Below are 103,431 nucleotides of genomic sequence, written 5' to 3' on the forward strand. Positions count from 1 at the left end.
GACCTCGCCGTAGTCATAAAGACCGTCGTTGGCCACCAGCGCCGCGATGCGCTTTTCGAAAGCCGCCGCGCGCGGCGCCAGCACGCCGCCGAGGCTGATGCCCATATAGGCGATCTTCTTCGGATCGACCCCCGGCTGCTTGATTGCGAAGTCCACCACCGGCGTGATGACCTTCTCCCAGTCCGGACGGAACACCAGCCCCTCTCGATGCAGCGGCCCGTATTGCCCCGGCCCGTCGAAGGCCAGCACGTTGTAGCCGCGCTCGACACCCGCGCGCGCGCCGGAGAAGTGCATTTCTTCCACCGAGCCGTCGAAGCCGGTGTGCATGATCAGCGTCGGGCGCGGACGGCCCGAGTCATCGACGAGGTGGAGATAGCCCGGCAGCGTGGTGTTCTCGTAGGGAATCTCGACGTGCTTGATCGGCTGGTCGTGCAGCGCCGCACTCTGCTTGTAGGTCTCCACCGACAGCTTGTAGGCGCGCATGACCCGCGGGTCCTTCGGGTTGGCGTGGAGGAAGAACTCCGACGCAAAGTAATAGGTGCTGGCGCGGAGGAAGCTATCGCGGGCGCTGACGCGGTGGCCGCACGCGAGCTGATCGGCCCCCTCTTTCGCGACCTTGTCGGCGGTCGCGTTCCATTGGTCGTACCAGCTATCGTAGTCCCCGGCCTTGATCCGGGACGACGTTGCCAGAACCTCGCCGAACAGCGCGCCGCCATACTCCGCATTTCCGAAAATCCGCTGGGTCTCAAACCAGAACTGGACGTCGTCCGGAAACAGCGGCGGCTTGGTGGCCGGCGGCTTCGGGGCGGCCCCGGCAGCCGGTGGCGCGGTCTGGGCCACGGCAAAGCTGCTGGTGGCCACGGTGGCGAGCGAAACTCCAAGTTCCAAAAGTGTCCTGCGATCCATGACGTCCTCCAAATTGTTTATTGGCGGCCGGTAGAATGGCATGAGACAACTACTAACGCAAATTAATTTGCATTAAGGAAAGCCCATGACGGGGAAAACCCGGCCCGGCGGACGAACCGCCCGAACCAGGGAGGCGGTTTTCGAGGCCGTCGCCGCCCTGATCGCCGAGCGCGGATATGGCAATATCGCCATGGCCGACATCGCAGAGCGCGCCGGGGTCGCGGCCACGAGCCTCTACCGCCGCTGGGGCGACGTGCGCCTGCTGGTGCTGGAAGTGGCGGTGGAAGAGCTGATGCGCGAACGCCCCCTGCCGGACACCGGATCGCTGCGCGGCGACCTGATCGCGTGGGGCCGCTCGATCGCCTCAGGACTCGCCAGCCGCGAAGGCTCCTCGTTCTTCCGTGCGCTGGTCGCAACCATGATGCCGGCGGGCACCGATGAATCGGCACGCTCTGCCGTGCTGGCGCCGCGCAGCAAGCAAATCTCCACCATGATGGCGCGCGCCCGCGACCGCGGCGAGAAAACGCCATCGGTCGCCGACGTGCTGGATCATCTGCTTTCTCCGCTCTATGTCCGCGCGCTGTTCGGCTCGCCCGCCGATGAAGCCTTCGCCGAGGCTCTGGTTGAACGGCTGCTGGCCAGATAAAGACTCACACAGCGCGACATCCCGGCGCGCGCAGAAAGATCAGGCCATGCTGTTTCTTGTCATTTCCGAACCGCGGCCCGAACGCCCGTCCGATGTCGCCAAGGTGCGGCAGGGTTTCTGGCCGTGGATGGAAACGTATCGGGCGCAGGGAATCTGCAAGCACATCTATCCGCGCGTCGGGCGCGGTGCAGTCGCGATCTTCGATGTCGAGAGCAACGACGTGCTGCACCGAATTTTGAACGAATGGGCGGACATTATTCCCGCCCGCTTCGACACCTATCCGCTGGTCGATCTCGCCGCCACCAAGGCCGTGCTGGCGGCGCAAATCGCGGCGAAGGACTAGACCGAGCACTGCTCCACCTCTCCCCGCTTGCAGGGAGAGGTAAAAAGAAATGCGCGTTACACTTTCGGCGGACGGCTGGCGACGAAGTAGCTCGACTTGTGCACCACCTTGCCGTCGCGCAGCGTGATGACATCGACAAGTTCCATCACCACGGGTGTGCCGTCGGGCTTGGTCGCGGTGAGGATCGATTCCGAGACGAAGTGATTGTCGCTGCCATAGAGCGCGACACCCTCGAACTTGATGCCCGGCAATCCTGAAATGTCCTTGCCGAACTGCTCGGCGACGGCGTCCTTGCCCTTGTAGACCTTCGGATTGCCGTGGCGCTGATAACTGGTGTCGTCGGCGTGAAACGCCATGATCGCCGCGACGTCGTGCGCGTTCCAGGCGGCATTGTAACGGGTGGCAAGATCACGCCATGACATGTTTCGGCTCCCTCAACTTTTGTGCTTCTTGAGGGAAGCCTAGCCGGTTTCCGCCAAACGTGAAACCGGACACCTCGCGTCAAATGGCTCCCATGTCCGCAAGGCACAGTTGAGCGATTTTCATCCGGGCCGCCGAATGCTTCGGCTCGGTGACATCGAGGTTGAGCGCGAACACGGTCTGCATGCTGCCCTTCTCGGCCCAGCCGACCAGCCAGCCCACCGCAACGCCCTTGCGATCCGCCATGCTCTTGTCGGTGATCCCGATCAGACCGGTCTTGGCCCGGATGACGCTGTCGCGCGCTTTGGTCACCGGCAGGATGTCCGCCGTCAGATCCTGTGCGCGCTTCGACACCGGCAGCGCGCGCCGGCGCAGCCTGTCCACGAATGCGATCTGCTCCAGCGGCGAGATGCGCAGGTCGCCGGTTAGCCAGAACCTGTCGATGCCGCCGCCGATGTTGCGGTTGCCGTAGTCGAATGCATCGACATATTTCTGCATCCGCTCCACGCCGATGCGCCGCGCGATCTGCTGATAGACCGGAACGGCGGACACGGCGATGGCCGAGCGCAGCGTATGATCCTTGTTCCACTCCTTGATCTCGCGCGTCACGCCATCCCACTTGAACACGTCCTTGTCCGGATCGGCGACAACGCCGGTTTCCAGCGCGATGACCGAGTTGGGGATCTTGAAGGTGGACGCCGGAAGGATCGCCTCCCGCGCGCGGGAATGATCGCTGGCAATCACATGCTGGTCATCCGCACGGAATGCGGCAAAGGCGCCGACGGTGCCTTCGTCGGCGAAATGCTTCTGAAGGGTTTTGCGGACCTCGTAACGCGGAATGACATCCGCGAAAGCGCGGACGGGAATAACAGCGGCACCAGCGGCGAGCGAAAGGACGTGGCGGCGATTGATCATGATCATCTCATACGACTTGGCGGCACTAAATGCGCGGCGCATCGTGGTGAAATGATGACGGTTCCAGCCTTCGTTATTGCGAGGAGCAAAGCGACGAAGCAATCCAGCTTCAAGCTGTGGATTGCTTCGCTTCGCTTCGCTCGCAATGACGATAACTCAATCTAGCGCAGCCGCCCTGTCAGGCGCATGACGAAAATCAAAACTTCCGCCACCGCCTTGTAAAGCTCGGCGGGAATCTCGTCGCCAAGCTCGACATTGGAGAGCGCGCCCGCGAGCACTTCATTCTCCTGAATGGGAATGTCGTTCTCTCTGGCGATCTCGATGATCTTTTCGCCGACCGTGCCCTTGCCCTTGGCGACAACGCGCGGCGCACCCTTCTTGTCATAATGAAGGGCGACGGCAAGGCGGCTTTTGGTGTCGATGCTCACAGCGCGCGATCCAGAAAATGACCGGCCGGCGGCGGCGCGGCTTTGGGTGGTGTGCCCTCGCCGATCACGATGTCGCCGGGCTCAAGCGCGGCTTCGCGCAGCGCATGGGACAGTTGGGGTGCGTTGATGCGCAGTTGCGCCGCGGTTGCGGGCCGCTCGGCCCACATCCGCACCGATGTGCGTCCGTTGCTCAATGAGACCAGCGCATGCACCGGGCCGCTCGGCTCGACATCGAGCGAGAAGCGCGCGCGCCAGACCCGGCCGGCCGCTTCCGTCTCGCTGCCCGCACCATCGCGCGCAATCTCGAACTGCGCCACGGCAGTGCCCTGCGGCGTCACGAACGGAATCTCGAAATTCCAGCGCGGCACCATCGGATCGTTGCGCAGGCCGGGCGTATCCACCGGCAATGACGCGGCCTGCAGCAACGTCTGACGCGCCAGCGCGGCGTCGGTGTCCTCGATCAGGCGATGGGCCATGGTTGCGGGCGCGTCGTCCGGCGCGAGCGACGGCTGCGCGACAGACTGCGCGCTCGGCTCGGAGCCGCGAAACGGCGGCGGCGGCACGTTGGTGCGCGCAATCTCGTCGCCGTCCACCGGCATCCGGGAGACACCCGCCTGTCCCTCCGCATTGAGCAGCCTTGCGACTTCGTCCTGCACGCCTTTCGGAAACGCCTGCAGCACTTCCTGCAACGCGGTCAGTCCGGCGCTTGCAGCCGCCGCGCGGTTGGCCGCCGTCGGTAGCGGCTCGTTCGGCGCATAGACGCGGACCTTGCCATCGAACTCTGCGGCGTCTTCGGCGATGCGGGCGGCCGCTTGCGGCAGGAGAATATCGCCGTCCATGCCGGGCGAGAGCGGCGGCGCGCCGGCTTGCGGTACGCTCAACGGCGGCGGCTGCGCCGTAATTTCCGGCGCAGGCATGTTGCCGAGCCACGATGAGACGGTTTGCCGGAACACGATCAGCGCGGCCTTCAGATCGGGGCCGTTCGCACCCTGCGATGACGCAAGGTTTTGTTCGAGGAAAAGGCCGGAGTTCTGGAACGCGGTCTTCAGCGCGTCGCCGGTGAGATTTTCGGTCAGCGGTGTGCGCTGCGCCAGCAGTTGCGCGGCGGCCTCCTGCAATGTCTGCGGCACCTGTGGCGAGGATGCGGCAACGCCGAGATTGGCGAACAGCGGCGACAGGCTGCCCTGCTTTGTGGCGGCGCTCTGCACCGCTGCCGACACCGCGAGCGCTTCGAGATTTGTCAGCACACGGCCCGAGGCGGCCGCCTGCACCGGAACGTCGGCTTTCGGCACGCTGACAGTGTCGGTCTTCGCAGCCGTATTCGCCGCAGACGATGCCGCGCCCTCGCCCGGCACGATCTGCAGCCGCACGCCTTGCGGCGTCTGCGACACCGCAAGCTGCAGGGTCTGGCCCGGCTGCAACGGCACTTCGGACAAAACTTCAATGGTGAGATTGGCAATCGCGATGCGCACCAGATTGGCATCAAGCTGCTTTAGTACGGTCGCGTCGATCACCGTTCCCGGCTGCAACGCAACCGCCGCCGTGGGCTGGGCGGCAACAACCGGAAAGACGGGATTGATGGCAATCGACATGCGGGGGAAATCCTCAGGCAAGGACCTTAAGCCCGGCGTCGTAAACGTCTTGTTAACCGAAAGGATCAGGCAAGCGCTTTGAGCACCCGCACGGCGGCCTCGAAATCCCTGAACTTCGAGGCGCGGCGGGCTGCGACTTCCTCGTCCGCTCCCCACTTCTCGCTGTTCCAGTCCTCGTCCACATGAGCTGCGGCCCAGACCTGCGATCCGTCGAGGATGCCGTGCTTGAGCGCCAGCGCCAGCAGCGCCGAGCCGGTCATGGTCGTCACCACATGGAACGCACCGGCAGGCCACGCCTCCGACGGCAAGGCAGCCCGCGCGGCCGCGACGGCGGTCTCCGGCTGGCGGACATGCACCACGCCTTCACCGAGAATGAAATGCGCGCCGAGGCTATCGGCCGCCCACCGCAGCACCGGGTCCCAATGCTCCGCCTGGCGCGCGACGAGCGCGTCGGGAAATCCGGCGCGATAGAACAGCAGATCGGTTTCAAGATATTTCGCCGCGTCATCGGCGACGGCCTGCACGTTCGCGGCAACACCGTCGATCACGCTGTTGGCGAGCCGCGTCAACGGCATCGACATCGGGTCGATGTGTTCGCCCTGCGCGTCCCACTCCGCTGCGATCGCCTCGGCGAGATCGCGGGTCGGCGCGGCCAGCAGGTTCTTGCCGGGCGTGCGCACCTGCTTGCCGTCAAGCGTCACGCCGAAACCGCCGGGACCTTCGGCCACGCCCGCGCTGGTGTAGAATTTCTTGCGCAGCGGCGTGCGCGATGACTTCTGCGAGGCCTCGCGCGGGTCCGGCGATAATTTCCCCTCAATGTCATCGAAGAGTTCGCGCATGCGTTTGCTTTCTCATTTTGGGCATGGCCTTGCCCGAAAACCGGTGCCCACCCTCGGATCAAGTGCCCGAGGGCATGCTTTTCGGGGCCATGCCTACTGATTGGCGCACTGGCGCGAATAGGCCGCGCGCTGGTTTGGATTCATGCCCCATGCCGCGCCGTCATCGAGACAGCGCGCGACACGCTCGCTGAACGACGGGCGGCGGCTGCGTTTGAGCACCGGCTCCGGCGGCGTGTCCTGTGTGACAATGCTGGGCGTTGTATTCTGCAGTTCGAATCGCGGCGGCGAATTCATCTGCGGCACTTTCGGCACCACAATCGGCGGCGGCGGCGGCGCAGGCGGCGCGGTCGGAAACGGAATCACCGGCTGGTTGTTGATTCCGCCCGGCGGATAGATCTGCGCATGGGCCTGCCCCGCGAGAGCGGCTGAGAGTGCGAGAGCAATTGCAACGCTTGTTTTGTGCATTACCAACATATCGTCATCCCGCGCGGCGGCGGCAAGAGTGTCACCTGTGTGTGATCACTCCTCCGGTGCGTTCTCGATCGGATCGAAGCGGTCGCCCTCAAGGCCGAGCAGGTTCCATGACTGCAGCATGTGCGGCGGCAAGGGCGCGGTGACGTCGATGAAACCGCCGCGCGGATGCGGGATTACGATACGGCGCGCCAAAAGATGCAGCCGCTTCTGGATACCGCCCGGCAACTGCCAGTTTTCCTTGTTGAAGTATTTCGGATCGCCGACGATGGCGTGGTTGATATGCGCCATGTGCGCGCGCAACTGATGCGTGCGCCCTGTCACCGGCTTCAGCGATACCCAGGCCAGCTTCTGCGCCGAGGCTTCGACCACCGCATAATAGGTCACTGCATGCGCCGCGCCCTCGTCACCATGCTCCGCGACGCGCATGATCGAATCTTCCTCGCTCTCTTCCTTCGCCAGATAGGTCGAGATGCGGCCCTGCTTCGGCTTCGGAACGCCCGCCACCAGCGCCCAGTAAATCTTGCGCGCGGAGCGATGACGGAACGAACCGGTCAATGCGCTGGCGGCAAAGCGTGTCTTGGCGATCAGCAGGCAGCCGGACGTTTCACGGTCGAGGCGATGGACCAGACGCGGCTTCTGCCCCTTGGCGTCGCGCATCACTTCCAGCATCTGGTCGACGTGCTTGGTCATGCCCGACCCGCCCTGCACGGCAAGGCCCGCAGGCTTGTTCAGCACCATCAGATCCTCGTCCTCGAACAGGATCATCTTGCGCAATTCTTCGAGTGTCTTTGTCGCGGCCTCGGACAGTTCGCCGCCCACCTTCGGCGTATCGAGCTTCAGCGGCGGAATGCGCACGCTTTGTCCTTCCTCGAGCCGGTCCTTGCTGTCGGCGCGCTTGCCGTTCACGCGCAGCTCGCCTTTGCGGACGATGCGCTGGATGTGGGAAAAAGACAGGCCGGGAAAGCGATGCTCGAGGAACCGATCCACGCGCATGTTGTTTTCGTCGGCGGTGACCACGACGGTCTGCACCTTGGTCGGCAATGGCGGCGGCGCGGCTTTCTCCTCGCGCACGGGTTCAGGGCGCGGCTCGCGTGCCGGCGGACGCAACGAAAATTTTCCGGCGGATGCGGGGCCGCGCTTCTCTGAAGTTCGCGGTCCGAACGACGGCTTACCGGAAGCGGATTTCGCCGAGCCGCGCTTGTCCGTGCCGGATTTTGCGGGACCGCGCTTGCCGCCCTTGCGGTCCTCGCGCACGGATTTCTTTTCCAGCGGCTTCCTGAAACGGCGACTCATGATGATCTGTCTTTTCTCAGCTTGGCCCAGTAATCGAGCCGCTTGCGAATCTCGCGTTCAAAGCCCCGGTCCGGCGGATCGTAGAACGTCTGGCGGCCGAGCGCTTCCGGAAAGTAGTCCTGCCCCGAAAAAGCATCGGGCATGTCGTGGTCGTATTGATAGCCGGACCCATAGCCTTCCGCCTGCATCAGCTTGGTCGGCGAATTGAGAATGTGCTTCGGCGGCAGCAGCGAGCCGCCTTCCTTCGCCGTGCGCATCGCGGCCTTGTAGGCCATGTATCCGGCATTGGATTTCGGGGCGGTCGCGATGTAGATCACCGCCTGTGCAATCGCCAGTTCGCCCTCCGGCGATCCCAGGAAATCATAGGCGTCCTTGGCGGCGTTGCAGATCACCAGCGCCTGCGGATCGGCAAGACCGATGTCCTCCACCGCCATCCGCACCACACGGCGCGCCAGGAACAGCGGGTCCTCGCCCGCATCCAGCATCCGCGCGAGATAATACAGCGCAGCATCGGGATCGGAGCCGCGCACGGATTTATGCAGCGCGGAGATCAGGTTGTAGTGGCCGTCCGCCGATTTGTCGTAGATCGGCGCGCGGCGCTGCAGGATGTCCTGCAACTGCGCGGCATTGAAAACCTCATCGGCGCGCGCGGCACGCCAGACCTCTTCCGCCAGCGTCAGCGCGGCGCGTCCGTCGCCGTCCGCCATCCTCACCAGCACGGCGCGCGCTTCCGCGTCCAGCGGCAGCTTCCTGCCCTGCACGTCTTCCGCACGCGCATAGAGTTTCTCGACCGCCTCCGTGTCGAGCGACTGGAACACCAGCACGCGCGCGCGTGACAGAAGCGCCGCGTTCAGTTCAAACGATGGATTTTCCGTGGTCGCACCGACCAGCACCACCGTGCCGTCTTCCATCACCGGCAGGAAGGAATCCTGCTGCGCGCGATTGAAGCGATGCACCTCGTCCACGAACAGCAGCGTGCCCTTGCCCATCTCGCGGCGGGCGCGCGCGGCATCGAACACCTTCTTCAGGTCGGCGACACCGGAGAACACGGCAGAGATTTGCTCGAACTCAAGTTCGGTCGCATCCGCCAGCAATCGCGCCACCGTGGTCTTGCCGGTGCCGGGCGGCCCCCAGAAGATCAGCGAGCCGAGCGTGCGCGTTTCCAGCATGCGCGTCAGCGCGCCGTCCGGCCCCAGGATGTGATCCTGGCCGACCACATCGCCAAGCGTCCTCGGCCGCAGCTTTTCCGGCAGCGGACGCGGGGCGTCCTGCTCCAGCCCCGCTGCGGCGAAGAGAGTTTGGGATGGTTGTGGTCGCTTGGCGTTCATGACACCTTTTCTGCTCCCTCTCCCCGCCTGCGGGAAGAGGGTTCGGGTGAGGGGCAACTTGAGAACAGCAGAGCGCCTCTCACCCGGCGCTACGCGCCGACCTCTCCCCGTAAAAACGGGGCGAGGTTAGGAGAAGCGTCTCGATAATCACTAGCCCCCCAGCACGACATTCAACTGCTGGCCGCCGCGGATCACCGTGATGCGCCAGAGCCGGGAGCCTTCGCTTGCGAGCTTTTCAAGATCGCGAGTGTGAGTCAGCTTGCGGCCGTTCACGGCGACAATGATATCGCCCTTCTTGAAGCCCACATTCGCGGCAATGGCGTTTTCCGGCAGGTCGGTGACAACGATGCCCTCGACGCTGGAATCGAGCTTGAGTTCGTCGGCCAGCGCGGGCGAAATGTTGGCGACCTTCGCGCCCTGGAACGGCGAACGCGACTTGATGGTGATCTCGTCGCGGCCGGTGTCCGGCGCGGTTTCCAGCGCGATGGACAGTTTCACCGGCTTGCCGCCGCGCAGCACGTCCACCTGCGCGGTCCCGCCAAGCGGACGGGTCGCGAAGCGATAATCGAACGCATTCGGATCGTCGACGGTCTGGCCGTCGATCGACACGATCAGATCCGACAATTTCAGACCCGCCTTTGCCGACGGACTTCCATTCGTGACGTTCGCGACCAATGCGCCGGTCGGGCGCTTGAGCCCAAGGGTCTCAGCGATCTCCGGCGTCACCGCCTGCAGGCGCGCGCCGAGCCACGGACGCTTGACCGCGGTGCCGCCGCTCTTCGCGGAGGCGACGACCACCCGCACCATGTTGGCCGGAATCGCAAAGCCGATGCCCTGCGAGCCGCCGGAGCGGGAGAAGATCGCGGTGTTCACGCCGACCAGCTTGCCGGTCATGTCCACCAGCGCGCCGCCCGAATTGCCGGGGTTGATCGCCGCATCGGTCTGGATGAAGAACTGATAGTCGGTGATGCCGACCTGCGTGCGCGCCAGCGCCGAGATGATGCCGTGGGTCACGGTCTGGCCGACGCCGAACGGATTGCCGATCGCGATGACCACGTCGCCGACCATTGCGTCGTCGGAATTGGCGAAATCGAGGATCGGGAATTTTTCCTTCACGTCTTTCAGGCGCAGCACCGCAAGATCGGTGCGGCTGTCCTTCAGCACGATCTCAGCCTCGAATTCGCGCTTGTCGGAGAGCGAAACTTTGACCTGATCGGCGCCCTCGATGACATGATTGTTGGTCACCACGAGACCCGAGGCATCGACCATCACGCCCGAACCGAGCGAGCGCTGCATCTGTTCGGGCTGGTTGCCCGGAACCCCGAAGAAGCGGCGGAACATCGGATCGTCCAGCAGCGGATTACGCGGCACCGCCTTGGCGGCATAGACGTTCACCACTGCGGGCTGCACGCGCTGAACGATCGGCGCGTAGGACATCCGAAGCTGGGCCTGCGAACCCGGGACGACGCGATCCTGCGCCAGCGCAGGCGCGGCGAGAATGGACGAGATGGTAAGCGCAATGAGCGCGCGAACGACGGTCATGAAAACAATCCTGAACCTGATGCCAAAAGATGAAGTCGTTTGAACGATGCTTAAGCGGGTTGCGGCTCCCGCGACAAACGCGAAGTCATGTCCTTTTGTGATCTTGCCTTCCCCGCTCCCGCAGCTCTCGCCTGTGATGCCGCATCGAGCCGGGCGCGGTTGTCGTCACCCCACGCTTTCAGCGCGTCGATCACCGGGCGAAGCCGCTGTCCCGTTTCAGACAACTCATAATCCACCCGCGGCGGAACCTCCGCATACACCTTGCGGATGACGAGGTCATCCTCCTCAAGGGCGCGAAGCTGCTTGGTCAGCATCCGCTGGGTGATATTGGGCAGCCGCTTGCGCAGCTCGCCGAAACGCAAACGGCCCTCCTGCAGGTGATAGAGAATGACGCCCTTCCACTTGCCGTCGATGAGATCGAGCGTGACCTCCACCGAACAGCCGGGCGCACAGCCGAAATCCTGTCGTTTCATGGACAACTTCCCATTAGTATCCGAACGGTGACTATATCCCCGAAATGACAGTACTTGCAAATATGGGTTGATCGCGACAGGTAGGACTGGGACCGCGACGGTCCCGATGGAGCAAGAGCAATGAAAGCTGTGGGTTACAAGAAGTCGCTGCCGATTGATGCACAGGACGCGCTGTTCGATTTTGAAACCGGCACGCCGGAGCCGCGCGGGCGCGACATCCGTGTCGCGGTGAAGGCGATTTCCGCCAATCCGGTGGACTACAAGGTCCGCAAGCGGGCCGAGCCCAAGGACGGCGACGTCAAAATTCTCGGTTTCGATGCCGCCGGTGTGGTGGACGCGGTCGGCCCCGACGTGACGCTGTTCAGGCCGGGCGACGAGGTCTGGTACGCAGGCTCGATCCAGCGCCAGGGCACCAATTCGGAATTCCATCTGGTGGACGAGCGCATCGTCGGCCACAAGCCGAAGACGCTCTCGTTCGCGCAGGCCGCCGCCCTGCCCCTGACCTCGATCACCGCATGGGAATTGCTGTTCGACCGCCTCGGCGTTGCGCCGGGCAAGAGCGTCGATCCGCGCACGCTGCTGATCGTCGGCGGCGCCGGCGGTGTCGGCTCGATCCTGATCCAGCTCGCGCGCCGTCTCACCGGCCTCACCGTGGTCGCCACCGCCTCGCGTCCCGAATCCCGCAAGTGGTGCCTCGACCTCGGCGCGCATCATGTCATCGACCATTCAAAGCCGATGAAGGAGCAGATCGACGCGCTGAAGGTGCCGCCGGTCGTGCTGATCGCGGCGCTTACCAACACCGATCAGCACTTCGCCGCGCTGGCGGACATCATCGCGCCGCAGGGCAAGCTCGGATTGATCGACGATCCCGCCTCGCTCAACGTCAATCTGCTGAAGGGCAAGGCGGCGTCGCTGCACTGGGAGTCGATGTTCACCCGCTCGTCGTTTCAGACCGCGGACATGATCGCGCAGCACAACCTGCTCGACGATGTCGCCAGCCTGATCGACAATGGCGTGCTGCGCACCACGCTCGACAAGGTGCTGGGCAAGATCAACGCGGCCAATCTCAAGCAGGCCCACGCACTGCTGGAAGGCGGACGCGCGACGGGCAAGCTGGTGCTGGAAGGCTGGTAACGAGCGAGACCCGCTTTCCGAAATTAAAAACCTCCGGCAGGGGCATTGCCGGAGGTTCGGAAGGTTCAATGAGAAACTCGTCTGGCGCGACGTTCAGCGGCGGAGGCACCCGCTGCGCCATGATTGGACAATGCCCGAGATACCTTATTTAGTCAAACAATCGGACCGCATGGCTCCTCTTACGATTGCGTGTGGGTCCATGATTTTACTCACCTGACTTGGCGCGCTTGCACATTTCCCGCGCAGCACGCGCGGCGGTTCACTTTTGACAACTTCCAAAGAAAAACCCCGGCAGTCTCCTGCCGGGGTTTCGTATTCAGACGGTCATCGCCGTCAGGCGATTACCAGGTGCGGCGAACGCGCAGGTTGCCGGACAGGATGCCCTGATCGCGGAACTCGTATGCGCCGGCCGGCTTGAACAGACCGGCTGCGCCCGCTGCCTGCGCAGTGGTGCCGCCGGTGTTGCTCTGGTCGAGGGTGGTGTACATGACTTCACCCGAGAACGTCAGGTTGCGAACCGGAGTCCACGCGGTGCGCGAACCGACCTGCCAGATGTTGAAGTCTGGATTACAGGTGCTGCCCGCTGCGTAGAACGCCGCCGTGTTGGTGCAGAAGATCGTGGTGGCGTTCGAGTTGTAGTCGACATGCGTGTAGCTGCCGAACACGCTGGTCTGCCAGTTCGGCGTCCAGTTATGCTCGTAGCCGCCACGGAAGCCCCACACCTTGGTCTTTTCGATCGAACCGTTGGTGGCGTAGACGCCGTCGAACAGCGCGAGCGCTGCGAACGACTGGTAGAACGCCGGGCTGGTCGTGCCGGTGTTGTTGAAGGCGTCGAAGCTGTTGCCGGTGGTGCCGCCGATCACGTACTTCGGAGCGCCGTCGGTGTAGGTGGCTTCGAGCGACAGCTTGTCGCCGGGGCCGGTCGGCAGGTTCTTCAGCTGAAGGCCGCCAGCGACTGCGAAGCCCCACTCATCGCTCGGATGACCGGTCGGCTCGGTGGTGCCGTAGTAGTTGGCGTGGATGTTGTGCAGGCCAGCGGACAGCTGAGCGGTGAACGCGGCCTGGTCGATGCGGACGTTACCAACGATGTCAGGCGCGACGTTGCCGCCGGACGCATTGGTGTAGGCGCCGGTGAAGAAGTTGGTCGCGGTCGAAGCGATCGCGCCGTTGAAGATCGGAGCGCGGTTGATGACGCGGTTGTCTTCGATGCCGACCTGAGCAGAGATGCCGTTACCGAACTGCCAAGTGTAGGCAATCTGGTTGATGCCGGTGGCGTTGTCGTAGCCGCCGATCAGGTTCGAGGTGTTCAGGCCGACCGGTGAACCGCCCCAGGGGGTCTGGAACGCCGAGATCGCCTTACCGATGGTGAAGCCGGCGAACTGGATGAAGCCGAAGTCCATGGTGAGAACGCCGGACGACGGACCGTCACCCGAGGTGTGCTGGAAGTTGCTCGACCAGTAGGTGCGGACAACGCCGTATTCGGTGGCAGTGCGGGTGTCGATGTTCAGGCTGGTGCGCGCGCGGGTGATGAAGTCATCCGACGCACGGTTCTGCAGACCGGTGTTGTTCTTGTTGTTCCAGGCCGGCTCGCCATGCGCGCTGCCGTTCATGGTGACGTCGAGCTGAACGTAGCCGCCCAGCTTGATGCAGGTGTCGGTACCCGGGATATAGTAGAAACCGGCTCCATACAGGGAGCAGATCTTCACGTACTGGACCGCTTTCGCCTTGACGGGAAGATCAGCCGCCTGTGCGCCTGTGGCGGCAACCAGTGCGGCTGCCGAGCCCAGGATAAGGCTCTTAATCTTGCTCATAAAACCTCCAAAAATGATCAACTGAGGAAAGGTCCGCTTCCCGTGGCCGTGGCCACCCCAATCAGCCCCTGATCCCCGCTTGCCGCCGCTGGCCCTTCTGACGGGACAGCCGGCGAGTCACCCGATGCTCTCGGCTGACGGGGCGACAATGCCTGCTTCCATCAATTGATTACAATAATTGATTTACTCATGCTTTTATTTGGCCGCGATCATGTGGTTTCCCCGCAACATCATGTCAGCGGGATGACAAAAGCGGCGATTGCAAAGGCATGACGGCTGACATAATTTTGCGCATTCGAGCGAAAAGGCAGCATTGAATGGCTGGCAGACTTCCCGCCAAGAAAATTTCATCTCATCGTCATACTACGCCTTCGCGCAGCGCTGCGCAGGAGGCGCGCCCGATGGGCCCGGACGACGCGCTGGTGCGTCAGTTCATCTGGGACGTTATTTCAATCAACACGCATCTTGAGGAAATCCGTTCCAACTGGGCACGCATGCTGGACATCACCTGCCCGCAATGGCTGATCCTGATGGCGGTCAACGATCTCGACCAGGGAAAGGGAATTTCAGTGCGTGAGGTTTCGACCAAGCTGCATGTCGATCCCTCTTTCGTGACGACCCAGACCAAGAGCCTCGAGAAGCACGGCTTCATGCGCCGCGTCGCATCGAAAGAAGACGCGCGCGTGGTGCTGATGTCGCTCACCGACAAGGCCCACAAGCAGATCGCCAATCTGTATTCACAGCAGGTCGTCGCCGACAATCTGGTCTTCTCCGATTTCTCGACCCAGACATTCCGCGACCTGACCGACAAGCTCTCGACGCTCAAGGAGCGGCTTGCAAAGGCCGCGCAGATGATCGCCGCGAACGGCTGACCGTCATGCGGCCGCTTGAGCCGGCACGGCCGCGAGGCGGGCCGCGATCCAGTCGAACACGAATTCGGCCCCGAGCGTCGGATTATCGGATTGCCCGTGCGCCGCGGCGGTTTCCGCAGCGGAGAAAATCTTCAGCGTGACATCCGCCCCTTCTTCGCGCAGCGCCGCGGACAATGCCACTGCATGACGGGTATCGAGCCAGTCGTGCTCGCCGAACGTCATCAGGATCGGGCACTTGATGCTGGTGAGACCGCCGTGACGCCGCAGCCGGCGAATCTCCTGCGCGACCGCATCGTGCCCGTCGTGACCGGACATCCACTGGGTCGCCGTCACGTTCTGGTGCATGTCCCAGATTCCGGCGTCGCAAACAGCCGCGGCAAACCTGTCATCGAGATTCGCCGCGCGCGAGGCGTAAGCGGCGCCAAGCCCGTCGCCGAAGATCGCGATGCGCTGTTCGTCGATGTCGCTGCGCGCAATCAGGTAATCCACGCAGCAGCTGATCGCGGTCTCGATTTCATAACGCACGAGGCCCTTGATCCGCGGCGCGGCGCCCTGCCCCGGCAGATCGGTGAGCAACAGCGAAAGGCCGCGCGCATGCGCCTGCCGCATCAGGGTGTGCAGATGCTCGTCCTTGAAATGCCCCGATCCGCCGACGCAGATCACAACCGGAGCCCTGGCGGGCGCGCCGGGCGCGGGAAGGAAGTAGGCTTCGACAAAGCCGTCATCGAAGCAGGGAATGCGGACCAGTTCGCCGCCGGGCCGCTGATGCGAGACCACAAGCCACGAACAGACCCGCATCCGCTCGAGCGCATCCGCGCGGCGGCTGTCATCCAGCTTGAGGAAAATTTCGGAGGCCCGGTAATAGTTCGATGCCCGCAGCCAGTTGCCAAGCGCCGAATGCAGATGTCCTGCCTCAAGCGCGGCGTCGCCCCTTGCCTTGCTGCTGTCCGCGACCGCTGTCCAGGCCAGGTACCAGCTCTCGTCATCCCCGGGCACGATACGGCTGGCCGTCAGGAAACACTCGGAAACCGTGCTGCCGCCCTCCTGCGCCGAACCGAGAACGCGCATGAACTGGAGGCTGTAGTCCTCGTTGTCAGGCCACTGCATCCAGCCACCGGGCTGAAATCGCGGCGGCGGGAGGTCAGCAGGCCGATCGTTCAAAAGAGCAGTCCACACAGTGAGGTTCAGCCGATTGTTAAAGCTGCGCCATGCCCGCTCGATCTAGCGTGGAAACGGTCGCGAACAAGGCGCGCAAGCATGTTGCATTGCAGCCATGAGCATGACCGGACAATTGCGACAGGCGCGTTACAGCCGTGTGACAAACAGCCCTGCTGCGACGTTTGCGCACGCGACACGACGCCCCGGGAGAAAATTTTTCCCGGGGCGAAGACAAAACGCGCTTCCGCTTCTGTCGCGCTCGCTATGCGATGGTCTGGATAATGCCGCCCTCGGCACGCAAGGCGGCGCCGTTGGTGGCCGAGGCCTCACGAGAGGACACATAGACCACCATGTTGGCAATCTCGTCGACAGTGGCGAATCGCTGGATCAGCGATGAGCCACGATGCTGCTTGACGAACTGCGAGGCCGCCTCATCCACCGACTGGCCGCTCTGCTTCGCCAGATCCTTTACGAAGGTCTCGACGCCCTCGGACATTGTCGGGCCGGGCAGCACCGAATTGACCGTGACATTGGTGCCCTTGGTCAGCTCGGCAAGACCGCGCGAGATCGCAAGCTGCGCGGTTTTTGACATGCCGTAGTGGATCATTTCGGTGGGAATGTTCACGCCCGATTCCGACGAGATGAAAACGATGCGGCCCCAGTTGCGCTTGAGCATGCCGGGCATGTAGGCGCGCGACAGACGCACACCCGACATCACATTGACCTCGAAAAAGCGGGTCCAGTCCGCGTCGGGAATCTCAAAAAAGTCCTTTGGCTCGAAGATGCCGGCATTGTTGATGAGAATGTCGGTCTCCGGTACCGCCGCGACCAGTTTCGCGCAGCCCTCCGCAGTGGATACGTCGGCGCCGACGCCGCGCGCCCTGGCGCCCGGGATTGCCTGGACGATCGCCGCCGCGGCCGCATCGGCCTTCGCCTGGCTGCGCCCGTTGACCACGACGCTTGCCCCGCTCCCCGCAAGGCCGCGGGCAATGGCGAGGCCAATGCCTCCGGTCGATCCGGTGATGACAGCGGTCGTTCCTGAAAGATCTATTTTCATGTGCTTGCTCCTGTCCGGTTCAGGTAGGTGCAGCGGCACTCGCCGGCCACTCCCCGGTCCTGTCCGCTCGTTCATGGCATCGTGTCCCGGCAGGCAACAATGCGGCGGCAACACGTGCAGGACAACACGTTTGTCACCGGGGCACAGGCGTCAGAATTGAGCGCAGTTAGCCGATGCCCGGCAACAGCCGGCGAATTTCAGCCTGGAGTTCAGAAACGGCCTGTTGGTCGCCCGAGAGATGCCGAAGCAGGCACTTCTGAAACAATCCGTCGAACAGCGCATAGAGCGCTTCCGGCGAAATCGCCGGGGTTTTCCGGCCAAGCTGGGCGTAGCGCGAGACCACGCGCCACATCATGTCTTCAAGGCTTTTGTCGATGGCCGTCACATCGTCGCGAAACGCATCCTCGAACAAGGCCTGGGCGCGCAGATCGTACCAGAGCCGGTGCATATGCGCTTCGGTGCGGATGGTCTCGCCGAGCTTTTCGAGAAATCCGTCGAGCAGTTCGCCCCTGCTTTTCGCCGTCGCTGTGATCTGGTCGTAGCGGGTAACGCACTTGGCCTTGTAGTGCCGCACGCTGCAGCAGATCAGGTCGAACTTGTCGCTGAAATAATAATGCAGCACGCCGTGGGTGAAATCCGACTTCTGCGCGATCTCGCGCAGGCTGGTCCGCGCATAGCCAAGCTCGGCGAGCGTGGCGAGCGCGGCCTCCGCCAGTTCGATACGGCGCGCGTTGAATTTGTCCACGGGAACGCGACCGCCGCGTCGCGCCGCAGTGTCCGTCCGCGCTCCGATCTCCGCCAACCGCGCCGCCATTCCGAACCGTTTCACCTCTTCGAGTCACCGGCGCACCGATTATGCACGGGCCGACAGGAAAATCCCGCTTCCACCCAAAACCAATACTTGACAACCGTCAAGATTCTATTGGACGTTTGTCAAAATAAAATTGGCCAATCGTCAAGATTTTGGACGATTGCGGAGGAACCTCCGGTCCCCTCAGAGCCGGCCTCCCCGCAGCGATTTCAATCTCTCAGGCGACGAGCCGTTAACGAGGGAGGAAGTTGTCAATGAGCGGAAAGAGTCTGGCTGGCCGAAAGGCCCTGGTGACCGGCGGAGCGCGAGGCATCGGAGAAGCAATCGCAACCGCGCTCGCGAATGCGGGTGCGTCGGTCATGATCACCGACGTCCTCGCGCCACTCGGAAAAGAAACCGCCGCCAAGATTGCCCATGCAGGCGTCGAGACCGGTTTTTGCGCACTCGACGTCACCGACGATGGGCAATGGGAAAAAGCCGTTGCGGCGACCGTCGCCGAACTCGGCGGTTACGATATCCTCATCAACAACGCCGGTATCGAAATCACCTCGCTCCTGATCGACGTGAAGGCCGAGGACGTGCGCAAGATGTGCGACGTCAACATCGTCGGCACGGCCCTCGGCATGAAGCACGCATTCCGCGCCATGCGCCCGGGCGGCGCGGCGGGCAAAGGCGGCGCTGTGGTCAACATCTCGTCGGTCGCAGCCACCATCGCCTACCCTGCCATCGCAGGTTACTCCGGCACCAAATCCGCCGTCGACCGGATGACCCGCGTCGGCGCGATGGAAGCCGGTAAACTAGGTTACGGCGTGCGCGTGAACTGCCTTTATCCCGGCCTCGCGCCAACGGAGATGGGCCTGAAGCTGGCGAACGATATTGCCGCGCTGGGTCTTGCCGCCGACGTCAACGCCGCGGTCGCTTCGGTGATCGACCAGACCCCGCTCGGACGTCTTGCCGAGGTCGGCGACATCGCGGATGCCGCCGTCTTCCTCTGCTCCAACGAGGCGCGCTTCATCACCGGCATCGGCCTGCCGGTCGAAGGCGGCATGGGCACCTGAGCCGCTGCCATCTGCGTCAGCCTGCTCACAACAACGCAACGATGAAGGCGCTGTGCCCTCGTCGTTAAGCAAAACATCATGCAACAGGGAGGATTTTCAAATGAGCGACAAGCGACCCGTCGTCGTCTATGGCGTCTCCGGATATACCGGCCGCCTCGTCTGCGAATATCTGCGCGAGTACAACGTCCCGTTCATCGCCGCCGGCCGCGACAAGGCCAAGGTTCAGGCCGTGGTCGACAAGATCCCGGGCATCGAGACCGCCGACTATGAAGTCGTCGAAGTCGAACACACGGTCGAGGCACTGACAAAGCTGTTCAAGGGCACGCGCGTCGTCAGCAACATGGTCGGCCCGTTTATCAAGTACGGCAGCGAAGTGGTGGAAGCCTGCCTCGCTGCCGGTTGCCACTACAGCGACACGACCGGCGAGCAGGACTGGGTGATGCATGCGCAAAAGACCTGGGGCGACAAGTTCGCCGCGAAGGGTCTGCTGCTCGCGCCGAACATCGCGCAGATGTATACGACGGGCGAAATCGCGGCGAACATCTGCCTCGAAACGCCCGGCCTCGATACGCTCGACATTCTGGTGTTCTGGAAAGGTTTTCCGACCTACGCCTCGACACAGACCATTTTCACCATTCTCAAGGCGAACTGGTACTACCTCGAACAGAACAAATATATGGAATGGGACGTTACCGCCCGCGCCGATGTTGTCGTACCCGGACAGCATGAAACGGCGATTGCCGTGCCATGGGGCGGCACCGCGCATCCGGTCTGGTTCAAGAACGATCCGCGCGTGCAAAGCTGCCGCGTGCTCGGCGGCGTTCTCGCCCGCCCGGTGATGGAAGGCGTGGTGCAGACCACGCAGATGGTGAAAGAGCAGATCAAGCCGCTGCCGCCGGATCAGCAGGAGAAGGCGCTGGCCGACATTGCCGCGACTGTGCAAGCGGCGATGCCGCCGCGCGAAAATCCGCGCGTCAACACCTCGATCGACTCGGTCTATGCCTCAGGCCCGCTTGGGCGCGCCCACTGCGTCATTCACGGCAACTGCAACTACAAGCAGACCGGGATGCTGCAGGCCTATGCCGCCTACTCGCTGCTGCAGACCCCGCCCCGCAAGGTCGGCTTCGCCTCGGGCTGTCAGGCGTTCGGCCATCGCGAACTGCTAGGCCAGTTGCGCAGCTTCGGGCTGGTGATGAATCCGATCCTCACCGTACAGACCTAGAGCGGCCGCGACGGTCTTCATTCCCGTCATTGCGAGCGCAGCGAAGCAATCCATCTCGATCATCCAAGTGGATTGCTTCGTCGCGGAGCCTGTGCCCGGACGGCGCAAAGCGCCGATTCGGGTCCCCCTTGCCATGACGGGTTCGCCCGCAAACAAAAAAGCGGCGCCCGAGGCGCCGCTTTTGAATTCTTGATGAGCCGGACGGCTTACGCCGCTTCCGACGAAGCCGCTTCCTGTACCGGACCCGAATCCTGGCCCTTGGCATCGACGTCGCGGTCGACGAACTCGATCACGGCCATCGGCGCGTTGTCGCCGTAGCGGAAACCGGCCTTGATGATGCGGGTGTAACCGCCCTGACGATCCTTGTAGCGGGGCGCCAGAACGTCGAACAGCTTCTTGACCTGATCGTGGTCGCGCATTTCGCCGATCGCCTGGCGGCGCAGGGCGAGACCGCCACGCTTGCCGAGGGTGACCAGCTTCTCGACGATCGGACGAAGTTCCTTCGCCTTCGGAAGCGTGGTGACGATCTGCTCGTGCTTGATCAGCGCAGCCGCCATGTTGGCGAACATCGCCTTGCGATGCTCTGCGGTGCGGTTGAGCTTACGATGAACCTTGCCGTGACGCATGATGATAGTCCTCTATTTCAGTTGCCGCGACGGTTCGTCGGACATGTTGCTCAGGTGGGCTGCCTGCGTTCGCCCGGTAACAATCAGCGCGAGAGAAGGATCACTCTGCTCTCGCGCCTAACTTGCTCAGTAGTGGTCTTCAAAGCGCTTGGCCAGCTCGTCGATGTTCTCCGGCGGCCAGCCGGGCACTTCCATGCCAAGGTGCAGACCCATCTGGGCCAGCACTTCCTTGATTTCGTTCAGCGACTTGCGGCCGAAGTTCGGGGTGCGGAGCATTTCCGCTTCCGACTTCTGCACGAGATCGCCGATGTAGACGATGTTGTCGTTCTTCAGGCAGTTCGCCGAACGCACCGACAGTTCGAGCTCGTCCACCTTCTTGAGGAAGGCCGGGTTGAAGGCGAGATCCGGAATGATCTCGGCGGCAACTTCCTTGCGGGGCTCCTCGAAGTTCACGAACACGTTGAGCTGATCCTGCAGGATGCGCGCCGAGTAAGCGAGCGCATCGTCCGGCGAGATTGCGCCGTTGGTTTCGATGGTCAGCGTCAGCTTGTCGTAGTCGAGGATCTGGCCTTCGCGGGTGTTCTCAACCTTGTAGGACACCTTGCGGACCGGCGAGAACAGGCTGTCCACCGGGATCAGGCCGATCGGCGCATCTTCCGGACGGTTGCGCTCGGCGGCGACATAGCCCTTGCCGGTGTTGACGGTGAATTCCATGCGGATTTCAGCGCCCTCGTCCAGCGTGCATAGCTGCAGGTCAGGATTCAGAACGACGACATCGCCGACGGTCTGGATGTCGCCTGCGGTGACGACGCCGGGGCCGGACTTCTTGACGACCATGCGCTTCGGGCCTTCGCCCTGCATCTTGATCGAGATGTCCTTCACGTTCAGCACGATGTCGGTCACGTCCTCGCGCACGCCGGCGATCGAGGAGAACTCGTGCAGCACGCCGTCGATGTGAACCGACTGCACGGCAGCGCCCTGCAGCGACGACAGCAGCACGCGGCGAAGCGCGTTGCCGAGCGTCTGGCCGAAACCGCGCTCGAGAGGTTCAGCGATGACGGTTGCGAAACGGGTCGGGTCCGAACCGGGCGTCACGTTGAGCTTGTTCGGACGAATGAGTTCTTGCCAATTTTTCTGGATCGTCACTTGTTCACCCATGCCATCAAAATCACTGGCGTTGGAGGTTTTGCGGCGCGGGCACCGTTGTTAAACATGGCCGCGTCATCGCATCTCAAAAACAACGCGGGCGTCGAACGCCCGCGGCAGTCCAAACAATCAGACGCGCCGGCGCTTGCGCGGGCGGCAACCATTGTGCGGGATCGTGGTCACGTCGCGGATCGAGGTGACGGTGAAGCCCGCGGCCTGCAGCGCGCGCAGCGCCGATTCACGGCCCGAACCGGGGCCTGCGACTTCGACTTCAAGCGTGCGCATGCCGTGTTCCTGCGCCTTCTTCGACACGTCTTCGGCAGCAACCTGCGCCGCATACGGAGTCGACTTGCGCGATCCCTTGAAACCCATCGTTCCGGCCGACGACCAGGCAATGGTGTTGCCCTGCGCATCGGTGATGGTGATGGTGGTGTTGTTGAACGACGAATTTACGTGCGCAATGCCGGATGCGATGTTCTTGCGTTCACGGCGACGTACGCGGGTAGCATCTTTAGCCATTTGGTCTCTTCTTTTCCTTCAAGCGCGTCCGTGATTCCAGACGCTGGGGAATTTCAGGTGATCACCGGCCGCCGCATGACGACCGGATCGGTTTGATAGAAACGAAAATTACTTCTTCTTGCCGGCGATTGCCTTGGCCGGGCCCTTGCGCGTGCGCGCATTGGTGTGGGTGCGCTGGCCGCGTACCGGAAGGCCGCGGCGATGACGCAGGCCGCGATAGCAGCCGAGGTCCATCAGGCGCTTGATGTTCATGCCGACTTCGCGGCGAAGGTCGCCTTCCACGAGGAAATCGCGGTCGATCATTTCGCGGATCTGAAGCACTTCAGCGTCGGTGAGCTGCGAGACGCGGCGTTCGGCCGGAATCTTGAGCTGCTCGACGATGGTCGCGGCATTCTTCTGGCCGATGCCATGAATGTACTGAAGCGCGATCAGCACGCGCTTGTTGGTCGGAATGTTGACGCCTGCAATACGGGCCACGGTCTTCGCTCCTGTCGCCGTCCATCACGGACCGGCTTGTCTCGTTGATCTCTTTGCGTCGGGCGGGTGTTCACAAACGCGAACACGACGCCCTCCCCATTTTCTTTCGGGGCCCGGCATCGTCTGAACTTATCCGACTGGATGCGGGCTTATTAATGTATTCAGCGCCGTTTCGTCAACCGTTTGACGGTCTTAGCGCCCTTTTTCGTGGCCTTTTTAGCCACTTTCCGGGTCTTCACGGTCCGGGTTCCCGCCGCCCGGCTTTTGGCCTTCGCGGCGGTCTTTTTCCGGCCCTTCACGGCCTTACCAGCCGGTTTCGAGGCCTTTTTGGCCTTCCGGGCGGTCGCTTTGGCAGCTTTCTTGACCGCCTTCTTGGCCGACTTTTTCGCAGCCTTCCCGGTTCCCTTTGCCGCGGTGGCTGCCTTGGCCTTGCCGGCGGGCTTCCTGGCCTTGGCAGGCTTGCGGGCGGCAGCCTTCTTCTCGGCCTTGGCGGCCGAATCGGCCTCCAGCGCGGCCAGCACGCGGTTGATCGCGGCGGTCACCTGCTCGATGGTCATCATGCCATCGACGGTGATGAGCTTGCGCTTCTCCGAGTAATAATGAACCAGCGGCTCGGTCTGCGCGCGGTAGCTCGCCAGGCGCTTCGAGAGCACCTCCGGGGTATCGTCGATCCGGACTTCCTCACCGCGTTCGCGCATCTGCGCCACGCGGGTCTCGACCCGCTCGAGCAGCGCGCTTTCATTCACACGCAGCTCAACGACAGCGTCGAGCTTGAGATGCTTCTTCTTGAGCAATTCGTCGAGCGCAGCGGCCTGCGGCACGGTGCGCGGAAAGCCGTCGAGGATGAATCCCTTCTTCGCGTCCGGCTCCTCGATGCGGTCGGCGATGATCCCGACCACAACATCATCAGGCACCAGCGCGCCGCTGGCCATGATGTCCTTCGCCTTGAGGCCGATCGGCGTTCCGGCTGCAACAGCGGCACGCAGCATCTCTCCGGTGGAGAGCTGAACGATGCCGTGCTTGTGAACCAGTCGTTGCGCCTGCGTTCCCTTGCCCGCCCCCGGCGGCCCGAGAAGAATCAACCTCATTTACGGCGGCCCCTCAATTTCGATTTACGGATCAGTCCTTCATACTGGTGCGCCAGCAGATAGCCCTGCACCTGAGCCACCGTATCCATCGTCACGCTGACAACGATCAGCAACGATGTGCCGCCGAGATAAAACGGCACGGATGCGTAAGAGATCAGGATTTCAGGCACCAGACAGACGACGGCCAGATAGATCGCACCGATCACGGTGATGCGTGACAGCACGTAGTCGATGTATTCGGCGGTGCGCTCGCCCGGACGGATGCCCGGAATGAAGCCGCCGTGCTTCTTCAGATTGTCCGCGGTCTCGGTCGGGTTGAACACGATCGCGGTGTAGAAGAACGCGAAGAACACGATCAGGCCGAGATACAGCACAAGGAACAGCGGGCGGCCGTGCGCGAGCTGCGTGGTCAGCCACTGGAACCATTCCGGCCCCTTGCCCGCGTTGAACTGCGCGATGGTGGTCGGCAGCAGCAGCAGCGACGAGGCGAAGATCGGCGGAATGACGCCCGAGGTATTGAGCTTGAGCGGCAGATGCGAGGACTGGCCCTCGAACATCTTGTTGCCGACCTGACGCTTTGGATACTGGATCAGCAGGCGGCGCTGCGCGCGCTCGACGAACACGATCAGCGCGATCACCGCAACAGCCATGATGATGATCGCCAGAATCAGCACCGTCGACAGCGCGCCCTGGCGGCCGAGTTCGAGGGTGCCCGCGATCGCCGACGGCAATTCGGCGACGATGCCGGACATGATAATGAGCGAGATGCCGTTGCCGATGCCGCGCGAGGTGATCTGCTCGCCGAGCCACATCAGGAACATGGTGCCGCCGACCAGCGTGATCGTGGTGGACAGACGGAAGAACAGGCCGGGATCCGAGACGACATTGCCCGCGCCTTCGAGGCCGACGGCGATGCCATAAGCCTGGAACGTCGCGAGCACCACGGTCAGATAGCGGGTGTACTGGTTGATGACCTTGCGGCCCGACTCGCCCTCCTTCTTGAGGGCTTCGAGCTGCGGCGACACGGTGGTCAGAAGCTGAAGAATGATCGACGCCGAAATGTACGGCATGATGTTCAGCGCGAAGATCGCCATGCGGTTGATGCCGCCGCCGGCGAACATGTTGAACATGCCGAGAATGCCGCCGGCCTGCGACTTGAAGATCTGGCTCCAGACATTCGGGTCGATGCCCGGCAGCGGCACATAGGTGCCCAGCCGATAAACAAGCAGCGCACCCAGTGTGAACCAGATGCGCTTCTTGAGCTCGTCAGCCTTTGCAAATGCCGAGAAGTTGAGGTTTGCCGCAAGTTGTTCCGCTGCAGAGGCCATGTTTGATCCCGGTTCCTTCAACGCATCAGGCCGGGCTCATTCCCGGCCCTCCACGCCTTGTTCTTTGAGACATCAAAGAGGTAAAGACGTGGATGCCCGGCACAAGGCCGGGCGTGACGGAATTTTACGAGGCCTTCCTGTTCGGCTTCTTGGCCGCAGCCTTTTGCGCGGCGGCATCCTTCGCCGGCGCCAGAATCTTCACCGAACCGCCGGCCTTCTCGACAGCCGCAATGGCGGACTTGGTGGCGCCGTACACTTCGACGGTCAGCTTCGACTTGAGTTCGCCGCGGCCGAGGAGACGCACGCCGTCCTTCGAGCGGCGCAGAATGCCCGACTTCACCAGCGCTTCCGCATTCACGGTAGAACCCGCGTCCAGCTTCTTGGCGTCGATGGCTTCCTGCAGGCGGTCGAGATTGACCTCCGTCAGGTCGAGCGCGAAAATGTTGTTGAAGCCGCGCTTCGGCAGACGGCGATGCAGCGGCATCTGGCCGCCTTCAAAGCCCTTGATGCGCACGCCCGAGCGCGCGGTCTGGCCCTTGCCGCCGCGTCCTGCCTGCTTGCCCTTGCCGGAGCCAATGCCACGGCCAACGCGCATGCGCTTCTTGCGCGAGCCGGCGTTGTCGGCGATTTCATTGAGCTTCATCGCTTGCTTCCTTACTTCTCGCCGACGACGCGAACGAGGTGCCTGACCTTGTTGATCATGCCGCGAACCTCAGGGGAATCCTGCAGCTCGGCGACGCGGCCGATCTTGTTGAGACGCAGACCGATCAGGGTCTCGCGCTGCGAGCTGTGGCGGCGGATCGGGCTGCCGGTCTGCTCGACCTTGATGGTTTTCGTTGCGGCCTTGGCCATGGTCTAACTCCAAAACGTCTTTTCAGACTGGCATGAACTGATCCGAAACCGTGTTCCGGATCAGGCCCTGATTATTCCGCGACAGCTTCCGCGTCACCGCCGACACGGCGGGACTGCAACGTGGACACCTTGATGTTGCGGCGGTTGGCGACCGAACGCGGCGAATCCTGATGCTTCAGCGCGTCGAAGGTCGCGCGAACCATGTTGTAGGGATTCGACGAGCCGATCGACTTCGCCACCACGTCCTGGATGCCCAGGGTCTCGAAGACGGCGCGCATCGGGCCGCCCGCGATGATGCCGGTACCGGCAGGAGCGGCGCGCAGGTAAACGCGGCCGGCGCCATGACGGCCAGCGATGTCGTGATGCAGCGTGCGGCCGTCGCGCAGCGCGACGCGCGTCAGGTTGCGCTTGGCCGACTCGGTCGCCTTGCGGATCGCTTCCGGCACTTCGCGCGCCTTGCCGTGGCCGAACCCGACCCGGCCCTTCTGATCGCCGATGACGACCAGAGCCGCAAAACCGAAGCGCTTGCCGCCCTTGACGACCTTCGCCACACGATTGATGTGGACGAGCTTGTCGACGAACTCGCTGTCGCGCTCTTCCCGATCCCGACCGCCCCGCTCGCGTCCACCGCGTTCGCGTTCACCTGCCATGGTGTTTTCCAATCCTTGCGAGGCTCACGCCTCTGACCCTGTATCCGTTCAAACCAAATTCAAAAGCCGAGCTTAGAAGCTCAAGCCGCTTTCCCGCGCGGCGTCGCCGAGCGCCTTGACGCGGCCGTGATAGAGATAGCCGCCACGGTCGAACACCACTTCCTTGACGCCGTTCTTCACGGCGCGCTCGGCGAGCAGCTTGCCCACGGCTTTCGCCGCGTCGATATCCGCGCCGGTTTTGCCGGTGTCGCGCATGGCCTTCTCCAGCGACGAAGCGGAGGCGAGAGTCTCGCCCTTCACGTCGTCGATGACCTGAGCGTAGATGTGCTTCGACGAGCGGAACACCGACAGGCGCGGACGTCCATTCGCGGTCCGGCGCAGCGCGAGACGAACGCGCTGCTTGCGCCGGGCATTCGTGACCTTGAGTTTCGACATGACCGGCTCCGTTACTTCTTCTTGCCTTCCTTGCGGAAGATGAATTCATCGGCGTACTTCACGCCCTTGCCCTTGTAGGGCTCCGGCGGACGGTAGCTGCGGATCTCGGCGGCGACCTGGCCGACGCGCTGGCTGTCGTTGCCGGCAATGGTGATTTCGGTCGGCTTCGGCACGGCGATCTGGATCCCTTCCGGAATCGCGTAGACCACATCGTGGCTGTAGCCGAGCGAGAGCTGCAGGTTCTTGCCCTGAAGCGCAGCGCGGTAACCGACGCCGGTGATTTCCAGCTTCTTCTCGAAGCCCTTGGTGACGCCTTCGACCAGATTCGCGATCTGGGCGCGAGCGGTGCCATACAGCGAACGCGCGCGCTTGGTCTCGAAGCGCGGCGCAACCGTGATCGCGCCGTCCTTCATCTCGACCGAAACGTCGTCATGCACGACAAACTGAAGCGCGCCCTTCGGGCCCTTCATCTTGACGGTCTGCCCTTCAACATTCGCGGTGACGCCGGAGGCGATCGCGACGGGCCTTTTGCCTACGCGGGACATTGATCTTCCTTCCTTAGAACACCGTGAAGAGAACTTCGCCGCCCACATTCGCGTCACGCGCGTCGTGGTCAGCCATGATTCCCTTCGGCGTCGACAGAACCGAGATGCCAAGGCCGTTGCGGACGCGCGGCAGGTTCTTCACCGAAGCGTAGACCCGGCGGCCCGGCTTCGACACGCGCTCGATCTCCTTGATGACCGGCTCGCCGTCGAAGTACTTCAGCTCGATTTCCAGCTCGTTGTGGCCACCGGCATGTTCGACCGCTGCATAGCCGCGAATGTAACCCTCGGCTTTGAGCACTTCGAGCACGTTGGCGCGCATCTTCGAGCCCGGGGTCGAAACCTTGGACTTGTTGCGCATCTGCGCGTTGCGGATGCGGGTGATGAGATCGCTGATCGGATCGTGCGTTGACATGTCTCCGCCTCCCCTTACCAGCTCGACTTCACGAGACCCGGAATCAGGCCCTTCGAGCCGAATTCACGGAGCGCGATGCGGCTCATCTTGTTCTTGCGATACACCGCGCGCGAACGGCCGCTGACTTCGCAGCGGTTGCGGATGCGGGTCGCCGACGAGTTGCGCGGCATCTCGGCGAGCTTGATCGTCGCCGCGAAACGCTCTTCCATCGGCTTGGTCTTGTCGGCGATGATCGCCTTCAGACGGGCGCGCTTGGGAGCAGCGTTCTTCGTCATCTTCTGACGCCGGTTATTCTTTTCGACAGAACTCTTCTTAGCCATCGAGTAGTCTCCATACCTTTCCGCGTTTGAGGCGCTGACTAATTCAGCGGCTCACTGCCGGAACGGAAAATTGAATGCGGTCAGCAACGCCCGCGCCTCGTCGTCCGTGGCGGCGGTGGTGCAGATCGTAATGTCCATGCCCCAGGTCTCGCCCGACTTGTCGTAGTCGATTTCCGGGAACACGATGTGCTCCTTGAGGCCGAGCGAGTAGTTGCCCATTCCGTCGAAGCTCTTCGGATTGAGGCCGCGGAAGTCGCGGACGCGAGGCAGCGCGATGTTCACAAGACGATCGACGAAATCGTACATGCGGGACTTGCGCAGCGTCACCTTGGCGCCGATGGCCTGGCCTTCACGCAGCTTGAAGGTCGCGATCGCCTTGCGGGAATGCGTGACAACCGGCTTCTGGCCGGCGATCAGCGCGAGATCGGCAGCAGCCAGCTCGACCTTCTTGCGGTCGTTGACGGCTTCGCCGATGCCCATGTTGAGCACGACCTTCTCGAGCACCGGAACCTGCAGCGCGTTGGTGTAGCCGAACTGCTCAACCAGCTTGCCGCGGATTTCCTTGTCAAACTGCGCGCGCAGGCGCGGAACGTATGCGGTCTCAGCCATTGATCTCTGCTCCCGAGCGCTTCTCAACGCGCACCTTGGTGCCGTCCTTCTGGACCTTGAAGCCGACGCGGGTCGGCTTGCCGTCCTTGCCGACGAGCGCGATGTTGGACAGGTGGATCGGCGACTCCTTGGTGATGATGCCGCCTTCCTGGGCCTGGGTCTGCTTCTGGTGACGCTTCACCAGGTTGACGCCGCGCACCAGCGCACGGTTCTCGGTGGGGCGCACCTCAAACACTTCGCCGGTCCGGCCCTTGTCGCGGCCCGACAGCACGATGACCTTGTCACCCTTGCGAATCTTGGCAGCCATTACAGCACCTCCGGCGCAAGCGAGATGATCTTCATGTGGTTCTTGGCGCGAAGCTCGCGCGGCACCGGCCCGAAGATACGGGTGCCGACCGGCTCGGACTGGTTGTTGATCAACACAGCCGCGTTGCGGTCGAAGCGGATGACGGAACCGTCAGCCCGGCGGATGTCCTTGGCGACGCGAACGACGACCGCCTTCATGACGTCGCCCTTCTTCACCTTGCCGCGTGGAATGGCTTCCTTGATCGAGACGACGATGATGTCGCCCACCGTTGCATAGCGGCGCTTGGAACCTCCAAGAACCTTGATGCACATGACACGGCGCGCGCCGGAATTATCGGCCACGTCGAGGTTGGTCTGCATCTGAATCATTGATGCACCTCGTCCTCTTTCTGATGCGCTATTTGCGCTTTAAGCTGTTTTCTTGGCGTCGCTCTGGACAACCGTCCAGCGCTTCAACTTCGAGAGTGGTTTGCTTTCCTCGATCCAGACCGTGTCGCCTGCCTTGAACTGGTTGTTCTCGTCATGCGCGTGGTAGTTCTTGGACCGGCGAATGGTCTTCTTGTAGATCGGGTGGGTGAAGCGGCGGTCGACACGCACGACAACGGTCTTGTCCTGCTTGTCGCTGACGACGACGCCCTGGAGAGTACGCTTCGGCATCTTTCGCCCCTTACTTCTTGCCGTCGCGCTTTTGCGCGGCGATGGTCTTGATGCGTGCGATATCGCGGCGAGCTTCACGCAGGCGCGAGGTGTTCTCGAGCTGCCCGGTGGCACGCTGGAAACGCAGGTTGAACCGCTCCTTCTTCAGATTGAGGACGGCTTCGTCCATCTGATCGGGGCTCATCGCGCGAATGTCTTCGACTTTCAGTTCGGCCATGGTCCTTACTCCGCAATGCGCGCGACGAAGCGCGTCTTGATCGGCAGCTTGGCGGCGGCAAGCTCGAGAGCTTCCTTCGCGGTCTGATGGGTCACGCCGTCGATCTCGAACATGATGCGGCCCGGCTTGACGCGCGCCACCCACAATTCCGGAGCGCCCTTGCCCGAGCCCATGCGGACTTCAGCAGGCTTCTTCGACACCGGCACATCCGGGAACACGCGGATCCAGACGCGGCCGGCACGCTTCATGTGACGGGTCAGCGCGCGGCGGGCGGCTTCGATCTGGCGCGCGGTGATGCGCTCCGGCGCCATCGCCTTCAGGCCGAACTGGCCGAAAGACAACGTCGCGCCCGACGAGGCGACGCCGTGGATACGGCCCTTATGCGCCTTTCGGAACTTTGTCTTCTTTGGTTGCATCATGGCTTACGCCCTCAAACCTTCTTCAAATTTCAATCAGGCCGCATCGCGACGGGACGGACGCCCGCTGTCGCCTTCGGCCATACGCTTGTCCTGGGCCATCGGATCGTGCTCGAGGATTTCGCCCTTGAAGATCCAGACCTTGACGCCGCAGGTGCCGAACGTGGTGAACGCGGTGGCGACACCGTAGTCCACATCGGCGCGCAGCGTGTGCAGCGGCACGCGGCCTTCACGATACCATTCCATACGCGCGATTTCGGCGCCGCCGAGACGGCCCGAGCAGTTGATGCGGATGCCTTCGGCGCCCAGACGCATCGCCGACTGAACGGCGCGCTTCATGGCGCGGCGGAACGCAACGCGGCGCTCGAGCTGCTGCGCGATCGACTCGGCAACCAGGGTCGCGTCGAGTTCCGGCTTGCGGATTTCGACGATGTTGATCACGACATCGGAGTCGGTGATGTCGGCGACCTTCTTCTTCAGCTTGTCGATGTCGGCGCCCTTCTTGCCGATCACCACGCCCGGACGCGCCGAGTAGATCGACACGCGGCACTTCTTGTGCGGGCGCTCGATCACGATGCGCGCAACGGCGGCCTGCTTCAGTTCCTTCATCAGCACTTCGCGGATGCGGATGTCCTCGTGGAGGAGCTTCGCATACTCGTTCTTGCCGGCGAACCAACGGGAATCCCAGGTCCGGTTGATACCGAGACGCAGCCCGATTGGATTGATCTTTTGACCCATCGTCTTCTCCCGCCCTTAGGCGCTCGCCTCGGCCTCGACCTGACGAACGACGATCGTCAGCTGCGAGAACGGCTTGTAAACACGACCCGAACGGCCACGGCCGCGCGGTGCGAAACGCTTCATCACGATGCCGTTGCCAACATGCGCCTCGGCGACGACGAGCGCGTCGACATCGAGATCATGGTTGTTTTCGGCGTTCGCGATCGCGGACTCCAGGCACTTCTTGACGTCGCCGGCGATCCGCTTGCGCGAGAACTGCAGGTCGGCGAGCGCAGACGATGCCTTCTTGCCGCGGATCAACTGCGCAACAAGGTTCAGCTTCTGCGGCGAGACGCGAAGCATGCGGGCTACCGCCTTGGCCTCGTTGTCCGGGAGAACCCGTTCGCGCTTTGGTTTGCTCATGACTAAGTCCTCAAGCCCTTACTTCTTGGCTTTCTTGTCGCCCGAATGGCCGTGGAAGGTACGGGTCGGCGAGAACTCGCCGAACTTGTGACCGACCATTTCCTCGTTCACCGCGACCGGAACATGCTTCTGACCGTTGTAGACGCCGAAGGTGAGTCCCACGAACTGCGGGAGGATCGTCGAGCGGCGGCTCCAGATCTTGATAACGTCGTGACGGCCGCTCGAACGCGCTGCATCTGCCTTCTTGAGCAGAGAGCCTTCAACGAACGGGCCTTTCCAGACTGAACGAACCATGTCCGGCGTTTCCTTACTTCTTCCGCTTGTGGCGGCTGATGAGAATGAACTTGTTGGTCGACTTGTTGGTGCGGGTCTTCTTGCCCTTGGTCGGCTTGCCCCACGGAGTGACCGGGTGACGGCCGCCCGAGGTGCGGCCTTCACCGCCGCCGTGCGGATGGTCGACCGGGTTCATGACAACGCCGCGGTTGTGCGGGCGACGGCCCATCCAGCGCTTGCGGCCTGCCTTGCCGATCGAGATGTTCATGTGATCCGGGTTCGACACCGCACCGATGGTGGCGGTGCAGCGGCCGTGAACCAGGCGCTGTTCGCCCGAGTTCAGACGGATGATCACGAAGTCATGGTCGCGGCCGACGATCTGGGCGTAGGTGCCCGCGGAACGGGCGATCTGGCCACCCTTCCCGATCTTCAGCTCGACGTTGTGCACGATGGTGCCGACCGGCATGTTGCCCAGCGGCATGACATTGCCCGGCTTCACGTCGACGTAAGCGCCGGCGACAACGGTGTCACCCACGGCCAGACGCTGCGGCGCGAGGATGTAAGCCTGGGTGCCGTCTTCGTACTTGATCAGCGCGATGAAGGCGGTGCGGTTCGGATCGTACTCAAGACGCTCGACCTTGGCCGGAACATCGACCTTGGTGCGCTTGAAATCGACGATGCGGTAAGCCTTCTTGTGGCCGCCGCCGCGGAAACGCACGGTGATGCGGCCGGTGTTGCCGCGTCCGCCGGACGAGTTCTTGCCTTCGGTCAGAGCCTTGACAGGCTTGCCCTTGTAGAGCGCCGAACGATCGACCATCACCAGCTGGCGCTGGCCCGGCGTCGTGGGGTTGAATGTTTTCAATGCCATCGTCGTTCGCCTTACAGCCCGGTGGTCACGTCGATGCGGTGGCCCTCTTCAAGGGTCACAACAGCGCGCTTGGTGTCCGACTGAGAACCGAACTGGCCGCGGAAGACTTTCATCTTGCCCTTGCGAACCAGCGTGTTGACGCTCTTCACCTTGACGTCGAACAGCTTCTCAATCGCGTCCTTGATCTGCGGCTTGGTCGCCTTGGCGGCGACCTTGAACACAACCTTGTTGTGCTCCGAAGCCACGGTCGCCTTTTCGGTGATCACCGGGGCGACGATGATGTCGTAATGACGCGCATCATGAGTGGTCATTTGAAGCGCGCCTCCAACGCATCGAGAGCGGCCTTGGTCAGAACGAGCTTCTGACGGCGCAGGATGTCATAGACGTTGATGCCCTGAATCGGCAGCACGTCGATGTGCGGAATGTTGCGCGCGGCCTGCGCGAAACCGTTGTTCACCTCGGCACCGTCAACGATCAGCGCGTTGGTGATTTCCAGGCCCGAGAAGTGGCCGAGCAGCGCCTTGGTCTTGGCGTCCTTGAGATCGGCGTTCTCGATCACGATCAGACCGCCGTCCTTCGCCTTCGCCGACAGGGCGTGCTTGAGGCCGAGCGCACGGACCTTCTTCGGCAGATCGTAGGCATGGCTGCGTACGACCGGACCGAAGGCACGACCGCCGCCGCGGAACTGCGGAACGCGGGCCGAACCGTGACGAGCACCGCCGGTGCCCTTCTGCTTGTACATCTTCTTGCCGGTGCGCCAGACTTCCGCACGGCCCTTGGCCTTGTGCGTGCCGGCCTGACGCTTGGCGAGCTGCCAGTTCACGACGCGCTGGATCAGATCCTTGCGCGGCTCGAGACCGAAAATCTCGTCCGAGAGCTGAACGGAGCCAACCGCCTTGCCTTCAAGGGTTGTGACCTTCAATTCCATCACGCACCCTCCCCAGCCGGAGCCGCTTCAGCAGCAGCATCGGTTTCGCCAGCCAGCTTGAACTTGCCGGGCTTCGGCGCATCCTTCGGCAATGCCTTCTTCACCGCGTCGCGCACGGTGATCCAGCCGCCCTTGGAGCCCGGAACGGCGCCTTCGATCAGCAGCAGGCCGCGCGCCACGTCCGTCTGGACGACGCGCAGGTTCAGCGTGGTGATGCGATCGACGCCCATATGGCCGGGCATCTTCTTGTTCTTGAAGGTCTTGCCCGGGTCCTGACGGCCACCGGTCGAACCGATCGAGCGGTGCGAGACCGAGACGCCGTGGGTTGCACGCAGACCGCCGAAATTCCAGCGCTTCATGCCGCCCGCGAAGCCCTTACCGACCGAGGTGCCGGTGACGTCGACGAACTGACCGACAACGAAGTGATCGGCCTGGATCTCCGCGCCGACCGGGATCAGCGAGTCTTCCGACACGCGGAATTCCGCGACCTTGCGCTTCGGCTCGACCTTGGCGACGGCAAACTGGCCGCGTTCCGCCTTCGGCAGATAGACGCTCTTGCGCGAGCCCGAACCGAGCTGCAGCGCGACGTATCCATTCTTCTCGGTCGTGCGATGGCCAACAACCTGGCAATTGCCCAACTTGAGCACGGTCACAGGGATATGTTCACCGGTCTCCGTAAAGACCCGCGTCATCCCGACCTTTTGTGCGATCACTCCGGAGCGCATCGGCGTGCTTCCTGTTCTTTCTGTCCCGAGGGACTAGCTAATCTACTTTGCGAGCATGACCCGGTCCGAAAACCGGTGCCCACTTTTCGGGGTCATGCTCAGAGCTTGATCTCGACGTCGACACCGGCGGCGAGGTCGAGCTTCATCAGCGCGTCCACGGTCTGCGGGGTCGGATCGACGATATCGAGAAGGCGCTTGTGAGTGCGCATCTCGAACTGCTCGCGGCTCTTCTTGTCAACGTGCGGCGAACGGTTGACGGTGAACTTCTCGATGCGGGTCGGCAGCGGAATTGGTCCGCGAACCTGGGCACCGGTGCGTTTTGCCGTGTTCACGATCTCGCGGGTCGACGTATCGAGAATCCGATGGTCGAACGCCTTGAGACGGATGCGAATATTCTGGCCGTTCATTGCCGCTTCTTTCTTTAGTGAGTGGTGAGTAGCGAGTAGCGAATATCTCTACTCGCCACTCCCCAATCGCTATTGGCTCTTACTCGATGATGCTGGAAACGACGCCCGAACCGACGGTGCGGCCGCCTTCACGGATCGCGAAGCGGAGCTTCTCTTCCATCGCGATCGGCACGATCAGGTGCACTTCCATCGCGATGTTGTCGCCCGGCATCACCATTTCCGTGCCTTCCGGCAGGTGCACAACACCGGTCACGTCGGTGGTGCGGAAGTAGAACTGCGGACGGTAGTTGGTGAAGAACGGCGTGTGACGGCCGCCCTCTTCCTTGGTGAGGATGTAAGCCTCAGCCTTGAACTTGGTGTGCGGCTTGACCGAACCCGGCTTGCAGAGAATCTGGCCGCGCTCGACTTCTTCGCGCTTGGTGCCGCGGAGCAGCGCACCGATGTTGTCGCCAGCCTGGCCCTGATCGAGCAGCTTGCGGAACATTTCAACGCCGGTAACGATGGTCTTCTGGGTTTCACGCAGACCGACGATTTCGATTTCCTCGCCGACCTTGATGATGCCGCGCTCGACGCGGCCGGTGACGACCGTGCCGCGGCCCGAGATCGAGAACACGTCTTCGACCGGCATCAGGAACGGCTGGTCAACCGGGCGGGCCGGCTGCGGAATGAACTCGTCGACAGCCTTCATGAGCTCGAGGACGGCGTCGTGGCCGAGCTTCGGCTCCTTGTTTTCGAGCGCGCAGAGCGCCGAACCGCGGATGATCGGAATGTCGTCGCCCGGGAAGTTGTACTTCGAGAGCAGTTCACGAACTTCCATCTCGACGAGCTCGAGCAGTTCCGGATCGTCGACCATGTCGCACTTGTTCAGGAACACGACGATCGCAGGAACGCCGACCTGACGGGCGAGCAGGATGTGCTCGCGGGTCTGCGGCATCGGGCCGTCGGCAGCGGACACGACGAGGATCGCACCGTCCATCTGGGCAGCGCCGGTGATCATGTTCTTCACGTAGTCGGCGTGGCCGGGGCAGTCGACGTGCGCGTAGTGGCGGTTCGGGGTCTCATACTCGACGTGAGCGGTCGAGATGGTGATGCCGCGCGCCTTCTCTTCCGGCGCCTTGTCGATCTGGTCGTAAGCGGTGAACGTCGCGCCGCCGGCTTCAGCGAGAACCTTGGTGATCGCCGCGGTCAGCGACGTCTTGCCATGGTCGACGTGACCGATGGTGCCGATGTTACAGTGCGGTTTGGTACGTTCAAATTTAGCTTTAGCCATGACGTTCTCCGTTCAACTTTGACTCGCGTCAAAGAAATCAAGCAAACTTTTTCTGGACTTCTGCCGACACGTTGGCCGGCGCTTCAGCGTAGTGATCGAACTGCATCGTGAAGGTCGCGCGGCCCTGGCTCATCGAGCGCAGGTTGTTCACGTAACCGAACATGTTCATGAGCGGCACCATCGCATTGATCACGTTGGCGTTGCCGCGCATGTCCTGACCCTGGATCTGGCCACGGCGGGAGTTGAGATCGCCGATCACCGAACCCGTGTAGTCCTCAGGGGTCACCACCTCGACCTTCATGATCGGCTCGAGGAGGACCGACTTGCCCTTCTGCAGCGCTTCGCGGAATGCAGCACGCGAGGCGATTTCAAAGGCCAGCGCCGACGAGTCGACGTCGTGGTACTTGCCGTCGACCAGCGAGACCTTGACGTCCACCACAGGGAACCCGGCGACAACGCCCGAGTTCATGACGCTGTTGAGACCCTTTTCAACACCGGGGATGTATTCCTTCGGAACCGCACCACCGACGATCTTCGATTCAAACACGAAGCCGGCGCCCGGCTCGTTCGGCTCGACCACAAGCGACACTTCCGCGAACTGACCGGTACCGCCGGTCTGCTTCTTGTGGGTGTACTTGACCTCGGCCGGCTTGGTGATCTTCTCGCGGAACGCAACCTGCGGCGCGCCGATGTTGGCGTCGACCTTGTAGGTACGGCGGAGAATGTCGACCTTGATGTCGAGATGGAGTTCGCCCATGCCCTTGAGGATGGTCTGGCCGGACTCGTGATCGGTCGACACGCGGAAAGACGGATCTTCCGCAGCGAGCTTCGCAAGCGCAACGCCCAGCTTTTCCTGATCGGCCTTCGACTTCGGCTCGATCGCGATTTCGATGACCGGCTCCGGGAATTCCATCTTTTCAAGGATGACCGGATGATCCGGGTCGCACAGCGTGTCGCCGGTGCGGGCTTCCTTGAGGCCGGCCAGCGCGACGATGTCGCCGGCATAGGCTTCCTTGATGTCTTCGCGGTTGTTCGCATGCATCAGCAGCATGCGGCCGATACGTTCCTTCTTCTCGCGGGTCGAGTTCACGACGCCGGTGCCGCTCTGGAGAATGCCAGAGTAGATGCGGCAGAAGGTGATGGTGCCGACGAACGGGTCGTCCATGATCTTGAACGCGAGCAGAGCCAGCGGCTCCTTGTCGTCCGCCTTGCGCACGACTTCGTTGCCGTCCTCGTCGGTGCCCTTGATCGCAGGCACGTCGACCGGCGACGGCAGGTAGTCGACGACGGCGTCGAGCAGCGGCTGCACGCCCTTGTTCTTGAAGGCCGAGCCGCAGAGCACCGGATAGAACGCGCCGGTCAGAACCGCCTTGCGGATCAGACGCTTGAGCGTCGCCTCGTCCGGCTCGTTGCCGTCGAGGTAAGCAGCCATGGCGTCGTCGTCGAGCTCGACGGCGGCTTCGATCATCTTCTCGCGGTATTCCTTGGCCTTCTCGACCAGGTCAGCCGGAATCTCCTGATCCTCGAACTTCGCGCCGAGCGCTTCGTCAGCCCAGACGACAGCCTTCATGCGAACGAGGTCGACCAGACCCTTGAAGTTGTTCTCGGCGCCGATCGGGAGCTGGATCGCAACCGGCTTCGCGCCGAGGCGGTCGATAATGTCCTGCAGGCACTTGTAGAAGTCAGCGCCGGTCTTATCCATCTTGTTGGCGAAGACGATGCGCGGAACCCTGTACTTGTCGCCCTGACGCCAGACGGTTTCGGTCTGCGGCTCGACGCCCTGGTTGGAGTCGAGAACGCAAACGGCGCCGTCGAGCACGCGCAGCGAACGCTCGACTTCAATGGTGAAGTCGACGTGGCCGGGGGTGTCGATGATGTTCAGGCGCTTGCCGTTCCAGAACGCGGTGGTCGCAGCCGAGGTGATCGTGATGCCACGCTCCTGCTCCTGCTCCATCCAGTCCATCGTCGCGGCACCTTCGTGCACTTCGCCGATCTTATGGCTCTTGCCGGTATAATAGAGGATGCGCTCGGTCGTCGTCGTTTTACCGGCGTCGATGTGCGCCATGATACCGAAATTACGGTAATCCTCGATGGCATGTTGGCGGGGCATGGGCTGTCCTTAATGTCCGTTCGTTTCGCCGTTACCAGCGATAGTGCGAGAAGGCACGGTTGGCTTCCGCCATCTTGTGCACGTCTTCACGCTTCTTGACTGCGTTGCCACGATTGTTCGATGCATCGAGCAGCTCGGCGGAGAGCCGTTCGGTCATCGTCTTCTCGTTGCGGCCGCGGGCAGCCGTGATGAGCCAGCGAATGCCGAGCGCCTGACGGCGGGTCGAACGCACTTCGACCGGCACCTGATAGGTCGCACCACCGACGCGGCGCGAGCGCACTTCGATGGTCGGCATGACGTTTTCCAGCGCCTGCTCGAACACGGTGAGCGGGCCCTGCTTGGTCTTCTGCTCGATCAGGTCGAAAGCACCGTAAACGATGTTTTCGGCGGCGGACTTCTTGCCGTCGTACATGATCGAATTCATGAACTTGGTGACGATGATGTTCCCGAACTTCGGATCCGGGTTCACTTCGCGCTTTTCGGCAGAGTGGCGACGAGACATTGATTCCGCTCCTGCTTACTTCGGACGCTTCGCGCCGTACTTGGACCGGCGCTGCTTGCGGTTCTTGACGCCCTGCGTATCGAGGACGCCGCGGAGGATGTGGTAGCGCACGCCCGGCAAATCCTTGACGCGGCCGCCGCGAATCATGACCACCGAGTGCTCCTGAAGATTGTGGCCTTCACCCGGAATGTAGCCGATGACCTCGAAGCCGTTGGTCAGACGCACCTTGGCGACCTTACGAAGCGCGGAGTTCGGCTTCTTCGGAGTCGTCGTATAGACGCGCGTGCAAACGCCACGCTTCTGCGGCGACTGCTGCAGCGCTGGCACCTTCTTGCGCGACTTCTGCGCTTCGCGTGGATTCGCGATCAGCTGGTTGATCGTCGGCATCGTTCGCCTTCACCCTTGTTCGCGCGAAACCTTGCCGGCTTCGCAAATTCGTTCGGAGCAATCGCCCCACTCGCTTCACGTCGACAACAACCCGGTCATCCCATCGGCACGGGTTCAAGACCCACGCGCAAAACGAAATCGCGCCACCCATCCATCGCTGAATGGAAAGCGCTTGACCGCCACAGAGGATCGCAACCGAAACCGCGATCATGCATCCGAGACTGAACTCTAAAGGCGCGCGCATACGCGGTCGCCCGAGAGATCAATGTTGTCCTGGCATTGCCTGGCTAGTGCCGACAGCGTTTGAGCGACATCCGTCGAGGTTGGTGCCGATCCATTCCCGGACAAGGTCGCGGGGCTGAAAAGGTGATCCGTTCCGACGCAGGGAAGCTCACCGCCTGTCGTGAAGTGGCCGGGTTTTATAAGCCATGCACACCCAAGTCAAGACTAATCAACATGCGAAAAGAGCAAGCGGCAGAGCCACTTCTTGCACACGGGATGAAACCGGACAGGCTCTTATCATGACATCCGGCGCGAATCTTTTCGGCATGAAATCCGGCCGATTCTGGCCCCGTTGCGGCGGGTTCATGCCGGTCCCGAAAACCCTCGCCCCGCACCTGACGGCGGCAGACAACGGCCTTCGGCGCGGCTTCATCTGCCGCTAGTCTCAGGAATATGCAAACAAATCAACGACTTGGAAGAATCTACGAATCCAACGGATTCACGGCGTTGGCGCCAGCCGCCGCTTGCTGGACAGGACGGACATCGCACGGAGCCAGTCCCGGACATCCCGCAGGCGTTCATAGCCATACTGGCGGGCCGCCTCGATGCCGAAGACCAGGGAGCGCTTGGGCCTGACGTCCACCACCATGTCGACCATGGCTTTCCGGCCCGTCCAGATCTGGGCCATGAAACTGTCCTGCGCCGAGCACGAATCGATGGCCTGCACATCGGTGGCGGCGAAGAGCTGTTCGGTCATTTTGTCGACCACCAGCACGCCGGGCGAGTATTTGGCGAATTCGCCGTCAAAGGCGATCTTCCAGGTGAAGGCCGTGGTCCCGCAATAGAGCAGCACCTGGGCGGCGATGGTCCGGCCGTCGAGCCGCAACACGGCCACCGAGGCATTGCCTTCAGCGGCGAGGTCTCCGATCAGCCGCCGGGTGAACTCGGTGTCGCGTTCGCTGCAGAGGATCGCGGTGCCCTTTTCGCCCTTCCAGCTTCGCTTTTCGAGAACGAGAAACTCCTCAAAGGCCACCCGGGTGGCCTCCGCGTTGCGCGCGTTGACCATTTCGAGCTTGCCGAGCGCCGACAGCCGGTTCCAGTCCTGCCGCAGCTTCTTCCGGGTGGAGCCCGACGCCTTGACCCCCTTCTCCCGGGTCACCGCCGGCCTCTGGCTCTGCGTGAGAACAAGATGCGCAAGATCCTGGTCCGCAATGGTCTTCTGGATCGCGGCATAGGCCTGCGAGTCCGCATCCATCTCCTTGAGACTGACCACATGCGGGAGTTTGGGGTTCTTGCTGATCGCAGCAAAGAACGCCGGCATGACCTCCATTGCAAAAGCGGGATCGACCACCGGCGTGGAAAGGAAGGCATAGTTGTAAGGCCGCGCCTCGAGCATCGGCGGCCAGAACGAAATGACGTTGCGATGCTGCAGGGCCCACAGCCCGACCAGCCGCGCAGACTCCACGCCCTCCTCCCACGCGAGCAGCACGGTCACCATCGCGAACATGGTGTCGAGCGCCGCCTTGAGCGCGGTCGGATTCATGAAGGCGTTGCCCGGCGCGCGGCGAATGAGATCATTCCACGCCGCCGTGAGGTCCTGACCCGGCTTTGCGACTGTTACTGAAATCATAGCGGCAAAACCTGCGTCGAAGCGTCGGGAAACCGCATTCTCGCGGAGGCAAATTGAGGGCGCATGACTGCGATCCAAAACTCTACTGACCTACCCCCGGTTCCATTCATGATGCGGCGGCGCGCCGCAGGCAAGTCGCAATCATTTAAATCGTTAATAGACGTGTTTTCGCAGCATTAACCTAAGCAGCCGTTCACCACGTTTGCTTCAAGGTTTAGTCGAGTTTGCAGCCCTAATGCTAAGTAGCTGAAAAGAGGCGCAACATGCGGCACACGGACATTGCCATCATCGGCGGCGGACTTGCGGGATCGACAGCCGCAGCCATGCTCGGCCGCGCCGGCATTTCCGCGATCCTGATCGACCCGCACAAAATCTATCCGCCCGATTTCCGCTGCGAAAAGCTCGGCGGCTATCAGCTCGACCTGTTGCGCAAGACCGGCATTGCCGAGCCGGTGCTGGCGGCGACCACCCTCGATGGCAACGCCTGGACCGCGCGGCTCGGACGCCTGCTCGACAAGAAGCCCAGCGACCAGCATGGCATCATCTACGACGATCTCGTGAATACCGTCCGCCGCCAGATCCCGGAAACTGTCGAGTTCATCGAAGACAAGGTGACCGGCGTTGCAACCAGTCCGGATTTGCAGACGCTGACGCTCTCGAACGGCGAAACCATTTCCGCGCGGCTGATCGTGCTGGCGAACGGGCTGAACATCGGCCTGCGCCACACCCTCGGCATCGAGCGCGAAGTCATCAGCCCGTGCCATTCCATCACCGTCGGCTTCAATGTCGTGCCCGTGGGCCGCGACACATTCGAGTTTCCGGCGCTGACCTATTTCACAGAAAGCGCGACGGCGCAGATGTCCTACCTGACGCTGTTCCCGATCGGCTCCGCCATGCGCGCCAACCTGATGGTCTATCGCGGCATGGACGATCCCTGGCTGCGGCGCATGCGCCAGGCGCCGGAACAGGCCATTCACGAGTTGATGCCCAACCTTCGCGCCCTCTCCGGCGAGTTCAAGGTCGATGGCATGATCAAGATTCGCCCGGCGGACCTTTACGTCACCAAGGGGCACCGGCAGGCCGGCATCGTCCTGGTCGGCGACGCCTTCTGCACCTCATGCCCGGCGGCAGGGACAGGCACCGGCAAGGTGTTCATGGACGTGCAGCGGCTGTGTAACGCCTATATCCCGGCGTGGCTTGCCAGCGGCGGCATGGGCGCGGACAAGATTTCGCAATTCTACGACGATCCGGAAAAGTGCGCGAACGACGCATCGTCACAGCGTCAGGCCTATGACCTGCGTTCGATCTCCATCGACACCGGGCTGTCATGGCATGTGCGGCGCTGGATTCGCTTCCTGCACCGTGCGGCGCTCGGCGCAACGCGCCATCTGCGCGAAACGCTCTCGGTCCGGCGGACGGCGCAGCCTTAGGAATCAGTCCTCATCATCATCGTCGTCGTCATCATCCTCTGCCGGATGGTGCGACTGATGAAGCTGGTCGTCCCAGAGCTTGCGGTACATGCCGTTGGCCTTGAGCAATTCGGCATGCGGGCCGCGCTCCACGGCCTTGCCGTTACTCACGACAATGATTTCGTCCATGTCCACCACCGATGTCAGGCGATGGGTCGAGAAGATCATGGTGCGGCCCTTGGCGACCTTGAGCAACGTGCGGTTGATCGCCGCTTCCGTGGTCTGGTCGAGCGCCGACGTCGCCTCATCGAGCAGCAGGACTGACGGATTGCGCACAATGGCGCGCGCAATCGCGATGCGCTGGCGCTGGCCGCCGGAGAGCGTATCGCCGCGCTCACCGACCACGGTGTCGTATTTCTGCGGCAGAGTCATGATGTAGCGGTGAATCTCGGCCTTCTTCGCCGCCTCCTCGACTTCCTTGTCGGTCGCACCGTCCTTGCCCAGCCGGATGTTTTCGCGGATCGACATGTTGAACAGCATGTTTTCCTGAAACACCACCGCCATGCTGCCGCGCAGCGAATCCCGCGTCACTTTTCGGATATCGACACCGTCAATGCTGACCCTGCCCTCGTTCGGCTCATACAGTCGTAGGATGAGATTGAGCAGCGTGCTCTTGCCCGAGCCGCTCGGCCCGACCACGGCGATGTTCTTCCCCGCCCCGAGCTTCAGCGACAGGCCATCGAGAACCGGATTCTCGCTGCCCTCGTATTTGAAGACCACGCGGTCGAACGAGATGTTGTCGGTGATGCGCGGCAGGTCCGGCGCGCCGGGACGGTCGGCGCCGCGCGGCGGCTCATCCAGCAGTTCTTCCATGTGACGCACGGCGGCCGCGGCCTGGATCGCCACCGGAATGAAGTGCATCAGATGGGCGATGTTGTAGGAGATTTCCCAGAACGCGCTTTCGAAGGTGACGAACGTGCCGATGGAAATCTTGCCGATGGTCGCGAGATACGCGCCGATCGCCAGCACGACGAGGTGCAGCAGCAGCACCGACACGGTGACGGTACGCTCGACCATGGTGGACAGGAATGTCGCGTCCGCCATCGAGCGGCGCGCAGCGTTGTTGCGGAAAGTGAACCAGCCGAACGCCTTGCGCTGCAGGCCGAACGCCTTCACCACCATCTGCGCGGCGACGTTCTCCTGCACCACGCCGAGGATCGCGGATTCGTTGACCTTCTGCTCGTAGTTCGCCTGCACCGCTTTCGGCGTGAGGATACGCGGACCGATCAGGGTGATCGGGAAAATCAGCAGCGCCACGGCGGCGAGCTGCCAGTTCAGCCAGATCATCAGGCCGATGCCCGCGATCAGTTCGAGGAACGGCAGCGCCGCGCTGTTGGCCAAATGCTTGACCGAGGATTCGTAGCCGGCCATGTCGACGGAAAAGCGCGACAGGATTTCGCCGCGCTTGGTGCGCCCGAAAAACGCCGCCGGCAGGCTCTGGACATGCTGGAACATCCGGGCGCGGACATCGGAGATCACCGATGCAGCCAGCCGCGCATCCCAGCGCTCGTACCAGACCGCGACAATGGAGGTGATGATGCCGGCGACCGCGAGCACCGTCAGGATGGTGTAAAGCGCCTGGAAATCCTCCTCGCCGAGCGCGTCGTCGATCAGGTATTTCAGGCTGAGCGGCATGATGACGTTGAACAACGTCTCGATGAAAAGGCCGATGGCGACGAAACTCAGCCACGTCTTGTAGTTGCTCAGGTGCGGCCAGGTGAACCGCCAGAGGGTCGCAAACGCGCCCGCCGCCTCGCTCGCGGTATAAACGACAAGATCCTCGTCATCGTCGTCATCATCGTCGTCGATGTCTTCGGGATCGGGCGACGGCAGCGGAATCTCGGCCTGCGCGGCGAGGCGCGCAGCCTCGTCCTCGAGCGGCTTGCCCGATGCTGGCTTGTCGGTATCCGAACCGGGTGGCTTGCTTGCCATCTCAACCGCCGCTGCACGGCCGGACGGCCGCAATCACCTGTGACAGCGGCCGGATGGCCGCCATTGTTAGCGATTAGTCGTCGTCGGCAATCTTGTCAAAGAACGAGTAGCGCAGGCTGTCCGCGTCCGCGTACCAGTCGCCCGGCCCCTTGTTGGCCTTCAGCGTCGCGTCCCAGACGGCGTCGGTGGTGTCGCGCCGATGCATGGACAGGTCGAAGCCGTTGCTGAAGAACAGTTCGGACCATTCCCACCAGGTGCCCAGTTTCTTGACCCCGCGCAGCAGGTCGTAACGGTCGATCAGGCCCGGCATCATGTCGCTGGTGACCGATCCGAACACAAAGCCGGTCTTCACCACGCGGTTGAGTTCGCGCACCGCGCGCTTCACCTGCTTTTCCGGGACATGGCAGAGGCTGGTCTCGAAAACGAAATCGAACTCCTCGGCCTTGAACGGCAGCTTGGTCAGCGAGCCGAGCTTGTTGTACTTGCGCAGCGCCTTCGGCGTCTTGCCGTGAATATAGCGGTTGTTCTCGACGCCCCAGGCGTCGATGCCGCGCTCGCGCAGTGCCCCGACCAGTTCGCCGCTCGCCGAGCCCGCGACCAGCAGCTTGTAGCCCTTGGCCCGGTTCCAGACGATCTTGATGAGGTTCATCAAATAGTCCGGATCGGTGAACTTGTCCCACACCTCGGCGTAAGGCCCGGTGTTGCGGTAGTTGTCGAAATAGGCACGGTCGATCTTGTCGGAAGGAACATTGCCGCTCTCGCCGCGCTCATAGCGCAGCTTGATCATCTGGGTGAGGATGATGTCGGTGGCGGCATCCGACGAGTCCAGCAGGCCGTTCAGCGTGGAGTCGAACAGGTAGTCGCCGACAACGACGAAGCCAGGATGGTCGGTCGGCTCGGGGTGATGATTGGTCATCACATCGCGCGCGGGCAGCCCGCCCGGTATGCAGTTCACCGATGACAGCCAGCGATGAGTCTTGCCCTCGAGGAAGTGCGCCCGCGCATCACCGAACGATTTCGGCAGCGACTTGATCGCCGCGTCGATCAGTTCCTTGTCGCTGAGATTGGCGAAGGCCAGCGCGTCGGATCCGGGGATCAGCCAGTTCAGCACGCCATGGCGGCCTACATCGTGACGCGCACCCTCGACATACACGCAGCAGCCGCCGAACGCCTCGGACATCCACCATGCGCCCGGAACCTTGTCGCCCCAGAACGGCTCATCGAACAGGATCGAGACGCGCAGGTAATGCGCGGGACGATCGAAGTAAGCGATGTGCTTGATCATGGAATGGCGCAGCAATTCGCCGTCCCAGTTCATGGTGGTGAGCCACGAATGCGGCAGGCACATCACCACGAGATCGTGCTCCTTGGTGATCGGCCCCTTCCCGTTCATCATGTTTATGGCGTAGCGGCCGGAATTCGCCTTGCCGACTTTCAGCACGCGATGATTCAACTGGATGTCGGCGTCGATCTCGCTCCTGAGGCTGTGGATCAACTGCTCGTTGCCATTCTGGATCGAGTAGAGGCCGATATAGCCGTCCACATCCATCACGAAGTTCTTCAGCGCATTGAGGCCGTTGGTGTTGTGCGGCTCGGTGGCGATGTCGGAGCGCGCCATCACCTTGAGGAAGCGCTTGGCGACCGGGTCCAAGACTTCGCGGTCCAGCAGTTCCTCGGCGCTGATATAGGCCCATGGATGTTCGTTGTCGTGCGCGCCGATGCCTTCATAATATTCGGTCGGCGACACCATTTTGGCGCATAGCTTGCGAAAATCCTCGATGGCTCTGGCGGTCTCCGGCCCGTACTTGCGGCGCATGCCGGGGACATCATTCAGCAATTCGCCGTCAAGCTGCACCTGCTCGGCGTCCATCGGGATGGTCTGCAGGCCGAAATGCTGGATCAGTTCCCGCAGCGGGTCCGGGCCGGTCATGGAGTAATCGTAAATCTCGGCGACGCCCGCCTCGTACATGGCCGGCGCGGTGTCGAACGTCTTGGTCAGGATCTTGCCGCCGAGCCGGTCGGACGCCTCATAGATCGTGATGCGGCAGAGCGCCCCAAGTTTCTTCTTGAGGTACCACGCACTCATAAGCCCGCCTGGGCCGCCGCCGACTATCGCCAGATCGAGCATGTTGTCCTTCGCCCCTCGCCGGCGTTTTTCTCGAATACCGCCGGTCTAACTCACCCTAAACAAATGCGTTTTCCATCTGAAGGGAAGATGAACAAACCACGATCCGGAGCTAAAAAGACCGGTAGGGCGGAAAGAAGATGCGATTTGAGGCAGTTCCGGGCGCCCCCGAGGCGTCACCGGGCGCATGATCGCGCCGCCGCAAGACCGGGTTATTTCGCGCAGCGAAACCCACCGCGCGAAAGAAAAACGGGCCGGCAAAGCCGGCCCGCGAGATGGCGCTGATTATCCTGAGCCACGGACACCAAAATCATCACCGCGAGGCGATCATGTCCTATGGCTGAAAACTATCGTTCCGTTTGAATGCCCTGCCCCGAAATCACTGGACGTCTTGGATGGTCACAGAATGGCCACAGACTAGAAAACCGGTCATTCGGCACATCCCCCAAATGGGTCAAAGTTGCCCAGATCACAGCTAACCAGGTCAATTCGTCCACCGAACTGGGTTTATTCGGCAACAAATCTCTCGCCGCATCCCCGTTACTTGATGACGAGCCTTACTTGATCACCAGCCTCGCCATCATCGCGGCCAGTTCGCTCTGGCGCGACACGCCGACCTTGGAGAACACCCGCTTCAGCACCGAGCGGGCGGTTTCCTCCGCAATTCCGAGCCTCTCTGCGGCGTCCTTCGGCGACAGGCCGGACCCGACCAGCGCGGCAATTCGGGCCTCGCCAAGCGTCACGCCCAGGACATCGCGGATCAGCGACGGATCGGGAATGCCATCGGCGGTCGGATTCATCAACAGAACGATGGCGCGGGCGCGCGCCAGAAAGCCGCTTGCGGAGTTCTGTGCGGGAATCGGCAGGACATACAGCGCCAGCGGCCGGTTCGCGCTCTGGCGATGAACCAGAATGGGCCTGGTTTCCTGTGCGACCAGAATGCGGTTGCCATCGAGCGCATTGCGGATGGCGTTGACCGCCTCCTCGCTCGCCGCTGGATTTGTCAGCACAAGCCGGTCGTTCACGACGTTCAGTCCGTCTCCGAGCAGCGCCTGCGACGCGGCATTGGACGCCACCACCCGCCCCATCGCATCCAGCGCGAAGACGCCGATTCCGATGCGCGCCATCGCCGTGCCCATGCCGGAATTCATCGCTTTGGCATCCATCAAGTGAATGCTCAGGCGTAACGACGTCTCGATATGCGGCGCTAGCCGCTCCAGAAATTCAAGTTCCTCGTCAGAGTATTCCGGACGGCCCATCGCCCGCTGCACACTGACGGCCACCTCGATATGCGGGTCCGGCGAAACCGTCGCCGCCGCGAAATACCGCAACCCGTGCCGGCGCAAAAAGTCCACATAGAACGGATGGGTTTCCATATCCTCATCCGTCATCAGGTCGCGGTCGGTGATCACGTCGCGCTTGAAGAAATAGCCGCGTTCACGGGCCCGGATCGCCCGCAAATCGCGATCGCTCCAGCCTTGGGCGTAATCGGCGCTGACCTGCCGCAGGGACGGCGACGCGATGACGCCGAAGCTGCCGTCGTCGCGTCCATAGATAAGGATCGCCCCGACATCATCGAAGCAGTTCGCGATGAATTCGAGGGTCGACGGCCAGCGCGACGGGTCGGCCGCAGCGGCATAGATGGCCTCGATTGCCGCAATAAGGCGGTCATGCTTGCTCAAACGGTCCCCGCAATATCGTAAGACCTACGGTCAAGAACCAGTAGAATAACATCTTGTTCCTCGGGCAGAAGCCGAGGGAAATCACTTAGTCCTGAACACGCAAAGGCATCGAATAATCCGCCAAGCCTAACAAAAAGGCCGCCCCGTGAGGCGGCCTTTTCAATCATGGCTGACACGCCAGAAAGGCGCGATCTCACTCCGCCGGCGGCAGGGCCAGCGGCTCGGCTTCCGGAGCAGCCGGCGTGATCGCCGCCTGCTTCTCGCGCTCGTCGAGGATCATCTTGTCGCGCTTGGTCGCGACTTCGCGGATCTTCGCCATCGAGGCGCCGGTGCCGGCCGGGATCAGGCGGCCGACAATGACGTTTTCCTTGAGGCCTTCGAGCGGGTCCACCTTGCCGTTAACGGCCGCTTCGGTGAGCACGCGCGTGGTCTCCTGGAACGACGCCGCCGAGAAGAACGAGCGGGTCTGCAGCGAGGCCTTGGTGATGCCGAGCAGCACAGGGTTTCCGGTCGCGGGCTTCTTGCCCTCGTCCTTCGCCTTGGCGTTGAGCGCGTCGAACTCGATCTTGTCGACCTGCTCGCCCGAGATCATGTCGGTCTCACCCTGATCGGTGACTTCGATCTTCTGCAGCATCTGACGGACAATCACTTCGATGTGCTTGTCGTTGATGAGCACGCCCTGCAACCGGTAAACTTCCTGGATTTCGTTGACCAGATAGGCAGCGAGTTCCTCGATGCCCTTGATCGCCAGGATGTCGTGCGGCGCCGGATTGCCTTCGACGATGAAATCGCCCTTTTCGACGATGTCGCCGTCCTGCAGATGGATGTGCTTGCCCTTCGGAATGAGGTACTCGCGGGTCTCCTCATTCTTGTCGAGCGGCTCGATCGAAATGCGGCGCTTGTTCTTGTAGTCGCGGCCGAAGCGGATCGTACCGCCGATTTCGGCGATGATCGCGGCATCCTTCGGCTTGCGAGCCTCGAACAGTTCCGCAACGCGCGGCAGACCGCCGGTGATGTCGCGGGTCTTGGCGCTTTCGGTCGAGACACGGGCGAGAATGTCGCCGGCCTTGACCTTGGCGTTGACGTCCACCGACAGAATGGCGTCGACCGAGAGCATGTAACGGGCGTCGCCGCCACGCGCCAGCTTCAGCACCTTGCCGTCCTTGCCCTTGATGACGATCGCCGGACGCAGATCGGCGCCGCGGCCGGTCGTGCGCCAGTCGATGACCACGCGCTTGGCGATACCGGTGGATTCGTCGAGCGTTTCCGAGATCGACTGGCCTTCCACCAGATCCTCGAAACCGATCGTGCCTTCCACTTCGGTGAGAATGGGGCGTGAATACGGATCCCACTCCGCGATGCGCTGGCCGCGCTTGATCTGATCGCCCTCGTCGACGCGCATGCGCGCGCCGTACTGAATGCGATGCGTCGCACGCTCGGTGCCGTCGGCATCAACCACCGCGACGACCATGTTGCGGACCATTGCAACATTGAAGCCTTCGCTGTTGGTTGCGATCGCCCGGTTCTTGATGACGATCTTGCCGTCGAAGTTCGACTCGATGAACGACTGCTCGTTGATCTGCGCCGCACCGCCGATGTGGAACGTGCGCATGGTGAGCTGCGTGCCCGGCTCGCCGATCGACTGCGCGGCGATGACGCCGACAGCCTCGCCGTGATTGACGGGCGTGCCGCGGGCGAGATCGCGCCCGTAGCACTTGCCGCAGATGCCGTTGACCAGTTCGCAGGTCAGCGCCGAGCGGATCTTCACTTCCTGGATGCCGGCCTGCTGGATGGCGTCGACATCCGACTCCTCCATCAGGGTATTGCGCTTGATGATCACCTTGTTGGTGGCCGGATCGCGGATATCATCGCACGCCGTGCGGCCAAGGATGCGCGAACCGAGCGAGGCAACGACCGTGCCTGCGTCGATGATGGCGCGCATCTTGATGCCCAGCTTGGTGCCGCAATCGTCCTGCGTAATGATGCAGTCCTGCGCCACGTCCACCAGACGGCGGGTGAGATAGCCCGAGTTCGCAGTCTTCAACGCCGTATCCGCGAGGCCCTTGCGGGCGCCGTGGGTGGAGTTGAAGTACTCCATAACCGTGAGGCCTTCCTTGAAGTTCGACACGATCGGCGTTTCGATGATCGAGCCGTCCGGCTTGGCCATCAGGCCGCGCATACCGGCGAGCTGACGCATCTGGGCCGGCGAACCGCGCGCGCCCGAGTGAGCCATCATGTAGATCGAGTTGATCTGGGAATCTTCGCCCTTCGCGTTCTTCTTGACGGACGAAATTTCCTTCATCATCTGCTCGGCGATCTTCTCCGAGGCTTTCGCCCAGGCGTCGACCACCTTGTTGTACTTCTCGCCCTGAGTGATCAGGCCGTCGTTGTACTGCTGCTCGAAATCCTTCGCCATCGTCTTGGTGTCGTCGACGATCTTCCACTTGCCGCCCGGCACGACCATGTCGTCCTTGCCGAACGAAATGCCCGCCTTGAAGGCGTTGTAGAAGCCGAGCGCCATGATGCGGTCGCAGAAGATCACAGTCTCCTTCTGGCCGCAGTGACGGTACACCTGATCGATCACGCCCGAGATTTCGCGCTTGGTCATCAGCTTGTTGATGGTATCGAACGGCACCTTGCCGTGCTTCGGCAGCACCTGACCCAGCATGACGCGGCCGGCGGTGGTGTCGTAGATCTTCGAGATTGCCTTGCCGTCCTCGTCGACGCCCGTCCACCGGTACTTGATCTTGGTGTGCAGGTGGATGACCTTCGAGAACAGCGCGTGCTCGATCTCCGCCATGTCGCGGTAGACCTTGCCCTCGCCCTGCAGGCCCTCACGCATGATCGAGAGGTAATACAGGCCGAGCACGATGTCCTGCGACGGCACGATGATCGGCTGACCGTTCGCCGGATGCAGGATGTTGTTGGTCGACATCATCAGGACGCGCGCTTCGAGCTGCGCCTCGAGCGACAGCGGAACGTGCACGGCCATCTGGTCGCCGTCGAAGTCGGCGTTGAACGCGGCGCAAACCAGCGGATGAAGCTGGATCGCCTTGCCTTCGATCAGCACAGGCTCGAATGCCTGAATGCCGAGACGATGCAGCGTCGGCGCGCGGTTCAGCAGCACCGGATGCTCGCGAATAACCTCGTCGAGAATATCCCAGACCTCGGGACGCTCTTTTTCAACGAGCTTCTTCGCCTGCTTCACGGTGGTGGACAGGCCCTTGGCGTCGAGCCGCGAGTAGATGAACGGCTTGAACAGTTCGAGCGCCATCTTCTTCGGCAGGCCGCACTGATGCAGGCGCAGTTCCGGACCGACCACGATGACCGAACGGCCCGAGTAGTCGACGCGCTTGCCGAGCAGGTTCTGACGGAAGCGGCCCTGCTTGCCCTTGAGCATGTCGGCGAGCGACTTCAGCGGTCGCTTGTTGGCGCCCGTGATGACGCGGCCGCGGCGGCCGTTGTCGAACAGCGCGTCCACAGCTTCCTGCAGCATACGCTTTTCGTTGCGGATGATGATATCCGGCGCGCGCAACTCCATCAGCCGCTTGAGGCGGTTGTTGCGGTTGATGACGCGGCGATACAGGTCGTTGAGATCGGAGGTCGCGAAGCGGCCGCCGTCGAGCGGCACCAGCGGACGCAGGTCCGGCGGAATCACCGGCACCACGGTCATGATCATCCACTCCGGCTTGTTGCCGGACACGCGGAAGGCTTCGACGATCTTGAGGCGCTTGGCGAGCTTCTTGTGCTTGATGTCGGATTCGGTTTCCGCCATTTCAGCACGAAGCTGGCCTTCGAGCTTCTCAAGCTCGAGACCCTTCAGCAGTTCGCGGATCGCTTCCGCGCCGATCATGGCGGTGAAGCTGTCCTGGCCGTACTCGTCCTGCGCGCGCAGATACTCTTCTTCCGACAGCAACTGACGGTCCTTGAGCGCGGTCAGACCCGGCTCGAGAACGACGTAGTATTCAAAATAGAGAATCCGCTCGAGATCCTTCAGCGTCATGTCGAGCAGAAGGCCGATGCGCGACGGCAGCGACTTCAGGAACCAGATGTGCGCAACGGGAGCCGCGAGCTCGATGTGGCCCATGCGCTCGCGACGGACGCGCGACAGCGTGACTTCGACCGAGCATTTTTCGCAGATGATGCCCTTGTACTTCATGCGCTTGTACTTGCCGCAAAGACACTCGTAGTCCTTGATCGGCCCGAAGATGCGCGCGCAGAACAGGCCGTCACGCTCCGGCTTGAACGTGCGGTAGTTGATGGTCTCCGGCTTCTTGATCTCGCCGTAGGACCACGACAGAATCTTCTCTGGGCTCGCGATCGAAATCCGGATCTGGTCGAAGACCTGAGCCGGAGTCGTCGGATTGAAGAGATTCATAATTTCTTGGTTCATCGTCTTCTCCTCGCGTGCCGGTCGTCACCAGCAGCAAATTCGAAACTTTCTGACCGCATCCCGCCGACGTTCAGCAAGACACGGATGCCCGGCTGCGAGAGCCGGGCATGAAATCCTGATTATTCGGCCGCTTCGGACGTCGGCGCCGGGCCCATCTTGGAATTGTGCAGGTCGACGTTGAGGCCGAGCGAGCGCATTTCCTTGACCAGCACGTTGAACGACTCCGGAATACCCGCTTCGAACGTGTCGTCGCCGCGCACGATGGCCTCGTACACCTTGGTACGGCCGGCCACGTCGTCCGACTTCACGGTCAGCATTTCCTGGAGGGTGTACGCCGCGCCATAAGCCTCGAGCGCCCACACTTCCATTTCGCCGAAACGCTGTCCGCCGAACTGCGCCTTGCCGCCCAGCGGCTGCTGGGTGACGAGCGAGTACGGGCCGATCGAGCGCGCGTGGATCTTGTCGTCCACGAGATGGTGCAGCTTGAGCATGTAGATGTAGCCCACCGTCACGTTGCGATCGAACTGATCGCCGGTCCGTCCGTCGTACACCGTCGACTGACCCGACTTATTCTGTCCGGCCAGCTCCAGCATCTGCTCGATATCGGCTTCCTTGGCGCCGTCGAACACCGGAGTTGCGATCGGAACGCCGGCGCGCAGGTTGCGGCCGAGCTCCATCAGCTCCTGGTCGTTCAGCGTCTTGATGACCTCGTCATCGCCGTAGACTTCCTTCAGCGTGGACTTCAGCGGCTTGATGTCCGACTTGCCGTGACCGTAGTACGCATCGACCGCCTGCCCGATCCGCTTGCCGAGGCCTGCGCAGGCCCAGCCGAGATGCGTTTCGAGAATCTGGCCGACGTTCATGCGCGAAGGCACGCCCAGCGGGTTCAGCACGATGTCCGCATGGGTGCCGTCCTCGAGGAACGGCATGTCTTCGATCGGAACGATCTTCGACACCACGCCCTTGTTGCCGTGACGGCCGGCCATCTTGTCGCCCGGCTGAATCTTGCGCTTCACCGCGACGAAGACCTTGACCATCTTCATCACGCCCGGAGGCAATTCGTCACCACGCTGCAGCTTTTCGACCTTGTCGAGGAAGCGCTGTTCAAGGCCCTTCTTCGATTCGTCGTACTGCTTATGCATGGCTTCGATTTCAGCCATCAGCTTGTCGTTCGGCGAGGCGAACTGCCACCACTGCGACTTCGGATACTCCTCGAGCACCGCACGGGTGATCTTGGTGTCCTTCTTGAAGCCCTTCGGGCCGGCAATGCCCTGACGGTTTTCAAGCAGGTCAGCCAGACGGCCGTAGACGTTACGGTCGAGGATTGCCTGTTCGTCGTCGCGGTCCTTGGCCAGACGCTCGATCTCTTCCCGCTCGATCGCCAGCGCACGCTCGTCCTTGTCGACGCCGTGGCGGTTGAACACGCGGACTTCCACGATCGTGCCCTGCACGCCCGGAGGAACGCGCAAGCTGGTGTCGCGAACGTCGGAGGCCTTTTCACCGAAGATGGCGCGCAGGAGCTTTTCTTCCGGCGTCATCGGGCTTTCGCCCTTCGGGGTGATCTTGCCGCAGAGGATGTCGCCGGCGCGGACTTCAGCGCCGATGTACACGATGCCGGCTTCGTCGAGGTTCTTCAGCGCTTCTTCCGAGACGTTCGGAATGTCGCGCGTGATTTCCTCAGGGCCGAGCTTGGTGTCGCGGGCCATGACTTCGAATTCCTCGATGTGGATCGAGGTGAAGACGTCGTCCTTCACGATCCGCTCGGAGAGCAGGATCGAATCTTCAAAGTTGTAGCCGTTCCACGGCATGAACGCGACGAGCACGTTGCGGCCGAGCGCGAGTTCGCCGAGATCGGTCGACGGACCGTCGGCGATGATGTCGCCCTTGCGCACCTGATCGCCCACCTTCACCAGCGGACGCTGGTTGATGCAGGTCGACTGGTTCGAACGCTGGTACTTCATCAGGCGGTAGATATCGACGCCCGACTTGGTCGGATCGAGATCTTCCGTCGCGCGGATGACGATACGGGTCGCGTCGATCTGGTCGATCACGCCGGTGCGGCGGGCCGCGATCGCAGCGCCCGAGTCGCGCGCCACGACGCCTTCCATGCCAGTGCCGACGAACGGCGCTTCGGCGCGCACCAGAGGCACGGCCTGACGCTGCATGTTCGAGCCCATCAGCGCGCGGTTGGCGTCGTCGTTCTCGAGGAACGGGATCAGGGCCGCAGCGACCGAAACGAGCTGCTTCGGCGACACGTCCATGTAGTCGACCTTGTCCGGCGACAACTGCAGAACTTCGCCGGCGTGACGGCAGATCACGAGGTCGTCGGTGAAACGACCCTTGTTGTCGAGCGGCACGTTGGCCTGCGCGACGTAGTGACGGCCCTCCTCCATCGCGGAGAGATAGACCACGTCATCGGTGACGCGGCCGTCCTTCACCTTGCGATAAGGCGTTTCGACGAAGCCGTACTTGTTCACGCGCGCGAAGGTCGCGAGCGAATTGATCAGACCGATGTTCGGGCCTTCCGGCGTCTCGATCGGGCAGATACGGCCATAGTGCGTCGGATGCACGTCGCGGACTTCAAAGCCGGCGCGCTCGCGGGTCAGGCCGCCCGGTCCAAGCGCCGAGAGACGGCGCTTGTGGGTGATTTCCGACAGCGGGTTGGTCTGGTCCATGAACTGCGAGAGCTGCGACGAGCCGAAGAATTCGCGCACGGCGGCAGCAGCAGGCTTCGCGTTGATCAGGTCCTGCGGCATGACGGTGTCGATATCGACGCTCGACATGCGCTCCTTGATCGCGCGCTCCATGCGGAGCAGACCGATGCGGTACTGGTTCTCCATCAGCTCACCGACCGAACGCACACGGCGATTGCCGAGATGGTCGATGTCGTCGATTTCGCCCTTGCCGTCGCGCAGATCGACCAGCGTCTTGATGACGGCCAGGATGTCTTCCTTGCGCAGCGTGCGCATGGTGTCCGGCGCGTCGAGTTCGAGACGCATGTTCATCTTCACGCGGCCGACAGCCGACAGGTCATAACGTTCCGCGTCGAAGAACAGCGACTGGAACATGGCCTGCGCGGAATCGAGCGTCGGCGGCTCACCCGGACGCATCACGCGGTAGATATCGAACAGAGCGTCTTCACGCGTCATGTTCTTGTCGGCCGAGAGCGTGTTGCGGATGTAAGGGCCGATGTTGACATGGTCGATGTCGAGGATCGGCAGTTCCTTATAGCCCTGCTCGTTCAGCGCCTTCAGCAGCTTCTCGGTGATTTCCTCGCCCGCTTCGGCGTGGATTTCGCCGGTCTTCGGGTTCACGAGATCTTCCGCAAGATAGCTGCCGACGAGTTCCTCGTCGGAGAAGCGGAGCGCCTTGAGGCCCTTTTCCTGAAGCTGCCGCGCGGTGCGCACGGTCAGTTTCTTGCCGGCTTCGAGCACAACCTTGCCGCTATCGGCGTCGATCAGATCATTAATCGTCGAATAACCGCGGAAACGGTCGGCGACGAACGGCACGCGCCAGCCATCCTTGATCCGCTTGTACTGAATCTTCTTGTAGAAGGTCGACAGGATTTCCTCGCCGTCGAGACCGAGGGCGAACATCAGCGACGTCACCGGAATCTTGCGGCGGCGGTCGATACGCGCGAACACGATGTCCTTGGCGTCGAACTCGATATCGAGCCACGAACCGCGATACGGAATCACGCGGGCTGCGAACAGCAGCTTGCCCGACGAATGGGTCTTGCCCTTGTCGTGATCGAAGAACACGCCCGGCGAACGGTGCATCTGCGACACGATCACGCGCTCGGTGCCGTTGACCACGAAGGTGCCGTTCATCGTCATGAGCGGGATGTCGCCCATGTAGACGTCCTGCTCCTTGATGTCCTTGACGGACTTCGCGCCGGTTTCTTCGTCGATATCGAACACGATCAGGCGCAGCGTCACCTTGAGCGGCGCAGCGAAGGTCATGCCGCGCTGGCGGCACTCATCGACGTCGTACTTCGGCTGTTCAAATTCGTAGCGGACGAATTCGAGCTGCGAGGTGCCCGAGAAATCGTTGATCGGGAACACCGAGCGGAACACGGCCTGCAGGCCTTCATCGAGGCGCCCGCCGGCAGGTTCGTCGACCATCAGGAACTGGTCATAGGACGCCTTCTGAACCTCGATGAGGTTCGGCATCTCGGCGACTTCCTTGATATGTCCGAAGAACTTGCGAACTCGTTTGCGACCAGTGAAAGTTTGCTGCGACTGCGCCATCGTGGCCTCTCATTTTCGCCGCCCAAGCTTTCCCAACATGGGTCCGCTGGCGGCATCTTCCGGGTCGCGACGGGCATCGCCCCCGGGTTGAATTTCAAATCGCCCGGACAACCTGCTAAGAAAGGCAGACTGCCAGGTCTCACCGCATCCGAGCCTCAGGGCGCCGGGACAATCCCGCTCCGAATCTCAAGACGCAAAATGACGCGCGGGGCGCTGGTGGCGCCCTGCCCGTCAGAACAAACTCTACGGCCTGTTAAAGCCCGAAATATCTCGTCTCCCGACGTCCCGCCTTGAACCCGTTCCGGGTTTCAAAGGGCGATCCGTCCTTTCGTGCCTCCGCCCATATAGGCGGCAATCGCGGCGATTCGAGGGGGTCAATCGACGAACCGACACACATTAACGTGTCCGGCCGGCCCCGAGGGACCGGCCAGACGTATCGACTTACTTGAGTTCGACCTTTGCGCCAGCCTTCTCGAGCTGGGCCTTGATCTTCTCGGCTTCGTCCTTGGCAACGCCTTCCTTGAGGGGCTTCGGCGCGCCTTCGACGAGGTCCTTGGCTTCCTTGAGGCCCAGGCCGGTGATGGCGCGGACTTCCTTGATGACTTCGATCTTCTTGTCGCCAGCCGCAGCCAGAACGACGGTGAAGTCGGTCTTTTCTTCAGCAGCAGCGGCGGCACCGCCACCAGCGCCCGGAGCAGCAGCAACCGCAACAGCGGCAGCAGCCGAAACGCCCCACTTCTCTTCGAGAAGCTTCGCCAGTTCAGCAGCCTCGAGAACCGTGAGGCTCGAGAGGTCGTCCACGATCTTTTGCAAATCAGCCATTTTAACTTTCCTTCAGCGTATCAGTTCGAACCAGTTGAGATGGAGAATGGCGTCACGCCGCTTCACCCTTAGAGGCATAGGCCTGAACCACGCGGGCCAGCTTCGCAGCAGGCGCGGTGGAGAGCTGGGCGATCTTGGTTGCCGGAGCCACAAGGAGGCCGACAATCTTGCCGCGCAGTTCATCAAGCGACGGCAGCGAGGCAAGCGCCTTCACAGCGTCGGGATTCAGGACAGTGGTCCCCATCGCGCCGCCAAGGATGACGAACTTCTCGTTCGTCTTGGCGAACTCGATGGCAACCTTCGGTGCTGCTACCGGATCGTTAGAAGTCGCGATCACGGTCGGTCCCTTCAGGAGGGAGCCGATGGAAACAACATCCGTGCCTTCAAGAGCAATTTTGGCGAGACGGTTCTTCGAGACCTTCACCGAGGCGCCAGCCTGCTTCATCTGCATCCGCAGAGTCTGCATCTGGGCAACGGTCAGGCCGGAATAATGAGCAACGACCGCGACGCCCGTGGCCTTGAAGACCCCGTTCAGCGTTTCGACCGCCTCTTTTTTTGCCGCTCGTTCCACAGCAAGCTCTTTCCGGTTGGCGGTCCGCTTGAGACAGAACCGCCGGGTTGCACCGATCGTCCTGCCCGCTAGCCTCGAGATAGTCATCTCTCAACACGTCGGGCACGACGACATTTCGGAAGCCTGCCCTCTCGCCCTGGCCTGCCTTGCGGCACACCGGAACGAGGTGTCGAGGTTCGAACCAAATCCGCAGCCACCGCCGAATCGGGGTGGGTCACGAAATCCGGTTTTCACCCGTCTGTGCAGGAGATTAAGCGAAGCCGTTCATAAAGAGCGGCAAGGCACCTGCAGTCTTGGACAGGATGGAGCTTCTTTGGCTTTTGGCCTCAGAGCGCCCCGGCCCATTTTTGTCAAACAAAACAAAGGTTTCCGTTCCTCTGAACAATCCATGCGGAATGAGCGACGAGGAATGGTCTCCTATTGGTTCGATTTTCGGAAAACGAGCACGGACGCGCCAGCAAGAGCCAGCACGCCCGGAAAGGATTGTTTAACGGGTCAGGATCGCGTTGCCAAGGGGATTCTGGGTTCCATAAGCATTTTTCGGGCCAGAAGCCGCCCGCCTGCCTATGCGTGAGGCACAATCAAAGCATAGCGGCAGGCGGGATCAGCTTCAACCCCTTGTGTTGCTTACTATTTTCGGACACGCCGCCCCTGCAGCGGCCCAAGCCTTGATGAGGTCGCCAAATTCCTTCTGCGTCCCCGGCGCCGGGGTCCGATTGCCGCCCGGCGACCAGGCCCAGCCGACCAGCGTGTCTTCCGCCATATGCTTTATCAGCGCAGGCATGTCCTTGCCGTCGTTGCGCTTCGGGTCCTTGATCTGCTCGCAGATCTGGCCAAGCGACTTGCCCTGCCATGCCATCTCCAGCGGCGCGAGGTGCCACTGCGGGTGACCCGGCACATTGGCAGGATCGAAGTTGGCTTCATGGTGACAGGTGTTGCAGGCCAGCCCCGCCGCCGCGCCCATGCCGCCCTCGCCCCGCACCACCAGCGGCCGATGCGGTCTCATCTTGTCCGTTTGCGTCGGATGCTCCGTCGCAGGATGACAGTTCATGCAGCGCGGCGACATGATCACCTTGCCGGCTTCCTCGAACAGCGCCACCGCGCGCTCGTTCGGATTCTTGATATCCGCGAAGCTAGATGCCGGCTTCAGCTTGACCGGATTGACCGGGGGCTCCATCGCCGCATCCGCCTTGCCGCGAAATGCGGGACCGGCGAAGGCCAGCAACGTCACCGCGAAGGCGCCCGCGCCGAGCGCCAGTACTCCTTGCCTGATCACCTTCATGCCGATGCTCCCGGGACAATCGGCAACTGCCGCGGACGGGTCTGACCGAGCTTCGCCATCGCATTGGCAACCGCTGGCCCGATCGGCGGCACGCCCGGCTCGCCGACGCCGGTCGGCTTCTCGCTCGACTTGACGATGGTGACTTCAATCGCGGGCATCTCGTTGATGCGCAGCGAGCGATAGGCATCGAAGTTGCCCGGCACCACGCGCCCGCCTTCCATCGGAACATCTGCATAGAGAATGTGGCCGAGACCGAAGCCGATGCCGCCCTCCATCTGCGCGCGGATGATGTCCGGATTGACCGCAACACCGCAGTCCACCGCGCACCACACCTTGTGCACTTTCGGGCCTTCGTCGCCCATCGACAATTCGACGATCTGCGCGACGAAGGTATTGAAGCTCTCAACCACCGCGACGCCGCGCGCGCGCCCTAGCTCCAGCTTCGCATTCTTCCAGTCCGCGAGCTCTGCGACCGCACGCAGCACGCCGGCATGGCGCGGCTTCTTGCTCATCATCTCAAGGCGGCCCTCGACGGGATCCTTGCCTGCGGCCTCGAGCAACTCATCGACGAAAGCTTCGACAGCATAACCCGTATGGGTATGTCCCACCGAACGCCACCACAACACCGGCACGCCGACATCAACCTGATGCAGGTCGCATTTGAAGTTGGCGACGTCATAGGGGATTTCGTTCGAGCCTTCATATGCGGTCGAATCCAGCCCGTCCTTGAAGGTCATCGCCTCGAACGGCGATCCCTTCATGATCGACTGGCCGACGATGGTATCGCTCCACGCCTGGATTTTCCCGTCGCGTACCACGCCGCGCATACGATGGATGCTGAACGGACGATAATATCCGCCGCGCATGTCGTCTTCGCGGGTCCAGACCAGCTTGATCGGCTTGCCGGGACCCATGGCTTTGGCGACCTCCGCAAGTTCAGCGGCGACATGCACGGTCTGCTGCGCACGCCTGCCGAAGCTGCCGCCGGCAAGAATGGTCTTGAGCGAGACCTTCTCCATCGGCACGCCGAGAATCTTCGCAATGGTCGCGTGATCCGGCGTCGGAAACTGGCTGCCGTAGCGTGACGTAACCGTATCGCCCTTCCAGTGGATGAAAGCGTTCAGCGGCTCCATCGCCGCATGGGCCAGGTAGGGAAACGCGAACTCCAATTCGATCAACCGGCTGCCCGCCTTTGAAACTTCGGCTTCAAAATCGCCTTCCGCCTTCACCGTCTTGCCCGGCGTTTTCGACAGGGTGCGGAATTCGGTCAACAGTTCCTGTGTGCCGCGCTTCTCGGCCTTGCTGTCATCCCATGTGATCTTGAGGAGATCGCGCGCGGTCTTCGCGGGCCAGAAGCCCTTGGCGTAGACGGCGACGCCCGTCGGCACCTGCTTCACATCGACAACCCCCGGCACAGCTTTCGCCGCCGTCGCATCGAACGAGGCCACCGTCGCACCGAACTGCGGAGCACGCGCGATGACCACCGTCAGCATGTCAGGCTCGTTGATATCGAGCGTGTATTCAGCCGTACCGTTTGTTTTCTCGGCACTGTCGAGGCGCTTCACCACGCCTTCCTTGCCGATGAATTTGAACTGCGACGGGTCCTTCAGCTTCGGATTGGCCGGCACCGGCATCTGGTTCGCTTTTTCGGCGAATTCGCCGAAGCGGCCCTGCTTGCCCGACGCATGCTTGATCACGCCGTTCTCGACGGTGATCTCGGCGGCAGGCACGTTCCATTCCTTGGCTGCAGCGGCCACCAGCATCTCGCGCGCAGCGGCGCCAACCTGACGCATCTGGATGTAGGAATTGGCGATGGCGGTCGATCCGCCGGTGCCTTGAACGCCGAACAACAGATTCTTGTAGAGCACGGGATTCGACGGCGCATGATCGGCGCGCATCTGCGACCAGTCCGCATCGAGCTCTTCAGCGACCAGCGTGGCCATGCCGGTGAAAGGCCCCTGTCCGAACTCGATGTGCTTGCACAGCACCGTCACGGTGTTATCGGGCTTGATAATCAGAAATGTGTTCGGAGTGATATTCGGCGGCGCGGCGGCTGGCGCCTGCGCGAAAGCCTTGCCGCCTCTGGCGATATAGACACCGATTGCGAGACCCGCACCTGCCTTCAGCAGCGAGCGGCGCGAAAGGCTCGACGCCTTTTTGATTTCGTCCGTGACATGAACATTCATGGCTCAACCCTCCAGCGACTTGGCCGCGTCGTGAATCGCGGCGCGGATGCGGACATACGTTGCGCAACGGCAAATGTTGCCGTTCATCGCAAGGTCGATGTCCTCATCGGTCGGCTTGGGATTGAGCGTGAGCAGCGATGTCGCGCTCATCACCTGCCCGGACTGGCAGTAACCGCATTGCGGCACGTCGAGCGCGACCCACGCCTTCTGCACGGCCTGCGCCTCGCGTCCCTTGATGCCTTCGATGGTGGTGATCTCGCTGGCGCCGACAGCGGATACAGGCAGCGAGCATGAACGCATCGGCTGCCCGTCCACATGCACCGTGCATGCGCCGCATTGCGCGACGCCGCAGCCGTACTTGGTGCCCATCAATCCCGCGCCGTCGCGGATCGCCCAGAGAAGAGGAGTTTGCGGGTCGACATCCACACGATGTTCGCCGCCGTTGATCTTTAGCGTAAAGGCCGCCATGGCCGCATTCCTTCTGATTTCCGATGACGTCAGAAGGCGGCAGACTACATTCGACTCGTTCTAATCAGCAATCAAACTAATGTGCGCCGCAGCGCTGAATATTTTTTGCCGCGCGCGGAACGAAGCCTCGCAATTTGCGTTTCGGCTTCCCATATAAGTCAGCATTCCCGACGCGAATGATGACAGTTTTATTTTCCTCCGGCCTTCACCCCACCGGATAGCGGAGCGGTTTGCCTGCAAAAAAGGCATCGAGATTCGCCATCACGCAGTCCTGCATCGCGATATGCGACTCGATGGTATGACCGCCGATGTGCGGCGTCAGCACGACATTCGGCAATTTCGTCAGTGCATCCGGCGCATGCGGCTCTTTTTCGTAAACATCGAGACCCGCGCCCGCGATGGCGTTGCTTTTAAGGGCTGCAACCAATGCATTCTGGTCGATCACCGAGCCGCGCGAGATATTCACCACAGTCCCGTGCGGACCGAGCTTCTTCAGGATATCGGCATTGACGGCGTGTTGGGTGTCCGCACCCGCACGCACCGCCACCATCAGGATGTCAGCCCACTCGGCCAAGGCCTCGAGCGACGGATAGTAGGCGTAAGGCACATCGTGCCTACTGCGGCTGTAATATGCGACGTCGGTCTCGAACGCCGCGCAGCGCGCCGCGATCTTGCGGCCGATTTCGCCCATGCCGTAGACGCCGACCTTGCGCCCGGTCATGCCTGGACCCGGCCGCATCGACGGCGACGGCTGCGCGCCGGACCATCCGCCGCTGCGCACATAATCATCGGCGGGCAACAGGCGCCGGGTTGTCGCCAGCATCAGCGTCACCGCAAGATCGGCAACGGAGGCTGCATTGGCCGCGGGTGAGTGACCGACAGCAATGTTGCGCTTTTTCGTCTCGGCGAAATCCACCCCGTCATAGCCCGTGCCGTAGCAGATGATCGCGCCCAGCGATGGCAGCGAGTCCAGCACCGCCGGCGGGATTGCCTGTCCGCCCGCCGTAATCATGGCGCGGATCGGCTTGAGCTGCTCGGCGCTGAAGGTCTCGATCGGCGGCTTGCCCTTGCCGTCGAGCAGATCGTAGCGCTCGCCGATGCGAAGCATCTGCGCCTTGGGAAACCGGGAGTAGATCAGGACTTGATGGGACATTGCATTTCCACTTGCGTCATGGCCGGGCAAAAGCGCGAAGGGCGTCGTCATGACACCCCGGCCATCCACGTCTTAATTGGATATTTCCAGAAGGGAAGACGTGGATGCCCGGCACAAGGCCGGGCATGACGATGAGACATGGGCCCTCCAACAAAAAGGCGGAGCGACTTTCATCGCTCCGCCTTTCAAACATTCACATCAAACCGCGATCAGGAGGTCAGGCTACCCGGCTCGACCTTCACGCCCGGACCCATCGTCGAGGAGACCGCAACGCGCTGGACGTAGGTGCCCTTGGAGCCGGCGGGCTTTGCCTTGACGACGGCATCCGCGAGCGCCTTGACGTTCTGGATCAGCTTCTCTTCCGAGAACGAGGCCTTGCCGATACCGGCCTGCACGATGCCGGCCTTCTCGACGCGGAACTCGACCGAGCCGCCCTTGGCGCCCTTGACCGCATTGGCGACGTCCATTGTGACGGTGCCGATCTTCGGGTTCGGCATCATGCCACGCGGGCCGAGCACCTTACCGAGACGGCCGACCAGCGGCATCATGTCCGGAGTAGCGATACAACGATCGAAGTCGATGTTGCCGCCCTGCACCTTCTCGACGAGGTCTTCAGCGCCGACAACGTCAGCACCCGCAGCCTTGGCTTCCTCAGCCTTGGCGCCCCGTGCAAACACGCCGACGCGCAGGGTGCGGCCGGTGCCGTTCGGCAGAGTGACAACGCCACGGACCATCTGGTCGGCGTGACGCGGATCGACGCCGAGGTTGATGGCGATCTCGATGGTTTCGTCGAACTTCGCCGAGGCGCGTTCCTTCACCATCTTGATGGCTTCGTCGAGCTTGTAGAGGTGCTCGCGGTCGATTCCCTCACGGGCCTTCGCAAGTTTCTTGCCAACAGCCATGATCGTTACCCCGCCACCTGGAGACCCATCGAACGGGCAGAGCCCTCGACCATCTTCATGGCCGCTTCGACGGTATCGCAATTGAGATCCTTCATCTTCTTCTCGGCGATCTCGCGCACCTGCGCCTTGGTCACCTTGCCTGCGACGTCGCGGCCCGGAGCTTTCGAGCCGGACTGGATCTTCGCCGCCTGCTTGAGGAAGTAGGACATCGGCGGGGTCTTCATTTCAAAGGTGAACGACCGGTCCGCATAAATGGTGATGACCACCGGGATCGGGGTGTTCTTTTCTTCCTTCTGCGTCTGCGCGTTGAACGCCTTGCAGAATTCCATGATGTTGAGGCCGCGCTGACCAAGCGCGGGGCCGATCGGTGGCGACGGATTCGCCGCACCGGCCGGCACCTGAAGTTTCAGGTATCCGGTCACTTTCTTTGCCATGCTTTACTCCTTCAAACGGTCCGGACCATTCCGGGCCTTCCTAAGGACCGTGGTTCGGTTCGACAGGCGGCTGGCGACCGGCTGTCTCCTCCCACGGGTCTTCTTCTCCCTCTCCCCATTTTTATGGGGAGAGGGTCGGGGTGAGGGGCAACTCAATCAAGAAGCCCCTCACCCGACCGCTACGCGGTCGACCTCTCCCCGCATGCGGGGAGAGGTAAAACAAATCAGGCGCCGACTTTCTCGACCTGACCGAATTCCAGTTCGACCGGCGTCGCACGTCCGAAGATCGACACCGCGACCTTCACGCGCGAGCGCGCCTCGTCGATTTCCTCGACCACACCGGAGAACGAGGCGAACGGGCCATCGGCCACGCGCACGTTCTCGCCGATCTCGAACGACACCGACGCCTTCGGGCGCTCCACACCTTCCTGCACCTGATGCAGGATGCGCATCGCCTCGGCTTCCGAAATCGGCATCGGCTTGTTTTCCGCGCCGAGGAAGCCGGTGACCTTCGGCGTGTTCTTGATGAGATGGAAGGCCTCGTCGGTGAGGTTCATCTTCACCAGCACGTAGCCCGGGAAGAACTTGCGCTCGGCATCGATCTTGCGGCCACGGCGCACTTCCGTGACCTTCTCGGTCGGAACCAGCACCTGCTCGAACAGGTCTTCCAGTCCGCGCTGCTTGGCCTGCTCGCGAATGGATTCAGCGACCTTCTTCTCGAAATTGGAATAGGCGTGAACGATGTACCAGCGCATGCTCATGTTTCAGTTCCGCGCTCAGGCCTGAATGCCGAGAATAAACGTCACCAGAAGGCGAAGGATCTGGTCGGCGACAAAGAAAAACACCGAGGACACCGCGACCATGATGAACACCATGATCGTGGTGATCGTGGTCTCGCGGCGGGTCGGCCAGGTGACCTTCGCGGTCTCCGTGCGCACTTCCTGCAGGAATTTGAACGGGCTGAAAGCCATCGTCGGGGTCCGCATCCTTGAGTCCGGGAACGCCCGGACGCGATCAATCATTTCTGGAATCCGGACAGTCCTCGCACGCCAATGTTTATTGCGCCCAACCCTCTTGAGAAGGATGAGCCGCCAAGCGGGCTCGATTGTCCGGGGATTTTCAGTGCCGCGCCGGATATCCGTTGAACGGGCCGACAGCAGGTGCCGTTATCTACTGTGTGACGGGCCGAAGGTCAAGGCACCGGCAGCGGACCGAGCCGTGAAAACCGGGCCACCGGAAGCCCGGAACATGGGTAAAAACAGCCACTTCGCCGCTGTCGAAGCCCGCACGGTCATGCTGTCAATTGCGGCCACCGAATGAGCGGCGCGGGCAGATCAGGCTTAAGGGAAGTGATCGGGACGGTATCTGACTGGCAGGGGCGGCAGGACTCGAACCTGCGACCCTCGGTTTTGGAGACCGATGCTCTACCAACTGAGCTACACCCCTGTATGGCGCCTCTATAGCGGACCATTTTCAGTCCGTCACGTCCCCTTCCGACGATTTCTCGCCAATTTCCCTTCGGACAATTTGCCGATTCTTCTCCGTGCGCCGTTGTCCAAAGCGGCTATGGAACCCGGTTTGCGGCGATTGCCGCATCAAGGCGTGCCGCGTACATTCAAGAAAAGCTCAACCGGTGGGGAAACAGACGGTTTGCCGCTTCGCAATGCCATACGCCGTTTGTCGCTGACCCACCGGCTACTGGCGCTCACTCTTGTTGCCTCCCTGCCCGGTCTTGCGGCTGTTAGCTACGGCGCTTTCGATCTGCGCAACACCCGATATGCCGAGGCGCGCGCGCAAGCGCTCCGCAACGCCGAAGTCGTCGTCTCCGAAGTGGACCAGATTTTCGACGGCATTCAGGCCGCGATGCGCGCCGTCGCGGAGACAGATGAAGTCAGCCGTCTCAACAGCACCGCCTGCACGGATTATGTCGTCCGCGTGCGTCCCAGCATCGCGCCGCTGACCTCGCTTCTGGTCGTCGGTCTGGACGGCAACATCCGATGCTTCAGCGAGCCGAGTCTCGCCTCGCCCAATCTGGCGGACCGCGACTACTTTCGCGAAGCTATCGACAGCAAGAAATTCGCGATCGGGACTTTCATCGCCAGCAAGGTCTCGGACCGCAATGTCATCCCGATGGCGCTGCCGATCATCCGCGATGGAAAAGTCGAAGGCGCGATTGTTGCCGGTCTGAACGTCGAATGGCTCGGGCAGCAATTGCAGCAGCGCGGCGTGCAAAGCGGCGGCGCCGTCCTGATCGCGGACCGCAACGGCATTGTGGTGTCTCGTGAGCCGGACCGCGAGAAATTCGTCGGCAGGAAACTCGACGAGAGCCTGGGGCGGATCGGCGGATCGCAGCCCGGCAGCGCGGAGATAACCGGCGTCGATGGCGTTCAACGCATCATCGGCTACGTCCCCGCTTCCATGACGCCCTTCGGGCTTTATGTCAGCAGCGGCATCTCTCGCAGCGAAGCCCTCGCCCCGATCGACCGCGCGGTGCGCAACAGCATCGCGCTGTTCGCGCTTGGAAGCGCCATTGCATTTCTTCTGGCCTGGCTGGTCGGCGAGAGCATCATCCGCCGCCCCTTGATGCGCATGGTGGCGACCGCGGAAGCCTGGCGGCGCGGTCATGACGCCGCGCGCACCGGCATTGTGGGCCGTAGCGATGAAATCGGCGTCCTCGGCCAGACCTTCGACCGGCTGATGGACGAGAACGCGATGCGCGAGGAGCAACGCGCGACGGCCGAGGAGCGGCGCGAAATCCTCGTCCACGAACTCGCGCACCGGGTGAAGAACACCCTCGCCACCGTGCAGTCGATCGCGTCCCTGAGCTTTCGCCACAGCCAGGGACCGGAGGCGCTGCGCCAGTTTCACGAGCGGCTGCAGGCGCTGGTGCGTGGACACGATCTCCTGACCCGCAAGAACTGGCAGCACGCGCAGTTGTCGGAAATCGCTGAAGCGGCCATCGCGCCGCTGCAGGAGGAGCGCGGACACCGTTTCGCGATCTCGGGACCGCCGGTCGATCTGCCGCCGACCACCGCAGTGCCGATGGCGATGGTCCTGCATGAACTGTGCACCAACGCGATGAAGTACGGCGCGCTGTCCAATGACGACGGACGCGTCACCATCGGCTGGACCGCGCAGCCCGGAGATGCGGGGACGGTTGTCAGCCTGATCTGGAGCGAAAGCGGCGGACCACCTGTCACGCCGCCGGAGGAGGATGGTTTCGGCACCCGGCTGATTGCGAATCTGAGCCGGCAACTCGGCGGCGACTGCACGTTCCGCTATCCGCCATCCGGATTGGTCTTCCATCTCAGCATGGTCGCCCCCGCTTTCGAGCCGAGGGACTGACGGCTGATCACCGCTTCCGCCTGCCGAAGCGGCACACATTGATGTTTGTCTGGCGAACAACACGAAGGCCGCGCAACTTCGCACGATTCCGCGCCGCCTTAACCCGATGTTGATTCAAAGTTCCTACGTTGCAGCGGACAAATTTCCTCAGGATTTCTTGGAGACATGATGCGCAAGCTCTGGTCGGTTTCAGCCCGGATAATGATCGCAATTTCGCTGGTGGCCGCAGCCTCCTGCGCCGGTTTGGCCGCCTTCGGCCTCTGGCGGCAGAACACCGCGATCGACCTCGCCCTTCACCGCGAACTGGAGTCCGATTACGCCAACATGATCGGCGCAATGGATTCCGACACCCGCGCCGTTCAGGCCGTGGCCAACAGCGTTGCGAACATTTCGGAGCTCAAGCCCCTGATCCGCGCACAGGACCGCGCCGGAATCATCGCGCTGCTCGACAAGACCCTGAAGGACATCAAGCCGCTCGGTATCGAGTTGATCACCATCCAGATACCGCCGGGAACGGCCCTCGCCCGCGTCCACAATCCGAAAGCCTTCGGCGATGACGTGACCGCGCGGCGCAAGATGATCGTGCAGTCCTTCGCCACCAAGAAACCGATCGGCGGCGTCGAGGCCGGACGCGACGTTCTCAACATCTTCGGCGCCACCCCGGTCATGGACGGCGACACCCTGCTCGGCACCGTCGACGTCGGCGCGCCCTTTGGCACCACCTTCGTGAATTCGATGAAGGCGCGGTTCGGCGTCGACGTCGCCATCCATCAGATCAACGGCGACAAGATCCTGACCCTCGCATCGACCGTGAAGGATGCAACCGTCTCGCCTGCGACGCTGAAGCGGGCGCTGGCCGGCGAATCCATCTTCCTGACAAAATCGCTTAACGGCGAGCCGACCGCGACCACCTTCGGCCCGCTCAAGAACTTCTCCGGCCAGCCTGTCGCGGTGGTCGAAATCATCCGCAACACGAAAGACTATGAGGCGCTCGCCGCCAATTCCGCCATGTGGCTTGCCGCGGGCGCGGCAGCCCCCCGACTGACCGCCACCCTGATCGCCGCCTGGGTGGGGCGCGGCCTCGCGCGCCCGATCGTGGCGCTTCAGGCCGCCATGCGCGCGATCACCTCGGGCCAGCATGACGTCGTTGTGCCGGGTGCGGACCGTCGCGACGAGATCGGCTCGATGGCCGGTGCGGTGGAAGTGTTCAAGGACAGCCTGATCGAGACCGGCCGTCTGCGCGCCGCGCAGGAAGATCAGCGCATCGCATCGGAAACCGAGCGCCGCAATGCCGTGCTCGCCCTTGCCGAGCGATTTGAATCCGGCGTCGGCGGAATCGTCAATGCAGTGGGTGCGGCATCGACCGAACTGCGCAGCACCGCCGAAAACATGGCCCGCACCGCGGAGGAAGCCACACAGCAGACCGCGACGGTTGCGGAAGCCTCGGAAGAAGCCTCTGCAAACGCGCAGGCTGTCGCCGCCGCGATTGAAGAGCTGAACGCCTCGATCAGCGAGATCGCCCAGCAGGTGAACGAATCGGCGCAGGTCGCCGGTCACGCCGCCAAGCAGGCCAATGACACCAACGCCGAGGTTCAGGGACTGGCCATGGCCGCCCAGAAGATCGGCGACGTGGTCAAGCTGATCAGCGAGATCGCCGAGCAGACCAACCTGCTCGCGCTCAACGCCACCATCGAAGCCGCGCGCGCGGGCGAAGCCGGACGCGGGTTTGCAGTGGTCGCATCGGAAGTGAAGGCGCTGGCCAGCCAGACCTCGAAGGCGACCGACGAAATCTCCGCACAGGTCGGCTCGATCCAGTCCGCGACCCGGACCTCGGTCGAAGCCATCGACGGCATCACACGCACCATCAGCAAGGTCAACGAGATCGCGAGCGCCATTGCGTCCGCCGTCGAGGAGCAAGGCGCGGCAACCCGCGAGATCGCACATAATGTGTCGCAGGCAGCCAAGGGCACCGGAGAAGTTTCGGCGAACATCGTCGGCGTCCGCGATGCCGCCCGCGAAACCGGCGTTGCCGCGGATCAGGTGGTTTCGTCGGCCGCCGAATTGTCGCTTAACGGCGAAACGCTGAAAGCACAGGTCGATGCCTTCCTGCGCGAAGTGCGCGCGGCGTAAGCCAACATTCCAAGCAAAAGTGAAAAGCCGCCCTCCAGGGCGGCTTTTTTGTTTGGGCGGATTAACCCGCGCCCTTCATGATCTTGAACACGCCGCTCGCCATCACGACACAGCGGCCATCCGCCGTGAGTTCGGTATTAAGGAAGATCAGCGTGCGGGTGCTGCGCACTATGCGCGGGGTCGAGATCAACAACTCGCCGATCTTCGCAGCGTCGATGAAATGGGTATCCATCTGGATCGTTACCACGGCGCTGGCGCCGCTGCCCTGACGCGCGGCCATGCCGAGCGAGCGGTCCGCCAGCGTCATCAGCAGTCCGCCCTGCACGAAGCCGCGCCGGTTCTTGTGCTTGGGCTGCGCGGCAATGGCATATTCGCCGGTCGCATCATTCGGACGGTGCCAGAGCGGCCCGACCAGATTGAGAAACCCGTCGTCCTCGACAATCGTCCAGCCGTCTTTCGCCAGCTTTCTGGCGCCTGCATCGGTCATAAAGTCGCCTGCCTCACTGTCCTTACCACCCCCGGCTCCCGTCCATGCCGGGCGGTATTGCGTCCGCCGCCCTGTTCAATCGCAGATTTTTGTATCAATCTGCCGCGCGACGCTGCCGGTTCAACCATGTCCGGCACTGATGCGAAACAAGAAAAAGCCGGAGGCAACATGAACGTTCACGCCACCCCAAGCGCCGCGAAAGCGACACCCGCCCTTCCCTCCGCCAAGCCGGAGGCCATCGGCCTGTCATCGGTTCGTCTTCAGGCGATGCGCGATGCATTCCAGCGCGAAATCGACAAGGGCACCACGCCCGGCGTGGTGTCGATGGTGGCGCGGCGCGGCCAGATCGGCTGGTTCGAGGCGCAGGGCAAGCAGGATCCTGCCGGAAGCGCGGCGATGGCAAAAGACAGCATCTTCCGCATTTTCTCGATGACCAAGCCGCTGGTGTCGCTCGGCATCATGACACTGGTCGAGGACGGGCACATCCTGCTGAACGACCCGCTCTCCAAATACATTCCGGAATTCGCCGGCCAGAAAGTCGGTGTCGAGCGCAACGGCGCGCTGGAGTTCGCCCTGCCGGTGCGGCCGATCACGATCCAGGACCTGCTGCGCCACACGTCCGGCATCTCATACGAGATCACCGGCAACGGCATGGTGCAGCGGATGTACATCAAGGCGAAGCCGTTCCGCCGCGACATCACCAACGAGGAACATGCCAAGCTGATCGCGAGCCTGCCGCTGATGTGCCAGCCCGGCGCGGAGTGGAACTACAGCCGCTCCACCGACATTCTGGGCCGTGTGATCGAGGTCGTGTCCGGCAAGCCGCTCAGTGCGTTCCTGAGCGAGCGCATTCTGGCTCCGCTGCAGATGAACGAAACCGCCTTCCACACCGCGCAGGACAACAAGTCGCGCATCGCGCAGCCGTTCGCGACCGATCCCTGGACCGGCGACAAGGTGATGCTGTTCGATCCGCTGGAAATTCCGAAGATGGAATCGGGCGGCGGCGGACTGGTGTCCACCGCAATGGACTATGCCCGCTTCTGCCAGATGCTGCTGAACGGCGGCGCGCTGGACGGCAACCGCGTGATCGGCCGCAAGACGCTGACCTTCATGGCGTCGAACCACCTTGCGCCGCACGTCAAGGTCGAAACGCATCTTCTGCCGCCCGGCCATGGCTTCGGTCTCGGCTTCGCTGTGCGCACCGATGAGGGAATGGCGCCGTTCGCCGGCTCCGTCGGCCAGTATTTCTGGAGCGGCATGGCGGGCACGTTCTTCTGGATCGACCCGAAGGAAGACCTGTTTGCGGTGTTCCTCTCACAGGGCCCCGGCCAGCGCGAATACTTCCGCACGCTGGTGCGCAGCCTCGTCTACGCCGCAGTAGAATAAGCAGGCTTTCGCAACACACACGATGTCATCACCGGGCTTGTCCCGGTGATCCACGTCTTTTGTCGTCAAGATCATCAAGACGTGGATGGCCGGAACAAGTCCGGCCATGACCATCTCGCTGTTTGACGGGACGCTGCCCCGCTTCAGGATCAGCTAATCGTCGCGCCGCCGTCGATCACGACGGTCTGGCCGGTCATGAAGTTGCCGGCCGCCGACCCCATGAACACCGCAGCGCCTGCGATTTCATCCGGAATGCCGATGCGCAGCAATGGTGAGCGCGCGGTCGAGGCCTTCAGGTTGTCCGGATTGTCCCACAGCGCCTTGGCGAAATCGGTCTTGATCAGGCCGGGCGCGATGCAGTTCACGCGGACATTGTGCGGGCCGTATTCGCAGGCGAGATTGCGCGCGAGCTGCATGTCGGCCGCTTTCGAGATTGCGTAGGCGCCGAGGATGGTCGAGCCCTTCAGGCCGCCGATCGATGAGACGATGATGATGGAGCCGTCCTTGCGCTCGATCATTTGCGGCACGACCATGCTGATCAGCCAGTTGTTGGCGACGATGTTGTTGCCGAGGATCTTGCTGAACTGGTCGTCGGAGATTCCCGCGAGCGGCCCGTAGTAAGGATTCGACGCTGCATTGCAGACCAGCACGTCGATCTTGCCGAACGCCTTGTTGGCTTCATCGACCAGGTTCTGCAGGTTTTCCTTGCTGGAAATGTTCGCGGCAACCGCGATAGCTTTGCCCTTGCCGTACTTGTCGTTGATTTCCTTCGCCACCGCATCGCACTGGTCCTGCTTGCGCGACGAAATCACAACCCGTGCGCCATGCTCCACCATGCGCTCCGCGATGGCGCGGCCGATGCCCTTGGTGGAGCCGGTGATGACGGCATTCTTTCCGGTCATGTCGAACAAGGTCATGCGCTTCTCTCCTGCGATCTGTGTTTGTTATCCGAGCTTGTTGGTGACTTCCGGCCCCGCGGGCTGATGCATGGCATCATGCGCGTGGCTGGCGATCCATGGCTGCTGGTTGATCATCGGCACGCGCCAGCCGCTGTGGCTGTCGCTCGTCAGAAAATCGAGCCGCGTCACCGAGCAGTTGTCGATGGTGAAGGCAAAGCCTGCGCCCGCCTCGAGGCCGAGCGCATGCGCAATCGCCGCCTTGATCGGTCCGCCATGCGAGACACAGACAATATCCCGGCCTGAATGCTCGGTGTTGATGCGCTGGATCGCAGCCACGGTACGGTTGGACAGATCGTTGAAACTCTCGCCGCCCGGCGCGCGCTCATGCGCGGGCGCAAACCAGTAACTCGCGATGGAGGCCGGACGCGCGGCGAAGAACGCGGCGCGGTTCATGCCCTGCCATTCGCCGAGATCCTGCTCGGCGAAGGCCTTGTCCTGAAACATCTGGTCCGGCTTCGGAAAGCCCGCCGCCCAGATCGCCGCTGCGGTCTGGTGCGTGCGCTTCAGATTGCTGGAAAACCAGAGCGCATCGCGGGGCAGGAATTTTGCGACACCCTCAAAGACAATGGTGTCGCTGCAATCGCAGCCGATATCGTACTGCCCGTAGATGTTGCCGCCGTCCTCGCGCACCGGCGCATGGCGCACCCACCACCAGCGCGTGGAGGTCACCCCAGCCGGGACAGCGTGTTGCGCGACAAACGGCTTGGCGGGAGCACTCGACATCGCGTTGCCTCAGATCGGCTTGCCGGCATACGGCATCGACGCGGTGAGACCGCCATCGACCGGGAATGCCTGTCCGTTGACATAGGACGCTTCGTCGCTCGCGAGGAACAGGCCCATCGCCGCGAGTTCGTGCGGCTGGCCCGGACGCTTGAGCGGATTGAGCTGGCCGATCTTGCTCTCCGTGCCGCGCTCCTTCGCGCCGTCGAAAATCGGCTTGGTCATCCCGGTCTCGATCAGGCCGGGGCATACCGCGTTGATGCGGACGTTGGTGCCCGAGAGCGAGTAAGCCGTGGTCTGCACCAGGCTGATGACGCCCGCCTTGCTCGCAGCATAAGGATGACCGCTGGCATTGGCCTTGAGGCCCGCAACCGATGCGGTGCAGACGATCGAGCCATGGCCTTGCTTCACCATGTGCGGGATCGAATGCTTCACCGCGAGGAATGGTCCGATCAGGTTGACGCGCAGGACTTCCTGCCAGTGTTCCGGCGTCTGATCCGCGAGCGGCACGAGGCCGCCGCCGATGCCGGCATTGGCCCAGATTGAATCGAGCTTGCCATAAGCGGAGATCGCCTTGGCGATGAAGCCCTTCACGTCGTCTTCAAGACCCGCATCGGCGATCACGGCTTCGGCGGTGCCGCCGGCCTTGCGCACTTGCTCAACGGTCTCCTTGACGCCCTCGGTCTTGTCGACGGCGATCAGCTTCGCGCCTTCCCTGGTAAACAGCAGCGACGCCGCGCGGCCGATGCCGCTGCCTGCGCCGGTGATGATGACGGACTTGCCCTCGAGGCGACCCATGACGTTCTCCGGATTGTTCTTGATGAATTTGAGTGACGCGCGAAGCAGCGCGCCACGTCGAAACAGTCGCGCTTAGACCGCGCCGGCCTTCTGGGCGTAGGCCCATGCGGCCTGCGCCAGCGGAATGCGGCGGGAAGCCGATTCCTGCGCCTTCGCATTGGCTGCGGTACCATCGACAATGCGCTTGGCAATGCCCTGCACAATGCCGGCGAGGCGGAACAGGTTGTAAGAGAAATACCAGTTGAGGTCGGCGATGGGGGGAACGCCCGCTGCCTTGCAGTAAATTTCTTCCGCTTCCTTCATGTTCGGAATGTTGAGGCCGCGGAAATCGGCGCCATCGAGTCCTGGCATCGTCCACTGCATCAGAAGATAAGCGAAGTCGGCCATCGGATCGCCCAGCGTCGACAGTTCCCAGTCCAGCACGGCCTTCACCTGCGGCTTGTCGGCATGGAAGATCATGTTGTCGAGGCGATAGTCGCCATGGACGACAGAGACACGCGCCTGATGCGGCACGGTCTTGGGCAGCCACTCGATCAGCCGGTCCATTTCCGGAATCGGATCGGTTTCGGAGGCGCGGTACTGCTTGGTCCAGCGGTCGACCTGACGCGCGAAATAATTGCCGGGCTTGCCGAAGTCGCCCAGCCCGATCTTCTCCGGATCGTAACTGTGCAGCTTCGCCAGCGTCTCGATCTTCGAGGTGAAGACCGCGTGACGTTCCTTGGGCTCGAGGCTCGGCAGTGTGGGATTCCAGAACACGCGCCCCTCTTCCATCGACATGATGTAGAAGGCCGCGCCGATCACCGCATCGTCCATGCACAGCGCATAGGCGCGCGCGACCGGAAAGCCCTGTGCATGCAGGGCCGCGATGACCTTGAATTCGCGATCGACGGCATGAGCCGACGGCAGCAGTTTGCCGAACGGCTTGCGTCGCATCACGTAGGAGGTCTTGGGTGTGTCGAGGCGATAGGTCGGGTTCGACTGGCCGCCCTTGAATTGTGACACCGTCAGCGGCCCTGCAAATCCCTCAACATGCGAACTCATCCATTCGGCGAGATTCGCCTCGTTGATGCGATGACGCTCCTCGACCGGCTTGGTGCCGGAAAAATCAGCGTCGTCTCTCACACCCAGACCCATGCGATTTCCAATCTTTTCTAAACTCACTTGAAGCGCGACCCGTTCAGACTGAACGGATCGCACTTCAGATTTTCAAGTTTGGCAGCGTGTCCGTGACGAAACGGTTCCTGTCTCGCCACAGAACGCTTTAGTGATTGGAATACTTCCGAAGCTCAAGCCGTGCAATGGCCCGGTTGTGAACCTCGTCCGGACCGTCCGCCAGACGCAGCGTGCGGATGCCGGCATAGGCCTTCGCCAGACCGGCTTCATCGGAGACGCCCGCGGCGCCGAAGGCCTGGATCGCATCGTCGATGATCTTGAGCGCGATGTTCGGAGCCGCGACCTTGATCATGGCGATTTCGGTTTGCGCAGCCTTGTTGCCGACCTTGTCCATCATGTCAGCCGCCTTGAGGCAGAGCAGACGGGTCATGTCGATGTTGGTGCGCGCTTCGCCGATGCGCTGTTCCCACACCGACTGCTCGATGATCTTCTTGCCGAACGCGACGCGCGACGACAGGCGCTTGACCATCTTCTCCAGCGCAGCTTCGGCGACACCGATGGTGCGCATGCAGTGATGGATGCGGCCCGGTCCGAGACGACCCTGCGCGATTTCAAAGCCGCGGCCTTCGCCGAGCAGGATGTTGCTGGCGGGAACGCGGACGTTCTCGAGCAGGATCTGCGCATGGCCGTGCGGCGCATCGTCGAATCCGAACACCGGCAGCATCTTCTCGATGGTGATGCCGGGCGTGTCGAGCGGAACGAGGATCTGCGACTGCTGCTGATGGCGCGGCGCGTTCGGATCGGTCTTGCCCATCAGGATCGCGATCTTGCAGCGCGGGTCGCCTGCGCCCGACGACCACCACTTGCGGCCGTTGATGACGTAGTGATCGCCATCGCGCTTGATGCTGGTTTCGATGTTGGTCGCGTCGGACGACGCCACTGCAGGCTCGGTCATCAGGAACGCGGAGCGGATTTCGCCTTCCATCAGCGGCTTCAGCCACTTCCGCTTCTGCTCCTTGGTGCCGTACCGCATGAACACTTCCATGTTGCCGGTATCGGGCGCCGAGCAGTTGAACACTTCGGAGGCCCAGTAGAAGTGGCCCATCTGCTCTGCGAGCGGGGCGTATTCGAGATTGCTCAGGCCGGCGCCGCGGAATTCATCGTCTTCATGCTCGTTCGGCGGCATGAACATGTTCCACAGGCCTTCAGCCTTTGCCTTCTTCTTCAGGTCCTCGAGAACCGGGATCACCTTCCAGCGATCGCCCTGCGCGTCCTGCTCCTTGTAGGTCGCAGCCGCCGGGCGAACATGCTTGTCCATGAAGGAAATAACGCGATTGCGCCATTCGGTCTGGCGCGCGGACATTGTGAAATCCATAGGACGGTCCTCTCTTGTTGTTAACGACGGTCTTGCAACACTCGCGACCGGCTGTCCACACCGCGATGAAGGTCAGCAGTACTGACGTTCCATGATCGTTGTGTGGATGTCTTGCCGCGCTGCAATCTTGCTGCTAGGTTGATTTCATACATTTGTTTGAATGGCAAGCGGCCGATCAAACAAATGTATGATTTTGTTCCGCAGCGCGAAATCGTACTCGCGCTTTTGCATGGCACCTCTTCTCAACTTCCAGAGTTGGCTTCGATGTCGAGCGACCAGACCAAAACCGCCATTTTGACCGCCGCAGAAATGCTGTGGGCCGAACGCAGCTTCGGCGAGGTGACGATGCGCGACATCGTGGCCGCGGCCGGCGTGAATCTCGCGGCGGTCAATTATCATTTCGGCTCCAAGGACGAGTTGCTTGCCGATCTGTTCGTCAGCCGCACCACGGTGCTGAATCGCGAACGGTTTGCCGAACTGAAGGCTGCGGAGCTCGAAGGCGGCGGCCGCGCGAGCGTCGAAGCTATTCTTCGCGCGCTGGTCAGTCCGCCGCTGCGCTGGTGCCTCAGCCCCGATCAGCAGCGCTCTGCCGCGGCGCGCTTCATGACACGCGCCTCGGTCGAAACCGTTCCGCCGATCAAGAAGATCGTCGATCGTGAATTCAGACATTTGCAGAGATTTGCGACAGCCTTGCGTATCGCCCTGCCCCACCGCGACGAAGTCGACATTTACTGGGGCCTGCATTTCGCGCTGGCGATGATCCGCCAGACCGTCACTGACAGCGAGCGGCTGAAGAAACTGTCAGGCGGGCTGTGCGATCTCAATGATGTCGATGACATCATCCGCCGCATCGTATCGACGGCGCATGACGCGCTTGTCGGCGGCACCGGCGTTCCGACCCCGCTGCCGGCCCGCGCCTCCGGCGCGCGCAAGCCCTGACGGCGGCGGGTCTGCAAAAGACCCGTCATCAAACGAAAACGAGGTGCGACGGAAACCCGGCGCACCTCGTAATTCTTGCACACTCGCCTGAGGGAGCGATCAGCCGATCAATACGGGCAGATCGTCCGGCCCCAGCGCGGGCTCCAGTAGCAACCCGGAGCAACGAAGCCAAAACCGAGGCCTCGGCCGCGATAGTATCCGCGACCACGGCCACGACCGCGGGCTACGCCGCGACCACGGCCACCGCCGCGTCCGCCGCCACGACCACCGCCGCGACCACGGGCTTCCGCCGAGGTTGACGCCGCCGTCGCCACGACGAACGACGAACCGATGAAACTGATCGAATAGACCAGCACCAGCGCCGCTGCCGCCAGGGCACGCTTCAGAAAGTTGGAACGTGTCTTGATCTCAGTCATTAAGGGCACCTCCATTCCGGAAACGCAAAGGAGCACTTCCGCGGATTAAACTCACGAGCCTGCGTCCCGTTCAGGCACGTTCGGAAAATAGATCGTCAAAAACAAGACGTCTTACGATTCATCCGGTAGCAGATTAGGGTCATTGTGCCGCGCCGGTCAATGCACTCCACCCTCTCGATTGGCGTTAACTTGCAAAGTATCGCCATGTCTCGATGCTTCTCTCCAGATTGCAGAGCCTTTGCTGAACCGGTGTTCATCATGCTGAACGAAACATTCTCGCAATTGCGAGACAACTTTGAACCATCCGGACAATTGTCGTCACAAACCGTTTAAGCCCGCCCGCGTTCCGAAAGTCGGTCCATGTCCAAAAAACATACATACGTCCTCGGCCTCAACACCTACGACCACGACGTCAGCGCCTGCCTGCTGCGGGATGGCGAAATCGCCTATGCGATCGCCAAGGAACGCATCACCCGCGAGAAACATGCCAGCGGCTTTTATAAAGACGTCATCGACTATTGCCTCGATGCCGAGGGCATCACGCTGGACGACGTCGATCTGGTGGTCCGCAACTGCTACATCCTCCCGGTGCCCGAAATGGAAGACCGGCTGCTGTATCAGGACATGCCGGGGTTTCTTCCGGAATACGAACGGGCCGACGCCAAAAGCCATCCCTACTTCCATTCGCAATCCGACAAAGTGGTGTCGATCTCGCACCACCTCGCGCACGCCTACAGCGCCTTCGCTGTCTCCCCTTTTGAAGACGGCGTGGTGATGATCGTCGACGGCGTCGGCAGCTACCGTGCCGACGTTAACGAGCCATTTCCCGAGAGCGATAGCGCGACGCCGCTGGCGCGCGAGTCCGAGAGCTACTACAAGTTTTCCGGCAGCAGGCTCGAATGCCTCAAGAAAGTCTGGATGGAGCCGGATCGTGGCTTTCTCAGTGACGAATTCTACAACATGCCCGGCCTCGGCGCGCTTTACAGCCGCGCCTCGACCTACATCTTCGGCGACTGGAACAAGTGCGGCGAACTGATGGGGCTCGCGCCTTACGGTCGGCACGGCAATGTCAGATCGCTGATGTCCATCAAGGACAACGTCCTGACCATCCCGCGCTGGACCTCCGAACTGAACAAGCCCTACATCATGGACACCGGCCAGAAGTGGGAAACCAGCCCGCTGATGAAGCACTGGGAGGATCTTGCCTGGCGCGTGCAGGACGACACCGAGAAGGTGCTGCTCGCCCGCGCCGCATGGCTGCGCGAAACGACGGGCGCGAAAAATCTCTGCATCGCGGGCGGTGTCGCGCTGAATTGCGTCGCCAATGGCCGCGTGGCCCGCGAGTCCGGCTTTGAGAATGTCTGGATTCAGCCGGCTGCCGGCGATGACGGCATCGCCATCGGCTGCGCCTATTACGGCTGGGTCGAAATCCTCAAGCAGAAGCGCAACTTCGTGATGGAGCACGCCTATGTCGGGCGGCGCTATTCAGACGAGGAAGTTTCACGGGCGGTCAGCAAGCCGCTGGTGCGTATTCAAACGACTCAAGTGAAGAGCGACAACATCGCCCGGGACACTGCGAAGCTGCTCGCCGATCAGAAAGTGATCGGCTGGTTTCAGGATCGCTCCGAATTCGGCCCGCGCGCGCTGGGCAATCGCAGCCTGATCGCCGATCCGCGCAAGCCCGAGATGAAGGACATCCTCAACAGCCGGGTGAAACACCGCCAGCCGTTCCGCCCGTTCGCGCCGATTGTTCTTTATGAACGCGCAAAAGAGGTTTTTGAAGGCGAGGAAGACTCGCCCTTCATGCTGATCGCCAAGAACGTCCGCCCCGAATGGCGCGACAGGATTCCCGCCATCGTCCATGTCGACGGCACCGCGCGGGTGCAGACCGTGCGCGAGGCGACCAATCCGATGCTCTACAAACTGCTGAAAGAGTTCGATGCGCTGACCGGCGTGCCGGTGCTCATCAACACCTCGTTCAACGTCAAGGGCGAGCCGATCATCGAAACTCCGCGCGATGCCGTGATCTGCTTCCTCACCACCGGCGTCGATCACCTCGTGATGCACGATCTGCTGGTGTCGAAGAATGCGATGCACCGGTTCGTGGGGCCGCTGGTGAACACCTATACCGATGTGGCGACCATGGTGATGTCGAACATGAAGCCGGCATGACGTTGGCCCTTTGTGCTTTGCGATAACGCGCAACCGGCGGAGGTACCGATTGCGCCCGGCGAATTCCGTCCTAGTATGATGGGGCTGAACCGCTTGCCGACAGGCCGGGTGCGTCATGACGATCGAGAAATGCATCAACGACTACGATGCCTCCGAGGTCATTTTCGAGGAAGGATCGAGCGGTCGCGAGCTGTTCGTCGTCCTCGAAGGCAAGGTCGATATCGTCAAGACGGCGAGCGCGGGCCGGACCACCATCGCCTCGCTCGGCAAGGGTGAATTCTTCGGCGAGATGGCCGTCATTGACGGGTCGGCGCGGTCGGCCACCGCCATCGCCGCCGCCGACGGCACCCGCGTCATGCGGATCAATCACGCCCGCTTTGTCTATCTCGTCAGCCAGCAGCCCGCCTTCGCGCTGATGGTCATGGATGCCTTGAGCAAGCGGCTGCGCGCATCCAATGCGGCGAATTTCCGGACCCCCGCATCATGAGCGATCACAAACCATCGCCCTTTCCGGTGCTGCTCAACAACGATGTCTGCTCCCTGATTCAGGCCGCCGAGGACGTCTACCAAATCCGGTTCAAGAACCGCGCCGCCAATGCCTATCTGGTTCGCGGCAGCAAGCGGACCATCATGATCGACGTCGGCCTGTCATCGAACTACCCGTATCTTCTGGACTGTCTCGCGCATCTCGGCGTGAACCCTGCCGACATCGACATGGTTGTCCTGAGCCATGAGCATCTCGACCACATCGGCGCCGCGTATCACTTCAAGGGGCGAACCATCATTGCCGCGCATCGCCTCGCCGCCAACAAGATCATGCTGCGTGATGACTTCTCGATGCTCCGCAAGATGTTCAACGAGCCGGATGTGCCGATCGACATCGACATCTGGCTCGAGGAAGGCAACCTGATCGACCTCGGCAATTTCCGGCTCAACGTGATGTATACGCCGGGCCATACATCCGCGTGCATCAGCCTGTTCGATCAGGACAAGGGCCTGCTGTTCGCCGCCGACACGCTGATGCCCGGCGGTGTGATGGGCGGCGTGTTCGGATCGGGCAGCATCAGCGACTACATCCAGTCGCTGGAACGGCTGCGCGGACTGGATTCCAAAATCCTGCTGTCAGGACACGGCCGTCTGTCGGACACGCCTCATGACGACGTGCGGATCGCGCTGCAGCGCTCCCACGCCCTGCTCTCCGACACCGCGCAATTGTTCGACGCACTGGATGCACGCGCGAACTTCGAGCCGATCATGCAGTCGGTGCGCGACCTCAATAAACTCGATGACTCGTGATGCAGGACAATCCGCCTCAAGGGAAACCATGTCATGATCCATGCCCGTCATTTCGCCGGTTTGAGCTTTGCCTTCCTGCTCGTCGCCGGCTGCTATTCGGGATCGCAGGCAGCCACGCCGCCGCGCGCCGGCCTTTGCAATCCGTCCGCCGCAGAGGCCCTGACCGGGAAAAACAGAATTTCGGATCGCAGGGCGAAGCGGCTGACCGGCGCCACGATTGTCCGCCAGATCAGGCCCGGACAAGGCGTGACCATGGATTACCGGCGCGAGCGCATCACCATCGAAACCGACCCGACCACGCGCAGGATCGTCCGCGCCTTTTGCGGGTGAGGATCGGCAAACGGAATGTCGGACAAAGCGATTGGAGCGGGTGAAGGGAATCGAACCCTCGTATTCAGCTTGGAAGGCTGCTGCTCTACCATTGAGCTACACCCGCGGCGCGGCGAGCACTAGCATGGCCGTCCCGCCGCCTCAACCATGATTGAGTTGAAGCCGGACCGCTGCGGAACCATATTTCCGCAGGAATGTTCTGGTTATCAACCAACTTCAACCGGGAGAACGTCTATGCGCAACGCAGTTATCGCCGCTCTGGCCCTGGCCGGCGCGGCCATCCTCGGCACCGGATCGGCGGAAGCCCGGGACTATCGCTATTGTCTGGTCGAAGGATGGGCGGCCGGGCCGGGCACCTGCTATTACAACACCTACGCCCAGTGCATGGCGAGCGCGTCGGGACGGCGGGCCTATTGCCAGGTTAATCCGGTCTTCGCCTTTGCCGAACAAGGCCGCTACGCAGAGCCCGGCTACCGTGTGGTAAAGCCGCGCAAGGTTCGCCGCCACCACCGGCACTATCACTGAGTTCGATCGCGCCCTGCGCGTTCAGCAAAGCCGCCCGCAAAGGCGGCTTTTTGCTTGGTCAGTCCCGCTCCTCGCGGTCCCGGTACGATCCCAGCCGCGACAGAAAGGCCAGCGCCAGACCGATCCCGGCGAGCGAAAATCCCATGGTGAATATCTTGGACAGACCCGTGCTCGGTCCGAGATTCGCGTCGCCGACGGTGGTCAGGGCGACCACGCTGAAATAGGCCGAATCGAGCCACGACCAGCCTTCAGTCCAGTGGTAGAAAATCGAACCGGTGAGCACCGCCACCGCGAGCAGAAAGACGATTGCCTGAAATTCGGGATCGCGCAGGCCGTGCCAGAAACCGAGACACAGCCGTTTCAGGCCCAGGGCCAGTGATCGCATTCCCGCGTCCCCCACGGAGACATCTCCGTGCAGGGAGCCTGACACAGCGACGCGCAATAAAAAATCGCCCGGAATTCAATTCCGGGCGATTTTCAAAGATGGTGGGGGAAGAAGGACTCGAACCTTCGAAGCCATACGGCGGCTGATTTACAGTCAGCTCCCTTTGCCACTCGGGACACTCCCCCGCTCGACATCATCCGACACCTTCGCCCACCCGAACGGGGCGGTGGAACGGCCATGGATGACGGTAAAAAGCGTGCCCGTGAACGGGCGCCCGGTCGGCGCGTTTATGGGCGAAGCCGCAGGGTAAAGTCAACCAACGGCGGGACGATTGTCACATTTCCTGTCCAGCCACGAAAAGCCGAAAATTGCCATTATTCCAATCCCGTGGGACAAGGCCGCATGAGCGATCGCGACCGGACATCACGTTTTGGCGGGCCAAAAGGCGGCGGGCGCGGCAAGGACCGCGACCGGAACCCGCATGGGAAGCCCCATCAGGGAAGGTCAGAAGGCAGGCCTGAAGGACGGTCTCAGGGCGGCGGACGCCCATCCTGGCGCGACCGCGACGGCAAAGGTGGCCGAGGTCATGGCAAAGGGCACGGCAAAGGCGAAGGCCCGGTGATTCTGTACGGCTGGCACCCGGTCACCATGGCGCTGGCCAATCCGCAGCGCCGCATCCGCAAGCTGTTCGTCACCGAGAATGCCGAGCGGCGTCTCGCGGAGGAAAAGATCGACACCCGCGTGGCGCCGGAACTGGTGCATCCCGGCGATATCGACCGGCGGCTCGGCCCGGATGCCGTGCATCAGGGTCTGCTGGTGGAAGCTGATCCCCTGCCCGGTCTGCATCTCGACGAGCTTCCGCAGGATGGCGTGGTGCTGGTGCTCGACCAGATCACCGATCCACACAATGTCGGCGCGATCCTGCGCTCGGCCGCGGCCTTCGGCGCCAAGGCCATCATCACCACAGGACGGCACAGCCCCGAGGCCACCGGCGTGCTGGCGAAGTCCGCCTCCGGCGCGCTTGAACTTGTGCCTATCGTCGAAGTGCCGAACCTGCATCGCGCGCTGAACGAGATGAACGATGCGGGCTTCCTCACCGTCGGCCTCGACAGCGAGGGCCAGGGCGACCTTGCCGCCGTGCCGCTACGCGCGCCGCTGGCGCTGGTGCTCGGTGCGGAAGGCAAAGGCCTGCGCCAGCTCACCCGCGAAACCTGCGCCGTGGTCGCGCGCATGGATATGCCAGGCGCGATCAAGAGCCTCAACGTCTCTAACGCCGCCGTGCTGGCGCTCTATATCGGCACCAGCCGTCTCGGCCTGATGGGCTGAATCGAAACGCCCGCCTGCACGATGCAGACGGGCGTTCAGATCTCGATCCTGCTTCAGATCAATACTTGTAGCGCAGCGGCTTCACGCGATGCCCGTAGTGACCATGATGACGGTGCATGTGCATGTGACGGGCGCGGTAATGCGCATGGCGATAGCCGCGATAGGCGTGGCGGCGGGCGAAGCGATAGCTGTAGACCGCCGGTCCCTGCACTGCCGCGCCGTCATAGTAATGGCTGGTGGCGTTGCCATACGGGCCGCCATCGAAGCCGTAACGGTAAGGCCGCCCGTAATAGCGCGAGCCGACCACGGCGCGCTCCTGATAGGTCGGCACCGGCGCGAAGGCGCCCGGACCCGTATAGGTCGGGCCCTGATTGACCCAGTAGTACTGCGGGCTGGCATAGCGCTGATAGGCGTCGGGCCGCGCCAGACGTTCGCGCACGCCGCAGCCGCCGTAACCATAGCCGCATCCGTAGTTGTAGGCATAATAGCCGTAGCTGCCGCATGGATCGGTCATCGCGCATGCCTGCGCGGGTGCCGCCGTAGCCATCGTCGCGGCAAACGCCACGCCCGCAATCAATCCTGCAATCGTCTGACGCATTACTCTCTCCTGTTAAACGCTTTTGTTTGGTCTCGTTATTGTTTCAGATCGGGCCGGAAACCATTCGGCCGGTAGCTCGGCTTGAAACCATTGGGCCGGTAGCCGTGGTCGCGCGGCGCTTCGATGATGGCCGGCGGATATTCGGGAACGTCATAGCGCTGCTGCGGCGCTGGCGGCGCGGACTGCGCCGACCACGAGCGCTGATAGCTTTCGGCTGGCTGCGGCAGCGCGCGATTCGCAGGCGGCTCGATCTCGAGGCGGCCATAGCCCGGCTGACGGCCCGCCGTCGGATAATAATGTCCGACCTCGCGCCCGGCGTAGCTGTCCCAGCCGCCATAGACACGCGGTGCATTCTTGAAATTTCTGGCAAGGCCCCACTCGCCCTCGACCACGGAATAGGAGACGTCGCGGCCATTGAGAATGACGGGCACACCAGCCCGGCCCGGGATCACGACCAGCGGACCCGTGTCGGCCAAAGCCGCCGCCGCCGTTCCGATCAGTATCGCCAGAGCCGTGATCGCACGCATGGATGATGCCTTTGTTGCGGCACCACTCTAGTCCTGCAGGCAATAACAGGGGTTAAAGGCGCGGCCCAATCGTCAGGTAAGCCTAACGCGCAAGCATGCCCACTCGTTCAATTGCGAACGATTTCAGAAAGATTCCGGGAAGTGAAAGGTTAACGGCGAGGCCCCCGCCTGGCGCTATTTGAGGAAATCCAGAATTCCCTCGATCATCAGGTAGCCGGACACGTAGGCAAGGGTGCCAACGGTCAGCAGCCCGAAGGTGAGCCATACCCAAAGCGGCATTGATTCCCGAGTCTGCATCGGCGTCTCCCGGTCGCCGTATACAAACGTGCGGTATCGTGCCCCACAAGGCCAACAAGTAAGCAGCCTGCTGATCTTCGCGCCGTTGGCAATGCAGCAAAAGGGGCGCGCGATCCGGATCACGGCCGCCTTGTCTGATCTCATGTCGATGGAAAAACTGGTGCCGGCGGAGAGGATTGAACTCCCGACCTTCGGTTTACAAAACCGCTGCACTACCGCTGTGCTACGCCGGCCTGCGGGAACAGCTATCAGCGCGGCCGCTCCGGGACAAGACCGGAAAGCGGCATGTTGTCCCCCGCCTCGGCGCGGATCTTCGGAGTCGCCGGTCTGGTTGTGCAGGCTTCGCGCAAGCTGCCCGGCAAGTCCGGTGGACAAGCCGAAACCGGCCAGCCCTCGATTTGCACTGCCGTGCAATCTGCGTCACCAATAGACGGTCCATCGGCACAGGAGATTTCGGATGGAGGAGCGCGGCGGGTTTCGCACGCACCACAAATACATGATCGCGGCGATCGGCGTGATCGCTGTCCTTGCCTTCCTCTACAACCTCGGGATTTTCGACGTCTGGACGGTGGAACAGGCCGCGAAATAACGCCTTGGCTGGCAAATAATTCCTGCAAAATCAGCCCTAAACACGCAAAATCGCCTGTGAATTGCGTGGACAAATCCCTTTGCCTCGGAACGGTCACGGTGCTGTCACCGTTCCCTACGCAGGTGAAACCCGAGTCAGGCAAATGGAACGAGGATGATCATGACTTTAGCCAAGCCGCATGATGACCGTTATGAAAATGCCCTTGATGACGTCATCGCGCAATGCGGCGGTGACACGCGCGGAGCGCTGATGGCGCTCCTCGTTGCAAACGAATATCTCGAAGCGCAGTTGAACAATCTTCATGCCGCGATCGAAAGCGGAGAGGTTCCGTTGCGCTCGGAAAAGACGGCGAACACAGTGCTCCACTGACGCGATGGTATTCGCGGCAGTTCCCGGAACATAAGCGAGCGGTTTGGGTTCTCCCGTTTCAATTGGTTGATTGAAAGGAGAATCTGATGATCAAGACATATGTGGCGACAGCTCTGCTCGGAACCGCTTTGGCCGGTGGTGCAGCCTTCGCACAAACTACAACGCCAGCTTCGCCCGCTGCAGCGCCTGCTGTGTCGGCTCCGGCGGATCAGGCCAGCCTGAAGGGCAATAACTGGCGCGCCTCGAAACTCGTCGGTCTTGCCGTCTACAACGACGCCAACGAGAAGCTCGGCGACATCAGCGAAATCCTCTTGGACAAGACCGGCAAGGTCAACGCTGTGGTGATCGGCGTCGGCGGATTCCTCGGCGTCGGTCAGCATGACATCGCGGTCGGCTTCGACAAATTAAAGTGGATGGATGAGCCGGTACGCTCGGCCTCGGCGGACAAGATGCCGGGCTCGTCGGGCACCGCGACCACGGCACGCCCGTCAACCACCACCGGCGCGGCTGGCAGCAGCATGTCGGCATCGACCAAGAATGAATGGTATCCGGATCACGCGGTGATGAGCGGCACCAAGGAGCAGCTCAAGGCCATGCCGGAATTCAAGTACACCGAGAGCAAGAAGTAACTCGGTCCGGTAACTGACTGGATAGGTCTCCTATCCATCACAGAGCGGCTGAATCGGTTTTCCGATTCGGCCGCTTTGCATTTGCAGTGCCACCCGCCTGGCCTGCTGAACAGCTCAAAGATAGGCGCTGAGGCACCATGCATTGAGCGTCGCTGCAACGGCCAGCGTGAAAACCAGAATCGTGTTCACGGCCAAATGCTCCCCAAAAGACTGTCTAAGAATCGTCTGGATCATGTTCGGATTTGACCGCCTGATCCCCCAAGAGTCTCGCGCTTTGTTTTTTGCAGGCCCTCTTGTCAGAAACGGCTTTCCGAGTCCGATTCTCTCCCGTTGGGCTCGCCGGTTGTGCGGCGCAGTGTTGTCTTGCGCCGATTAACACGCACAATGCCGCCCGCGCGGTCTCCCGCCAAGGCAATCATCAAGGCAATCATCACCGCCCGGCCGCGCCCAAAAACGACAATCAACGATTCAGCTCATTGAATCGATGTCCGGAGAAGAAACGAATGTCATCCAAATCGGCCGCGAAGAGTCCTGCAAAAAATCTGATGAGCGAATTTCCGCCCGCGCGGGAAAATCTTGTGACGCTCGCCAACTGGCGCACCCAGCCCTACAGCGACTGGAGCTTTCACAACGTGCGCCGCGTGCTGCCCACGGCGAATATCAAGGCGTCGAAGCATCCCGCGCCACTCGAAAGCGCGCTGACTGAACTCGGCCGCATTGGATTCGAGGGCAACAACGGGCCGACCATCCTGCGCGAGGCGCTGCGCACGACCAACACGAAGGGCTTTGTCGTCCTGCATCGCGGACGGCTTGCCGCAGAGTGGTACGCGGGCGGCATGGACGGCTTCACGCAGCACATCGTGTTCTCGGTCAGCAAGTCGATCTGCGGCGCGCTCGGCGGCATTCTCGCCGACAAGGGCTTTCTCAACCTGAACCGCCCGGTGACGGATTACGTGCCGGAAGTCTCGTCGTCGGTCTATGGCGGCTGCTCGGTGCGGCATCTGCTCGACATGTCGGTCGGCATCTCGTTCACCGAAGATTACGTCGATCCGGATGGCGACGTCGCGCGCTATCGCCGCGCGGTGGGCTGGGATGTGATCAAGCCCGGACAGGACGCGATGCAACTGCGCGACTACCTCGCCACGCAAAAGCCCGACGGCAAGCCCCACGGCCATACCTTCCACTACGTCTCGACCAACACCGACATGCTCGGCTGGGTCTATGAGCGCGCGGCAGGCCGCGCCCTCTCCGATCTGCTCGGCGAGTATCTCTGGACGCCGATGGGCGCGGAAAGCGACGCCTGTATCACCGTCGATGCGGAAGGCGCGATGCGCGCCGCGGGCGGCATCTGCGCCGCGCCGCGCGATCTCGCCCGTTTCGGCGAGATGATCCGGCAGCGCGGCGTCGCGGGTGGCAAGCAGGTGGTGCCCGGCTGGTGGATCGACGACATCAACGACAACGGCGATCCGGAAGCGTGGGCGCGCGGCGAATTCGCCGAGATGTTTCCGGATGCCGCCTATCGCAGCAAGTTCTACCAGATCGACCGCAAGCGGCGGACGCTGTGTTGCATCGGTATCCACGGCCAGTGGATCTATATCGATCCGATCAGCGAACTGGTGATCGTGCGCGTTGCGTCAGAGCCGATCCCGCTCGAGGTCGAGAACTATCGCGCCTGGCGGCGGGGCTTTGAAGCCATCGTCCGGCACTTCTCCTGAAGCGTCAGTTCATTGCGACCACGCCGGCATTCAGCGTGGTCGCATAGGCGACCCAGGCAAGATACGGCGCCAGCAGCAACGCTGCTGGCCTGTCCGCACGCGATGCCGAAACGATGGTCATCGCAATCGCAATCAGCAGCGCGATGATGATGACAAGCGCCGTGCGCGTGCCGTGCCAGCCGAAAAAGACCGGAGACCAAGCTGCGTTCAATGCAAGCTGGATGAAGAACCATGCGATTGCGGATGAGCGTGCCGGTGACGGCGCGGCGCGATCCCAGAGCCGCCACAGGCTGACCGCCATCAGAATGTAGAGGGTCGTCCATGCGATCGGGAAAACCACCGGCGGCGGCGTCCACCACGGTTTGGCAAGTCCGGCATACCAGACCGGAATCTCGGGCCGCGTCGCAATCGACTCGACGATGCCGACGCCAAGACAAAGCAGCAGACAGAGACCGAGGCGGCCGGCGGATTTCGCGGTCATGACACTCTTTCCGCCGGCGCTCACCGCGTCAGCTTTTCCAGTTCGGGAAATGGCGCATAGGTTGCGCCCGCGCACAACTCTGCCGCCTCTTCGACAATACGATCGAGCCGCCCGTCGATATACACGCCAGCGCGATCTTTCGCGCCGGGGTAGCGTCCACCCGGGCCGCGCGCATTGAAACGCACGCACACCACATAGCGCCGCCGGCCCCCGACGTCCTTCTGCATCGGCTCCGAAATGCCCGCCTCGCGCACACCCGACGGATCGTTCAAATAAGTCCGCAGCAAAGCAAGCAGCTCGGAGCGGTAATTCGCCGGATAGGGCTGGTTCTCGATGCCGCGGTCCGCCGTGTAGGACAGGCCGTCATTGCTGCCACCCGTCGAGAAGCATCCGCTCAATCCAAGCGCCAGCAAGAACACCGCTACGCGCGTTCCATATGTCACCAATTTGCAACGCATTCCGATGAAGTCCGCACCTGAGCCATGCCTCCGGGTTTCTTGCACATTGTGTCATTGACAAGGCAACCCTGCGCCGTTTGATTGCAACCACGGCACAGGTGCCAGCGCAAGCTGGCGAATAGGGAATTCGGTGCCGCCGCGCGATCCGCGCGGCCATTCCGAAGCTGCCCCCGCAACTGTCAGCGGTGAGCCGTTGTCCACAAGGCCACTGAGCAAAGGCTTTTCAGCCGCGCTTGGGAAGGCGGACAACGGCGGCGATCCGCGAGCCAGGAGACCTGCCTGTACCGGTCATCCTTCCGTCGCACGGGGCGTGCGAGGGGGCGGCCTTTCCGCAGCGGTGACGTGACGTAACTGTTGCGGAGGTTCGGCCGATGGCCAGATTCCTCAGTCAGGACGGAACGTTTGGGGGCAGCAATCTGTCGCCTTCCGTCATGGCCGCGCGATCACCGCGCCTCCGCGATCACATCATCTGCGGGGCACCATCGTGACTCTTTCTTCCAAATCTATCCTGCCAGCGGCAACGCTTCGACTTTCGTTCGCAGCGGCCTGCCTCGCAGGCACCGCACTTGTGAGCCCTGCGCTGGCGCAGGATGCCTTGCCGCAAATCAATGTCGATGCGACACGCCTGTCAGGCACCGGCGGAAATACAGGCAGCAATACGGGGGCTGCTGCGAACTCCATCGGCATCGTCGGCGCATCGACCACCATCATCACGTCGGAAGATATCGCGCGCGCGCCTGGTCAGACAATTCAGGACGTATTGGCGACTGTGCCGGGCGTTCAACTGCAGACTTTGTTCGGAAGCGTTAATGGCGCAGGCACGACCGTCGATCTGCGCGGCTTCGGTGCATTTGCGACAGCCAACACACTCATCCTGATCAATGGCCGGCGCATCAATGACGTCGATCTCGCTGGCGTCGATCTTTCGACAATTCCGCTTTATTCGATTGAACGCATCGAAGTAACGCGCGGCAACAGTGCCGCTGTTCTATACGGCGACAACGCTGTTGGTGGCGTCATCAATATTGTCACCAAAACCGGCGCTGGTGTCGGCAAGCCTATCGAAATGCGTGTCGAAGGCGGCGCGGGTTCGTATGGCACCCGTCAGGGTAGTACATCTTTTACGACCAACAATGGTCCCTGGTCGTCCGCAGCATTTGCAAACGTGTATAAATCCGACGGTTACCGCGTTAACAACGCAACTGATCAGCGTAATGCTGTAGGCGAGATTCGTTACACGACGACAGATTTCAGCGCATTTTTCAATTTGTCAGGTGATGACCAACACTTGGGCCTCCCCGGAGGTCGGACGGTCAATGCTTTCGTCAACGAACTTGCGACGGCAAGACGCGGCGCGGCTACACCGTTTGACTACGGTGATAAACAAGGGGCCAATGCAACCGCGGGCTTTACCAAGACGCTCTGGAACGGCGCTGAACTTATCGTCGACGGCGGCGTACGCAACAAGAACCAACAATCCGCTTTCCTCAGCCCGTTTTCCGAAAGCTACGTAGATAGCGTTTTAACGACATGGTCGATCACGCCTCGCCTTAGCATCAAGAATGACTTTTTCGGCCTTCGCTCGAACATCCTGACCGGCGTCGACTACTACGATGCCAAGTACGACTCGGATCGGCCGATGCTCAAGGGCTTGACTCCGATACACGTTTATAACCTCACGCAGCGCACGCTTGGCGGCTACTGGCAACAAACGTTAGGAGTTCTGCCCACAACCGATTTCTCTTACGGTGCGCGGGTTCAGAACACACAAGTCACCGCACGCGACCGATACGACCCCACTGCTCCCGCCCCGCTATTCTCTACGGGGGCACAGGACCTTCCGCTAAACAGCAATGAAACCCAATACGCATTGCATGTCGGTCTGGAGCACCGCTTCACCGAGAGCTTTGCGGTCTTCGGCAGAGCGGCTCGTGCATTCAGAACGCCGAACGTCGACGAGCGCGTTGGGGCCGGACCGCAATTCGATCAGAACTTCATTGCCATTCCCAGCAACTTCTCTTTGAAGACACAGACGTCATATGACGTCGAGGGCGGCTTCCGCATACGCGCTGGCCGCTTCCAGTTACAGACCAGCGTTTACGACATGCACCTGAAGAACGAGATCCATTTCAATCCGTTCCGCGGCTACAACCTTAACCTCGACCCGACGCATCGTTATGGTACTGAAACCAGCGTCTCGCTTGCCGTCACCGATACGTTGCGATTGCGCGGAAGCCTTGCATACACCCGCGCCGTATTCGAAGACGGTCCGTTCGCGGGGAATGACGTTCCACTCGTGTCGCCCATCAGCGGAACAGCGGGCTTTAGCTGGGATATCTGGCAGAAGTACGCGGTGCTTGATGCGAATGTCCGTTTCTGGGGCGTGCGGCGCATGGACAACGATCAGCGCAATAACCAGCCTACGATCCCCGCCAACGCGACGCTCGATCTGAAATTGAGCGGACAGTATGATCGCTTCTTCTGGTCGGTCGCAGTCAACAATTTGTTCGATACGCTTTATTATGACTATGCCATCGCAAGCCAGTTCACACTCGGCAACTATAGCGCATATCCCCTGCCGGGCCGTACCTACATGCTCAAAGCCGGCATGACCTTCTAATTTTAAAAACCGCCCCCCCCGAAAACAGCCCGGCCTGCATTCATCTTGCGACGAATGCAGGCCGTTCTTCTTTCCGTGAACCGTTTCGATGCGGGGGCTATGCAATAACGGCCGCGGAAATAGCCGTCGCGATCAGATGTGACGATGCTTCTTCACGATCACGACCTTGTGGCTGTGGCCGTAACGATGATGGTTCATCATGTGATGGCGGTGATGACGATGCTTTTTCACCACGATCACCTGCGCATGGGCCTTCGCAACCGAGGGCTTGACGATGACGGTCTTGGTCACCGGGCCGCGTCCGGTCTTGACGACGGTCGCCGCCATGGCGGGCGCGGCGAGCATCGAACCGGCGATCAGGGCGGCAGAAACGATCTTCAACATGAATCTCTCCTGTGTCATGCGATCGGGCGCTGGGCCGGTCGGTTGGCCGGTTTGCCGATCGTCGCAGTCAGGCTAGGCCTGCCGCGCTGAACTCAATCTGAAGCGGTTTCGGGGTTTCCGTTCATCTGCATGACACTTTGGTTATGTGCGGGAGGGCGCATCCCGGACTAATCGCCACCGGAATTATGACGGTAAAGCGCGGGAATGTTTGAACCTGGCGGGTGTTCAACACGTACAAAGGATATAGGATCACCTTTCCGGATCATTGGGAGGCTTTGGTATGAGCAACTTGACCATCAGGCAGATGTCTCTGGCGCTTCTTGTTTCGGCCTGCATTGCAGCGCCTTCGGTCGTTCAGGCCGCATCGTCCGATACGCCCTCGCCACCTCCGGCGTCCGACACCAAATCGCAGCCCAAGGACAAGAAAAAGGGCGAGAAGAAATCGTCGCTGGACAGCCCGGCCTTCCTGCAGGGTTATCGCAGCGCTTACGCCACCATCTATGAGCGTGGTGAATACGCCGCCGCGATCGACCAGCTCAAGGCGCTGGGTCAGGACGACCGCGCCGATGTCGCCAACCTGATCGGCTATTCCTATCGCAAGCTCGGCAACTACCAGCTCGCCAGCGTCTGGTATGAGCGTGCGCTGAAGGCCGACCCGAACCACGTTCGCACCTGGCAGTATTACGGCCTCTGGCAGGTTGAACAGGGCAACCGCGAGCAGGCCAGGCATCACCTGGCGAAGATCGAAGCTATCGCTGGCCGCGACAGCTCCGAATACCAATCGCTCGCCGCCGCCCTGACCACCGGCCGGACGTCCTACTGACCGGATCACGGTTAACCGGCGCGGTTAACCGGTGAATTCAGCCCCGCGAACAGGCCAATGGCCGCGCGGGGCTGTTTTGCGTGGCCGCTTCGCGCCTCGACAAGCCCCTGAAACCTCGTATAGACGAAACCCGCGCGCCGCCGCTTTCGGCGCGCCTTGAGGGCTGACATGACGACGCCAGGGAATCATCAAGGGAAATACGGGCGGATCGCCTTCGTGGCAGGTCCCAGCGCGGAAGCCCAGCAGGCCCTCGCCCAGTTCGTCGCGGCCTATGGCAACCATCCGTCCGACAAGGCCGATGTCGTCGTCGCGCTCGGCGGCGACGGCCTGATGCTGCAGACGCTGCACCGGCATATGCGCTCGGGCATTCCGATTTACGGCATGCACCGCGGCACCGTCGGATTTCTGATGAACGAGTTCAGCCCGCATGGACTGATCGAGCGGCTGGACGCCGCGAAGGTCACGGTCATCAATCCGCTGCTGATGCGCGCCACCGACATTCACGGCAAGGTGCACATTCATCACGCCATCAACGAGGTCTCGCTGTTCCGGCAGACCCATCAGGCCGCGCGGCTGCGCATCCTCGTCGATGAGCACGAGCGCATGGCCGAATTGATCGCCGATGGAATCATGGTGGCCACCCCTGCGGGCTCGACCGCCTATAATCTGTCGGCGCAAGGCCCGATCCTGCCGATCAATGCCGCCCTGTTCGCGCTGACGCCGATCAGCCCGTTCCGCCCGCGCCGCTGGCGCGGCGCGCTGCTGCCGAACACAGCCTTCGTGGTTTTTGAGGTTCTGGAATCCGACAAGCGCCCCGTCGCCGCCGTCGCCGATCACGACGAGGCGCGCGATGTGCAGCGGGTCGAGATCATCGCGGACAAGACCATCTCGATCCGTATGCTGTTCGACCCCGGCCACAGCCTCGAAGAGCGGATTCTCAGCGAACAGTTCGGGTTCTAACCCCTTCCCGGATACCGCCGCCCAGCCGGCTTGGATAACCATTCGTTAAGCGCGCCTGCATATAGTTAATGCGAGGTGTACCCTGCTCCAGGGTCCGCCATCTCGGGCTGCGCATGGTCATCATCGACTTCAACAAGCTGCGGTTTCTGGTGTGCGACGACAACGCGCACATGCGGCGCATTCTGCGCACGCTGCTGCATTCGTTCGGCGCGCGTGAAGTCTATGAAGCGGAAGACGGCGCGACCGCGCTCGAAATGTATTCCCATTATGTGCCGGACATCGTCATCACCGACTGGTCGATGCCGATTTTCGACGGACTTGAACTGGCGCAGATGATCCGGCAGCCGGACGGCGTGGGCAATCCCTACGCGCCGATCATCATGCTCACCGGCCATTCGGAAAAGCGCCGTGTCATGGTGGCGCGCGATGCCGGCGTCACCGAATTCCTGGCCAAGCCGATTTCAGCCAAGGGGCTGTATCAGCGCATCCTCACCGTCGTGGCCAATCCACGGCCCTTCATCAAGACCAAGCATTACTTCGGACCCGATCGCCGCCGCAACGCCAACGCCGCCTATATCGGCGTCGAGCGCCGCAATGGCGGACGCGCCGAAGTGATGCAGCAGCCATCGCTGCTCGATAAAGTCCGTTCCGGAAACTAGGAAAAGAAATGGCTCCGCGCAAACCGCCCGTCGACATCAAGGTCGAGACCTTCGCGGACCATCAGGTCATCTCGCAGCCCAACCCGCTGCGCAAGGTGGTGCGGTATGCCGAGGAGAACGAGGTGGACGATCCGGTCGCGCGCGCCGAAAAGGCGCTGGCGGGCCTGTCCGGCGAATTCGACGACTGGATGCGGATCGAATGCGACCGGCTCACCAACGCGCATGCAGCGATGCAGCGTGACGGGCTGAACGCCGAAAACCGCGAGGAATTGTTCCGCGCCGCCCATGACATCAAGGGCGACGCCGCCACATTCGGTTATCCCACTGCTGCGGCCGCCGCCGAAAGCCTGTGCCGGATCATCGAGCACGCACCGGATCTCGCACAGGTGCCGGGCGACCTCATCCTGCATCATGTCAACGCGATCCAGGCCATCTATCGCGAGCAGTCGCGGATTGAAGCCGTCGGCATGGCGGACGAACTGAGCAGGAAGCTGCGCGGCGTGGCCGACGAGTATCTGATCCACGTCAACCGCGACCGCCCCGAACATCTCGAAGCGATCATGTCGCCGAGCATCGTCCCGGAAGGCTGAACTCCCCCGGCGCTATCCCGGCTGAGGCCGGACTGATCTCGTACAATAGCCGTCAGATTTCGGCTGTCGTGATAGGACTACGCCGCGATCCGCCGCTCGTAGTAATGATTGCGATCAAAGCGGTCGTACCCGTCAAACCGATCCATCGCCGCATCGACATAGGTCTGCACGGATACATCGTCGCGCTGAGAATAATCTGCCAGCGCATCGTCATTATAGAGCGGAGCGGAATTCACCACCGCATAAGCATCGTGCGTCGTGTATTCATCCGCAGCATCATCGTTGATGTAGCGGGCGGTTTCGACACTGTCGCGATACTGAGGATGCGTTGCATAAGCATCGTAAGTGTCTTCGGTGTCGTAAGTATCGTCGATCTCTGACGTCCCGTAAGCATCGTCGGCGTCGTACGCTTCGACCGCATTGCCAGCCCGATAGGCCTCGTAGCCGCCCGCCTCTTCCACGGCCTGCGCGCTCAGCGCTCCGACAAAGTCATCCGCGGCCAGATCGTCGCAGAACAGGCGCGCTTCTTCCCGCGCCGATTCCGTCGCAAAGCGGCGCAGCAGCAGCAACAGCGGCTCCGCAACCGTCTCCGAGGTTTCGCACTGGGTCAGCACGCGCTCGACCATGCGGCGGCGAAGGCGGGCCGCGCCGCCCACCGTTCCGATGAAGCCGATCTCGCTGGAGGCTTCCAGCGCGACGCGGAAGGCGCGATGGGTGGACACCGGCAGTCCTGCTTTCGCGAGCAGCGCGTTCAACCCGGCGCCGCCGCGATCGTGCACGATGGCCGCGACGCGGCTGCCCGGAAGTCCTGACAGATCAGCCAGCGCCGCCTCGAACAGTTCGATATTGCCCGACAGCAAAGCGCGCAGGATCAATCCCGTGTTTAACTGGCCGATGGACCGCAAATGGCTGACAAGCGTGGCCAGATCGCTGCCCCGGGTCTGCGCGGCGACGTTGACCGTGGAGCGCTCCATCGCTTCGTCGGCAATGCGGCGGGCGCGGTCCGGCGCAAGCCAGTCACGCGCGGTCACCATTTTCGTCAGCGTATCGGACAGCTTCTGCGCAAGTCCCAGACGCACCGGAGCCGGCAGATCGTCCATGGTCAGCAACGCTTCGCGAATGGCGGCCAGATGCCCGTGACGTTCAGCGATGCGCGCCACGGAAAACGGCGCGAGCTGCGCGGCGCGGTTTTCGAGAAGTTCAAGCGTGGATGCGGGACAGCCGACTTCCGCAATCGCCGCGCAGATCGACGGCGGCAGATCGAAACGGCGTGCGATGGCGCACTGGGTTTCGGAATTTCCGGTGGCGACAATGTCCACCAGATCGGAATCCAGCAATAGCGGCGAATGTTCGAGAATGGGGATCGCGACGGACGCCTGATCGACCGCAAGCGCGGCGATGATCGCAGGCGGCGCATCCATCGCGTGTGCGAAGACTTCGGACATCGCCTGCCGCACCAGCGGCGAGGCATCGTCAAGGAGCATCAGCAGCGCACCCTCGGCGGCTGCGCGATCATCCTCGGACAAGTCCGACTGAAGCCAGGCGCGCGCCAGACATCGCGTCGCCTCTGCACGCTCCCCTGCGGGAGCAGTCCGAACCCAGGTAATAAACTGCCGAACGATCATGGGTGTTCCGGCTTACGCAACATGCCAAGGCACCGCGACGCGACGCCACTGTCAGAAACCGTAAACCATGACACTTAAGAAAACGTTCACCATAAACGGCTGCGTTTGTTGAGGTTTCATTAACCGGCGGCCACGCGCCGGATCAGTTCGGCAATGGCTGCGCGATACGCCTGAGCATCTTCGCCCGCATCAATCGCAAGAGCCGCGCGGTCGAACGCGGCCGACAGCAAATCGGCGAAAGCGGCAAGCGGAAGCTCGCGGACATTGATCGCGGCCTCCAGCCCCTCGCGCAATGTGCGCGTGGCATTCTCGTCATCGAGTTTCTTCATCTCCGCAAGACCGAGAACGGACGGACCTTCGATCAGCAGCAGGCGCGTGCGGCCCTTCACGCGCATCGCGTCGAGATAGGCCATGCTGCCTTTCAGCAGCGCCTCGAGAGGCTGCAATCCGTCGGGCGTTTCCTGTTCGATTGCGGCGGCGACGGCGAGTGCCTCCTCCGTCACAACGGCCCGGAACAGCGCCCGCTTGTCCTCGAAATGATGATAGAGCGCGCCGCGCGTGATGCCTGCGGCGGCGACGATTTCGGGGGTCGAAGTGTCCGCGTAGCCCTTGTTCACGAACAGCACCCTCGCCGCCTGCATCAGGGCGGCACGGGTCTTTTCCGTCCGGTCGCGATTGGAGCGCGGCACATCCTTCGGTTCAACGCCTTGCATACATACAGCCTGTATGTTATTTACCAAGAAACATACAGACTGTATGTTAATTTGCAAGGGATGACCACCATGAAAATCACCAGCTACTACCCCGTCATCATGACCGGCGCCGTCGCCGCCACAGCGGATTTCTACACGGCGCATTTCGGCTTCGAGCAGACCTTCAGCAGCGACTGGTACGTTCACCTGCGGTCGAAAGCCGATCCCTCGGTCAATCTGGCGGTCCTCGACGGCAGCCATGAAACGATCCCCGAGGTAGGGCGTGGCAGGGTCTCCGGTCTGCTGCTGAACTTCGAGGTCGAAGATCCCGATGCGTTGTACGCGAAAGCGCAGGCCGCAGGCCTCCCCATCCTGATCCCGCTCCGCGACGAGACCTTCGGCCAGCGCCACTTCATCACGTCGGACCCCAATGGCGTGCTGATCGACGTGATCAAGCCGATTCCGCCGAGCGCGGAATTCGCGGAACTTTACGCGAAGGATGCGCTGCCGACCTGAGTCGGATCAACGGCCTGCGAGTCGGAATTGAATCAGATCCTCAGCCCTGAAACGCACTCCAGAACATCGACAGGCCCGCGACCAGCATCAAGGCTTCCATCAGATGATGGAAGCCTGCCGCGTTGATGCGCATTACGACACGCTTGGCGATGAATGCGCCCGCGAACAGCGATGACCCGGCAATCAGTCCCTTGAAAATGATGTCGGGCGGCAAGGCGTCGAGGCGCTGAAACGTGATCGCCTTGCTGATGTAGACGGCGAGCGACACCGCCGCTTCGGTTCCCAGCAGCGGTCCTCTGATGAGGCCGTAGGAGACGAAGATCGGGACCGTCATCGGCCCGGTCGAAGCCACGATGCCGGTGAGATAGCCCATCGCCGCCCCGATGATCGCGAGCGACCACAGCGGCAGCGTGAACTGGCGCGCATGCATCCAGCGGCGGAACGGAATCATCAGGATGAAAAACACGCCGATGGCAATATCGACGAAGCGGGAAGGCAGCGCGAGCAGCGTCCCCGCGCCAAGAGCCGCGGCCGGAATACCGGGAAGCGCATAAACCACCACGGCACGCCAGTCGATGTCGCGCCACCAGGCAAGGATGCGCGCCATGTTCGCCATGATCGCGGCGATGGCCATGATCGGCACCGCCTGCTTCGGCCCGAACGAATAGGCCAGCACCGGCAGCAGCATGATCGACGTGCCGGTCCCGACAATGCCGCCGAGAACACCGGCAATCAGGCCGACCATGAGGATGAAGGCGTAAATCAAGGGACAGGTCCGGCGATGAGATCGCCGAGGCTATGTCAACCGGCCGCGAGTCGCCTACCGCGATCTTCAGTTTGCCGGAAACGGCGCGTGGGCGGTTACCCGCTGAACACGCCGGTCGAATCGCTGAACAGGCCGAGGCCCTGCGGCGCGTCCGACTTGCCTGTGTTGCCCGCCGGCAGCGGGTTGGTGAGCGCGGTGTTGTTGCCCCACAGTTCACGCACGGCGCTCGACACCGGCTCGGGGCGGTCGCCGGTCTGATAGAGCGAACGGAACACCGGCTGCGCTGGCGTTTGCAGCGAAGCGACCTGGCTCGTCGCCTCGGTCGGCGTGCGGACCTGCGGGAAACTTGAAAGATAGGCGGCGTTATCGACTGGCGCCGATGCACTCGTCATGCGCGACACCGGCGTCACCCCCGCCGCAGCCATGGCGGTGCGTGCGGTCGGGGAATTCGCCGCCGCTTCATAGCGCGAGGTCAGCACCGAATAGACCTGCGAGACGCTGCGCGCGCTGCCGTCACGGTTGTAGAAGATCGAGCGGTTGGCGGCGGCGGCGCTCGGAAACATCGCCGGCCCCGACAAGCCGGGGCTGTCCTCCGCCTTGGTAATCAGCTTGGACGCGCCGCTGACGCCCATGAAATGCGCCATATAAAGTTCGCTGTCGGTCGGACGGCGGCCGATCATGCCGGTCAGCTTGAAGCTGTTGGATTGAGTCAGCACGCCGGCCATGGCGGCGTTCAGGGCGGGGTCGTCACGCAGCTTGAGGATTTCCTCGCGCGTACTTGAATCCGCAACCGAATAACGGCCCGAGTCAGATTTCGTGATCGCATCGGCATACTTGCCGTAGCCAAAGGCGTTGCCCGCCTCTTTCACAGTGCCGAGCCAGGTCTGCTCGATGAACTGATAAAGCCCGCGCGCAGAGGACGTGGACGCCTGTGCCTTGGGATTGAGGTTGGATTCGATCTTCGCGGCCGAGATCAGGTACTCGAAGCTCGCGCCGGTTGCGCTGGCGGCATTCTTGATCGCGCCCGCGATCTGCGCGCGCGCGGACTCCAGCCCCGAACCGATGGTGGTTGAATCGACAGCCATGATGGTGCCCGCTCCCCAGGAACCAAACCCAGCGTGCCGCAGTTATGGTTAACGAACGGTTAATTTCGCCGATCGACGCAGATTCGCTCCTGGCGTGTGGGTGCCATGCAGTCCCTACATGTCCCTCGGTCCGCACTTTGCATTGTCTCAAACATGATCAACGCACTCAGCATACCCGACGCGACATGGGCTTTTCTGGGATTGATCGCCAGCCTGCTGGTTACCTCGACCGCTCTGTTCTGGAGCATCGAGGATCAGCGCGCCAAGCGGCGAATTCCAAAGAAGTAAGGCCGGCCTCGCCTAGCGATAGACCTTGGCGGGATCGAACACCTTGTCAGCGTCCACGAAGTTCAGCTTCGTCTCGCCGTCCGCCCCGGTGACGGCGCGGTAGAAGCATGAGCGCCGTCCCGTGTGGCAGGCCGCGCCCGCCTGCTCCACGCGAATCCACACCGCGTCCTGATCGCAGTCCATCCGCAGCTCGATCACGCGCTGGGTGTGGCCCGAGCTTTCGCCCTTCTTCCAGAGCTTCTTGCGCGAACGGCTGTAATACCACGCCTCGCCTGTCGCGATGGTCTTGCGCAGCGCCTCGTCGTTCATGTGCGCGACCATCAGCACATCGCCCGATGTCGCATCGGTGGCAACGCAGGTCACAAGACCGGACGCATCGAATTTGGGCTGGAACTCCAGCCCTTCCTCGCGGTCGTGATCGTGGGTCGAAGAAGGAACAGACACGTTTGTCTCTCTCGTCATTGCGAGCCAACGGGTCCGCGCAAAGCGCGGCCCGATGATAAACTCCGCGAAGCAATCCACGCTTGGAAGACAGAAAGAGCTGGATTGCTTGGTCGCTTGCGCTCCTCGCAATGACGAAGAAAACAGCTCAGGCGAGCCTTATACGCCACGGACCATATTGAGGAAACGGGCCTGCTCTTCCGGATTGTCCTGGAAAATCCCGGTGAAGCGGCTCGTGAGGGTCAGCGCGCCCTTCTTGGCGATGCCGCGCACCGACATGCAGGTGTGCTCGGCTTCCATCACCACCGCCACGCCGCGCGGCTTGAGGATGGCGTTGATCGCACCGGCCACCTGCGCGGTGAGATGCTCCTGTGTCTGCAGGCGATGGGCGAAGGCATCGACCAGACGCGCCAGCTTCGACAGGCCCACCACGCGATCCACCGGCGCGTAGGCAATGTGCGCCTTGCCATAGAACGGCATGACGTGATGCTCGCAATGGGAATGGAAGCTGATGTCGCGCATCAGCACGAAATCGTCGTAACCGGCGGTCTCGCCAAAGGTGCGGTCGAGGATTTCAGCCGGGCACTGGGCATAGCCCTGAAACAGTTCGTCATAGGCTTCGACCATGCGGCGCGGCGTGTCCAGCAGGCCTTCGCGATTGGTGTTTTCGCCGATGTAAGCCAGCAGGGTCTTCGCCGCCGCCTCGGCTTCGGCGCGGGACGGACGGACGATGCCCGGATCAATAGCGGAGGCCATGTAATCGGAGGCCGGGATTTCGGATTTGTCCGCCGGCTTGCCACTGCGGATCGGCTTGATGATCGCGTCCATTTCGTCTCCGTTCGACCGGCCCTGCGTCTAGAATGGAGGGCCGGAGTGTCACCGGTCAGCCGCAGCCGCCCTGTCGATGGGCCGCCGGACGCCTTCCGCATATGATCGCAGCAAACCAGGGGAAATACCGTCTATATTTCCCTGCATCGCTGGAATGCAGGCGGTTTATTCCTGCATTCAAGCCATTATATAGGCTGTGGACCCTGACCGCCAAGGGCAAGGGTCTTATGCAAGGGCCAATTCGACCGCCATGCTGAACGACATTTACAACCAGAAAATCATCGAGTTGGCGGGGAATATTCCGCGTCTGGGGCGCCTTCCCGATCCCGACGCCTCCGCCACGGCCCATTCCAAGCTGTGCGGCTCCACCGTGAAAATCGACCTCAAGATGCAGGACGGCGTGGTCAGCGACTTCGCCCATGACGTGAAGGCCTGTGCGCTCGGCCAGGCCTCCTCCTCCATCATGGCCCGCCATGTGATCGGCTCCAACGCCACCGAACTGCGCGAGCTGCGCGAAACCGTGCGCAGGATGCTGAAGGAAAACGGTGCGCCGCCGGAAGGCAAATGGGCGGATGTCGCTCTGCTCGAGCCGGTGCGGGACTACAAGGCGCGCCACGCCTCGACGATGCTGACCTTCGATGCCGTGGTGGATGCGATCGGCCAGATCGAGGCAAAGGCTGCGGCTCCCGCCCAAGCCTGAGCTATTTAGCTACTTGCGCTCTGCGGCGGCAGG

General features: G+C 62.1%; 111 protein-coding genes, 4 tRNA genes and 1 riboswitch (1 of these 116 only partly in view). Of the genes, 29 read left to right on the top strand and 86 right to left on the bottom strand.

Features of this window, described 5'->3' with window-relative positions; genetic code table 11:
• A protein-coding gene (locus tag HMPREF9696_RS06920; protein ID WP_002712255.1) for an alpha/beta hydrolase family protein crosses the window boundary here: on the bottom strand, positions 1 to 906 show its 5' portion. The gene continues 432 nt to the left of window position 1, outside the view; only the first 906 of its 1,338 coding nucleotides appear in the window; its start codon is at positions 904 to 906; its stop codon lies beyond the left edge, outside the window.
• A gap of 85 nt (positions 907 to 991) precedes the next feature.
• On the opposite strand from HMPREF9696_RS06920, the gene HMPREF9696_RS06925 reads away from it, so the two are divergent.
• Positions 992 to 1,552, top strand: coding sequence for a TetR/AcrR family transcriptional regulator (locus tag HMPREF9696_RS06925; protein ID WP_002712256.1), 561 nt, complete (start codon positions 992 to 994; stop codon positions 1,550 to 1,552).
• Between the two features lie 46 nt (positions 1,553 to 1,598).
• Positions 1,599 to 1,895, top strand: coding sequence for a DUF3303 family protein (locus HMPREF9696_RS06930; protein ID WP_002712257.1), 297 nt, complete (start codon positions 1,599 to 1,601; stop codon positions 1,893 to 1,895).
• A gap of 56 nt (positions 1,896 to 1,951) precedes the next feature.
• Here HMPREF9696_RS06930 and HMPREF9696_RS06935 read toward each other — a convergent pair whose 3' ends face one another.
• The 10 genes from HMPREF9696_RS06935 to HMPREF9696_RS06980 all read right to left on the bottom strand — a co-directional run bounded on the left by HMPREF9696_RS06935 (position 1,952) and on the right by HMPREF9696_RS06980 (position 11,199).
• A complete protein-coding gene (locus HMPREF9696_RS06935) occupies positions 1,952 to 2,317 on the bottom strand; it encodes a nuclear transport factor 2 family protein (protein WP_002712258.1) in 366 nt (121 codons plus the stop codon).
• Positions 2,318 to 2,396: 79 nt separating this feature from the next.
• Positions 2,397 to 3,230, bottom strand: a complete 834-nt coding sequence (blaOXA, locus tag HMPREF9696_RS06940; RefSeq protein WP_002712259.1) for a class D beta-lactamase — start codon at positions 3,228 to 3,230, stop codon at positions 2,397 to 2,399.
• A 161-nt stretch (positions 3,231 to 3,391) separates the two neighbouring features.
• On the bottom strand, positions 3,392 to 3,658 hold the full coding sequence (locus HMPREF9696_RS06945; protein ID WP_002712260.1) for an EscU/YscU/HrcU family type III secretion system export apparatus switch protein: 267 nt from the start codon (positions 3,656 to 3,658) through the stop codon (positions 3,392 to 3,394).
• On the bottom strand, positions 3,655 to 5,250 hold the full coding sequence (gene fliK / locus HMPREF9696_RS06950; RefSeq protein WP_002712261.1) for a flagellar hook-length control protein FliK: 1,596 nt from the start codon (positions 5,248 to 5,250) through the stop codon (positions 3,655 to 3,657). Before fliK ends, HMPREF9696_RS06945 begins: the two co-directional genes overlap by 4 nt.
• A gap of 65 nt (positions 5,251 to 5,315) precedes the next feature.
• Entirely contained in the window at positions 5,316 to 6,089 is a 774-nt protein-coding gene (locus tag HMPREF9696_RS06955) for an ATP12 family chaperone protein (protein ID WP_002712262.1), read from the bottom strand.
• 93 nt (positions 6,090 to 6,182) lie between these two features.
• Entirely contained in the window at positions 6,183 to 6,563 is a 381-nt protein-coding gene (locus HMPREF9696_RS06960; RefSeq protein ID WP_002712263.1) for a hypothetical protein, read from the bottom strand.
• Positions 6,564 to 6,608: 45 nt separating this feature from the next.
• Complete coding sequence (locus tag HMPREF9696_RS06965; RefSeq protein ID WP_002712264.1) at positions 6,609 to 7,856, bottom strand: RluA family pseudouridine synthase; 1,248 nt, start codon at positions 7,854 to 7,856, stop codon at positions 6,609 to 6,611.
• Positions 7,853 to 9,184, bottom strand: a complete 1,332-nt coding sequence (locus HMPREF9696_RS06970; protein ID WP_002712265.1) for a replication-associated recombination protein A — start codon at positions 9,182 to 9,184, stop codon at positions 7,853 to 7,855. The genes HMPREF9696_RS06965 and HMPREF9696_RS06970 overlap by 4 nt, the downstream gene beginning before the upstream one ends.
• Before the next feature lie 150 nt (positions 9,185 to 9,334).
• Entirely contained in the window at positions 9,335 to 10,726 is a 1,392-nt protein-coding gene (locus HMPREF9696_RS06975) for a DegQ family serine endoprotease (protein WP_002712266.1), read from the bottom strand.
• Positions 10,727 to 10,776: 50 nt separating this feature from the next.
• Entirely contained in the window at positions 10,777 to 11,199 is a 423-nt protein-coding gene (locus HMPREF9696_RS06980; protein WP_002712267.1) for a winged helix-turn-helix transcriptional regulator, read from the bottom strand.
• A gap of 120 nt (positions 11,200 to 11,319) precedes the next feature.
• On the opposite strand from HMPREF9696_RS06980, the gene HMPREF9696_RS06985 reads away from it, so the two are divergent.
• Positions 11,320 to 12,333: a zinc-binding alcohol dehydrogenase family protein gene (locus tag HMPREF9696_RS06985; protein WP_002712268.1), complete on the top strand. Its 1,014-nt coding sequence runs from the start codon at positions 11,320 to 11,322 to the stop codon at positions 12,331 to 12,333.
• A gap of 341 nt (positions 12,334 to 12,674) precedes the next feature.
• Here HMPREF9696_RS06985 and HMPREF9696_RS06990 read toward each other — a convergent pair whose 3' ends face one another.
• Positions 12,675 to 14,144, bottom strand: a complete 1,470-nt coding sequence (locus HMPREF9696_RS06990) for a porin (RefSeq protein ID WP_002712269.1) — start codon at positions 14,142 to 14,144, stop codon at positions 12,675 to 12,677.
• Positions 14,145 to 14,545: 401 nt separating this feature from the next.
• On the opposite strand from HMPREF9696_RS06990, the gene HMPREF9696_RS06995 reads away from it, so the two are divergent.
• Positions 14,546 to 15,016 (top strand): MarR family transcriptional regulator, encoded by a 471-nt coding sequence (locus HMPREF9696_RS06995; RefSeq protein WP_002712270.1) that lies wholly within the window; start codon positions 14,546 to 14,548, stop codon positions 15,014 to 15,016.
• A 3-nt stretch (positions 15,017 to 15,019) separates the two neighbouring features.
• Here the strand turns inward: HMPREF9696_RS06995 and HMPREF9696_RS07000 are convergent, their stop codons facing one another.
• From HMPREF9696_RS07000 to HMPREF9696_RS07010, 3 genes are all read right to left on the bottom strand, one after another.
• Entirely contained in the window at positions 15,020 to 16,123 is a 1,104-nt protein-coding gene (locus HMPREF9696_RS07000) for an alpha/beta hydrolase family protein (protein ID WP_002712271.1), read from the bottom strand.
• Positions 16,124 to 16,436: 313 nt separating this feature from the next.
• Positions 16,437 to 17,231: an SDR family NAD(P)-dependent oxidoreductase gene (locus HMPREF9696_RS07005; protein ID WP_002712272.1), complete on the bottom strand. Its 795-nt coding sequence runs from the start codon at positions 17,229 to 17,231 to the stop codon at positions 16,437 to 16,439.
• 166 nt (positions 17,232 to 17,397) lie between these two features.
• Positions 17,398 to 17,976: a TetR/AcrR family transcriptional regulator gene (locus HMPREF9696_RS07010; RefSeq protein ID WP_245259211.1), complete on the bottom strand. Its 579-nt coding sequence runs from the start codon at positions 17,974 to 17,976 to the stop codon at positions 17,398 to 17,400.
• A gap of 320 nt (positions 17,977 to 18,296) precedes the next feature.
• Here HMPREF9696_RS07010 and HMPREF9696_RS07015 point away from each other — a divergent pair, with 320 nt between their 5' ends.
• Both HMPREF9696_RS07015 and HMPREF9696_RS07020 read left to right on the top strand, forming a co-directional pair.
• Positions 18,297 to 19,100, top strand: a complete 804-nt coding sequence (locus HMPREF9696_RS07015; protein WP_002712274.1) for an SDR family NAD(P)-dependent oxidoreductase — start codon at positions 18,297 to 18,299, stop codon at positions 19,098 to 19,100.
• A gap of 100 nt (positions 19,101 to 19,200) precedes the next feature.
• Entirely contained in the window at positions 19,201 to 20,322 is a 1,122-nt protein-coding gene (locus tag HMPREF9696_RS07020; protein WP_002712275.1) for a DUF5938 domain-containing protein, read from the top strand.
• A gap of 206 nt (positions 20,323 to 20,528) precedes the next feature.
• Here the strand turns inward: HMPREF9696_RS07020 and rplQ are convergent, their stop codons facing one another.
• The 32 genes from rplQ to HMPREF9696_RS07180 all read right to left on the bottom strand — a co-directional run bounded on the left by rplQ (position 20,529) and on the right by HMPREF9696_RS07180 (position 41,387).
• Positions 20,529 to 20,948 (bottom strand): 50S ribosomal protein L17, encoded by a 420-nt coding sequence (gene rplQ / locus HMPREF9696_RS07025; protein WP_002712276.1) that lies wholly within the window; start codon positions 20,946 to 20,948, stop codon positions 20,529 to 20,531.
• A gap of 126 nt (positions 20,949 to 21,074) precedes the next feature.
• Positions 21,075 to 22,106, bottom strand: a complete 1,032-nt coding sequence (locus HMPREF9696_RS07030; RefSeq protein WP_002712277.1) for a DNA-directed RNA polymerase subunit alpha — start codon at positions 22,104 to 22,106, stop codon at positions 21,075 to 21,077.
• 117 nt (positions 22,107 to 22,223) lie between these two features.
• Positions 22,224 to 22,613, bottom strand: a complete 390-nt coding sequence (gene rpsK / locus HMPREF9696_RS07035) for a 30S ribosomal protein S11 (protein WP_002712278.1) — start codon at positions 22,611 to 22,613, stop codon at positions 22,224 to 22,226.
• Positions 22,614 to 22,721: 108 nt separating this feature from the next.
• Positions 22,722 to 23,090 (bottom strand): 30S ribosomal protein S13, encoded by a 369-nt coding sequence (rpsM, locus tag HMPREF9696_RS07040; protein WP_002712279.1) that lies wholly within the window; start codon positions 23,088 to 23,090, stop codon positions 22,722 to 22,724.
• Between the two features lie 161 nt (positions 23,091 to 23,251).
• On the bottom strand, positions 23,252 to 24,178 hold the full coding sequence (locus tag HMPREF9696_RS07045) for an adenylate kinase (protein ID WP_002712280.1): 927 nt from the start codon (positions 24,176 to 24,178) through the stop codon (positions 23,252 to 23,254).
• Complete coding sequence (gene secY / locus HMPREF9696_RS07050; protein ID WP_002712281.1) at positions 24,175 to 25,506, bottom strand: preprotein translocase subunit SecY; 1,332 nt, start codon at positions 25,504 to 25,506, stop codon at positions 24,175 to 24,177. The genes HMPREF9696_RS07045 and secY overlap by 4 nt, the downstream gene beginning before the upstream one ends.
• A gap of 124 nt (positions 25,507 to 25,630) precedes the next feature.
• Positions 25,631 to 26,149 (bottom strand): 50S ribosomal protein L15, encoded by a 519-nt coding sequence (rplO, locus tag HMPREF9696_RS07055; RefSeq protein ID WP_002712282.1) that lies wholly within the window; start codon positions 26,147 to 26,149, stop codon positions 25,631 to 25,633.
• 11 nt (positions 26,150 to 26,160) lie between these two features.
• Entirely contained in the window at positions 26,161 to 26,358 is a 198-nt protein-coding gene (gene rpmD, locus HMPREF9696_RS07060; protein WP_002712283.1) for a 50S ribosomal protein L30, read from the bottom strand.
• 71 nt (positions 26,359 to 26,429) lie between these two features.
• Positions 26,430 to 27,008: a 30S ribosomal protein S5 gene (rpsE, locus tag HMPREF9696_RS07065; protein ID WP_002712284.1), complete on the bottom strand. Its 579-nt coding sequence runs from the start codon at positions 27,006 to 27,008 to the stop codon at positions 26,430 to 26,432.
• Positions 27,009 to 27,080: 72 nt separating this feature from the next.
• Positions 27,081 to 27,443 (bottom strand): 50S ribosomal protein L18, encoded by a 363-nt coding sequence (gene rplR / locus HMPREF9696_RS07070; RefSeq protein ID WP_002712285.1) that lies wholly within the window; start codon positions 27,441 to 27,443, stop codon positions 27,081 to 27,083.
• 11 nt (positions 27,444 to 27,454) lie between these two features.
• Positions 27,455 to 27,988, bottom strand: a complete 534-nt coding sequence (gene rplF, locus HMPREF9696_RS07075) for a 50S ribosomal protein L6 (protein WP_002712286.1) — start codon at positions 27,986 to 27,988, stop codon at positions 27,455 to 27,457.
• A gap of 13 nt (positions 27,989 to 28,001) precedes the next feature.
• The gene (gene rpsH, locus HMPREF9696_RS07080) at positions 28,002 to 28,400 is read right to left on the bottom strand and encodes a 30S ribosomal protein S8 (RefSeq protein WP_002712287.1); all 399 of its coding nucleotides are present in this window, start codon (positions 28,398 to 28,400) and stop codon (positions 28,002 to 28,004) included.
• Between the two features lie 14 nt (positions 28,401 to 28,414).
• The gene (gene rpsN / locus HMPREF9696_RS07085) at positions 28,415 to 28,720 is read right to left on the bottom strand and encodes a 30S ribosomal protein S14 (protein WP_002712288.1); all 306 of its coding nucleotides are present in this window, start codon (positions 28,718 to 28,720) and stop codon (positions 28,415 to 28,417) included.
• Positions 28,721 to 28,771: 51 nt separating this feature from the next.
• The gene (rplE, locus tag HMPREF9696_RS07090) at positions 28,772 to 29,329 is read right to left on the bottom strand and encodes a 50S ribosomal protein L5 (protein WP_002712289.1); all 558 of its coding nucleotides are present in this window, start codon (positions 29,327 to 29,329) and stop codon (positions 28,772 to 28,774) included.
• Positions 29,322 to 29,636, bottom strand: a complete 315-nt coding sequence (gene rplX, locus HMPREF9696_RS07095) for a 50S ribosomal protein L24 (RefSeq protein ID WP_002712290.1) — start codon at positions 29,634 to 29,636, stop codon at positions 29,322 to 29,324. The genes rplE and rplX overlap by 8 nt, the downstream gene beginning before the upstream one ends.
• The gene (rplN, locus tag HMPREF9696_RS07100; RefSeq protein WP_002712291.1) at positions 29,636 to 30,004 is read right to left on the bottom strand and encodes a 50S ribosomal protein L14; all 369 of its coding nucleotides are present in this window, start codon (positions 30,002 to 30,004) and stop codon (positions 29,636 to 29,638) included. Before rplN ends, rplX begins: the two co-directional genes overlap by 1 nt.
• Positions 30,005 to 30,043: 39 nt before the next feature.
• The gene (gene rpsQ, locus HMPREF9696_RS07105) at positions 30,044 to 30,292 is read right to left on the bottom strand and encodes a 30S ribosomal protein S17 (RefSeq protein ID WP_002712292.1); all 249 of its coding nucleotides are present in this window, start codon (positions 30,290 to 30,292) and stop codon (positions 30,044 to 30,046) included.
• Between the two features lie 10 nt (positions 30,293 to 30,302).
• Entirely contained in the window at positions 30,303 to 30,509 is a 207-nt protein-coding gene (rpmC, locus tag HMPREF9696_RS07110; RefSeq protein ID WP_002712293.1) for a 50S ribosomal protein L29, read from the bottom strand.
• Between the two features lie 5 nt (positions 30,510 to 30,514).
• Entirely contained in the window at positions 30,515 to 30,928 is a 414-nt protein-coding gene (gene rplP / locus HMPREF9696_RS07115; RefSeq protein WP_002712294.1) for a 50S ribosomal protein L16, read from the bottom strand.
• A 33-nt stretch (positions 30,929 to 30,961) separates the two neighbouring features.
• Complete coding sequence (rpsC, locus tag HMPREF9696_RS07120; protein WP_002712295.1) at positions 30,962 to 31,663, bottom strand: 30S ribosomal protein S3; 702 nt, start codon at positions 31,661 to 31,663, stop codon at positions 30,962 to 30,964.
• A gap of 15 nt (positions 31,664 to 31,678) precedes the next feature.
• Positions 31,679 to 32,065, bottom strand: a complete 387-nt coding sequence (rplV, locus tag HMPREF9696_RS07125) for a 50S ribosomal protein L22 (protein WP_002712296.1) — start codon at positions 32,063 to 32,065, stop codon at positions 31,679 to 31,681.
• A gap of 18 nt (positions 32,066 to 32,083) precedes the next feature.
• Positions 32,084 to 32,359 carry a 30S ribosomal protein S19 gene (rpsS, locus tag HMPREF9696_RS07130; protein ID WP_002712297.1) on the bottom strand — a complete coding sequence of 92 codons (276 nt, stop codon included), beginning with the start codon at positions 32,357 to 32,359 and terminating at the stop codon, positions 32,084 to 32,086.
• A gap of 13 nt (positions 32,360 to 32,372) precedes the next feature.
• Positions 32,373 to 33,206 carry a 50S ribosomal protein L2 gene (gene rplB / locus HMPREF9696_RS07135; protein WP_002712298.1) on the bottom strand — a complete coding sequence of 278 codons (834 nt, stop codon included), beginning with the start codon at positions 33,204 to 33,206 and terminating at the stop codon, positions 32,373 to 32,375.
• Positions 33,207 to 33,217: 11 nt separating this feature from the next.
• Positions 33,218 to 33,517, bottom strand: coding sequence for a 50S ribosomal protein L23 (locus tag HMPREF9696_RS07140; protein ID WP_002712299.1), 300 nt, complete (start codon positions 33,515 to 33,517; stop codon positions 33,218 to 33,220).
• Entirely contained in the window at positions 33,514 to 34,134 is a 621-nt protein-coding gene (gene rplD, locus HMPREF9696_RS07145) for a 50S ribosomal protein L4 (RefSeq protein ID WP_002712300.1), read from the bottom strand. The genes HMPREF9696_RS07140 and rplD overlap by 4 nt, the downstream gene beginning before the upstream one ends.
• On the bottom strand, positions 34,134 to 34,859 hold the full coding sequence (gene rplC, locus HMPREF9696_RS07150; protein ID WP_002712301.1) for a 50S ribosomal protein L3: 726 nt from the start codon (positions 34,857 to 34,859) through the stop codon (positions 34,134 to 34,136). The genes rplD and rplC overlap by 1 nt, the downstream gene beginning before the upstream one ends.
• Positions 34,860 to 34,957: 98 nt before the next feature.
• Positions 34,958 to 35,266: a 30S ribosomal protein S10 gene (gene rpsJ, locus HMPREF9696_RS07155; RefSeq protein WP_002712302.1), complete on the bottom strand. Its 309-nt coding sequence runs from the start codon at positions 35,264 to 35,266 to the stop codon at positions 34,958 to 34,960.
• A 79-nt stretch (positions 35,267 to 35,345) separates the two neighbouring features.
• Entirely contained in the window at positions 35,346 to 36,536 is a 1,191-nt protein-coding gene (gene tuf, locus HMPREF9696_RS07160; protein WP_002712303.1) for an elongation factor Tu, read from the bottom strand.
• A gap of 37 nt (positions 36,537 to 36,573) precedes the next feature.
• Positions 36,574 to 38,646: an elongation factor G gene (gene fusA, locus HMPREF9696_RS07165; RefSeq protein WP_002712304.1), complete on the bottom strand. Its 2,073-nt coding sequence runs from the start codon at positions 38,644 to 38,646 to the stop codon at positions 36,574 to 36,576.
• 31 nt (positions 38,647 to 38,677) lie between these two features.
• Positions 38,678 to 39,148 carry a 30S ribosomal protein S7 gene (rpsG, locus tag HMPREF9696_RS07170; protein WP_002712305.1) on the bottom strand — a complete coding sequence of 157 codons (471 nt, stop codon included), beginning with the start codon at positions 39,146 to 39,148 and terminating at the stop codon, positions 38,678 to 38,680.
• Between the two features lie 15 nt (positions 39,149 to 39,163).
• On the bottom strand, positions 39,164 to 39,535 hold the full coding sequence (rpsL, locus tag HMPREF9696_RS07175; RefSeq protein WP_002712306.1) for a 30S ribosomal protein S12: 372 nt from the start codon (positions 39,533 to 39,535) through the stop codon (positions 39,164 to 39,166).
• Positions 39,536 to 40,256: 721 nt separating this feature from the next.
• Positions 40,257 to 41,387 carry a GNAT family N-acetyltransferase gene (locus HMPREF9696_RS07180; protein WP_002712308.1) on the bottom strand — a complete coding sequence of 377 codons (1,131 nt, stop codon included), beginning with the start codon at positions 41,385 to 41,387 and terminating at the stop codon, positions 40,257 to 40,259.
• Between the two features lie 263 nt (positions 41,388 to 41,650).
• Between HMPREF9696_RS07180 and HMPREF9696_RS07185 the strand changes: the two genes are divergently transcribed.
• Positions 41,651 to 42,817, top strand: a complete 1,167-nt coding sequence (locus HMPREF9696_RS07185) for an FAD-dependent oxidoreductase (protein ID WP_002712309.1) — start codon at positions 41,651 to 41,653, stop codon at positions 42,815 to 42,817.
• 3 nt (positions 42,818 to 42,820) lie between these two features.
• Here HMPREF9696_RS07185 and HMPREF9696_RS07190 read toward each other — a convergent pair whose 3' ends face one another.
• The 16 genes from HMPREF9696_RS07190 to HMPREF9696_RS07265 all read right to left on the bottom strand — a co-directional run bounded on the left by HMPREF9696_RS07190 (position 42,821) and on the right by HMPREF9696_RS07265 (position 66,502).
• A complete protein-coding gene (locus tag HMPREF9696_RS07190; RefSeq protein ID WP_002712310.1) occupies positions 42,821 to 44,788 on the bottom strand; it encodes an ABC transporter ATP-binding protein in 1,968 nt (655 codons plus the stop codon).
• Between the two features lie 73 nt (positions 44,789 to 44,861).
• Positions 44,862 to 46,916, bottom strand: a complete 2,055-nt coding sequence (locus HMPREF9696_RS07195; protein ID WP_002712311.1) for an FAD-dependent oxidoreductase — start codon at positions 46,914 to 46,916, stop codon at positions 44,862 to 44,864.
• A gap of 554 nt (positions 46,917 to 47,470) precedes the next feature.
• Positions 47,471 to 48,595: a helix-turn-helix transcriptional regulator gene (locus tag HMPREF9696_RS07200; RefSeq protein WP_002712312.1), complete on the bottom strand. Its 1,125-nt coding sequence runs from the start codon at positions 48,593 to 48,595 to the stop codon at positions 47,471 to 47,473.
• Between the two features lie 193 nt (positions 48,596 to 48,788).
• Positions 48,789 to 52,988 (bottom strand): DNA-directed RNA polymerase subunit beta', encoded by a 4,200-nt coding sequence (gene rpoC / locus HMPREF9696_RS07205; RefSeq protein ID WP_002712313.1) that lies wholly within the window; start codon positions 52,986 to 52,988, stop codon positions 48,789 to 48,791.
• A 119-nt stretch (positions 52,989 to 53,107) separates the two neighbouring features.
• Positions 53,108 to 57,238, bottom strand: coding sequence for a DNA-directed RNA polymerase subunit beta (gene rpoB, locus HMPREF9696_RS07210; protein ID WP_002712314.1), 4,131 nt, complete (start codon positions 57,236 to 57,238; stop codon positions 53,108 to 53,110).
• Between the two features lie 441 nt (positions 57,239 to 57,679).
• Entirely contained in the window at positions 57,680 to 58,060 is a 381-nt protein-coding gene (gene rplL, locus HMPREF9696_RS07215; RefSeq protein ID WP_002712315.1) for a 50S ribosomal protein L7/L12, read from the bottom strand.
• Between the two features lie 52 nt (positions 58,061 to 58,112).
• Positions 58,113 to 58,631: a 50S ribosomal protein L10 gene (gene rplJ / locus HMPREF9696_RS07220; protein ID WP_009736776.1), complete on the bottom strand. Its 519-nt coding sequence runs from the start codon at positions 58,629 to 58,631 to the stop codon at positions 58,113 to 58,115.
• Between the two features lie 610 nt (positions 58,632 to 59,241).
• On the bottom strand, positions 59,242 to 59,913 hold the full coding sequence (locus HMPREF9696_RS07225; protein ID WP_002712317.1) for a hypothetical protein: 672 nt from the start codon (positions 59,911 to 59,913) through the stop codon (positions 59,242 to 59,244).
• Entirely contained in the window at positions 59,910 to 62,099 is a 2,190-nt protein-coding gene (locus HMPREF9696_RS07230; protein ID WP_002712318.1) for a xanthine dehydrogenase family protein molybdopterin-binding subunit, read from the bottom strand. The genes HMPREF9696_RS07225 and HMPREF9696_RS07230 overlap by 4 nt, the downstream gene beginning before the upstream one ends.
• A gap of 3 nt (positions 62,100 to 62,102) precedes the next feature.
• Positions 62,103 to 62,567: a (2Fe-2S)-binding protein gene (locus tag HMPREF9696_RS07235; RefSeq protein ID WP_002712319.1), complete on the bottom strand. Its 465-nt coding sequence runs from the start codon at positions 62,565 to 62,567 to the stop codon at positions 62,103 to 62,105.
• Positions 62,568 to 62,772: 205 nt separating this feature from the next.
• Positions 62,773 to 63,720: a 2-hydroxyacid dehydrogenase gene (locus HMPREF9696_RS07240; protein ID WP_002712320.1), complete on the bottom strand. Its 948-nt coding sequence runs from the start codon at positions 63,718 to 63,720 to the stop codon at positions 62,773 to 62,775.
• Positions 63,721 to 63,929: 209 nt separating this feature from the next.
• Positions 63,930 to 64,622: a 50S ribosomal protein L1 gene (rplA, locus tag HMPREF9696_RS07245; protein ID WP_002712321.1), complete on the bottom strand. Its 693-nt coding sequence runs from the start codon at positions 64,620 to 64,622 to the stop codon at positions 63,930 to 63,932.
• Between the two features lie 5 nt (positions 64,623 to 64,627).
• The gene (gene rplK, locus HMPREF9696_RS07250; RefSeq protein ID WP_002712322.1) at positions 64,628 to 65,056 is read right to left on the bottom strand and encodes a 50S ribosomal protein L11; all 429 of its coding nucleotides are present in this window, start codon (positions 65,054 to 65,056) and stop codon (positions 64,628 to 64,630) included.
• Between the two features lie 224 nt (positions 65,057 to 65,280).
• The gene (gene nusG / locus HMPREF9696_RS07255; RefSeq protein WP_002712323.1) at positions 65,281 to 65,817 is read right to left on the bottom strand and encodes a transcription termination/antitermination protein NusG; all 537 of its coding nucleotides are present in this window, start codon (positions 65,815 to 65,817) and stop codon (positions 65,281 to 65,283) included.
• Positions 65,818 to 65,832: 15 nt separating this feature from the next.
• A complete protein-coding gene (gene secE, locus HMPREF9696_RS07260) occupies positions 65,833 to 66,027 on the bottom strand; it encodes a preprotein translocase subunit SecE (protein WP_009736781.1) in 195 nt (64 codons plus the stop codon).
• Between the two features lie 399 nt (positions 66,028 to 66,426).
• Positions 66,427 to 66,502, bottom strand: a tRNA-Trp gene (locus tag HMPREF9696_RS07265).
• A 231-nt stretch (positions 66,503 to 66,733) separates the two neighbouring features.
• Between HMPREF9696_RS07265 and HMPREF9696_RS07270 the strand changes: the two genes are divergently transcribed.
• Positions 66,734 to 68,401, top strand: coding sequence for a sensor histidine kinase (locus HMPREF9696_RS07270; protein ID WP_210161297.1), 1,668 nt, complete (start codon positions 66,734 to 66,736; stop codon positions 68,399 to 68,401).
• Between the two features lie 168 nt (positions 68,402 to 68,569).
• The gene (locus HMPREF9696_RS07275) at positions 68,570 to 70,531 is read left to right on the top strand and encodes a methyl-accepting chemotaxis protein (protein WP_002712326.1); all 1,962 of its coding nucleotides are present in this window, start codon (positions 68,570 to 68,572) and stop codon (positions 70,529 to 70,531) included.
• A 61-nt stretch (positions 70,532 to 70,592) separates the two neighbouring features.
• Here the strand turns inward: HMPREF9696_RS07275 and HMPREF9696_RS07280 are convergent, their stop codons facing one another.
• Entirely contained in the window at positions 70,593 to 71,018 is a 426-nt protein-coding gene (locus HMPREF9696_RS07280; protein WP_002712327.1) for a PaaI family thioesterase, read from the bottom strand.
• Between the two features lie 168 nt (positions 71,019 to 71,186).
• On the opposite strand from HMPREF9696_RS07280, the gene HMPREF9696_RS07285 reads away from it, so the two are divergent.
• Complete coding sequence (locus tag HMPREF9696_RS07285) at positions 71,187 to 72,404, top strand: serine hydrolase domain-containing protein (protein ID WP_002712328.1); 1,218 nt, start codon at positions 71,187 to 71,189, stop codon at positions 72,402 to 72,404.
• A gap of 149 nt (positions 72,405 to 72,553) precedes the next feature.
• Here HMPREF9696_RS07285 and HMPREF9696_RS07290 read toward each other — a convergent pair whose 3' ends face one another.
• The 5 genes from HMPREF9696_RS07290 to HMPREF9696_RS07310 form a co-directional block, all read right to left on the bottom strand.
• Positions 72,554 to 73,321, bottom strand: coding sequence for an SDR family NAD(P)-dependent oxidoreductase (locus tag HMPREF9696_RS07290; RefSeq protein ID WP_002712330.1), 768 nt, complete (start codon positions 73,319 to 73,321; stop codon positions 72,554 to 72,556).
• A 27-nt stretch (positions 73,322 to 73,348) separates the two neighbouring features.
• The gene (locus HMPREF9696_RS07295) at positions 73,349 to 74,086 is read right to left on the bottom strand and encodes a histidine phosphatase family protein (RefSeq protein WP_002712331.1); all 738 of its coding nucleotides are present in this window, start codon (positions 74,084 to 74,086) and stop codon (positions 73,349 to 73,351) included.
• Between the two features lie 9 nt (positions 74,087 to 74,095).
• Entirely contained in the window at positions 74,096 to 74,881 is a 786-nt protein-coding gene (locus HMPREF9696_RS07300; RefSeq protein ID WP_002712332.1) for an SDR family NAD(P)-dependent oxidoreductase, read from the bottom strand.
• Positions 74,882 to 74,953: 72 nt separating this feature from the next.
• Positions 74,954 to 76,015, bottom strand: coding sequence for a phosphotransferase family protein (locus HMPREF9696_RS07305; RefSeq protein ID WP_002712333.1), 1,062 nt, complete (start codon positions 76,013 to 76,015; stop codon positions 74,954 to 74,956).
• Between the two features lie 127 nt (positions 76,016 to 76,142).
• Positions 76,143 to 77,369 (bottom strand): acyl-CoA dehydrogenase family protein, encoded by a 1,227-nt coding sequence (locus HMPREF9696_RS07310; protein WP_002712334.1) that lies wholly within the window; start codon positions 77,367 to 77,369, stop codon positions 76,143 to 76,145.
• A gap of 264 nt (positions 77,370 to 77,633) precedes the next feature.
• On the opposite strand from HMPREF9696_RS07310, the gene HMPREF9696_RS07315 reads away from it, so the two are divergent.
• Positions 77,634 to 78,308, top strand: a complete 675-nt coding sequence (locus HMPREF9696_RS07315; RefSeq protein WP_002712335.1) for a TetR/AcrR family transcriptional regulator — start codon at positions 77,634 to 77,636, stop codon at positions 78,306 to 78,308.
• Positions 78,309 to 78,415: 107 nt separating this feature from the next.
• Here the strand turns inward: HMPREF9696_RS07315 and HMPREF9696_RS07320 are convergent, their stop codons facing one another.
• Positions 78,416 to 78,724 carry a hypothetical protein gene (locus HMPREF9696_RS07320; RefSeq protein WP_002712336.1) on the bottom strand — a complete coding sequence of 103 codons (309 nt, stop codon included), beginning with the start codon at positions 78,722 to 78,724 and terminating at the stop codon, positions 78,416 to 78,418.
• Between the two features lie 360 nt (positions 78,725 to 79,084).
• Here HMPREF9696_RS07320 and HMPREF9696_RS07325 point away from each other — a divergent pair, with 360 nt between their 5' ends.
• The 4 genes from HMPREF9696_RS07325 (at position 79,085) to HMPREF9696_RS07340 (ending at position 82,522) form a co-directional block, all read left to right on the top strand.
• The gene (locus HMPREF9696_RS07325) at positions 79,085 to 80,896 is read left to right on the top strand and encodes a carbamoyltransferase family protein (protein WP_002712337.1); all 1,812 of its coding nucleotides are present in this window, start codon (positions 79,085 to 79,087) and stop codon (positions 80,894 to 80,896) included.
• 115 nt (positions 80,897 to 81,011) lie between these two features.
• Positions 81,012 to 81,383 carry a Crp/Fnr family transcriptional regulator gene (locus HMPREF9696_RS07330; RefSeq protein WP_002712338.1) on the top strand — a complete coding sequence of 124 codons (372 nt, stop codon included), beginning with the start codon at positions 81,012 to 81,014 and terminating at the stop codon, positions 81,381 to 81,383.
• Positions 81,380 to 82,192: an MBL fold metallo-hydrolase gene (locus HMPREF9696_RS07335; RefSeq protein WP_002712339.1), complete on the top strand. Its 813-nt coding sequence runs from the start codon at positions 81,380 to 81,382 to the stop codon at positions 82,190 to 82,192. Before HMPREF9696_RS07330 ends, HMPREF9696_RS07335 begins: the two co-directional genes overlap by 4 nt.
• A gap of 33 nt (positions 82,193 to 82,225) precedes the next feature.
• Complete coding sequence (locus tag HMPREF9696_RS07340) at positions 82,226 to 82,522, top strand: I78 family peptidase inhibitor (RefSeq protein ID WP_002712340.1); 297 nt, start codon at positions 82,226 to 82,228, stop codon at positions 82,520 to 82,522.
• A 32-nt stretch (positions 82,523 to 82,554) separates the two neighbouring features.
• On the opposite strand, the gene HMPREF9696_RS07345 is transcribed toward HMPREF9696_RS07340, so the two are convergent.
• A tRNA-Gly gene (locus HMPREF9696_RS07345) sits at positions 82,555 to 82,628 on the bottom strand.
• A gap of 128 nt (positions 82,629 to 82,756) precedes the next feature.
• Here HMPREF9696_RS07345 and HMPREF9696_RS07350 point away from each other — a divergent pair.
• The gene (locus HMPREF9696_RS07350) at positions 82,757 to 83,047 is read left to right on the top strand and encodes a DUF3551 domain-containing protein (protein WP_002712341.1); all 291 of its coding nucleotides are present in this window, start codon (positions 82,757 to 82,759) and stop codon (positions 83,045 to 83,047) included.
• Positions 83,048 to 83,105: 58 nt separating this feature from the next.
• Here HMPREF9696_RS07350 and HMPREF9696_RS07355 read toward each other — a convergent pair whose 3' ends face one another.
• Positions 83,106 to 83,432: a potassium channel family protein gene (locus HMPREF9696_RS07355; protein WP_002712342.1), complete on the bottom strand. Its 327-nt coding sequence runs from the start codon at positions 83,430 to 83,432 to the stop codon at positions 83,106 to 83,108.
• Between the two features lie 99 nt (positions 83,433 to 83,531).
• A tRNA-Tyr gene (locus HMPREF9696_RS07360) sits at positions 83,532 to 83,617 on the bottom strand.
• A gap of 217 nt (positions 83,618 to 83,834) precedes the next feature.
• Here HMPREF9696_RS07360 and HMPREF9696_RS07365 point away from each other — a divergent pair.
• Positions 83,835 to 84,758, top strand: coding sequence for a TrmH family RNA methyltransferase (locus HMPREF9696_RS07365; protein WP_002712343.1), 924 nt, complete (start codon positions 83,835 to 83,837; stop codon positions 84,756 to 84,758).
• A gap of 58 nt (positions 84,759 to 84,816) precedes the next feature.
• Here the strand turns inward: HMPREF9696_RS07365 and HMPREF9696_RS07370 are convergent, their stop codons facing one another.
• From HMPREF9696_RS07370 to HMPREF9696_RS07385, 4 genes are all read right to left on the bottom strand, one after another.
• Entirely contained in the window at positions 84,817 to 85,356 is a 540-nt protein-coding gene (locus HMPREF9696_RS07370) for a hypothetical protein (RefSeq protein ID WP_002712344.1), read from the bottom strand.
• Positions 85,357 to 85,391: 35 nt separating this feature from the next.
• A complete protein-coding gene (locus HMPREF9696_RS07375; RefSeq protein ID WP_002712345.1) occupies positions 85,392 to 85,883 on the bottom strand; it encodes a hypothetical protein in 492 nt (163 codons plus the stop codon).
• Positions 85,884 to 86,057: 174 nt separating this feature from the next.
• Positions 86,058 to 86,180 carry a hypothetical protein gene (locus HMPREF9696_RS22115; protein WP_002712346.1) on the bottom strand — a complete coding sequence of 41 codons (123 nt, stop codon included), beginning with the start codon at positions 86,178 to 86,180 and terminating at the stop codon, positions 86,058 to 86,060.
• 158 nt (positions 86,181 to 86,338) lie between these two features.
• A tRNA-Thr gene (locus tag HMPREF9696_RS07385) sits at positions 86,339 to 86,413 on the bottom strand.
• Positions 86,414 to 86,637: 224 nt separating this feature from the next.
• On the opposite strand from HMPREF9696_RS07385, the gene HMPREF9696_RS22120 reads away from it, so the two are divergent.
• The 4 genes from HMPREF9696_RS22120 (at position 86,638) to HMPREF9696_RS07400 (ending at position 89,482) form a co-directional block, all read left to right on the top strand.
• Positions 86,638 to 86,769 (top strand): hypothetical protein, encoded by a 132-nt coding sequence (locus tag HMPREF9696_RS22120; RefSeq protein WP_002712347.1) that lies wholly within the window; start codon positions 86,638 to 86,640, stop codon positions 86,767 to 86,769.
• A 159-nt stretch (positions 86,770 to 86,928) separates the two neighbouring features.
• Complete coding sequence (locus tag HMPREF9696_RS21920) at positions 86,929 to 87,138, top strand: hypothetical protein (protein ID WP_002712348.1); 210 nt, start codon at positions 86,929 to 86,931, stop codon at positions 87,136 to 87,138.
• A gap of 86 nt (positions 87,139 to 87,224) precedes the next feature.
• Positions 87,225 to 87,767: a PRC-barrel domain-containing protein gene (locus HMPREF9696_RS07395; RefSeq protein WP_002712349.1), complete on the top strand. Its 543-nt coding sequence runs from the start codon at positions 87,225 to 87,227 to the stop codon at positions 87,765 to 87,767.
• A 503-nt stretch (positions 87,768 to 88,270) separates the two neighbouring features.
• Complete coding sequence (locus HMPREF9696_RS07400) at positions 88,271 to 89,482, top strand: serine hydrolase domain-containing protein (RefSeq protein ID WP_002712350.1); 1,212 nt, start codon at positions 88,271 to 88,273, stop codon at positions 89,480 to 89,482.
• Positions 89,483 to 89,486: 4 nt separating this feature from the next.
• Here the strand turns inward: HMPREF9696_RS07400 and HMPREF9696_RS07405 are convergent, their stop codons facing one another.
• Both HMPREF9696_RS07405 and HMPREF9696_RS07410 read right to left on the bottom strand, forming a co-directional pair.
• Positions 89,487 to 89,963, bottom strand: coding sequence for a TspO/MBR family protein (locus tag HMPREF9696_RS07405; RefSeq protein ID WP_002712351.1), 477 nt, complete (start codon positions 89,961 to 89,963; stop codon positions 89,487 to 89,489).
• Positions 89,964 to 89,983: 20 nt separating this feature from the next.
• The gene (locus tag HMPREF9696_RS07410) at positions 89,984 to 90,421 is read right to left on the bottom strand and encodes a hypothetical protein (RefSeq protein ID WP_002712352.1); all 438 of its coding nucleotides are present in this window, start codon (positions 90,419 to 90,421) and stop codon (positions 89,984 to 89,986) included.
• A gap of 79 nt (positions 90,422 to 90,500) precedes the next feature.
• Positions 90,501 to 90,718, top strand: a riboswitch (cobalamin riboswitch).
• A 271-nt stretch (positions 90,719 to 90,989) separates the two neighbouring features.
• Between HMPREF9696_RS07410 and HMPREF9696_RS07415 the strand changes: the two genes are divergently transcribed.
• Complete coding sequence (locus HMPREF9696_RS07415) at positions 90,990 to 93,041, top strand: TonB-dependent receptor (protein WP_002712353.1); 2,052 nt, start codon at positions 90,990 to 90,992, stop codon at positions 93,039 to 93,041.
• A 132-nt stretch (positions 93,042 to 93,173) separates the two neighbouring features.
• Here the strand turns inward: HMPREF9696_RS07415 and HMPREF9696_RS07420 are convergent, their stop codons facing one another.
• A complete protein-coding gene (locus tag HMPREF9696_RS07420; RefSeq protein WP_002712354.1) occupies positions 93,174 to 93,425 on the bottom strand; it encodes a His-rich protein BRANT in 252 nt (83 codons plus the stop codon).
• A 280-nt stretch (positions 93,426 to 93,705) separates the two neighbouring features.
• Between HMPREF9696_RS07420 and HMPREF9696_RS07425 the strand changes: the two genes are divergently transcribed.
• The 4 genes from HMPREF9696_RS07425 (at position 93,706) to HMPREF9696_RS07440 (ending at position 96,457) form a co-directional block, all read left to right on the top strand.
• Entirely contained in the window at positions 93,706 to 94,248 is a 543-nt protein-coding gene (locus tag HMPREF9696_RS07425) for a tetratricopeptide repeat protein (protein WP_002712355.1), read from the top strand.
• 168 nt (positions 94,249 to 94,416) lie between these two features.
• Positions 94,417 to 95,208 carry an NAD kinase gene (locus HMPREF9696_RS07430; RefSeq protein ID WP_002712356.1) on the top strand — a complete coding sequence of 264 codons (792 nt, stop codon included), beginning with the start codon at positions 94,417 to 94,419 and terminating at the stop codon, positions 95,206 to 95,208.
• 113 nt (positions 95,209 to 95,321) lie between these two features.
• Complete coding sequence (locus HMPREF9696_RS07435; protein ID WP_002712357.1) at positions 95,322 to 95,867, top strand: response regulator; 546 nt, start codon at positions 95,322 to 95,324, stop codon at positions 95,865 to 95,867.
• A gap of 8 nt (positions 95,868 to 95,875) precedes the next feature.
• Entirely contained in the window at positions 95,876 to 96,457 is a 582-nt protein-coding gene (locus HMPREF9696_RS07440; RefSeq protein ID WP_002712358.1) for an Hpt domain-containing protein, read from the top strand.
• A 77-nt stretch (positions 96,458 to 96,534) separates the two neighbouring features.
• On the opposite strand, the gene HMPREF9696_RS07445 is transcribed toward HMPREF9696_RS07440, so the two are convergent.
• Together HMPREF9696_RS07445 and HMPREF9696_RS07450 are read right to left on the bottom strand one after the other, a co-directional pair.
• Positions 96,535 to 98,082 carry a DUF2336 domain-containing protein gene (locus tag HMPREF9696_RS07445; protein WP_002712359.1) on the bottom strand — a complete coding sequence of 516 codons (1,548 nt, stop codon included), beginning with the start codon at positions 98,080 to 98,082 and terminating at the stop codon, positions 96,535 to 96,537.
• Positions 98,083 to 98,201: 119 nt separating this feature from the next.
• Positions 98,202 to 98,795, bottom strand: a complete 594-nt coding sequence (locus HMPREF9696_RS07450; protein WP_002712360.1) for a TetR/AcrR family transcriptional regulator — start codon at positions 98,793 to 98,795, stop codon at positions 98,202 to 98,204.
• Between the two features lie 69 nt (positions 98,796 to 98,864).
• Here HMPREF9696_RS07450 and HMPREF9696_RS07455 point away from each other — a divergent pair, with 69 nt between their 5' ends.
• Entirely contained in the window at positions 98,865 to 99,290 is a 426-nt protein-coding gene (locus HMPREF9696_RS07455; RefSeq protein WP_002712361.1) for a VOC family protein, read from the top strand.
• 40 nt (positions 99,291 to 99,330) lie between these two features.
• On the opposite strand, the gene HMPREF9696_RS07460 is transcribed toward HMPREF9696_RS07455, so the two are convergent.
• Together HMPREF9696_RS07460 and HMPREF9696_RS07465 are read right to left on the bottom strand one after the other, a co-directional pair.
• Positions 99,331 to 100,056: a sulfite exporter TauE/SafE family protein gene (locus tag HMPREF9696_RS07460; RefSeq protein WP_002712362.1), complete on the bottom strand. Its 726-nt coding sequence runs from the start codon at positions 100,054 to 100,056 to the stop codon at positions 99,331 to 99,333.
• Positions 100,057 to 100,151: 95 nt separating this feature from the next.
• Complete coding sequence (locus tag HMPREF9696_RS07465; protein ID WP_002712363.1) at positions 100,152 to 101,141, bottom strand: hypothetical protein; 990 nt, start codon at positions 101,139 to 101,141, stop codon at positions 100,152 to 100,154.
• A gap of 153 nt (positions 101,142 to 101,294) precedes the next feature.
• Here HMPREF9696_RS07465 and HMPREF9696_RS22125 point away from each other — a divergent pair, with 153 nt between their 5' ends.
• Positions 101,295 to 101,429: a hypothetical protein gene (locus HMPREF9696_RS22125; protein WP_009736816.1), complete on the top strand. Its 135-nt coding sequence runs from the start codon at positions 101,295 to 101,297 to the stop codon at positions 101,427 to 101,429.
• Positions 101,430 to 101,441: 12 nt separating this feature from the next.
• On the opposite strand, the gene hisI is transcribed toward HMPREF9696_RS22125, so the two are convergent.
• Both hisI and folE read right to left on the bottom strand, forming a co-directional pair.
• A complete protein-coding gene (gene hisI / locus HMPREF9696_RS07470; RefSeq protein WP_040301878.1) occupies positions 101,442 to 101,891 on the bottom strand; it encodes a phosphoribosyl-AMP cyclohydrolase in 450 nt (149 codons plus the stop codon).
• Between the two features lie 138 nt (positions 101,892 to 102,029).
• Positions 102,030 to 102,698, bottom strand: a complete 669-nt coding sequence (gene folE, locus HMPREF9696_RS07475; RefSeq protein ID WP_002712365.1) for a GTP cyclohydrolase I FolE — start codon at positions 102,696 to 102,698, stop codon at positions 102,030 to 102,032.
• Between the two features lie 250 nt (positions 102,699 to 102,948).
• Between folE and HMPREF9696_RS07480 the strand changes: the two genes are divergently transcribed.
• The gene (locus HMPREF9696_RS07480; protein ID WP_002712366.1) at positions 102,949 to 103,398 is read left to right on the top strand and encodes an iron-sulfur cluster assembly scaffold protein; all 450 of its coding nucleotides are present in this window, start codon (positions 102,949 to 102,951) and stop codon (positions 103,396 to 103,398) included.
• Positions 103,399 to 103,431: the final 33 nt, after the last annotated feature.

The organism is Afipia clevelandensis ATCC 49720, from assembly GCF_000336555.1.
GTDB classification, from domain to species: domain Bacteria; phylum Pseudomonadota; class Alphaproteobacteria; order Rhizobiales; family Xanthobacteraceae; genus Afipia; species Afipia clevelandensis.

Excerpts from the sequence above, each read along its gene's own strand:
- HMPREF9696_RS06975 (WP_002712266.1), bottom strand. The coding sequence starts at position 10,726 with ATGACCGTCGTTCGCGCGCTCATTGCGCTTACCATCTCGTCCATTCTC.
- HMPREF9696_RS22120 (WP_002712347.1), top strand. The coding sequence starts at position 86,638 with ATGGAGGAGCGCGGCGGGTTTCGCACGCACCACAAATACATGATCGCG.
- HMPREF9696_RS07410 (WP_002712352.1), bottom strand. The coding sequence starts at position 90,421 with ATGCGTTGCAAATTGGTGACATATGGAACGCGCGTAGCGGTGTTCTTG.
- rplX (WP_002712290.1), bottom strand. The coding sequence starts at position 29,636 with ATGGCTGCCAAGATTCGCAAGGGTGACAAGGTCATCGTGCTGTCGGGC.
- rplO (WP_002712282.1), bottom strand. The coding sequence starts at position 26,149 with ATGAAGCTCAATGAAATCGCCGACAACGCCGGCTCGCGCAAGAAGCGC.
- HMPREF9696_RS07230 (WP_002712318.1), bottom strand. The coding sequence starts at position 62,099 with ATGAATGTTCATGTCACGGACGAAATCAAAAAGGCGTCGAGCCTTTCG.
- HMPREF9696_RS22115 (WP_002712346.1), bottom strand. The coding sequence starts at position 86,180 with ATGCAGACTCGGGAATCAATGCCGCTTTGGGTATGGCTCACCTTCGGG.
- HMPREF9696_RS07015 (WP_002712274.1), top strand. The coding sequence starts at position 18,297 with ATGAGCGGAAAGAGTCTGGCTGGCCGAAAGGCCCTGGTGACCGGCGGA.
- nusG (WP_002712323.1), bottom strand. The coding sequence starts at position 65,817 with ATGAGCATGCGCTGGTACATCGTTCACGCCTATTCCAATTTCGAGAAG.
- HMPREF9696_RS07350 (WP_002712341.1), top strand. The coding sequence starts at position 82,757 with ATGCGCAACGCAGTTATCGCCGCTCTGGCCCTGGCCGGCGCGGCCATC.
- rplV (WP_002712296.1), bottom strand. The coding sequence starts at position 32,065 with ATGAGCAAACCAAAGCGCGAACGGGTTCTCCCGGACAACGAGGCCAAG.
- HMPREF9696_RS07310 (WP_002712334.1), bottom strand. The coding sequence starts at position 77,369 with ATGGATTTCACAATGTCCGCGCGCCAGACCGAATGGCGCAATCGCGTT.
- HMPREF9696_RS07320 (WP_002712336.1), bottom strand. The coding sequence starts at position 78,724 with ATGACTGAGATCAAGACACGTTCCAACTTTCTGAAGCGTGCCCTGGCG.
- HMPREF9696_RS07305 (WP_002712333.1), bottom strand. The coding sequence starts at position 76,015 with ATGGGTCTGGGTGTGAGAGACGACGCTGATTTTTCCGGCACCAAGCCG.
- secE (WP_009736781.1), bottom strand. The coding sequence starts at position 66,027 with ATGGCTTTCAGCCCGTTCAAATTCCTGCAGGAAGTGCGCACGGAGACC.
- HMPREF9696_RS07045 (WP_002712280.1), bottom strand. The coding sequence starts at position 24,178 with ATGAGGTTGATTCTTCTCGGGCCGCCGGGGGCGGGCAAGGGAACGCAG.
- HMPREF9696_RS07005 (WP_002712272.1), bottom strand. The coding sequence starts at position 17,231 with ATGAAAATAGATCTTTCAGGAACGACCGCTGTCATCACCGGATCGACC.
- rpsJ (WP_002712302.1), bottom strand. The coding sequence starts at position 35,266 with ATGAACGGCCAGAATATTCGCATCCGTCTCAAGGCGTTCGACCATCGG.
- HMPREF9696_RS06930 (WP_002712257.1), top strand. The coding sequence starts at position 1,599 with ATGCTGTTTCTTGTCATTTCCGAACCGCGGCCCGAACGCCCGTCCGAT.
- rpsQ (WP_002712292.1), bottom strand. The coding sequence starts at position 30,292 with ATGCCGAAGCGTACTCTCCAGGGCGTCGTCGTCAGCGACAAGCAGGAC.
- rpsH (WP_002712287.1), bottom strand. The coding sequence starts at position 28,400 with ATGTCAACGCACGATCCGATCAGCGATCTCATCACCCGCATCCGCAAC.
- rplC (WP_002712301.1), bottom strand. The coding sequence starts at position 34,859 with ATGCGCTCCGGAGTGATCGCACAAAAGGTCGGGATGACGCGGGTCTTT.
- HMPREF9696_RS07300 (WP_002712332.1), bottom strand. The coding sequence starts at position 74,881 with ATGGGTCGCCTCGAGGGCAAGTCCGTCATCATCACCGGCGCAGGCAGC.
- HMPREF9696_RS06960 (WP_002712263.1), bottom strand. The coding sequence starts at position 6,563 with ATGTTGGTAATGCACAAAACAAGCGTTGCAATTGCTCTCGCACTCTCA.
- hisI (WP_040301878.1), bottom strand. The coding sequence starts at position 101,891 with ATGACGAGAGAGACAAACGTGTCTGTTCCTTCTTCGACCCACGATCAC.
- HMPREF9696_RS22125 (WP_009736816.1), top strand. The coding sequence starts at position 101,295 with ATGATCAACGCACTCAGCATACCCGACGCGACATGGGCTTTTCTGGGA.
- HMPREF9696_RS06980 (WP_002712267.1), bottom strand. The coding sequence starts at position 11,199 with ATGAAACGACAGGATTTCGGCTGTGCGCCCGGCTGTTCGGTGGAGGTC.
- HMPREF9696_RS07430 (WP_002712356.1), top strand. The coding sequence starts at position 94,417 with ATGACGACGCCAGGGAATCATCAAGGGAAATACGGGCGGATCGCCTTC.
- HMPREF9696_RS07325 (WP_002712337.1), top strand. The coding sequence starts at position 79,085 with ATGTCCAAAAAACATACATACGTCCTCGGCCTCAACACCTACGACCAC.
- HMPREF9696_RS07435 (WP_002712357.1), top strand. The coding sequence starts at position 95,322 with ATGGTCATCATCGACTTCAACAAGCTGCGGTTTCTGGTGTGCGACGAC.
- rpsK (WP_002712278.1), bottom strand. The coding sequence starts at position 22,613 with ATGGCTAAAGATGCTACCCGCGTACGTCGCCGTGAACGCAAGAACATC.
- HMPREF9696_RS07395 (WP_002712349.1), top strand. The coding sequence starts at position 87,225 with ATGATCAAGACATATGTGGCGACAGCTCTGCTCGGAACCGCTTTGGCC.
- fusA (WP_002712304.1), bottom strand. The coding sequence starts at position 38,646 with ATGCCCCGCCAACATGCCATCGAGGATTACCGTAATTTCGGTATCATG.
- HMPREF9696_RS07365 (WP_002712343.1), top strand. The coding sequence starts at position 83,835 with ATGAGCGATCGCGACCGGACATCACGTTTTGGCGGGCCAAAAGGCGGC.
- rplD (WP_002712300.1), bottom strand. The coding sequence starts at position 34,134 with ATGGAATTGAAGGTCACAACCCTTGAAGGCAAGGCGGTTGGCTCCGTT.
- HMPREF9696_RS07480 (WP_002712366.1), top strand. The coding sequence starts at position 102,949 with ATGCTGAACGACATTTACAACCAGAAAATCATCGAGTTGGCGGGGAAT.
- HMPREF9696_RS06955 (WP_002712262.1), bottom strand. The coding sequence starts at position 6,089 with ATGCGCGAACTCTTCGATGACATTGAGGGGAAATTATCGCCGGACCCG.
- HMPREF9696_RS07030 (WP_002712277.1), bottom strand. The coding sequence starts at position 22,106 with ATGGGTGAACAAGTGACGATCCAGAAAAATTGGCAAGAACTCATTCGT.
- HMPREF9696_RS07290 (WP_002712330.1), bottom strand. The coding sequence starts at position 73,321 with ATGACCTTGTTCGACATGACCGGAAAGAATGCCGTCATCACCGGCTCC.
- secY (WP_002712281.1), bottom strand. The coding sequence starts at position 25,506 with ATGGCCTCTGCAGCGGAACAACTTGCGGCAAACCTCAACTTCTCGGCA.
- HMPREF9696_RS06925 (WP_002712256.1), top strand. The coding sequence starts at position 992 with ATGACGGGGAAAACCCGGCCCGGCGGACGAACCGCCCGAACCAGGGAG.
- rpoB (WP_002712314.1), bottom strand. The coding sequence starts at position 57,238 with ATGGCGCAGTCGCAGCAAACTTTCACTGGTCGCAAACGAGTTCGCAAG.
- rplF (WP_002712286.1), bottom strand. The coding sequence starts at position 27,988 with ATGTCCCGCGTAGGCAAAAGGCCCGTCGCGATCGCCTCCGGCGTCACC.
- rplL (WP_002712315.1), bottom strand. The coding sequence starts at position 58,060 with ATGGCTGATTTGCAAAAGATCGTGGACGACCTCTCGAGCCTCACGGTT.
- HMPREF9696_RS07330 (WP_002712338.1), top strand. The coding sequence starts at position 81,012 with ATGACGATCGAGAAATGCATCAACGACTACGATGCCTCCGAGGTCATT.
- tuf (WP_002712303.1), bottom strand. The coding sequence starts at position 36,536 with ATGGCTAAAGCTAAATTTGAACGTACCAAACCGCACTGTAACATCGGC.
- rplN (WP_002712291.1), bottom strand. The coding sequence starts at position 30,004 with ATGATTCAGATGCAGACCAACCTCGACGTGGCCGATAATTCCGGCGCG.
- HMPREF9696_RS07445 (WP_002712359.1), bottom strand. The coding sequence starts at position 98,082 with ATGATCGTTCGGCAGTTTATTACCTGGGTTCGGACTGCTCCCGCAGGG.
- folE (WP_002712365.1), bottom strand. The coding sequence starts at position 102,698 with ATGGACGCGATCATCAAGCCGATCCGCAGTGGCAAGCCGGCGGACAAA.
- HMPREF9696_RS07355 (WP_002712342.1), bottom strand. The coding sequence starts at position 83,432 with ATGCGATCACTGGCCCTGGGCCTGAAACGGCTGTGTCTCGGTTTCTGG.
- HMPREF9696_RS07140 (WP_002712299.1), bottom strand. The coding sequence starts at position 33,517 with ATGACCACTCATGATGCGCGTCATTACGACATCATCGTCGCCCCGGTG.
- HMPREF9696_RS07195 (WP_002712311.1), bottom strand. The coding sequence starts at position 46,916 with ATGCTCGATCTGGCGATAGTCGGCGGCGGCCCAGGCGGGCTTATGAGT.
- rpsG (WP_002712305.1), bottom strand. The coding sequence starts at position 39,148 with ATGTCTCGTCGCCACTCTGCCGAAAAGCGCGAAGTGAACCCGGATCCG.
- HMPREF9696_RS07020 (WP_002712275.1), top strand. The coding sequence starts at position 19,201 with ATGAGCGACAAGCGACCCGTCGTCGTCTATGGCGTCTCCGGATATACC.
- HMPREF9696_RS07465 (WP_002712363.1), bottom strand. The coding sequence starts at position 101,141 with ATGGCTGTCGATTCAACCACCATCGGTTCGGGGCTGGAGTCCGCGCGC.
- HMPREF9696_RS07235 (WP_002712319.1), bottom strand. The coding sequence starts at position 62,567 with ATGGCGGCCTTTACGCTAAAGATCAACGGCGGCGAACATCGTGTGGAT.
- rplK (WP_002712322.1), bottom strand. The coding sequence starts at position 65,056 with ATGGCAAAGAAAGTGACCGGATACCTGAAACTTCAGGTGCCGGCCGGT.
- HMPREF9696_RS07280 (WP_002712327.1), bottom strand. The coding sequence starts at position 71,018 with ATGACCGATGCAGGCGCCAGAAAGCTGGCGAAAGACGGCTGGACGATT.
- rpsS (WP_002712297.1), bottom strand. The coding sequence starts at position 32,359 with ATGGTTCGTTCAGTCTGGAAAGGCCCGTTCGTTGAAGGCTCTCTGCTC.
- HMPREF9696_RS06985 (WP_002712268.1), top strand. The coding sequence starts at position 11,320 with ATGAAAGCTGTGGGTTACAAGAAGTCGCTGCCGATTGATGCACAGGAC.
- rplR (WP_002712285.1), bottom strand. The coding sequence starts at position 27,443 with ATGTCGAAACTCAAGGTCACGAATGCCCGGCGCAAGCAGCGCGTTCGT.
- HMPREF9696_RS07185 (WP_002712309.1), top strand. The coding sequence starts at position 41,651 with ATGCGGCACACGGACATTGCCATCATCGGCGGCGGACTTGCGGGATCG.
- HMPREF9696_RS07370 (WP_002712344.1), bottom strand. The coding sequence starts at position 85,356 with ATGCGTCAGACGATTGCAGGATTGATTGCGGGCGTGGCGTTTGCCGCG.
- rpsN (WP_002712288.1), bottom strand. The coding sequence starts at position 28,720 with ATGGCTAAGAAGAGTTCTGTCGAAAAGAATAACCGGCGTCAGAAGATG.
- HMPREF9696_RS07420 (WP_002712354.1), bottom strand. The coding sequence starts at position 93,425 with ATGTTGAAGATCGTTTCTGCCGCCCTGATCGCCGGTTCGATGCTCGCC.
- rpsE (WP_002712284.1), bottom strand. The coding sequence starts at position 27,008 with ATGGCAGGTGAACGCGAACGCGGTGGACGCGAGCGGGGCGGTCGGGAT.
- HMPREF9696_RS06990 (WP_002712269.1), bottom strand. The coding sequence starts at position 14,144 with ATGAGCAAGATTAAGAGCCTTATCCTGGGCTCGGCAGCCGCACTGGTT.
- HMPREF9696_RS21920 (WP_002712348.1), top strand. The coding sequence starts at position 86,929 with ATGACTTTAGCCAAGCCGCATGATGACCGTTATGAAAATGCCCTTGAT.
- HMPREF9696_RS06970 (WP_002712265.1), bottom strand. The coding sequence starts at position 9,184 with ATGAACGCCAAGCGACCACAACCATCCCAAACTCTCTTCGCCGCAGCG.
- rpmD (WP_002712283.1), bottom strand. The coding sequence starts at position 26,358 with ATGGCCAAGGCCGCAACGAAAACCATCAAGGTCGAGCAGACCGGCAGC.
- HMPREF9696_RS07225 (WP_002712317.1), bottom strand. The coding sequence starts at position 59,913 with ATGAAGGTGATCAGGCAAGGAGTACTGGCGCTCGGCGCGGGCGCCTTC.
- HMPREF9696_RS07455 (WP_002712361.1), top strand. The coding sequence starts at position 98,865 with ATGAAAATCACCAGCTACTACCCCGTCATCATGACCGGCGCCGTCGCC.
- HMPREF9696_RS07425 (WP_002712355.1), top strand. The coding sequence starts at position 93,706 with ATGAGCAACTTGACCATCAGGCAGATGTCTCTGGCGCTTCTTGTTTCG.
- HMPREF9696_RS07180 (WP_002712308.1), bottom strand. The coding sequence starts at position 41,387 with ATGATTTCAGTAACAGTCGCAAAGCCGGGTCAGGACCTCACGGCGGCG.
- HMPREF9696_RS07375 (WP_002712345.1), bottom strand. The coding sequence starts at position 85,883 with ATGCGTGCGATCACGGCTCTGGCGATACTGATCGGAACGGCGGCGGCG.
- HMPREF9696_RS07450 (WP_002712360.1), bottom strand. The coding sequence starts at position 98,795 with ATGCAAGGCGTTGAACCGAAGGATGTGCCGCGCTCCAATCGCGACCGG.
- HMPREF9696_RS07405 (WP_002712351.1), bottom strand. The coding sequence starts at position 89,963 with ATGACCGCGAAATCCGCCGGCCGCCTCGGTCTCTGTCTGCTGCTTTGT.
- HMPREF9696_RS07000 (WP_002712271.1), bottom strand. The coding sequence starts at position 16,123 with ATGCAGTGGCCTGACAACGAGGACTACAGCCTCCAGTTCATGCGCGTT.
- HMPREF9696_RS07315 (WP_002712335.1), top strand. The coding sequence starts at position 77,634 with ATGTCGAGCGACCAGACCAAAACCGCCATTTTGACCGCCGCAGAAATG.
- HMPREF9696_RS07190 (WP_002712310.1), bottom strand. The coding sequence starts at position 44,788 with ATGGCAAGCAAGCCACCCGGTTCGGATACCGACAAGCCAGCATCGGGC.
- HMPREF9696_RS07340 (WP_002712340.1), top strand. The coding sequence starts at position 82,226 with ATGATCCATGCCCGTCATTTCGCCGGTTTGAGCTTTGCCTTCCTGCTC.
- HMPREF9696_RS07240 (WP_002712320.1), bottom strand. The coding sequence starts at position 63,720 with ATGTCCCATCAAGTCCTGATCTACTCCCGGTTTCCCAAGGCGCAGATG.
- HMPREF9696_RS07285 (WP_002712328.1), top strand. The coding sequence starts at position 71,187 with ATGAACGTTCACGCCACCCCAAGCGCCGCGAAAGCGACACCCGCCCTT.
- rpmC (WP_002712293.1), bottom strand. The coding sequence starts at position 30,509 with ATGGCCGAACTGAAAGTCGAAGACATTCGCGCGATGAGCCCCGATCAG.
- rplQ (WP_002712276.1), bottom strand. The coding sequence starts at position 20,948 with ATGCGTCACGGCAAGGTTCATCGTAAGCTCAACCGCACCGCAGAGCAT.
- rpsL (WP_002712306.1), bottom strand. The coding sequence starts at position 39,535 with ATGCCGACGATCAACCAGCTGATCGCGAATCCACGCGAAGCGCAGAAG.
- HMPREF9696_RS06965 (WP_002712264.1), bottom strand. The coding sequence starts at position 7,856 with ATGAGTCGCCGTTTCAGGAAGCCGCTGGAAAAGAAATCCGTGCGCGAG.
- rplB (WP_002712298.1), bottom strand. The coding sequence starts at position 33,206 with ATGGCATTGAAAACATTCAACCCCACGACGCCGGGCCAGCGCCAGCTG.
- HMPREF9696_RS06995 (WP_002712270.1), top strand. The coding sequence starts at position 14,546 with ATGGGCCCGGACGACGCGCTGGTGCGTCAGTTCATCTGGGACGTTATT.
- rpoC (WP_002712313.1), bottom strand. The coding sequence starts at position 52,988 with ATGAACCAAGAAATTATGAATCTCTTCAATCCGACGACTCCGGCTCAG.
- HMPREF9696_RS06935 (WP_002712258.1), bottom strand. The coding sequence starts at position 2,317 with ATGTCATGGCGTGATCTTGCCACCCGTTACAATGCCGCCTGGAACGCG.
- HMPREF9696_RS07275 (WP_002712326.1), top strand. The coding sequence starts at position 68,570 with ATGCGCAAGCTCTGGTCGGTTTCAGCCCGGATAATGATCGCAATTTCG.
- HMPREF9696_RS07440 (WP_002712358.1), top strand. The coding sequence starts at position 95,876 with ATGGCTCCGCGCAAACCGCCCGTCGACATCAAGGTCGAGACCTTCGCG.
- HMPREF9696_RS07400 (WP_002712350.1), top strand. The coding sequence starts at position 88,271 with ATGTCATCCAAATCGGCCGCGAAGAGTCCTGCAAAAAATCTGATGAGC.
- fliK (WP_002712261.1), bottom strand. The coding sequence starts at position 5,250 with ATGTCGATTGCCATCAATCCCGTCTTTCCGGTTGTTGCCGCCCAGCCC.
- blaOXA (WP_002712259.1), bottom strand. The coding sequence starts at position 3,230 with ATGATCAATCGCCGCCACGTCCTTTCGCTCGCCGCTGGTGCCGCTGTT.
- rplP (WP_002712294.1), bottom strand. The coding sequence starts at position 30,928 with ATGATGCAACCAAAGAAGACAAAGTTCCGAAAGGCGCATAAGGGCCGT.
- HMPREF9696_RS07295 (WP_002712331.1), bottom strand. The coding sequence starts at position 74,086 with ATGTCGAGTGCTCCCGCCAAGCCGTTTGTCGCGCAACACGCTGTCCCG.
- rplA (WP_002712321.1), bottom strand. The coding sequence starts at position 64,622 with ATGGCTGTTGGCAAGAAACTTGCGAAGGCCCGTGAGGGAATCGACCGC.
- HMPREF9696_RS07335 (WP_002712339.1), top strand. The coding sequence starts at position 81,380 with ATGAGCGATCACAAACCATCGCCCTTTCCGGTGCTGCTCAACAACGAT.
- rplE (WP_002712289.1), bottom strand. The coding sequence starts at position 29,329 with ATGGCTGAGACCGCATACGTTCCGCGCCTGCGCGCGCAGTTTGACAAG.
- rpsC (WP_002712295.1), bottom strand. The coding sequence starts at position 31,663 with ATGGGTCAAAAGATCAATCCAATCGGGCTGCGTCTCGGTATCAACCGG.